At 58.7% G+C, this 114,522-nt stretch carries 106 protein-coding genes and 1 pseudogene (2 of these 107 running past the window's edge); 58 read left to right on the top strand and 49 right to left on the bottom strand.

Annotated elements, in window-relative coordinates; genetic code table 11:
• The 7 genes from BS300_RS00820 to BS300_RS00790 all read left to right on the top strand — a co-directional run.
• Positions 1 to 1,763: the 3' portion of a chemotaxis protein CheA gene (locus BS300_RS00820; protein WP_071910095.1), read on the top strand. It extends 412 nt beyond the left edge of the window; the window shows 1,763 of its 2,175 coding nt (coding positions 413-2,175); its start codon lies off the left edge, out of view; its stop codon occupies positions 1,761 to 1,763.
• A 43-nt stretch (positions 1,764 to 1,806) separates the two neighbouring features.
• A complete protein-coding gene (locus tag BS300_RS00815; RefSeq protein WP_071910093.1) occupies positions 1,807 to 3,483 on the top strand; it encodes a methyl-accepting chemotaxis protein in 1,677 nt (558 codons plus the stop codon).
• Between the two features lie 10 nt (positions 3,484 to 3,493).
• A complete protein-coding gene (locus BS300_RS00810; RefSeq protein WP_033113544.1) occupies positions 3,494 to 4,027 on the top strand; it encodes a chemotaxis protein CheW in 534 nt (177 codons plus the stop codon).
• On the top strand, positions 4,027 to 4,890 hold the full coding sequence (locus BS300_RS00805; protein WP_043850788.1) for a protein-glutamate O-methyltransferase CheR: 864 nt from the start codon (positions 4,027 to 4,029) through the stop codon (positions 4,888 to 4,890). The genes BS300_RS00810 and BS300_RS00805 overlap by 1 nt, the downstream gene beginning before the upstream one ends.
• Positions 4,887 to 5,957 carry a chemotaxis response regulator protein-glutamate methylesterase gene (locus BS300_RS00800; RefSeq protein ID WP_041207785.1) on the top strand — a complete coding sequence of 357 codons (1,071 nt, stop codon included), beginning with the start codon at positions 4,887 to 4,889 and terminating at the stop codon, positions 5,955 to 5,957. The genes BS300_RS00805 and BS300_RS00800 overlap by 4 nt, the downstream gene beginning before the upstream one ends.
• A gap of 11 nt (positions 5,958 to 5,968) precedes the next feature.
• Positions 5,969 to 7,198, top strand: a complete 1,230-nt coding sequence (locus BS300_RS00795) for an EAL domain-containing response regulator (RefSeq protein WP_071910091.1) — start codon at positions 5,969 to 5,971, stop codon at positions 7,196 to 7,198.
• Between the two features lie 108 nt (positions 7,199 to 7,306).
• Positions 7,307 to 8,905, top strand: a complete 1,599-nt coding sequence (locus BS300_RS00790) for a methyl-accepting chemotaxis protein (protein WP_239693782.1) — start codon at positions 7,307 to 7,309, stop codon at positions 8,903 to 8,905.
• Between the two features lie 254 nt (positions 8,906 to 9,159).
• Here the strand turns inward: BS300_RS00790 and BS300_RS00785 are convergent, their stop codons facing one another.
• From BS300_RS00785 to BS300_RS00745, 9 genes are all read right to left on the bottom strand, one after another.
• Positions 9,160 to 9,696 carry a cell division protein ZapC gene (locus tag BS300_RS00785; RefSeq protein WP_071910089.1) on the bottom strand — a complete coding sequence of 179 codons (537 nt, stop codon included), beginning with the start codon at positions 9,694 to 9,696 and terminating at the stop codon, positions 9,160 to 9,162.
• An 89-nt stretch (positions 9,697 to 9,785) separates the two neighbouring features.
• Positions 9,786 to 10,796, bottom strand: a complete 1,011-nt coding sequence (pyrD, locus tag BS300_RS00780) for a quinone-dependent dihydroorotate dehydrogenase (protein ID WP_071910087.1) — start codon at positions 10,794 to 10,796, stop codon at positions 9,786 to 9,788.
• A 74-nt stretch (positions 10,797 to 10,870) separates the two neighbouring features.
• A complete protein-coding gene (locus tag BS300_RS00775) occupies positions 10,871 to 15,709 on the bottom strand; it encodes an NAD-glutamate dehydrogenase (RefSeq protein ID WP_071910085.1) in 4,839 nt (1,612 codons plus the stop codon).
• 278 nt (positions 15,710 to 15,987) lie between these two features.
• Positions 15,988 to 16,209, bottom strand: coding sequence for a DUF2835 domain-containing protein (locus BS300_RS00770; protein ID WP_041207791.1), 222 nt, complete (start codon positions 16,207 to 16,209; stop codon positions 15,988 to 15,990).
• Between the two features lie 93 nt (positions 16,210 to 16,302).
• Positions 16,303 to 18,927 (bottom strand): aminopeptidase N, encoded by a 2,625-nt coding sequence (gene pepN / locus BS300_RS00765; RefSeq protein ID WP_071910083.1) that lies wholly within the window; start codon positions 18,925 to 18,927, stop codon positions 16,303 to 16,305.
• A 129-nt stretch (positions 18,928 to 19,056) separates the two neighbouring features.
• Positions 19,057 to 21,072 (bottom strand): carboxy terminal-processing peptidase, encoded by a 2,016-nt coding sequence (prc, locus tag BS300_RS00760; RefSeq protein ID WP_043850781.1) that lies wholly within the window; start codon positions 21,070 to 21,072, stop codon positions 19,057 to 19,059.
• An 8-nt stretch (positions 21,073 to 21,080) separates the two neighbouring features.
• Positions 21,081 to 21,719, bottom strand: a complete 639-nt coding sequence (proQ, locus tag BS300_RS00755; RefSeq protein WP_033113534.1) for an RNA chaperone ProQ — start codon at positions 21,717 to 21,719, stop codon at positions 21,081 to 21,083.
• Positions 21,720 to 21,820: 101 nt separating this feature from the next.
• A complete protein-coding gene (locus BS300_RS00750) occupies positions 21,821 to 22,279 on the bottom strand; it encodes a GAF domain-containing protein (protein ID WP_033113533.1) in 459 nt (152 codons plus the stop codon).
• A gap of 102 nt (positions 22,280 to 22,381) precedes the next feature.
• Positions 22,382 to 22,843, bottom strand: a complete 462-nt coding sequence (locus BS300_RS00745) for a hypothetical protein (RefSeq protein ID WP_071910081.1) — start codon at positions 22,841 to 22,843, stop codon at positions 22,382 to 22,384.
• 283 nt (positions 22,844 to 23,126) lie between these two features.
• Here BS300_RS00745 and ccoN point away from each other — a divergent pair, with 283 nt between their 5' ends.
• From ccoN to ttcA, 11 genes are all read left to right on the top strand, one after another.
• Positions 23,127 to 24,551, top strand: a complete 1,425-nt coding sequence (gene ccoN / locus BS300_RS00740; protein WP_042031008.1) for a cytochrome-c oxidase, cbb3-type subunit I — start codon at positions 23,127 to 23,129, stop codon at positions 24,549 to 24,551.
• Positions 24,552 to 24,567: 16 nt separating this feature from the next.
• On the top strand, positions 24,568 to 25,182 hold the full coding sequence (gene ccoO / locus BS300_RS00735; RefSeq protein ID WP_041207796.1) for a cytochrome-c oxidase, cbb3-type subunit II: 615 nt from the start codon (positions 24,568 to 24,570) through the stop codon (positions 25,180 to 25,182).
• Between the two features lie 10 nt (positions 25,183 to 25,192).
• Positions 25,193 to 25,375, top strand: a complete 183-nt coding sequence (locus tag BS300_RS00730; RefSeq protein ID WP_041207797.1) for a CcoQ/FixQ family Cbb3-type cytochrome c oxidase assembly chaperone — start codon at positions 25,193 to 25,195, stop codon at positions 25,373 to 25,375.
• Positions 25,372 to 26,352, top strand: coding sequence for a cytochrome-c oxidase, cbb3-type subunit III (gene ccoP / locus BS300_RS00725; protein WP_041207798.1), 981 nt, complete (start codon positions 25,372 to 25,374; stop codon positions 26,350 to 26,352). Before BS300_RS00730 ends, ccoP begins: the two co-directional genes overlap by 4 nt.
• A gap of 140 nt (positions 26,353 to 26,492) precedes the next feature.
• Positions 26,493 to 26,993 carry a FixH family protein gene (locus tag BS300_RS00720; RefSeq protein WP_071910079.1) on the top strand — a complete coding sequence of 167 codons (501 nt, stop codon included), beginning with the start codon at positions 26,493 to 26,495 and terminating at the stop codon, positions 26,991 to 26,993.
• Positions 26,994 to 27,079: 86 nt separating this feature from the next.
• Positions 27,080 to 29,476 (top strand): heavy metal translocating P-type ATPase, encoded by a 2,397-nt coding sequence (locus tag BS300_RS00715; protein ID WP_071910077.1) that lies wholly within the window; start codon positions 27,080 to 27,082, stop codon positions 29,474 to 29,476.
• 138 nt (positions 29,477 to 29,614) lie between these two features.
• A complete protein-coding gene (gene ccoS, locus BS300_RS00710; RefSeq protein ID WP_043850927.1) occupies positions 29,615 to 29,803 on the top strand; it encodes a cbb3-type cytochrome oxidase assembly protein CcoS in 189 nt (62 codons plus the stop codon).
• Positions 29,787 to 30,473 carry a sulfite exporter TauE/SafE family protein gene (locus BS300_RS00705; protein WP_071910075.1) on the top strand — a complete coding sequence of 229 codons (687 nt, stop codon included), beginning with the start codon at positions 29,787 to 29,789 and terminating at the stop codon, positions 30,471 to 30,473. The genes ccoS and BS300_RS00705 overlap by 17 nt, the downstream gene beginning before the upstream one ends.
• 68 nt (positions 30,474 to 30,541) lie before the next feature.
• Positions 30,542 to 31,297 carry an FNR family transcription factor gene (locus BS300_RS00700; RefSeq protein ID WP_033113524.1) on the top strand — a complete coding sequence of 252 codons (756 nt, stop codon included), beginning with the start codon at positions 30,542 to 30,544 and terminating at the stop codon, positions 31,295 to 31,297.
• Between the two features lie 151 nt (positions 31,298 to 31,448).
• Positions 31,449 to 32,396: a universal stress protein UspE gene (gene uspE / locus BS300_RS00695; RefSeq protein WP_042031012.1), complete on the top strand. Its 948-nt coding sequence runs from the start codon at positions 31,449 to 31,451 to the stop codon at positions 32,394 to 32,396.
• A gap of 74 nt (positions 32,397 to 32,470) precedes the next feature.
• Positions 32,471 to 33,379 (top strand): tRNA 2-thiocytidine(32) synthetase TtcA, encoded by a 909-nt coding sequence (gene ttcA / locus BS300_RS00690; protein WP_005336634.1) that lies wholly within the window; start codon positions 32,471 to 32,473, stop codon positions 33,377 to 33,379.
• A gap of 103 nt (positions 33,380 to 33,482) precedes the next feature.
• Here ttcA and BS300_RS00685 read toward each other — a convergent pair whose 3' ends face one another.
• Positions 33,483 to 34,172, bottom strand: coding sequence for a DUF2987 domain-containing protein (locus BS300_RS00685; RefSeq protein WP_071910072.1), 690 nt, complete (start codon positions 34,170 to 34,172; stop codon positions 33,483 to 33,485).
• A 16-nt stretch (positions 34,173 to 34,188) separates the two neighbouring features.
• A complete protein-coding gene (locus tag BS300_RS00680; protein ID WP_071910070.1) occupies positions 34,189 to 34,926 on the bottom strand; it encodes a hypothetical protein in 738 nt (245 codons plus the stop codon).
• A gap of 191 nt (positions 34,927 to 35,117) precedes the next feature.
• Between BS300_RS00680 and potA the strand changes: the two genes are divergently transcribed.
• The 11 genes from potA (at position 35,118) to BS300_RS00625 (ending at position 45,891) form a co-directional block, all read left to right on the top strand.
• Entirely contained in the window at positions 35,118 to 36,221 is a 1,104-nt protein-coding gene (potA, locus tag BS300_RS00675; protein ID WP_083593311.1) for a spermidine/putrescine ABC transporter ATP-binding protein PotA, read from the top strand.
• On the top strand, positions 36,208 to 37,095 hold the full coding sequence (potB, locus tag BS300_RS00670; RefSeq protein WP_071910068.1) for a spermidine/putrescine ABC transporter permease PotB: 888 nt from the start codon (positions 36,208 to 36,210) through the stop codon (positions 37,093 to 37,095). The genes potA and potB overlap by 14 nt, the downstream gene beginning before the upstream one ends.
• A complete protein-coding gene (gene potC / locus BS300_RS00665; protein WP_005336644.1) occupies positions 37,092 to 37,862 on the top strand; it encodes a spermidine/putrescine ABC transporter permease PotC in 771 nt (256 codons plus the stop codon). Before potB ends, potC begins: the two co-directional genes overlap by 4 nt.
• An 81-nt stretch (positions 37,863 to 37,943) precedes the next feature.
• Positions 37,944 to 39,011 (top strand): extracellular solute-binding protein, encoded by a 1,068-nt coding sequence (locus BS300_RS00660; protein ID WP_083593309.1) that lies wholly within the window; start codon positions 37,944 to 37,946, stop codon positions 39,009 to 39,011.
• Between the two features lie 148 nt (positions 39,012 to 39,159).
• Positions 39,160 to 39,777, top strand: coding sequence for a glutathione S-transferase family protein (locus tag BS300_RS00655; protein WP_071910066.1), 618 nt, complete (start codon positions 39,160 to 39,162; stop codon positions 39,775 to 39,777).
• Between the two features lie 207 nt (positions 39,778 to 39,984).
• A complete protein-coding gene (rbsD, locus tag BS300_RS00650) occupies positions 39,985 to 40,404 on the top strand; it encodes a D-ribose pyranase (RefSeq protein ID WP_071910064.1) in 420 nt (139 codons plus the stop codon).
• Between the two features lie 21 nt (positions 40,405 to 40,425).
• Complete coding sequence (rbsA, locus tag BS300_RS00645; protein ID WP_071910062.1) at positions 40,426 to 41,955, top strand: ribose ABC transporter ATP-binding protein RbsA; 1,530 nt, start codon at positions 40,426 to 40,428, stop codon at positions 41,953 to 41,955.
• The gene (gene rbsC / locus BS300_RS00640) at positions 41,952 to 42,920 is read left to right on the top strand and encodes a ribose ABC transporter permease (RefSeq protein ID WP_041207818.1); all 969 of its coding nucleotides are present in this window, start codon (positions 41,952 to 41,954) and stop codon (positions 42,918 to 42,920) included. The genes rbsA and rbsC overlap by 4 nt, the downstream gene beginning before the upstream one ends.
• 35 nt (positions 42,921 to 42,955) lie before the next feature.
• Positions 42,956 to 43,831 carry a ribose ABC transporter substrate-binding protein RbsB gene (gene rbsB / locus BS300_RS00635; RefSeq protein WP_041207819.1) on the top strand — a complete coding sequence of 292 codons (876 nt, stop codon included), beginning with the start codon at positions 42,956 to 42,958 and terminating at the stop codon, positions 43,829 to 43,831.
• Between the two features lie 108 nt (positions 43,832 to 43,939).
• A complete protein-coding gene (rbsK, locus tag BS300_RS00630) occupies positions 43,940 to 44,872 on the top strand; it encodes a ribokinase (RefSeq protein ID WP_071910060.1) in 933 nt (310 codons plus the stop codon).
• Entirely contained in the window at positions 44,872 to 45,891 is a 1,020-nt protein-coding gene (locus BS300_RS00625) for a substrate-binding domain-containing protein (protein ID WP_071910058.1), read from the top strand. Before rbsK ends, BS300_RS00625 begins: the two co-directional genes overlap by 1 nt.
• Before the next feature lie 46 nt (positions 45,892 to 45,937).
• On the opposite strand, the gene cobB is transcribed toward BS300_RS00625, so the two are convergent.
• The 13 genes from cobB to BS300_RS00560 form a co-directional block, all read right to left on the bottom strand.
• Positions 45,938 to 46,711: a Sir2 family NAD+-dependent deacetylase gene (gene cobB, locus BS300_RS00620; protein WP_043851104.1), complete on the bottom strand. Its 774-nt coding sequence runs from the start codon at positions 46,709 to 46,711 to the stop codon at positions 45,938 to 45,940.
• Positions 46,712 to 46,771: 60 nt separating this feature from the next.
• Positions 46,772 to 47,416: a GNAT family N-acetyltransferase gene (locus BS300_RS00615; RefSeq protein ID WP_071910055.1), complete on the bottom strand. Its 645-nt coding sequence runs from the start codon at positions 47,414 to 47,416 to the stop codon at positions 46,772 to 46,774.
• A 3-nt stretch (positions 47,417 to 47,419) separates the two neighbouring features.
• Complete coding sequence (locus BS300_RS00610; protein ID WP_042031024.1) at positions 47,420 to 48,664, bottom strand: response regulator; 1,245 nt, start codon at positions 48,662 to 48,664, stop codon at positions 47,420 to 47,422.
• Complete coding sequence (locus BS300_RS00605) at positions 48,651 to 52,622, bottom strand: transporter substrate-binding domain-containing protein (protein WP_083593307.1); 3,972 nt, start codon at positions 52,620 to 52,622, stop codon at positions 48,651 to 48,653. The genes BS300_RS00610 and BS300_RS00605 overlap by 14 nt, the downstream gene beginning before the upstream one ends.
• A gap of 15 nt (positions 52,623 to 52,637) precedes the next feature.
• Complete coding sequence (gene ihfA, locus BS300_RS00600; RefSeq protein WP_005300715.1) at positions 52,638 to 52,934, bottom strand: integration host factor subunit alpha; 297 nt, start codon at positions 52,932 to 52,934, stop codon at positions 52,638 to 52,640.
• Positions 52,935 to 52,937: 3 nt separating this feature from the next.
• Positions 52,938 to 55,325, bottom strand: coding sequence for a phenylalanine--tRNA ligase subunit beta (pheT, locus tag BS300_RS00595; protein ID WP_071910050.1), 2,388 nt, complete (start codon positions 55,323 to 55,325; stop codon positions 52,938 to 52,940).
• A 12-nt stretch (positions 55,326 to 55,337) separates the two neighbouring features.
• Entirely contained in the window at positions 55,338 to 56,321 is a 984-nt protein-coding gene (pheS, locus tag BS300_RS00590; RefSeq protein WP_011706167.1) for a phenylalanine--tRNA ligase subunit alpha, read from the bottom strand.
• A gap of 678 nt (positions 56,322 to 56,999) precedes the next feature.
• Positions 57,000 to 57,572 (bottom strand): thiol:disulfide interchange protein DsbA/DsbL, encoded by a 573-nt coding sequence (locus BS300_RS00585; RefSeq protein ID WP_071910327.1) that lies wholly within the window; start codon positions 57,570 to 57,572, stop codon positions 57,000 to 57,002.
• Between the two features lie 562 nt (positions 57,573 to 58,134).
• Entirely contained in the window at positions 58,135 to 58,491 is a 357-nt protein-coding gene (rplT, locus tag BS300_RS00580; RefSeq protein WP_005300683.1) for a 50S ribosomal protein L20, read from the bottom strand.
• A gap of 15 nt (positions 58,492 to 58,506) precedes the next feature.
• Positions 58,507 to 58,704, bottom strand: coding sequence for a 50S ribosomal protein L35 (rpmI, locus tag BS300_RS00575; RefSeq protein ID WP_005300673.1), 198 nt, complete (start codon positions 58,702 to 58,704; stop codon positions 58,507 to 58,509).
• Positions 58,705 to 58,790: 86 nt separating this feature from the next.
• On the bottom strand, positions 58,791 to 59,321 hold the full coding sequence (gene infC, locus BS300_RS00570) for a translation initiation factor IF-3 (protein ID WP_156852818.1): 531 nt from the start codon (positions 59,319 to 59,321) through the stop codon (positions 58,791 to 58,793).
• A gap of 21 nt (positions 59,322 to 59,342) precedes the next feature.
• A complete protein-coding gene (thrS, locus tag BS300_RS00565) occupies positions 59,343 to 61,271 on the bottom strand; it encodes a threonine--tRNA ligase (protein ID WP_033112468.1) in 1,929 nt (642 codons plus the stop codon).
• A gap of 232 nt (positions 61,272 to 61,503) precedes the next feature.
• On the bottom strand, positions 61,504 to 62,091 hold the full coding sequence (locus BS300_RS00560) for a tetratricopeptide repeat protein (RefSeq protein ID WP_042031030.1): 588 nt from the start codon (positions 62,089 to 62,091) through the stop codon (positions 61,504 to 61,506).
• Positions 62,092 to 62,265: 174 nt separating this feature from the next.
• Between BS300_RS00560 and BS300_RS00555 the strand changes: the two genes are divergently transcribed.
• Positions 62,266 to 63,321: a PA0069 family radical SAM protein gene (locus BS300_RS00555; RefSeq protein WP_071910048.1), complete on the top strand. Its 1,056-nt coding sequence runs from the start codon at positions 62,266 to 62,268 to the stop codon at positions 63,319 to 63,321.
• Between the two features lie 33 nt (positions 63,322 to 63,354).
• Here the strand turns inward: BS300_RS00555 and BS300_RS21340 are convergent, their stop codons facing one another.
• On the bottom strand, positions 63,355 to 63,510 hold the full coding sequence (locus BS300_RS21340; protein ID WP_167335499.1) for a hypothetical protein: 156 nt from the start codon (positions 63,508 to 63,510) through the stop codon (positions 63,355 to 63,357).
• Positions 63,511 to 63,807: 297 nt separating this feature from the next.
• On the opposite strand from BS300_RS21340, the gene BS300_RS00550 reads away from it, so the two are divergent.
• Positions 63,808 to 65,205, top strand: coding sequence for an alpha-amylase family protein (locus tag BS300_RS00550; protein ID WP_071910046.1), 1,398 nt, complete (start codon positions 63,808 to 63,810; stop codon positions 65,203 to 65,205).
• A 110-nt stretch (positions 65,206 to 65,315) separates the two neighbouring features.
• Here the strand turns inward: BS300_RS00550 and gyrA are convergent, their stop codons facing one another.
• Entirely contained in the window at positions 65,316 to 68,063 is a 2,748-nt protein-coding gene (gene gyrA, locus BS300_RS00545; protein ID WP_071910044.1) for a DNA topoisomerase (ATP-hydrolyzing) subunit A, read from the bottom strand.
• A 188-nt stretch (positions 68,064 to 68,251) separates the two neighbouring features.
• Here gyrA and ubiG point away from each other — a divergent pair, with 188 nt between their 5' ends.
• From ubiG to yfaE, 5 genes are all read left to right on the top strand, one after another.
• Positions 68,252 to 68,968 carry a bifunctional 2-polyprenyl-6-hydroxyphenol methylase/3-demethylubiquinol 3-O-methyltransferase UbiG gene (gene ubiG / locus BS300_RS00540; RefSeq protein WP_041207838.1) on the top strand — a complete coding sequence of 239 codons (717 nt, stop codon included), beginning with the start codon at positions 68,252 to 68,254 and terminating at the stop codon, positions 68,966 to 68,968.
• Positions 68,968 to 69,654: an HAD-IA family hydrolase gene (locus BS300_RS00535; protein ID WP_071910042.1), complete on the top strand. Its 687-nt coding sequence runs from the start codon at positions 68,968 to 68,970 to the stop codon at positions 69,652 to 69,654. Before ubiG ends, BS300_RS00535 begins: the two co-directional genes overlap by 1 nt.
• Before the next feature lie 626 nt (positions 69,655 to 70,280).
• On the top strand, positions 70,281 to 72,548 hold the full coding sequence (nrdA, locus tag BS300_RS00530) for a class 1a ribonucleoside-diphosphate reductase subunit alpha (RefSeq protein WP_041207840.1): 2,268 nt from the start codon (positions 70,281 to 70,283) through the stop codon (positions 72,546 to 72,548).
• An 80-nt stretch (positions 72,549 to 72,628) separates the two neighbouring features.
• Positions 72,629 to 73,762, top strand: coding sequence for a class Ia ribonucleoside-diphosphate reductase subunit beta (gene nrdB / locus BS300_RS00525; protein WP_019445145.1), 1,134 nt, complete (start codon positions 72,629 to 72,631; stop codon positions 73,760 to 73,762).
• Positions 73,759 to 74,079 carry a class I ribonucleotide reductase maintenance protein YfaE gene (gene yfaE / locus BS300_RS00520; protein WP_071910040.1) on the top strand — a complete coding sequence of 107 codons (321 nt, stop codon included), beginning with the start codon at positions 73,759 to 73,761 and terminating at the stop codon, positions 74,077 to 74,079. The genes nrdB and yfaE overlap by 4 nt, the downstream gene beginning before the upstream one ends.
• Before the next feature lie 142 nt (positions 74,080 to 74,221).
• On the opposite strand, the gene mltA is transcribed toward yfaE, so the two are convergent.
• Positions 74,222 to 75,373, bottom strand: a complete 1,152-nt coding sequence (mltA, locus tag BS300_RS00515; protein ID WP_071910038.1) for a murein transglycosylase A — start codon at positions 75,371 to 75,373, stop codon at positions 74,222 to 74,224.
• A gap of 149 nt (positions 75,374 to 75,522) precedes the next feature.
• Here mltA and BS300_RS00510 point away from each other — a divergent pair, with 149 nt between their 5' ends.
• Positions 75,523 to 75,774 carry a DUF1289 domain-containing protein gene (locus tag BS300_RS00510; protein WP_071910036.1) on the top strand — a complete coding sequence of 84 codons (252 nt, stop codon included), beginning with the start codon at positions 75,523 to 75,525 and terminating at the stop codon, positions 75,772 to 75,774.
• Positions 75,775 to 75,789: 15 nt separating this feature from the next.
• Here the strand turns inward: BS300_RS00510 and BS300_RS00505 are convergent, their stop codons facing one another.
• From BS300_RS00505 to BS300_RS00480, 6 genes are read right to left on the bottom strand one after another with little or no spacing between them, the layout of a single operon-like run.
• On the bottom strand, positions 75,790 to 76,998 hold the full coding sequence (locus BS300_RS00505; protein ID WP_239693780.1) for an AGE family epimerase/isomerase: 1,209 nt from the start codon (positions 76,996 to 76,998) through the stop codon (positions 75,790 to 75,792).
• A 53-nt stretch (positions 76,999 to 77,051) separates the two neighbouring features.
• A complete protein-coding gene (locus BS300_RS00500; RefSeq protein ID WP_043851918.1) occupies positions 77,052 to 77,900 on the bottom strand; it encodes a PTS system mannose/fructose/sorbose family transporter subunit IID in 849 nt (282 codons plus the stop codon).
• The gene (locus tag BS300_RS00495; protein ID WP_071910034.1) at positions 77,900 to 78,703 is read right to left on the bottom strand and encodes a PTS sugar transporter subunit IIC; all 804 of its coding nucleotides are present in this window, start codon (positions 78,701 to 78,703) and stop codon (positions 77,900 to 77,902) included. Before BS300_RS00495 ends, BS300_RS00500 begins: the two co-directional genes overlap by 1 nt.
• 12 nt (positions 78,704 to 78,715) lie before the next feature.
• Complete coding sequence (locus tag BS300_RS00490; RefSeq protein ID WP_071910032.1) at positions 78,716 to 79,210, bottom strand: PTS sugar transporter subunit IIB; 495 nt, start codon at positions 79,208 to 79,210, stop codon at positions 78,716 to 78,718.
• Between the two features lie 9 nt (positions 79,211 to 79,219).
• Entirely contained in the window at positions 79,220 to 79,648 is a 429-nt protein-coding gene (locus tag BS300_RS00485) for a PTS fructose transporter subunit IIA (RefSeq protein ID WP_071910030.1), read from the bottom strand.
• Positions 79,649 to 79,653: 5 nt separating this feature from the next.
• Positions 79,654 to 81,420, bottom strand: a complete 1,767-nt coding sequence (locus BS300_RS00480) for a class I mannose-6-phosphate isomerase (RefSeq protein WP_071910028.1) — start codon at positions 81,418 to 81,420, stop codon at positions 79,654 to 79,656.
• 211 nt (positions 81,421 to 81,631) lie between these two features.
• On the opposite strand from BS300_RS00480, the gene BS300_RS00475 reads away from it, so the two are divergent.
• Complete coding sequence (locus BS300_RS00475) at positions 81,632 to 82,639, top strand: LacI family DNA-binding transcriptional regulator (protein ID WP_071910026.1); 1,008 nt, start codon at positions 81,632 to 81,634, stop codon at positions 82,637 to 82,639.
• A gap of 21 nt (positions 82,640 to 82,660) precedes the next feature.
• On the opposite strand, the gene BS300_RS00470 is transcribed toward BS300_RS00475, so the two are convergent.
• The 4 genes from BS300_RS00470 to fruB form a co-directional block, all read right to left on the bottom strand.
• Positions 82,661 to 83,230 carry a glucose-6-phosphate isomerase family protein gene (locus BS300_RS00470; RefSeq protein ID WP_071910024.1) on the bottom strand — a complete coding sequence of 190 codons (570 nt, stop codon included), beginning with the start codon at positions 83,228 to 83,230 and terminating at the stop codon, positions 82,661 to 82,663.
• A gap of 177 nt (positions 83,231 to 83,407) precedes the next feature.
• Positions 83,408 to 85,144, bottom strand: coding sequence for a PTS fructose transporter subunit IIBC (fruA, locus tag BS300_RS00465; RefSeq protein ID WP_071910022.1), 1,737 nt, complete (start codon positions 85,142 to 85,144; stop codon positions 83,408 to 83,410).
• The gene (gene pfkB / locus BS300_RS00460) at positions 85,141 to 86,130 is read right to left on the bottom strand and encodes a 1-phosphofructokinase (protein WP_071910020.1); all 990 of its coding nucleotides are present in this window, start codon (positions 86,128 to 86,130) and stop codon (positions 85,141 to 85,143) included. The genes fruA and pfkB overlap by 4 nt, the downstream gene beginning before the upstream one ends.
• Positions 86,130 to 87,245 carry a fused PTS fructose transporter subunit IIA/HPr protein gene (fruB, locus tag BS300_RS00455; protein ID WP_071910018.1) on the bottom strand — a complete coding sequence of 372 codons (1,116 nt, stop codon included), beginning with the start codon at positions 87,243 to 87,245 and terminating at the stop codon, positions 86,130 to 86,132. Before fruB ends, pfkB begins: the two co-directional genes overlap by 1 nt.
• A 307-nt stretch (positions 87,246 to 87,552) precedes the next feature.
• Here fruB and cra point away from each other — a divergent pair, with 307 nt between their 5' ends.
• The 5 genes from cra to BS300_RS00430 all read left to right on the top strand — a co-directional run bounded on the left by cra (position 87,553) and on the right by BS300_RS00430 (position 92,493).
• Positions 87,553 to 88,539 (top strand): catabolite repressor/activator, encoded by a 987-nt coding sequence (gene cra, locus BS300_RS00450; protein ID WP_071910017.1) that lies wholly within the window; start codon positions 87,553 to 87,555, stop codon positions 88,537 to 88,539.
• 638 nt (positions 88,540 to 89,177) lie between these two features.
• On the top strand, positions 89,178 to 90,371 hold the full coding sequence (locus BS300_RS00445; protein WP_071910015.1) for an aromatic amino acid transport family protein: 1,194 nt from the start codon (positions 89,178 to 89,180) through the stop codon (positions 90,369 to 90,371).
• A 171-nt stretch (positions 90,372 to 90,542) separates the two neighbouring features.
• On the top strand, positions 90,543 to 91,208 hold the full coding sequence (locus BS300_RS00440) for a hypothetical protein (protein WP_071910013.1): 666 nt from the start codon (positions 90,543 to 90,545) through the stop codon (positions 91,206 to 91,208).
• A 144-nt stretch (positions 91,209 to 91,352) separates the two neighbouring features.
• Entirely contained in the window at positions 91,353 to 91,910 is a 558-nt protein-coding gene (locus BS300_RS00435; RefSeq protein ID WP_071910011.1) for a hypothetical protein, read from the top strand.
• 196 nt (positions 91,911 to 92,106) lie between these two features.
• Positions 92,107 to 92,493 carry an MAPEG family protein gene (locus BS300_RS00430; protein ID WP_071910009.1) on the top strand — a complete coding sequence of 129 codons (387 nt, stop codon included), beginning with the start codon at positions 92,107 to 92,109 and terminating at the stop codon, positions 92,491 to 92,493.
• A gap of 113 nt (positions 92,494 to 92,606) precedes the next feature.
• Here BS300_RS00430 and BS300_RS00425 read toward each other — a convergent pair whose 3' ends face one another.
• Positions 92,607 to 94,010 (bottom strand): DEAD/DEAH box helicase, encoded by a 1,404-nt coding sequence (locus BS300_RS00425; RefSeq protein WP_071910007.1) that lies wholly within the window; start codon positions 94,008 to 94,010, stop codon positions 92,607 to 92,609.
• A 406-nt stretch (positions 94,011 to 94,416) separates the two neighbouring features.
• Between BS300_RS00425 and BS300_RS00420 the strand changes: the two genes are divergently transcribed.
• Positions 94,417 to 95,166: a transporter substrate-binding domain-containing protein gene (locus tag BS300_RS00420; RefSeq protein WP_239693785.1), complete on the top strand. Its 750-nt coding sequence runs from the start codon at positions 94,417 to 94,419 to the stop codon at positions 95,164 to 95,166.
• Between the two features lie 91 nt (positions 95,167 to 95,257).
• Here BS300_RS00420 and aroC read toward each other — a convergent pair whose 3' ends face one another.
• Together aroC and prmB are read right to left on the bottom strand one after the other, a co-directional pair.
• Positions 95,258 to 96,346 (bottom strand): chorismate synthase, encoded by a 1,089-nt coding sequence (gene aroC, locus BS300_RS00415; RefSeq protein WP_071910003.1) that lies wholly within the window; start codon positions 96,344 to 96,346, stop codon positions 95,258 to 95,260.
• Between the two features lie 12 nt (positions 96,347 to 96,358).
• Positions 96,359 to 97,294 carry a 50S ribosomal protein L3 N(5)-glutamine methyltransferase gene (gene prmB / locus BS300_RS00410; protein WP_071910323.1) on the bottom strand — a complete coding sequence of 312 codons (936 nt, stop codon included), beginning with the start codon at positions 97,292 to 97,294 and terminating at the stop codon, positions 96,359 to 96,361.
• 65 nt (positions 97,295 to 97,359) lie between these two features.
• On the opposite strand from prmB, the gene smrB reads away from it, so the two are divergent.
• On the top strand, positions 97,360 to 97,884 hold the full coding sequence (smrB, locus tag BS300_RS00405; protein ID WP_041207861.1) for an endonuclease SmrB: 525 nt from the start codon (positions 97,360 to 97,362) through the stop codon (positions 97,882 to 97,884).
• Between the two features lie 57 nt (positions 97,885 to 97,941).
• Entirely contained in the window at positions 97,942 to 99,237 is a 1,296-nt protein-coding gene (locus tag BS300_RS00400) for a diguanylate cyclase (RefSeq protein ID WP_071910001.1), read from the top strand.
• Positions 99,238 to 99,598: 361 nt separating this feature from the next.
• Here the strand turns inward: BS300_RS00400 and BS300_RS00395 are convergent.
• The 4 genes and pseudogenes from BS300_RS00395 to BS300_RS00380 all read right to left on the bottom strand — a co-directional run bounded on the left by BS300_RS00395 (position 99,599) and on the right by BS300_RS00380 (position 103,811).
• Positions 99,599 to 99,969, bottom strand: a pseudogene (locus BS300_RS00395) (histidine phosphatase family protein).
• 31 nt (positions 99,970 to 100,000) lie between these two features.
• Positions 100,001 to 100,387, bottom strand: a complete 387-nt coding sequence (locus tag BS300_RS00390; RefSeq protein ID WP_071910000.1) for a GFA family protein — start codon at positions 100,385 to 100,387, stop codon at positions 100,001 to 100,003.
• Positions 100,388 to 100,852: 465 nt separating this feature from the next.
• Positions 100,853 to 102,316, bottom strand: coding sequence for a chitinase (locus BS300_RS00385; protein WP_082044079.1), 1,464 nt, complete (start codon positions 102,314 to 102,316; stop codon positions 100,853 to 100,855).
• A gap of 304 nt (positions 102,317 to 102,620) precedes the next feature.
• Positions 102,621 to 103,811: a methyltransferase gene (locus tag BS300_RS00380; RefSeq protein WP_083593305.1), complete on the bottom strand. Its 1,191-nt coding sequence runs from the start codon at positions 103,809 to 103,811 to the stop codon at positions 102,621 to 102,623.
• 216 nt (positions 103,812 to 104,027) lie between these two features.
• Here BS300_RS00380 and BS300_RS00375 point away from each other — a divergent pair, with 216 nt between their 5' ends.
• On the top strand, positions 104,028 to 104,606 hold the full coding sequence (locus tag BS300_RS00375; RefSeq protein WP_041207866.1) for an alkylphosphonate utilization protein: 579 nt from the start codon (positions 104,028 to 104,030) through the stop codon (positions 104,604 to 104,606).
• Here BS300_RS00375 and BS300_RS20940 read toward each other — a convergent pair.
• Both BS300_RS20940 and BS300_RS00370 read right to left on the bottom strand, forming a co-directional pair.
• The gene (locus BS300_RS20940; RefSeq protein WP_143241659.1) at positions 104,588 to 104,773 is read right to left on the bottom strand and encodes a hypothetical protein; all 186 of its coding nucleotides are present in this window, start codon (positions 104,771 to 104,773) and stop codon (positions 104,588 to 104,590) included. The two genes, BS300_RS00375 and BS300_RS20940, sit on opposite strands and share 19 nt — an antisense overlap.
• Positions 104,774 to 105,500: 727 nt before the next feature.
• Positions 105,501 to 105,779, bottom strand: coding sequence for a YcgL domain-containing protein (locus BS300_RS00370; protein ID WP_043850455.1), 279 nt, complete (start codon positions 105,777 to 105,779; stop codon positions 105,501 to 105,503).
• A 107-nt stretch (positions 105,780 to 105,886) separates the two neighbouring features.
• On the opposite strand from BS300_RS00370, the gene minC reads away from it, so the two are divergent.
• The 6 genes from minC (at position 105,887) to BS300_RS00340 (ending at position 109,617) form a co-directional block, all read left to right on the top strand.
• Positions 105,887 to 106,612: a septum site-determining protein MinC gene (minC, locus tag BS300_RS00365; protein ID WP_033112498.1), complete on the top strand. Its 726-nt coding sequence runs from the start codon at positions 105,887 to 105,889 to the stop codon at positions 106,610 to 106,612.
• Positions 106,613 to 106,630: 18 nt separating this feature from the next.
• The gene (gene minD, locus BS300_RS00360) at positions 106,631 to 107,443 is read left to right on the top strand and encodes a septum site-determining protein MinD (protein ID WP_033112499.1); all 813 of its coding nucleotides are present in this window, start codon (positions 106,631 to 106,633) and stop codon (positions 107,441 to 107,443) included.
• Positions 107,444 to 107,445: 2 nt separating this feature from the next.
• Positions 107,446 to 107,715, top strand: a complete 270-nt coding sequence (gene minE, locus BS300_RS00355) for a cell division topological specificity factor MinE (protein ID WP_033112500.1) — start codon at positions 107,446 to 107,448, stop codon at positions 107,713 to 107,715.
• 191 nt (positions 107,716 to 107,906) lie between these two features.
• Complete coding sequence (locus BS300_RS00350) at positions 107,907 to 108,233, top strand: HI1450 family dsDNA-mimic protein (RefSeq protein WP_033112501.1); 327 nt, start codon at positions 107,907 to 107,909, stop codon at positions 108,231 to 108,233.
• Entirely contained in the window at positions 108,218 to 109,015 is a 798-nt protein-coding gene (gene mtgA, locus BS300_RS00345) for a monofunctional biosynthetic peptidoglycan transglycosylase (protein ID WP_071909995.1), read from the top strand. Before BS300_RS00350 ends, mtgA begins: the two co-directional genes overlap by 16 nt.
• Before the next feature lie 278 nt (positions 109,016 to 109,293).
• Positions 109,294 to 109,617, top strand: a complete 324-nt coding sequence (locus tag BS300_RS00340) for an HI1450 family dsDNA-mimic protein (RefSeq protein ID WP_041207870.1) — start codon at positions 109,294 to 109,296, stop codon at positions 109,615 to 109,617.
• A 40-nt stretch (positions 109,618 to 109,657) separates the two neighbouring features.
• Here the strand turns inward: BS300_RS00340 and BS300_RS00335 are convergent, their stop codons facing one another.
• Positions 109,658 to 109,969 (bottom strand): DUF1289 domain-containing protein, encoded by a 312-nt coding sequence (locus BS300_RS00335; RefSeq protein WP_071909993.1) that lies wholly within the window; start codon positions 109,967 to 109,969, stop codon positions 109,658 to 109,660.
• On the bottom strand, positions 109,970 to 110,851 hold the full coding sequence (locus BS300_RS00330; RefSeq protein ID WP_071909991.1) for a S1-like domain-containing RNA-binding protein: 882 nt from the start codon (positions 110,849 to 110,851) through the stop codon (positions 109,970 to 109,972).
• 193 nt (positions 110,852 to 111,044) lie between these two features.
• On the opposite strand from BS300_RS00330, the gene BS300_RS00325 reads away from it, so the two are divergent.
• From BS300_RS00325 to BS300_RS21335, 4 genes are all read left to right on the top strand, one after another.
• Positions 111,045 to 112,259: a UPF0149 family protein gene (locus BS300_RS00325; protein ID WP_071909989.1), complete on the top strand. Its 1,215-nt coding sequence runs from the start codon at positions 111,045 to 111,047 to the stop codon at positions 112,257 to 112,259.
• A 170-nt stretch (positions 112,260 to 112,429) separates the two neighbouring features.
• Positions 112,430 to 112,894, top strand: a complete 465-nt coding sequence (locus tag BS300_RS00320; RefSeq protein ID WP_033112507.1) for a MarR family transcriptional regulator — start codon at positions 112,430 to 112,432, stop codon at positions 112,892 to 112,894.
• 1 nt (position 112,895) lies between these two features.
• Complete coding sequence (locus tag BS300_RS00315) at positions 112,896 to 113,084, top strand: DUF4250 domain-containing protein (RefSeq protein WP_071909987.1); 189 nt, start codon at positions 112,896 to 112,898, stop codon at positions 113,082 to 113,084.
• Between the two features lie 152 nt (positions 113,085 to 113,236).
• A complete protein-coding gene (locus BS300_RS21335; protein ID WP_185227192.1) occupies positions 113,237 to 113,413 on the top strand; it encodes a hypothetical protein in 177 nt (58 codons plus the stop codon).
• Between the two features lie 112 nt (positions 113,414 to 113,525).
• Here BS300_RS21335 and BS300_RS00310 read toward each other — a convergent pair whose 3' ends face one another.
• On the bottom strand, positions 113,526 to 114,113 hold the full coding sequence (locus BS300_RS00310) for an FMN-dependent NADH-azoreductase (RefSeq protein WP_071909984.1): 588 nt from the start codon (positions 114,111 to 114,113) through the stop codon (positions 113,526 to 113,528).
• A 213-nt stretch (positions 114,114 to 114,326) separates the two neighbouring features.
• Here BS300_RS00310 and BS300_RS00305 point away from each other — a divergent pair, with 213 nt between their 5' ends.
• Positions 114,327 to 114,522: the beginning of a DMT family transporter gene (locus BS300_RS00305; RefSeq protein ID WP_071910321.1), read on the top strand. Its footprint extends 695 nt past the window's final position; the window shows 196 of its 891 coding nt (coding positions 1-196); its start codon is at positions 114,327 to 114,329; the stop codon falls past the right edge of the window.

Below are 114,522 nucleotides of genomic sequence, written 5' to 3'. Positions count from 1 at the left end.
CGCCACAGAACGTAACTTCGTCGCAGGATCTCAAGCGCTGGCATCTCTCTGTGCGTTTTTATCCCGCGCTTTATCAGGATGGCTTCGACCTGCTGGCCTTTATCCGCTATCTCGGCAATCTGGGCGAGATCGTCTTCATCGAACCGGTCTGGCACGAATGGCCTCCCCTACAGCTGCTCGATCCGACCGAATGTTTCCTTGGCTATGAAATTGGCCTGCGCAGTGCCGAATCTCCCGAGCGGATCCGCAGTACCTTCGATTTTGTGGCTCATGCCAGCATCATCTGCCTGCTGACGCCTCATCAGGATCTCGCCGAGTTTGCGGCGCAAGGTGAACGACTGGCCCAGTGGCGCAACGAACCACTGACGGCCCAGCTTGCCCGCTGGGAGGCAGCCGACGTCCTGAGCCGTGAAGAGGCGGCCGCCATTGAACGGGGCGACTATCGCCGTGGCCAAACCAGCGAAACAGACAGCGCATCCGCCGCCCCTTCAGCATCATTTTCACAACCTGCACATCCAGAGCCGGAACTGCCGGTAACACCTCAGCCCAAGCCAGCCCCGCTGCGCAGTGAGGGACACTACATTCGCATTGAGGCGGCGAAGCTCGACCGGCTGATCAACCGGGTCGGCGAACTGGTGATCGCCACCTCAGCGACAACCTTGCAGGCCAGATTGCGAGGAGATGCCGAGCTGGTCGAATCGGTGGCCGCGGTCAACACCCTGGTCGAGGGGATCCGCGATGATGCCCTTACCCTGCGCATGGTGCCCATCAACGAGATCTTCAACCGCTTTCCGAGGTTGGTGCACGAACTCTCCCAGCAGACCGGCAAGAACATCAGCCTGCACATCAACAACGCCGAAACCGATATCGACAAATCCATGGTCGAGAAGCTGACCGATCCCCTGATGCATCTGGTGCGCAATGCGGTCGATCACGGCATCGAGAATGAGGCGCAGCGCCTTGAGGCTGGCAAGGCGGCTGGCGGCGTGGTCACCCTGAACGCCTATCATGACGCAGGCGCCGTAGTGGTTGAAGTGAGCGACGATGGTCGCGGCATCGATCGCGACAAGATCCTGGCCAAGGCCCAGACGATGGGCATGGCTCAGGAGGGAAAAATCCTGAGCGAGCAGGAGATATTCCAGTTCCTGTTCCAACCCGGCTTCTCAACCGCCAGCGGTGTCAGCGATCTTTCGGGTCGCGGTGTCGGGCTCGATGTGGTCAAACGCAATCTGGAGTCCCTGCGGGGCGAGACCACCATCGAGAGCCATCCTGGCCGCGGCACAACCTTCCGCCTGCGGCTCCCGCTAACCCTCGCCATCATCGACGGTTTTCGCATCGAGGTGGATCACTCCTCTCTGGTGATCCCCCTCGACATGATGCTCGAGTGCATTGATCTGCCGCCGGATGCCCTCGATACCCCCTCGCGCCAGATCAATATCCGCGGCGAGTGGGTGCCCTTTATCGTGCTGCGCGAGCTGTTTGCCCTTCCCCCCGCCGACGAGCCCGAGTTTGTCGTTATCGTCGACTATGCCGACAACCGCGCTGGCATTGTGGTGGATCGTCTGATTGGCGAAGTGCAGGCGGTGATCAAACCACTCGGAGAGCTGTTCAGGACGCTGCGATATGTCAGCGGTTCAACCATTTTGGGCAATGGCCAGCCGGCCCTCATTCTTGATGTGCCACAGCTTATCGAGCTGGCCAGACGACGAGAGTTGCACTTGATCCATCAGCATGCAGATGCCATCTCCGGCAACCGAACCTGATTGACCACATACTGTTATCAACCGCTTTAACGGAGTCAAAACCATGGACTGGTTTCACAACTTGCAAGTCAGAACAAAACTGGTGCTCTCGTTTTCCATTTTGATGGTGCTGCTGGTGACCTTGACCGTCACCAGCTACTACTCCACCAAAACGATGGCACTACTGGTTAAAAACATGCACGCCAACCAACTGGTGCCCATTCGGGATCTGGCCAACGCCAACATGCAGGCGATCTACATGAACCGGGCTCTCTATCGCTACGTGCTGGAGACCAAGGAGGAGAGCAGAAAGCTCAACGCAGGCAACATCCTGCGTTACGAGAGTCAGCTCAACAAACTGCTCGATACCTATCGCAAAACCTATCTGACCCAACCGGAAATCGATGCGCTGGCCCGCTTCGATCAATCCTGGGTCACCTACAAGTCCTATGCCGATATCATCATGCGCACCGCGCAGTCGGACACCGGCGACAATGTCAACAACCAGAAGGCCGCCCAGATCATGGCCGAGCAAGGCCGTCCAGCCTTTGACAAGTCAGATGATCTGCTGACCGAGCTGGTCAATATCAATGACCGCCTCGCCACCCAGTCGTTGCAAGAGAGTGAAGATATCTATCAGGACAACCTGAGCCTGCTGATCCTCATCTCCTGCACTGCCTTTGTTATCTGTCTCATCCTGGCCATGCTGGTCACCCGCAGCATCTTGCGCCAGCTGGGTGGCGACCCCTCCTATACCGTGCAGGTGGTTTCCCGTGTCGCCGCTGGGGATCTCTCGACCCCGGTCAAGCTGCGCAGCGATGACAGCAGCAGCCTGCTCTTTGCCATCAAGAGCATGGCTCATCGCCTCTCCGATATTCTCAACGAGGTGGGCGCCATGTCAGAGGCCATCGGCTCGGCCTCTGAACAGGTCGCTGCCACCGCCAACTCGCTGTCGCAAACCTCCTCCGAACTGGCCTCCAGCGTCGAGCAGACCAGCGCCTCCGTCGAGGAGATGGCGGCCACCGTCAGCCAGAACGCCGACAATGCCAAGGTCACCGAGAACATCTCCACCAAGGCGGCCAGCAGTGCCACCGAAAGCGGCAAGGCGGTAGGCGAGATGGTTCACGCCATGAAGGAGATCGCCTCGCGCATCACCGTCATCAATGACATCGCCAACAAGACCGATCTGCTGGCCATCAACGCCGCCATTGAGGCGGCCCGCGCCGGTGAACACGGTAAGGGTTTTGCCACCGTGGCGGCCGAGGTACGCAAACTGGCGGAGCGCTCGCAAAATGCCGCCAAGGAGATTGGCGAGCTTGCTGGCCGTTCGGTCAGCGTCGCCGAACAGGCCGGCACCCTGCTGCGGGAGATGCTGCCGGGGATCGATCAGACTGCCACTCTGGTGCAGGAGATCGCATCGGCCTCCCGTGAACAGCGGGCCAGCGTCTCCCAAATCAATATTGCGGTGACCCAGATCAGTGATGGCATGCAGGCCTCCGCTGCCTCGGCCGAGGAGCTGAGTTCGACCTCGGAAGAGCTCAGCTCCACCGCTTTGCAGCTGCAGGAGCTGATGCGGCAGTTCACCCTGCGCGGTGGCAACAACCGTCAGCCCACCCAGTTTCATGCTGCCGGTTACAGTGCCAGACCGGTCATCCCGAAAAAGAGCACGCTGAGCCAGCACCTGCACCATGACGACGATCTGGAGCGGGAAGTGGACGATGGCAAGTTCAGCAACTATTAGGAGCAGCCCAATGCGCACAACACATGCCCCTGATACTGTCACCTCCCACTTCCACTGCGTGACCTTCATGCTGGGAGGGGAGCTATACGGGGTCGATATCGGCTGCATCCGCGAGATCATCGAGTTCGAGGGGATGACGCCGGTGCCCATGATGCCGCGCTTTGTCAGGGGTATCATCAACCTGCGGGGCGCCGTGGTGCCGGTCATCGACCTTTCGATCCGCTTTGGTCGGGGGCAGACTCCGATCCAGCCCACCACCTGTGTCGCAATCCTTTCGCTGCCCAACAGCAATGGCGAAGAGCAGGAGATCGGCATGTTGCTCGACTCCGTCTGCGAGGTGCTGGAGATTGCCACCGACACCATAGAGCCGGCCCCGACCTTTGGCGCCCATATTCGCGGCGACTTCATCCAGGGGGTGGTCACCATCGCCCAGCAGTTCGCCATACTGCTCGACATGCACAAGGCGCTCTCCATCGCCGAGCTGAGCGCCATGGCCGAGGCCACCACCAGCCAGCTCTTCAACAGCGAGCAAGGGGGCTATTAGTGGCGGCATCCCTCACCACCCCGGATCAGGGGCCGGTGCTCACTCAAAGAGAGTTCGAACTGTTCCGGCGCTTTATCTTCACCGCCGCCGGCATCGATCTCGCTCCCTGCAAGCGGGCGCTGGTGCAATCCCGCCTCGCCAAGCGGCTGCGGGCGCTCAATCTCACCAGCTACTACGGCTACTGGGAGCGGATCAACCAGCCACAGAATGTGCAGGAGCGACAGCTCGCCATCAACCTGCTCTCTACCAACGAAACCTATTTTTTCCGCGAGGCACAACACTTCAGCTGGCTCAAACACCATGCCGAACAACTGCACGCTAGCCGCCATCAACCACTGCGGGTCTGGTCTGCCGCCTGCTCCACCGGTGAGGAGGCCTACTCAGCCGCCATGGTGCTGGCCGAACAGCTCGGCATCAACGAGCGCTGGCGGATCTACGGCACCGACATCAACACCCGGGTGATCCCCTTTGCCCAACGTGCCATCTATGCCGTGGAGCGGGCCCAGCATGTCCCGCCCCACCTCTGGATGCGCTATTTCCAGCGCGGTCACGACGAATATGCAGGCAAGGTGCGGGTGAGACCCGAGCTGGCGAGAAAAGTGTCATTCTCCAACCTCAACCTGCTCACCTGCAGCAACTTTATCGAGCGGGAGTTCGACGTCATCTTTTTGCGCAATGTGCTTATCTACTTCAACGAAGAGACCAAAGGCCAGGTGCTCTCTCAATTGTGTGAGCTGCTCAGGCCCGGTGGTTATCTGCTGGTCGGCCATTCGGAGATCATCCGTCAGCAGGATCTGCCACTGGTGCAGGAGGCCCCTTCGCGCTATCGCTGCCAACCTCAGCTTTTCAAGGATGAAACATGACCATACGGGTATTGATCGTGGACGACTCGGCACTGGTGCGGGAAGTGCTGACCCAGATGCTGGGCAAGGCCGCCGATATCGAAGTGATGGGGGCGGCATTCGATCCCATCTTCGCCATGCAGCAGATGAAGAAGAGCTGGCCGGATGTGATCATTCTCGATATCGAAATGCCTCGTATGGATGGCCTCACCTTCCTGCGCAAGATCATGAGCGAGCGCCCGACGCCGGTCATCATCTGCTCCTCACTGACCGAAGAGGGCGCCACCATTACCCTGGATGCCATGGCTGCCGGTGCCATCTCCATCATCACCAAGCCCGCTGTCGGCATCAAAAACTTCCTGCAGCAATCGGCCAACGAGCTGATCCAGGAGATCCGTACCGCCGTCAACGCCAAGCTGCGCAACCTGCTGCCAGACCACCAGCAACCCGGTTTTACTCCCCCTCCCAAGCGCACCGCCGATGCCATGCTCTCGCCCCCGCCGGAGCGGGTCAAATTTCGCACTACCGACCGGATCATCGCCCTTGGCACCTCCACCGGCGGCACCCAGGCCCTTGAGTATCTGCTGACCCGACTGCCGGTCACCTGCCCGGGGCTCGCCATCGTGCAGCATATGCCGGGGCGCTTTACCGCCTCGTTTGCGGAGCGCTTGAACGGCCTTTCCAAGATCGAAGTCAAAGAAGCGGCCACCGGCGATCGCCTGCTGCCCGGGGTAGCGCTGATCGCCCCCGGTGGCAAACATCTGCTGATCCAGCGCAGCGGAACCCAATATCTGGCTGAGGTGAAAGAGGGTCCCCCCGTCTCTCGTCACTGTCCCTCGGTCGATGTGCTGTTTCGCTCGGTGGCGGTCAGTGCCGGTCATAACGCCCTTGGCGTCATCATGACCGGCATGGGGGATGATGGCGCCCGCGGTATGCGCGAATTGCATGACACCGGCGCTCGCACCATCGCACAGGATGAGGCGAGCTGTGTGGTCTTTGGCATGCCCAAAGAGGCAATCGCCCATGGCGGGATCGATGAAGTGATGTCCCTTGCCCAGATAACCCAGACGCTTGGCCGTCCCGATTGAGAGGAACCACCATGTCCCTAGAACAATGGCAGGGCCGCAGCGCCCTGGTGGTCGATGACTCCCGTACCCAGCAGTATGAGGTGACCTGTCTGCTGCAAGAGCTGGGCTTTGGCCAGATCCATCTGGCCAACGATGGTCAGGATGCCCTCAACAAGCTGCAGCAACTGGAGCATGTCGATCTGCTGCTGACCGATCTCAACATGCCGGGCATGGATGGGGTCGAGCTCATCAGCCAGCTGGAGAAGCACACCGGCTATCAGATGTTTGTCGCCGTGATGAGCGCCGTGGATCGGGATGTGCTGGATGTTATCCACTCCATCGCCGATGCCGGCACGCTGGAGGTGATCGGCGTACTGGCCAAACCGCTCAGAGCCCAGGATCTGCGCAACATGTTGCAGCACTGCGATCCGCGGGTCCATCGGGAGAGCAACAAATGGATGCAGCTCACCTTCACCAGCGACGATGTCCGCCATGCTCTGGAGCAAGGCCAGCTGGTTCCCTTTTTGCAGCCCAAGATCACCATGAGCGATGCCAGCCTCTATGGCTTCGAGGCGCTGGTGCGCTGGCATCACCCCGAGCATGGCACCCTGCCCCCGGTCTGTTTCGTTCATCATCTGGAAGAGGGGCCGCTGGCGCTCGATTTTTTCTACGCCTTCCTGCATGCCACCTGCGAGGCACTCAACAAACTCACTCTGCAAACCGGCCAGCTCAGCTGCTCCATCAACCTGCCGGTCTCACTGCTGACGACCGACAAGCTGGTGGAAACCATGGTAGAGGTCGTGCAGGGCCATCGCCTGCCCTGTCAGGCGATTATCATCGAAGTCACCGAGACCACCTTCATGTCCAACCTCGCCGTGTCGCTCGGTACCCTCGCCCGCCTGCGGCTGCGTGGCTTCGGTGTGGCAATGGATGATTACGGCACCGGCTACTCCTCGATGAAGCAGCTGTCCCGCTGCCCGTTTACCGAAATCAAGATAGACAAGGAGTTTGTCCACGATGCCCATACCAGCCCCAAGAAGCTGGCCATCCTCACCTCCGCCATTGTGATGAGCCAGAAACTGGGGCTCAAAACCGTCGCTGAGGGAGTTGAGAGCGAAGAGGATTGGGATCAGCTGGCCTTGCTGGGGTGTGATTTAGCCCAGGGCTATTACATCAGTCGCCCGCTGCCGGTTGAACAGATTGCACACTGGTTCGGCGAGTGGCAGGCAAAAAACGCTATTTATCCGGCAGACCAACCCTGATTGGGAAAATAACTTAAATTTAAGGTGTCGTGTAATTTCGGCATGGAATGCAAATACATCAGCATGAGGCTCTATATGATAAATCTGATCCGTCTTGTATCGATAAAAATGCGACTAATGCTCGCCTTTTTGCTAGTCAACCTGATCCTGATCGGGGTGGGATTTTACGGCAAGCAAAATACTGCAACCGTCAACGACATGTTGAATGACATGTATCTCAACATGCTGGTCCCGATAAAGGATCTATCCAACGCCAATATGCAGGCTATTTATCACAACCGCTCCCTGTTTGATTATGTGATTGAGCCAACCAAACCGGGCATGGATGCCATCTCTCATAAAATGGATGGCTACGAGCAGAAGATGAACGAGCTGCTCAACCAATATCGAGCGACCGAACTGACCGAACCGGAAAAAGTGGTGCTGGCAGATTTTGATCGCGCCTGGCCCCTTTACAAAGAGGCGGCCAAAAAAGCGATGGCGGCCAGCTACGTCAATGATAACGACAGCGCGGTCAAATTGATGAAGGGTGAAGCAGCTGCGACCTTTCAGGTCGTCGATGACATCCTCAGCAAGCTGGTGGATATCAACCAGGGGCTGGCTAAAAAAGCCTATGACGATAGCGATGTGATCGTCGCCGATATCACCACAGCGACCTACACCATCATCGCCATTTCGGTCGCCCTCTCGGTAGTGCTTGGCTGGCTGCTTAGTCAGAGCATCAACCCGCCGCTTGGCAACATCATGGAAGAATTGAAACAATTGGCCGCCGGTTATCTCACTGGCAGTGATAATCGTGACGGGCAAGACGAGATCACCCAGATGCAGATCTCCATGGGCAATGCCCGCCGCAGCCTGCGCAACATCGTATCCACCATGCAGCAAGCCGCCGAAGGGCTCACGGCCAGCTCCTCCCAACTGGTTGCCGCAGCGCAGCAAGTCAACACCAGCTCCCAGCAGCAATCACTGGCGACCGCCAACACAGCCGCATCGGTAGAAGAGCTGACCACCTCGGTCTCTCAGCTCTCCTCCTTTGCCAATCAGGCCAACAGCGTGGTAATGGAGTCCGGTGAAATCGCTCACGCCGGTGAGGAGCAGGTCAAGCGGGCGTCACAGGAGGTGGTGCGCGTTACCAATGCGGTCAACGATTCCGCCAAACAGGTACAGGGATTGTTTGATGACATCACTCGCATCAGCCAGATCTCGGTGATGATCCAGGGGGTCGCCGATCAGACCAACCTGCTGGCGCTCAACGCGGCTATCGAGGCCGCCCGGGCTGGCGACATGGGCCGCGGCTTTGCGGTCGTTGCCGACGAGGTGCGTACGCTGGCGGCCCGCACCACGCAGGCCACCCAGGAGATCAACGAGATGCTCCAGTCAATCCAGCAGGGGGCAACCGGCGCGGTCAAGGGGATGAACGCCTGCTCCGACAGCATGGGCACGGTACGCGAGACTACCGACAACTCCAGCCACACCATGGCGCAGGTCGATCAGAGCTCCCGCAAGGTGGTGGGCCTTATTCAGGAGATCAGCTCCATGCTGCATGAGCAGGCGGCAGCCAGCCAGCTGATCGCCCAGTCGGTCGAGGAGATCACCCAGATGTCGCTGGAAAACGTCTCGGCCGCCGAGAGCGTCAACCACGATGCCTCCCAGCTGACCGACATCATCAAACAGCTCGACGAGGGGATCCGCTTCTTCAAGGTGTAAGAGGGGATCAAAACAGGATCAGATGCAAAGTGGCGGGCAATCCCGCCACTTTTTTATTTCAACTTCACTCAGGGCAACGCCCCGTCTCGATTACCAGACACGCAATCAAGCCATTTGCCAAACAACGGCGGCATCACTATCCGGGAAAATGAAATATAAGCAAATAACGGGGTAACACTGTGAGGAAATAGAGGCAGATAAATGGAACTGAGAATGGCGGCGACAGGGCGCCGCTTTTAGTTGACCTGACGATTTTAGCTGACCTGACGATATTGCTCGGTCAGGACAATACGAGGGGTCATCCGGTTATTCATCACCTTGATAACGCCAAAACGGGACAAGGTTTTGCTGGTTGTCAGTACAAAATCCTGAGTCAGGTTCATGCAGACACTCGCCTGGTCGCCCGCTTCAATGACCATAAACTCCCCTCTGCCGTGGGGTGTATTCATCCAGACCAGATCGCCATTTTGTGGCGATATAACCGAGTGTTGTTCACCAAAAAACCAGCTTTGTGGCATCAGGGGTTTATAAAAACGGCTCACTGCGATGGCATTAAGTACCAACTGAACCTGATGAGGAATACTCCACGCCAGTTCTGCCGCTTTATCCATCAATTGATAATAGAGCGCCGCATCATCGACACAAAAAGGCTGGGTGGTAAATGAACTGGGTACCAATTGCCGCCCTTTATATTCGGTGGCAAATAGCATGTTATCAGACAGGTCCAACATCAGACGGTCATTCTGGGCATCATAGTGCCATTGCCAGCTATCGGTCGGTTGGATAAGCATGCGGGAGCCCTTACTTGATAATTACCAGTTGACTTTATTCCATATGCAGGAAATCAGCAACGTCAAATAAAGGGCTCCCCAACTATTTCTTAAATATTGGTCACAATCTCTTTGACCAGACCCGGCCCTTTATAAATAAAACCGCTATAAATTTGTACCAGACTGGCTCCGGCAGCCAATTTTTCCCGCGCCGCCATGGCACTATCGATACCACCGACCCCGATAACTGGCAGAGCGCCATCAAGCGCTTTGGCCAGATGACGGATCACCTCGGTGCTCTTGTGCTGCAGCGGACGACCACTCAGGCCACCCGCCTCACCGGCATGGGGCATGTCGTAAATCATCTCGCGCTCGAGGGTGGTATTGGTGGCGATGACACCATCGATGCCATTGCGAACCAGCGAAGCGGCAACCTGATCTATTTCCTCGAAGCTCAAATCCGGCGCAATTTTTACCGCCAGCGGCACATATTTTTTATATTGGGCAGCCAGTTCTTGTTGGCGGGTTTTCAGCGCGGCGAGCAATTCATCGAGCGCCTCGCCATATTGCAGCGAACGCAAACCCGGGGTGTTGGGGGATGAGATATTGACGGCGATATAACCGGCATGGTCATACACCTTGTCCATGCAGAAGAGGTAATCATCCTTGCCCTGCTCGATGGGTGTATCTTTGTTTTTGCCGATATTGATGCCAATTACCCCCTGATATTTGGCCTCTTTGACCCGCGCGACCAGATGATCAACCCCCTTGTTGTTGAATCCCATCCGGTTGATGATCCCCTCTGCTGGAATAACCCGGAACAGGCGCGGTTTGTCATTGCCGCTTTGCGGTCTGGGGGTAACGGTACCTACCTCGATAAAGCCAAATCCCATGGCCCCCAATGCATCAATACACTCCCCATCTTTATCCAGACCGGCCGCCAACCCCACCGGATTGGCAAAAGAAAGCCCCATAACAGTGACGGGGCGTTTCGGCAAATTCTGGCGGAAGAAACAATCGAGTGGCGTACCGAGAAGGCGGGGCAAATATTTCATGGAGAGATCGTGAGCCTGTTCCGGATTGAGTTTGAACAGGAAATGCCTGGCGATGGGGTACAACATCTTTGCTCCTTAAAGAAAGCCCCGGCAACTGGCCGGGGCTTTGGGTGTTATGCCGCTGTTATGCTTTCAGGCAATTACAGTGATCGGCAATTCAACTGGAGCAGGTTCAACTCTCGCAAGGCCACCGAGAACTTGGCGAACTCGTGAGTGCTGGTGGTCTTGAAGTCGGCCAACATATGGGTCCAACGGGACAAGAGTTGTTCATGCTCCGAAATCCAGTCGGCCAGTATGGTAGCGCATTCTCCCTGATCTTTGCACCCTTCCAGTACCACGGAAGTGAGGCTGCGCTGCTGCCAGTCCAGATCTTCGCGGAAGGAGGCTCGCGCCATCGCCTGCCAGTGGTTGCCAACCGGCTGATGGTTGATCTGGTCGAGGAACCAGTGCAGATCCAGCTTGGCGCCAAGGCGGTAGTAGACATTGGCGGCGCGCAGGATGTCGGTCTTGTGCTCCGCGGCAATCTGCGCCAGATCCAGAGTGGAGAAAAGGCTGCTCATATGAGCGACCTGACGGGCGATGGCCTCCGGCACCTGTTTCTCCACCAGCTTCTGCACTGCCAGCTTGTGCTCGGCTACTTCACTCTCATCCATGACCTCATAGAGGTGCTGACTCAAGGTTTCGAAGGCCGGACGGAAGAAGGCGATGTTCTCGCTGATGCTCCAGCTGCGGTTGCGGGCACGCAGGAACCAGCGGGTGGCGCGGCGCACAATGCGGCGGCTGTAGAACATCAGCTCGAGCTGGGTTTCTGCCCCCACCAGGTTGTCACACCCTTCGATGTCGCGCCACAGCCGGTTCATGCCAAACACCTCGCGGGCCATGGCAAAGCAGCAGGCCACTTCGGCGACCGAGGCTCCGGTCTCGTCCTTCATCCGGCTAGCGAAGTTGAGCCCCATGTCGTTGACCAGCATGTTGGCGACCCGGGTCGCAATGATCTCGCCCCGCAGCGGATGCTGGGCCAGTGCCGCACCGAACTGCTGCTGCAGTTTGGGCGGGAAGCTGGTGACCAGCATGTTGGCGAGGAACGGCTCGTCGGTCACTTCCGGGCAGTTGAGCTGCTCTTTCAGTACCATCTTGCCGTACGCCACCAGCACCGCCAGCTCGGGTCGGGTCAGCCCCTGCCCTGCCGCCATCCGCTCGGAGAGTTCCTCATCGGATGGCAGGAACTCCAGCGCACGATCGAGCTTGCCCTCCCGCTCCAGCCCCTGAATAAAGCGCTGCTGCTCTTTGAGTTGTTCAGAGCCGCGGAAGCTGGTGACCGAGATGGACTGGGACTGGCGATAGGCGTTGGTGATGACAATCTGCGCCACATCGTCGGTCATATCAAAGAGCATCTGGTTACGCTGCTTGAGCGTCATATCCCCGGCTGCCACCAACTGGTTCAGCAGGATCTTGATGTTCACCTCGTTATCGGAGCAGTCCACGCCGCCCACGTTGTCAGTAAAATCGGTATTGATGCGGCCGCCCTGACTGGCGTACTCCACCCGGCCAAGCTGGGTAAAGCCGAGGTTACCGCCCTCACCCACGATGCGGGCACGCAGATCGCGGCCATTGACCCGCAATGCATCGTTGCTGCGATCACCGACCTCGGCGTCGCTCTCGCGGGCGCTCTTCACGTAGGTGCCGATACCGCCGTTCCACAGCAGGTCGATATTCAGGCAAAGCAGTGCCTTGATCAGCTCGTTCGGCGCCATGCTGGCCTTGTCGGTACCGAGCAGGGTCTGCATCTCAGGAGTGAGCTTGATGGACTTGGCCGAGCGCAGGAAGATGCCGCCCCCTGCCGAGATCAGGCTTTTGTCGTAGTCATCCCAGGTCGAGGTCGGCAGCTCGAACAGACGCTTGCGCTCGACAAAGCTCCTGGCCGAATCCGGGTTGGGGTCGACGAAGATGTGCATGTGGTTGAACGCGCCCACCAGTCGGGTGTGCTCGGAGAGCAGCATGCCGTTGCCGAACACGTCGCCCGCCATGTCGCCAATCCCGACGCAGGTAAAATCGGTGGTCTGGCAGTTGATACCCAGCTCGCGGAAGTGGCGCTTGACCGACTCCCATGCGCCGCGGGCGGTGATGCCCATCTTCTTGTGGTCATAACCGACCGAACCGCCGGAGGCGAACGCGTCACCCAGCCAGTGGCCATACTCCAAGCTGATTTCGTTGGCGATATCGGAGAAGGTGGCCGTCCCCTTGTCGGCAGCCACCACCAGGTAGTAGTCATCCTCGTCGTGACGCACCACATCCTTGGGCGGGATCACTTCGCCAGCGATGATGTTGTCGGTCACATCGAGCAGACCGCGGATAAACAGGCGATAGCAGGCCTTGCCCTCTTCCTGAATAACGGCGCGGGGGGCGCCTGCCGGCATCTGCTTGCAGTAGAAGCCACCCTTGGCCCCCACCGGCACGATGACGGTGTTCTTCACCTGCTGGGCTTTGACCAGACCCAGCACTTCAGTGCGGAAGTCTTCTTTGCGATCGGACCAGCGCAGGCCACCACGAGCTACCTTGCCCCAGCGCAGGTGTACCCCTTCCACTCGTGGCGAGTAGACAAAGATTTCGAACTTGGGCAGCGGCAGCGGCATGTCGGTAATGCTGGACGGCGCCAGCTTGAAGGAGATGTAGGGCTTGATGTTGCCCGCCTTGTCCAGCTGGTAGTAGTTGGTGCGCAGGGTGGCGTCGATCATCTCCACGTAGCGGCGAATGATACGATCGTCATCGAGGTTGGCCACCTGATCCAGCTTGGCGGCAAGTTCCTCGTGCAGTCTGGCCCCGGTTTCCGCATGGCGGGGCATGGCCGGATTGAGACGCTGCTCGAACAGCCCAAACAGCAGGCCGGCGATATCGGGATAGCGGGTCAGGGTCTCTTCGATATAGGACTGGCTGAAGGAGACGCCGGTCTGGCGCATGTATTTGGCATAGGCGCGCAGCACCGAGACCTGACGGCCAGTGAGACCCGCCCCCAGTACCAGTCGGTTGAAGCCGTCATCTTCCAGCTGCTTGTTCCAGATGGCCGCGAAGGCCTCCTGGAAGCGCTGCTGGCTCTGCTCCAGATCGAACGGCTGATCGCTGTGTAACAGCATGGAGAAATCGAGGATCCAAAACAGCTCGCCCGCCGGAGTACGCACCTGATAGGGGGTCTCGCCAATGACACGCAGCCCCATGTTCTCCAGCATCGGCAACACGTCGGAGAGGTGGATAGGTTCGGTGCGGTGGAACAGCTTGAGGCGTACCCGGCGATCGTTCTCCTCTTCCTGAGCACGGTAGAACAACATGCCGAGTGGCTCGGCTTCACTCAAGTTGTCCAGCGCCATGATGTCGGCCACGGCAGAGCCCGGCAGCACATCTTCCTTGTAAGCGCGGGGGAAGGCGGTGCTGAAACGGCGACGCAGTTCGTTGCCGCGCGCTTCGCCATAGTGGGAGAGCAGCACGGAGTCGAGTCTGTCATCCCAGCTGCGGGCCGCTTCAATCAGGTTGTTCTGTACTTCGTTCACATCCACATCCACGTTGTTGTTGTTAACCCGCACTATGTAGTGAGTCCGTGCCAGCACGCCCTCGGTGAAGTAGACGTTGAACTCCACCTCTTCGCTGCTGCCGAAATATTGTTGCAGGATCTGCTGGGTCTTGATCCGCAGCGCGGTGTTGTAGCGCTCCTTGGTGACATAAACCATGCAGGAGAAGAAGCGACCATAGACATCGCGGCGCACAAACAGGCGCAGCATGTCCCGCTCCTGCATCTCCAGCACACCCAGACCGGTAGCCAGCAGCTCCTCTTCGCGGGCCTGGATCAGCTCGTCACGGGGATAGGTTTCCAGCACGTTCAGCAGCGCCTTGTAGGCGTGGGAGCCCTTCTCATGGCCGGAAGAGGCCATGATGCGCTCGAGACGATGGCTGATAAGCGGGATCTGGGTCGCACTGGTGTTGTAGATGGAGGAGGCATACAGACCGATAAAGCGATCTTCCCCCACCACCTTGCCATGCTCGTCGAAGCGCTTGATGCCGATGTAATCCACATAAGCCGGGCGATGAACACGGGATTTGCTGTTGGATTTGGTGAGGATCAGCAGATCCTGACTCAGCGCTGCGTGACGGGCGCTGGCCGGCATATTGCCAAGGCGCTGCCCCTCATCCTTGATGGAGTTCTTCATCAGGCCGAGACTGGAGTTCGCCTGCGGCAGGATCTCGTGATCCCCCTCCACCGCCTTGACGTCGTAGCGGCGATAGCCCATCAGGGTGAAGTTATGGGCCGCCACCCATTTGAGAAACGCGATGCAGGAGTTGACCTCCTCCTGACTCACCGGATGGTTGCGCTTTGGCAGCTCGTCGATGATTTCATTGAGCTTGGCCAGCATCGGCTGCCAGTCGCCGACCGCCAGCGCAACTTCGCCAGCCACGGATTTCAGTTCGGCTGCCAGCGCTTCCATCTGCGCTTCGCTGGTAAGGTGATCGATTTCGATGAGGAAGGCGGTTTCGACCGATGTCTGCCCGTCGGTATTGCCGAGATCCAGAATGGCGCTGATCTTGCCTTCTTCGCCGCGGATCAGGTGCAGCGGCTGGTGCAGCATCATGTGGGCGGTGATATTGAGACGCTTGAGCGCCATCCGGATGGAGTCCACCAAGAAGGGAGAATCCTGCAGGATCACCTCGACGATGGTGTGGGGGGACTGCCAGCCATGGCGAGTCAGCTCGGGGTTGTAGACCCGGATATAGGGTTCGGTTCCGCTACGCTGATTGAGGGCATTCCAGAGGCTAAGCGCCGCGCCGTAGAGATCGCTGTCGTTGCGATCATGCATGTCGGAGCTCGCCATGTTGCCGTAAAACTTGGCCACGAAGCATTCGACCAGAGAGGCACTCTTCTTGGGCAGTTTTTGATGGATCAGGCCGAGAACGTTTTCGAGCAGAACTGAGGTAGGGGCGTCTTTCAATGCCATTTTTATATTCCTTATCGGACGACATTAACCACCGACGCAGAGGCAACCACCCTGGTTACCCGCTGGTGCAGAGTTGTTGCGAAGTGTAATGGCTTGGATCAAGGAAGGCGAGAGAAGATGCTAACGGACTGTTAAAAACAAGGTGCAGATCACGGCTTAAACTGTGAGATATTTTGCCAACAGGCAAAAAAACAGAAATTCCCACTGCCTTTGTGCCACTTTTCCGGATAGATAGTGAGCACAATCAGATAATCAGTCGGTAAACTGTTCGTTTTTTGTTAACTTATGCGTTCGAGGCTGATAAAGCGATAATCGTCCTGCGTTTTGAGGCGAAAATAGCCATGTACCCCGCTGATAGCGACAAAAGGCCGGATTTTATCGATGCCAAGCTCGATGGTCAGCCCCTGTTCACTGCGCACCACCAGTCGTCTGGCGTGCCCCTGATACATCAACATCACCTCGTCACTGCTCAGCGACAGCCGAAAGGTAAATTGCTTCACGTTTACTCCCGATAGATGCCCTGTTTACCCCGCTGGCAAGCAGAGAGGATCAAAAAACGGGGCAGAGGATGACACTCCCCTGCCCCGTCGATGTTACTGCTGCAGCGCCTTGCTCACTTTTTCGAACAGATCCCGCGCCAACCCTTCGAGGTTGGCCAGGCGGGTCAGCTCGGCACGGATCAGCCCCTTGCGCCCCTCATCGAGTCGCTTGAACTGGATAAGCGGGGTGATGAGGCGGGAAGCGACCTGCGGGTTGACCTCGTTGAGCTCGATCAGCAGATCGGTCAGGAAGCGATAGCCGCGACCATCGATGGCGTGGAACTGCACCTGGTTGTTCATGGCAAAGCTGCCGACCAGTGCACGCAGACGGTTCGGGTTGCGAATGCTGAAGGTCGGGTGAGCCATCGCCTGCTGCACCTCGCTCAGCACATCTTCCGCCGGCTTGCTACCCACCAGACGCAGCCAGTTATCCAGCACCAGACCATCCCGGGCCCACTTGCCTTCAAAATCGGCCAGCAGCTCGGAGCGGCACGGCAACAGATAGCTGTTGGCGACCTGCAACGCCGCCAGAGTGTCGGTCATGTTGTCGGCGGCGGCATATTGTTGGCGCACCAGCAGGTCGGCACTGCCAGCATCGAGGGCCGCCAGATAGCCGAGCACCACGCTCTTGAGCGCGCGTTTGGCCATATCGGCATGCACCACCTGATAACCCGGCAGATGAAGGCTCTCGTAGGTCACCAGCAGCTGGTCGCCAAAGGCTTGCGCCAGCGAGGTGGTGATCTCGTTGCGCACCTGATGGATGGCATCGATATCCGCCACCTCAAACAGTTCGGCCAGGGTCGCCTCACCCGGCAGGGTCAGGATCTCCGCCTTGAGCGCCGGATCGAGTTCGGCATCTTCCAGAATGGCGATAAAGGCTGTCAGCAGGGTTTGGGAGAGCTCAACCCCCTGTCCATGCTGCACCCGGGCTACCCCGTCGATAACCGCCTTGTTGATCAGCATCTGCGCCGCATCCCAGCGGGCAAATTCGTTGCGGGCATGGCGCATCAGGAAGGCCAGCGCCTCATCGCTGTAATCAAAATGCAGCTTGACCGGCGCGGAGAAGTCCCGCAGCAGGGAGGGAACCGGCTTGACCGGCACCTGATCGAACACGAAGGTCTGCTCTGACTCCAGCACGTCGAGCACGTTGCCGATGGCCTTGCCCTGATACTGCAGCGCAATAACGGCGCCCTGCTCGTCATAGAGTTCGATATCGAGCGGAATGTGCAGCGGCAGCTTTTGCGGTTGATCCTGAGTCGGCGGCGTGTGCTGGCTCACGTGCAGACGGTAAACACCGCTCGCAACATCGTACTCGTCGGTCACGTTCAGCTCGGGGGTGCCGGACTGGCTGTACCAGCGGCGGAAACGGCCGAGATCAACCCCGGAGGCATCCTCCATCGCCTGCACGAAATCATCGCAGGTGGCCGCCGAACCATCGTGACGCTCGAAGTAGAGGCGCATACCCGCCTGGAAGGCGGTCTCCCCCAGCAGGGTGTGCATCATGCGGATCACTTCCGACCCTTTCTCATAGACGGTCAGGGTGTAGAAGTTGTTCATCTCGATCACCACATCCGGACGGATGGGGTGCGCCATGGGGCCCGCGTCTTCGGCAAACTGCGGCCCGCGCATGGTGCGCACGTTGTCGATGCGGTTGACGCCACGAGAGCCCAGATCGGAGGAGAACTCCTGATCCCGGAACACCGTCAACCCCTCTTTCAGGCTGAGCTGGAACCAGTCGCGGCAGGTCACGCGGTTGCCGGTCCAGTTATGGAAATATTCGTGACCGATCACCCGTTCGATATCGTTGTAGTCGTTGTCGGTGGCGGTCGCCGGGTTGGCCAGTACGAAACGGGAGTTGAAGATATTCAGCCCCTTGTTCTCCATCGCACCCATGTTGAAGAAGTCCACTGCAACGATCATGTAGATGTCGAGATCATACTCGAGGCCAAAGCGCTGCTCGTCCCAGCGCATCGAGTTGATGAGGCTCTCCATGGCAAAACCGGCGCGATCCAGATTGCCTTTGTCGACGAAGATCTCGAGAGCCACCTTGCGACCGCTTTTGGTGACGTAATGGTTGCGCTCCACGTCGAAATCACCGGCTACCAGGGCAAACAGGTAGCTGGGCTTGGGGAACGGATCCTGCCACTGCACGAAATGGCGGCCGTCGCCCAGATCGCCACTATCTACCTTGTTGCCGTTGGAGAGCAGGAAGGGATATTTGGCTTTGTCGGCGGTGATGCGGGTGCTGTAGCGCGCCAGAATGTCGGGGCGATCCAGATAGTAGGTAATGCGGCGAAAGCCCTCCGCTTCGCACTGGGTACAGTAGGCATCACCCGATTTGTAGAGCCCTTCCAGCGCGGTGTTGGCGGCCGGATCCAGCAGGGTGACGATGGTCAGTACGCACTCGGCGGGCAGATTGAAGATGGTCAGGGAGCTCTCGCCCTGCTCGTAGTGTTCGCAGGGGATGCCATCGATGGCGATGCTCTCTAGCGTCAGCTGCTCACCATCCAGTACCAGCGGCGCATTGTGCTCGCCGTTTCGGCGGATACGGGTAATGGCAGTGACCCGGGTCTGTGGCTCCTGCAGCTGGAAATCGAGGTCGATGGTGTCGATCCAGTAGAGCGGTGCCTGATAGTCCTGACGATATTTGGCCGTCATGGCCTGGGAGTGATCGTTCATTATTGTCTGCTTCCACGCTTGTTAAAGGCGAGAAAGAGGCTGTCACAACCAACTGGCAGGGTCAAACAATTTGCAGCAGACAAAAAGAAAGGGCGACTTGCGTCGCCCTTGCTCGTTATCTCAGTCAGATCAGCTGCGTTTGCCGGTCTTGGCCAGATCTGCCGTAATATTGGCCGCTTCGACCAGATATTCGTCAGGGGCCTCAAAATCGGCAGGCAGTTCATCCAGGCTCTTCACCGGCGGCTTGCCAAGGCGAGCCAGTCGCTCATTGGTACGCTTGAGCGCTTTCTCATCCTGCTTGGCCTGCTCTGCCAGACGTACCGCTTCATTGAGGGAGACTGACTTCTTGTCCTTCTCCTCCTTGTAGTCGGCAATGTCCTGCATCACGTAGGCAAACTCGGGATCCTTGGCGATGCGTGCATCGTGGGCCGACTTCAGCTTGGGCAGCAAACTGGCAAAGTTGCCGAGCTTGTCATACTTGGCCGACGCAATCTTGTCCCAAGGCAGAGCATTGAACTCGCGGCTCTCACCCGTCTCTTCCGGTGCAACCGGTGTCGGGAAGCTGATATCCGGTGCAACCCCCTTGTTCTGGGTACTGCCACCGTTGATCCGGTAGAACTTGGCGATGGTGTACTGCACGTGACCCAGCGGCTGCTCGTAGAAGTCGTAGACCTTGGCGAGGCTGCGATGCTGCTGCACCGTCCCCTTGCCGAACGAGTTTTCACCCAAGATCAGGGCCCGGCCGTAATCCTGCATGGCTGCCGCAAAGATCTCGGAAGCCGACGCGCTGTAGCGGTCGATCAGTACAGTCATGGGGCCGCCGTAATAGACGTTGCCATCATCATCGCCGTTGACCGTGATACGACCCATGTGATCACGGATCTGAACCACAGGGCCACTGCCGAAGAAGAGGCCGCTCAGGGCAGACGCTTCGGTCAGGGCACCACCACCGTTACCGCGCAGATCGATGATGAGGCCGTCGATTTTCTGCTTGTTGAGGGTGGAGAGCTCCTTGATCACGTCGTCGTGCAGATTGACGTAGAAGCTCGGGATCTCGATAACACCGATCTTCTTGCCTTCGGCGTTAATCACCTTCGACTTGGCCGCGCGATCTTCGAGGCGCACCTTGTCGCGGGTCAGGTCGATCAGCTCGGTCTTGGCGGTTGCCCCCTTGCCACGCTGGATCTCTAGCTTGACCTTGCTCCCCTTGGGCCCCTTGATAAGCTCGACCACGTCATCAAGACGCCAGCCGATCACATCGACAATCTTGCCATCGTCCTGCCCTACCCCGGTGATCTTGTCATCAGGCTTGAGGCGGTTGGACTTGGCAGCCGGGCCGCCGGGAACCAGCGAGCGAATGACGGTGAAATCATCCTCTGCCTGCAACACGGCACCAATCCCCTCAAGCGAGAGGTTCATCTCGGTATTGAAACGATCGGCACTGCGCGGAGAGAGATAACTGGTGTGCGGTTCGATGGCACGAGCGAAGGAGTTCATGAAGAGCTGGAATACATCCTCGCTCTCGGTCTGGGACATCCGCTTGATGGCGTTGTTGTAACGCTTGCCAAGCAGCTCCTTGATCTCGGGCCACTCCTTGCCGCTGAGCTTGAGGCTCAGGGCATCGAACTTGACCCGTTGACGCCACAACTCATTGAGTTCAGCCTCATCTTTTGGCCAAGCCGCCCCTTCCCGATCAAACACATAGTTGTCGTTCTGGGTGAAATCAAAAGGAGTATCGAGCAGTTTGAGGGCGTATTCGTACCGCTCATAACGTCGCTGCTGACTCAGGTTGAACATCTCGTAGGCGGGCGCCAGACGGCCTCTTTCAAGGTCGGTGTCAAAACCGTTACGGTACTTTTCAAAACGGCTGATATCAGAGGCCAAAAACAGGTTGCGGCTGTAATCCAGGTTCTCCAGATACTTGTCGAAGATCACGGAGGAGAAGGCATCATCCAGCTTGAACTGTTTGTAGTGCGAGCGGGTAAACAGATTGGTAATTCGCTTGCTGGCCGTAGCATGTTGGCTCTCTTGAGCCAACACAGGCAAATCACTCTCCTTGAGCACCGGCTCGATGGCCTGTGCAAGCCCGACAAACGCCAGGCTACAGGCAACGAGGGAAAAACGAATTACGCCATGCTTCAACATTTGTCTCCTTAGAGAACCAAGTGCTCTGATTTGACCCGCAGCATCATGCCGGTCTGCAGTTGGACCTGTACATCATCTTTGGTCACTTCCTTGATGGTGGCCGCAACCGGGGATTTACCCATAACAACGCGCACCCCCTGACCCACTTTCAGCGTAGCGGCATCCACTTTTACCAGCGGAGCTTCAGCGACCGGTGCTTTCTCCTGCGCTTTCGGCTTGGCAGCTACATCAGCTTTTTCGGTTTTGCGGGGAGCAGGACGACGCGGCTTCTTGGCCTTTTCATCCTTCTCTTTGGTATTGGTGCGACGGCTGGCAAAGACGCGCTCTTTGCTCTCTTTCAGAGCCTGCTTGGCGTGCTCGATGTGCTCTTCGGTCAGCAGTTCGCCCGGGTTACCATCCAGATCAACGCGAGCCTGACCGGCTTTGAGCCCATGCAGATAGCGCCAGCTGGAGGTGTATTGACGCAGTGCGGAACGCAGCATGGTCTTGGAGACTCTGGCATCGTCAGCAAGACGCTCGGCCAAATCCTGGAAGATGCCAATCTTGAGCGGCTTGGCCTCTCCTTCAGCAACGAAGCAGGCCGGGAATTTCTCGACCAGGTAGGCAACGATCTCTTTACTGTTCTTCAGCTTCTCAGTGTTTTCCATGTATAACCTTGGCTTTCAATAAACGCACGGGCACTTCCCGAGCACAACAAAGGCCCCATTATAGAGAGCTTGGGGCCTTTTGCGAACCATCTAGCAATGACTTAAAGCATGCTTTCCAAAATTTGCACCGTTTCTTCAAGACCAATCCGGTCTTCCTGGTCGAAACGGTTAAAAATCGGACTGTCGATATCCAGCACCCCGATGATCTCGTGACCCCGACGCAGCGGAATCACAATTTCAGCGTTGCTGGCACCGTCACAGGCAATATGTCCCTCGAACTGGTGCACATCATCCACCAACTGGGTCTTGCCCTGGGCAACAGCCGTACCGCAGACACCACGGCCAACCGGGATCCGGACACAGGCCGGCTTGCCCTGGAAGGGCCCCAGCACCAGAGTATCCCCTTGCAACAGATAAAAACCGACCCAGTTGATACCAGTCAACTCCTGATTGAGCAAGGCGGAGAGGTTGGCGAGTTTGGCGATCAGATCTGGCTCCCCTTCCAGCAGCGCCTGCGCTTGCCGGTTGAGGGTACGATAAAAGGCGTTCTTGTCACTCATGATTAAATGCACTTCACTCCCTGTAGACTGAAGGGAAGGTAACCTCTGAGACAAAAATTTCAAATATTTTTTCCAGAGTCCCCCTTCCCTGCCACGACATCACTATTCCCGAGCGACTGAAAGTGCCAGCTGCTGGCGCTGGCCATTGCTCCACTCAATATTGAGCAACCAGACCATCATGGGGGATGTGCAGCTTCCTACCAGCGCATTTGCCTGCCAGCCATTGCCACTTGATTCAAAATTGACAGGGATGGAGCCCATAAACATATCTCGCCCCTCGAGCCAGGCTTTGATCGGTTTAATCCCGGGGTCCCCGCCCTCCAATCGAATAATAAAATCGCGTTCAGCGCGCACAGGTAATTGTGAAATAGCAATTGCCATCGACTTTTCACCAATTAATAGGTCACAACTGCTGTGGGAAAGATCACAAATTTGATCTTTTTTGGGCTCGGAATTTTGTGCGTTATCGGCTGCAAACCAGGTGCGATAGCTCACCAGCGCCACCAGAACGGCCAGCACTAGCACAAGATGCATTACTTTCTGTGCAGTCAGTCTCTCTTTCATCAAAAACACCCTGTAAAGATGTAATAAAAATGGTCTTTTTTTGATCTCGAACAAGGTAAAACAAGCGTGTAAACGAGACTGGGCGGAGCCAAATATATCACTGTTTATACTGTTATTTTACCTGTCAGTTCAGTATCATTCCCATGGAGTTTTCATTTAGCCATCTTTTACTTTTCCTTTCGTTAACAGGTGTTAACAAGTGGTTGAAGATAGCGCGATGAAGTCCGTCCGGTTTGCCGGACAAAAAACCAAACAACAGCAGCATCGGAAGCGGAATATAACGATGAGCCATACAACTAACCATCCTGAGTACAACTACACCGTTGTTCGCCAGTTTACCGTCATGACGATTGTCTGGGGAATTGTCGGCATGTCGGTTGGCGTACTGATCGCAGCCCAGCTTATCTGGCCTGCTCTTAACTTCGACACTCCGTGGCTGACCTACAGTCGTCTGCGGCCCCTCCATACCAACGCGGTGATTTTTGCCTTTGGCGTCAGCGCTCTGATGGCAACGTCGTTCTACGTTGTTCAGCGCACCTGCCAAACCCGGCTGTTTGGTGGCCCGCTGGCGACCTTCGTCTTCTGGGGCTGGCAAGCAATCATCCTGTCGGCTGCCATCTCCCTGCCGCTGGGTTACACCTCCGCCAAGGAGTATGCCGAGCTGGAGTGGCCGATTGACCTGGCCATCACTGTGGTGTGGGTCGCCTACGCCATTGTCTTCTTCGGCACGTTAATGAAGCGCACCACTTCCCACATCTATGTGGCGAACTGGTTCTTCGGCGCCTTCATCATCACGGTCGCCGTGCTGCACATCGTCAACAACATGGAAGTACCGCTCAGTGCCATGAAGTCCTACTCCATGTACTCCGGCGCCATGGACGCCATGGTGCAGTGGTGGTACGGCCACAACGCGGTAGGCTTCCTGCTGACAGCAGGCTTCCTCGGGATGATGTACTACTTCGTGCCCAAGCAGGCTGGACGTCCGGTTTACTCCTACCGTCTCTCCATCGTCCACTTCTGGGCGCTGATCTCTCTCTATATCTGGGCCGGTCCGCACCACCTGCACTACACTGCGCTGCCTGACTGGGCCCAGTCCCTCGGCATGGTCATGTCCCTGATCCTGTTCGTGCCCTCCTGGGGTGGCATGATCAACGGCATCATGACCCTCTCCGGTGCCTGGCACAAGCTGCGTTATGACCCCATCCTGCGCTTCCTGATCGTCTCCCTGTCGTTCTACGGCATGTCGACCTTCGAAGGCCCGATGATGGCGATCAAGACTGTCAACGCCCTCTCCCACTACACCGACTGGACCGTAGGTCACGTTCACTCCGGCGCGCTGGGCTGGGTAGCCATGGTCTCCATCGGTGCGGTTTATCACCTGATCCCGAACCTGTTCGGTCAGGGCCGCATGTACAGCATCAAGCTCATCAACGTCCACTTCTGGCTGGCGACTGTGGGTACCGTGCTCTACATCGTTGCCATGTGGATTTCCGGCGTGATGCAAGGCCTGATGTGGCGTGCAGTCAACGAAGACGGCACTTTGACCTACAGCTTCGTAGAAGCGCTGCAGGCCTCCTATCCCTTCTACTTCGTGCGCTTCCTGGGTGGCTGCTTCTTCGTCACCGGTATGCTGCTGTTGGCCTACAACGCCTATCGCACCATCACTGCGCCCAAAGGTTCCCTGGAACCTGTCGCCCAGCCAGCATGATTGAAGAGGTCCAAGAATGAGCAACAATAACCGTCACGAGATCCTTGAAAAGAACGTTCCTCTGCTGGTGGTGGCCATTATCTTCGCCATCAGCCTGGGGGGCCTGGTTGAAATTACCCCGCTCTTCTTCCAGAAGCAGACCACCGAGCCGGTTGAGGGCCTCAAGCCCTATACCGCACTGCAGATGGAAGGACGCGATATCTTCATTCGCGAAGGCTGCACCAACTGCCATAGCCAGATGATCCGCCCGTTCCGTGCCGAAACCGAGCGTTACGGTCACTACTCGGTTGCCGGCGAGAGCGTGTGGGAGCACCCCTTCCTGTGGGGCTCCAAGCGTACCGGCCCGGATCTGGCCCGCGTAGGTGGTCGCTACTCCGATGCATGGCACCATGCTCACCTCATCAACCCGCGTGATGTGGTTCCCGAGTCCAACATGCCTGCCTATCCCTGGCTCGACACCAATGTGCTGACCGGCGAAATGACTGGCAAAAAACTGGCGCTGTTCCGCGATCACTTCGGTGTGCCATATACCGATGCGGATATTCAGGGTGCAGGGGAAGCAGTTAAAGGCAAGACCGAGCTGGAAGCCCTCATCGCCTATCTCCAATCACTGGGCCATGCCCTGAAATAAGGAGCCTGAGATGGATTACGGCACATTTCGCGGTCTGTATACCCTGCTGTTGATGGCCATCATGATTGGCATCATCGTCTGGGCCTACAGCAAACGCCGCAAGACCTCTTTTGATGAGGCCGCCAATCTGGTGTTTGCCGATGATGAGCAAGCCGGTGCTGATAAAAAGAACGCAGGAGCGAAACAAGAATGAGCACTCTGTTTAGTATTTTCGTAACCGTCATCACCCTGGGGACCATCCTCGGCTGCTTCTTGCTGCTGATGTGGTGCCTCAAGGACAAGATGGGCGTTGAAGAAGGCAAGCCGATGGGCCACTCCTTCGATGGTATCGAGGAGATCAACAACCCGTTGCCGAAGTGGTGGACCTACATGTTCCTCTTCTTCATCGTCACCGGTCTGGTCTATCTGGTCGCCTTCCCGGGTCTTGGCAATTTCAAAGGCCTGCTGGGCTGGCAAAGTTCCAACCAGGACGTACGCTCGCTGGCCGAGTCCAAGGCGGCAACCGAATCAGCCAAGGCTGAAGGTCGCGCCGTGGAGTACGACCGTGAGGTCGCCAAGGCTGACGAGATCTATGGCGCCAAGTTCCGTGAACTGACCTATGAGGCTGATGGCAAGACCTACCGCGCCATCACCGAAATCGCCAAGGATCCGGAAGCCCTCAAAGTGGGTCAGCGTCTGTTCCTGCAGAACTGCTCCCAGTGCCACGGCTCTGACGCCCGCGGTGGTCGCGGTTTCCCGAACCTGACCGACAGCGAATGGCAATGGGGCGGCCAGCCTGATCAAATCAAGACCACTATCATGGGCGGTCGTCAGGGTATCATGGCTGCCTGGGGTGAAATCCTCGGTAAAGACGGTGTGCAAGAGGTGGCGTCCTATGTGCTGAGCCTCTCCGGTCGCAAGGTCGATCTGGTCGAAGCCAAGAAGGGCGAAGCGCGCTTCACCATCTGTGCTGCGTGCCACGGCCCCGATGCCAAGGGCGGTATCGCCGTTGGTGCACCGGACCTGACCAACAACACCTGGCTCTACGGCGGTTCCCGCGAAGTGGTGGTGCAGACCATCACCCACGGTCGCCACGGTGTGATGCCGGCCTGGAAAGACATCCTGGGTGAAGACAAGGTACACCTGCTGGCTTCCTACGTTTACAGCCTGTCCCATCAGCCTGCTAAATAAAGGTCGCTCACATAAGTCGTAACATGTGATAAACACGTGATTACACAGCAAAAAGCCTCGACTCCTCGAGGCTTTTTGTTATCTTGTGTTGCAGAAAAGCTCTCTTACTCGTTAATCATTCGTTTCACGGCAGTAGCATCATGACCCAACCTGTATTCAAACCCTGGTATCGCCAATTCTGGCCCTGGTTTATCATCGCCCTCCCCACTGCCGCCGTTGTCGGCAGCATCTCTACCGCCATCATTGCCAGCAAGGATGGGGTCAATCTGGTCGCCGAGGACTATTACAAACAAGGGAAAGAGATCAATCAGGATCTGAGCAAGTTCGATCGCTCCGAGGCCCTCAATATCCGCTTCGCCCTTGAGGTCAACAGCCATGAGCTGACCCTCAAGCCCGTCAGCGGTGACATCCCGCCGGGTCAGGCCCTCTATCTGTCGCTCTTCCACCCCACTCTGGCGGGGCTGGATAGCGAACACATGATCACTGCCGATGCGAGCGGCACCTATCGCCTCCACTTCGACAAACCGCTCACAGGTAAATGGCACATCCGGGTGGATGCGTTCAACCACGAGTGGCGCCTGCAAGAGACGGTACAACTGCCCACCCAGGTACCTGTCGAACTCGATCCGAAAGGACGCTAAGTCATGACCGGCTGTTCTCACTGTGGTGAGCTGGTTCTCGCCAGCAACCGTGCTGCTTGCATTCTGCATTTAGGGGAACATAAATCATGACCCCTTGCTTTCACTGTGGCGAGCCGGTTCCCGCCAATAGCGGCTATTCCCTCGAAATAAAGGGGATCGTCAGGCCCATGTGCTGCCCCGGCTGTCAGGCCGTGGCAGAGACCATCATGGAGTGCGGCCTTGCCAGCTATTACGACCACCGCACCGCCCCCGGCATCAAGGGGGAACTGGTGCCCGAGGAACTCGCTGCCCTCACCCACTACGATCTGGCGGAAGTGCAGCAGGAGTTTGTCACCGACAGCGGCACGGGTCGCGAGACAACGCGTGAAATCCAGCTGACGGTAGAGGGATTGACCTGCGCCGCCTGCGCCTGGCTTATCGAGCGCCATCTGATGACGTTAAGCGGTCTGCGCTACATCAACGTCAACACCACGACCCATCGCGCCCGTATCAAATGGGATCCGGCCCAGCTCTCCCTGAGCGACATTCTCAAGGGCTTCGCCAAGATTGGCTATCGCGCCTACCCCTTCCAGACCCATCAGCAGGAAGCCCTCTACGCCAAAGAGGTGCGCAGCTACATGTTCCGGCTGGCATTGGCGGGGCTGGGGTCGATGCAGGTGATGATGTGCGCCGTCGCGCTCTACATGGACCTCTTTATCAGCGTCGAAGATGAATTCATGGTCTACTTCAAGTGGATAAGCCTGCTGCTCTCCACCCCCATCATGATCTACTCGGCCCAACCCTTTTACATCAACGCCTGGCGCAGCCTGAAGCAGGGGCATCTGTCGATGGATGTCTCGGTATCGCTGGCACTGATCGGGGCGTTTATCGCCTCAATGTGGGCCACCGTGTTCAATACCGGTGAGGTCTACTACGACTCCATCACCATGTTTGTCTTCTTCCTGCTGCTCGGCCGTTTTCTTGAGCTGCGGGCCCGGCGCAAAGCCTCCGAATCAAGCTCCAACCTGGCTCGGCTGGTACCCATCATGGCGACCCTGATCGACCAGGATAGCGAGCGTGAAGTGGCAGCCAAGACCCTGCAAGTCGGCGATCGGGTGCGAGTACTGGCAGGGGCGACGCTGCCCGCGGATGGCGTCATCGTGGCGGGAGAGGCAAGCCTCAACGAGGCGATGCTGACTGGCGAGCAGCTGCCGCTGTTCAAGCAGTGCGGCGATCTGGTCTATGCCGGCACCATCAACACCGATGCGCCGCTGCAGATCCGGGTGACCCACCGCATCGAAGAGTCGCGCATCTCCCAGATCATGCGCCTGCAGGATCATGCCCTCGATGACAAACCGGCCATCGCCCAGATGGCGGATCAGCTGTCGCGCCACTTTATTCTGGTGCTGCTTATCATTGCCGCGGCGGTCTGGACCTTCTGGCACTTCCACCAACCGGAACAGGCATTCTGGATCGCGCTGGCCGTGCTGGTGGCTACCTGCCCCTGCGCGCTCTCGCTGGCAACACCGACCGCGCTGACCTCGGCGACCGCCAATCTGACCCGCAACGGCATCCTGCTGCGCCGTGGCCATGTGCTGGATATATTGACCAAGGCCAACCGGATCGTGATGGACAAGACTGGCACGCTCACCACCGGTGAGATCCGCCTGTCCGCAACCACTGCGCTCAGCACGCTCAATGCAGACGGCTGCTTGAGCATCGCACGGGCGCTGGAGGCCCAGTCCGAGCATCCCATCGCTCGCGCTTTCAGGCTACCCACCGATGAAGTGGCGCAGTTGCCGCAAGCAAGCGAGATCACACCAGTCATCGGTCACGGCATCACCGGGCTGGTAGACGGCGTGCGCTATCGTATCGGCAGCGCCAGTTGGCTTGGTATCGAGAGTGACGATAACGCCCAGCATGGTCTTGCCATCTACCTTGCCGACGAACAGCAACTCCTCGCCCGTTTCGATCTGGATGACACCTTGCGCCCGGATGCCAAAGCGTTGATCGACGCGTTCAAGGCTGCCGGTCTGCAGACGACTATTCTGACCGGTGACAGCTCTTCCCAGGCTGACGAGATTGCCCGAACCCTTGGGGTCGACGAGCTGGTCAAGGGGGTGACGCCGGATGGCAAGCTGGCGTATCTCAAAGCCCGTGAAGCAGAGGGCGAGATCAGCATCATGGTGGGTGATGGCATCAACGATGCCCCCGTGCTGGCCGGAGCGCATGCCTCCTTTGCCATGGCGGGCGGCACTGACCTGGCCAAAAACAGCGCCGATGCCATTCTGCTGGCCGATGATCTCAGTCGTCTGCTCGATGCCAGGAGGCTCGCGTTGCGCACCCGCAAGATCATCATCGAGAACTTTACCTGGTCCATCGGTTACAACCTGCTGGTACTGCCGCTGGCAGCCTGTGGTTGGCTGCCTCCCTATCTGGCAGCCGCGGGCATGTCGCTCAGTTCACTCATCGTGGTGACCAACTCGATGCGCCTCAATAGATAAACAAACTGCAAGAAAATAGCTGAAATAGTGGCCTGCCTCCGATGCAGGCCACATTTTTGACCGATAGCGGCTGGCCCTCCTCCCGAACGGGGTTACCATGGAGGACGCTTGCCACGGATGAATGCCAAGGTACCTCTCATGAACATAATTTTTGTCCTGATCCCCATCGCCATTCTCTTCGTCGTCATCGCCGGCGTGGTCTTTTTCTGGGCCATTCGCTCCGAACAATTTGAAGATCTCGATCGCCAGGGTTCCAACATCCTGTTCGATGAAGATGAACCCCAACAAAAAGTGGTAAAGCCCTCCTCCCATGACTCACAACCTTGATCTGCTTGGTGCCCTGCTGGTAGGACTGGCAGGCTCGGCTCACTGCATCGGCATGTGCGGTGGCGTCTCCGCCGCCCTCTCCATGGCCATCCCGGCCGACAAGCAGCACTTCAGCGGACGCCTTGGCTACCTGCTCAACTACAACCTGGGGCGGATCCTGAGCTATGTGCTGGCAGGCGCGCTGGTGGGCGGCCTGCTCGCCACCACCAGTGAACTGGGCGCAGGCAAACATGCCATCGAAGGGCTGCGTCTGGTAGCCGCATTGCTGATGATCGCCCTTGGTCTCTATCTGGCCGGCTGGTGGCAGGGGATCCTGCTGCTGGAGCGCCTCGGCGCCAAACTCTGGCCCCATATCAAACCCCTTGCCGGCAAGTTTCTCCCCTTCACCTCGCCGCTGCAGGCACTCCCCTTTGGCATGGTCTGGGGCTGGCTCCCCTGCGGGCTCGTCTACTCCATGCTGACCTGGAGCGCAGCTGCCGGCTCTGCCGCTGGTGGGGCACTGATCATGCTATTTTTTGGTCTTGGCACCCTGCCGACCTTGTTTGCATTGGGGGGCCTTGCCGATCGCCTCAGATACTGGTTAACCCTGCGCAGTTTGCGCCTTGGCGGCTCTCTGTTACTCATTTTGTTCGGGGTTCATACCCTGTGGGTTGGCATAGCTGCCTTTTGAAACCCTATCCAAAACGGATGAGTTGGTGGTAAACTTGTTTGATATAAATCAATTATTCGTATGAGCCTATGATCCCGGAAAAGAAACCTGGCAGACGTATCCAGAGCGGTGGCTGTGCAATTCATTGCCAGGATTGCAGCATCAGTCAGCTCTGTATCCCCTTCACCCTGAACGACAACGAGCTTGATCAGCTCGATAGCATCATCGAGCGCAAAAAGCCGATCCAGAAGGGTGAGGAGCTGTTCAAGGCTGGTGATGAGTTCAAGTCGCTCTACGCCATTCGTTCCGGGACCATCAAGTCCTACACCATCACCGAACAGGGCGATGAGCAGATCACCGCTTTCCACCTGGCTGGTGACCTGGTCGGGTTTGACGCCATCAACAAGCAAGCTCACCCCTCCTTCGCTCAGGCGCTGGAAACGGCCATGGTGTGCGAGATCCCCTTTGAAGTGCTGGATGATCTCTCCGGCAAGATGCCCAAACTGCGCCAGCAGATCATGCGCCTGATGAGCAGCGAAATCATGGGCGATCAGGAGATGATCCTGCTGCTCTCCAAGAAGAATGCCGAAGAACGCCTCGCAGCCTTCCTGCACAACCTCTCGGTGCGCTTCTCCGAACGCGGCTTCTCTGCCAAAGAGTTCCGTCTGGCCATGACCCGTGGCGATATCGGCAACTATCTGGGTCTGACCGTCGAGACCATCAGCCGTCTGCTCGGCCGCTTCCAGAAGTCCGGTCTCATCAGCGTCAAAGGCAAATACATTACCGTGCTGGACCAGGTCGCGCTGGGCATGATGGCCGGAGCTACCCGTCCGCCCTGCGGCTGATTTTTCCCCTTACAACCCCGCTTTTATTCCGCTTTCCCGGCCGGATCCTTTCCTCTGGAATGTGATCCGGTACGTTCCAGCCCCCCTCCTCCTGCGCTAAGCTGTAATGACTAAGATTCTGCCGTCATTGGACTTTTCCAAGGAGGAGAAGATGGTCAAATATCAGAATATTCTGGTAGTTATCAATCCAGAAGAGGAGCGCCAAATCGCCCTCGAACGGGCCGTCAAGATCGCCGAGCTGGACGACAATGCCCGCCTGACCCTGCTGCTCACCATCTATGACTTCTCGTATGAAATGACCGCCATGCTCTCCGTCGAGGAGCGCGAAGAGATGCGTAACGGCGTCATCTCCCAACGGCGAGAGTGGCTGGACGAAATCCTCACCCCCTACCGCTCGCAAGGGATCGCTTGCGAAGTCAAAGTGATCTGGCACAACCGCCCCTTCGAATCCGTCATTCAGGAGGTGCTGGAGCAACGTCACGATCTGGTGGTCAAGGCCACCCACCATCACAGCTTCCTGCAAACCTTCATCTTTACGCCGACCGACTGGCATCTGCTGCGCAAATGTCCCTGTCCGGTGCTGCTGGTAAAAGAGGGGCACTGGAAACGGGGCGGCAATATCATCGCCGCCATCAACTGCTCCAGCGACGATCCGGATCAGAAGCTGCTCAACGAGCGGATCACCCAGGAAGGTGGCGATATCGCCGAGCTGCTCGGCTCGAGCCTCTATCTGGTCAACACCTATCCGGGAACCCCGGTCAATGTGGCCATCGAGCTGCCGGAGTTTGATCCCAACGCCTACAACGAGGCTATCCGCAAACACCACGAGACCCTGCTGCTGAGCCATGCCGACAAGTTCGGTATCGGCCATCTCTGGACCCGGGTAGCGGAAGGGTTGCCGGAAGAGGTGCTGCCGGACATGGCTGAAGAGCTGGATGCCAATCTGATGATCATGGGCTGCGTCGGCCGCACCGGCCTTTCGGCTGCCTTGCTCGGCAATACCGCCGAGCATGTGATCGACCGCCTCTCCTGCGACCTGCTGATCCTCAAACCGGCCGACTACAGCTGCCCGGTCGACAGCCGTCGCAATCAATCATAAGGTGCCTGGCACCTTGCCCTCCCCCGGGACATGGCTATAATAACGCGCTTATTTGTGTCCCGGGTTTTACGAGCATGCTAGAAGAGCTGAACGCCAAAGAAAAATACAGTTTCAACAAACTGCAAAAGCGCCTGCGGCGCAACGTAGGTCAGGCCATTGCCGACTTCAACATGATTGAAGAGGGCGACAAGGTCATGGTCTGCCTCTCCGGCGGCAAGGACAGCTTCGGTATGCTCGACATACTGATGAGCCTCAAAGCCAGTGCCCCCATCCATTTCGATCTGGTTGCCGTCAACCTGGATCAGAAGCAGCCCGGTTTCCCCGAGCACGTGCTGCCCGAGTATCTGGACTCCCTCGGCATCGAGTACAAGATTGTCGAAGAGGATACCTACTCCATCGTCAAGGAGAAGGTACCGGAAGGTAAAACTACCTGCTCCCTCTGCTCACGACTGCGCCGCGGTATTCTCTACCGCACAGCTCAGGAGTTGGGTTGCACCAAGATTGCCCTTGGCCACCACCGCGACGACATCCTCGAGACCCTGTTCCTCAACATGTTCTACGGTGGCAAGCTCAAGTCCATGCCGCCCAAGCTGGTGAGCGACGATGGCAAGAACGTGGTGATCCGCCCGCTGGCCTACTGCAAAGAGAAGGATCTGATCCGCTACGCCGATGTCAAAGCCTTCCCCATCATTCCGTGCAACCTGTGCGGCTCGCAGGAGAATCTGCAGCGTCAGGCCATCAAGCAGATGATGCAGGATTGGGATCGCCGCTTCCCGGGTCGCATCGAGACCATGTTCACCGCCATTCAGGACGTGATCCCGAGCCACCTGCTCGACCACAAGCTGTTTGACTTCAAGAGCATCAACCGCGACTCCGGCATCATCGATGGTGGCGACAAGGCCTTTGATCCGCCCGAGATGCCAAAAGCACCGCTGCTGGACATCGACGAGATGGACATGCTGGATGTAATTGAAGTGCGCTAAACCGCGCTCACAGGGCAAACGCCACACAATAAAAAAGGAGCGATAATCGCTCCTTTTTTGCTTTCATGACCTGCCTGCTACGAATGTAACAGCACCGTTGGCATCAGCCTTTGTGCAGCCAGGGGGTCAGTCGCAACACCTCGCCCTGCAGACGCAAGGTACCACCCGCAAATGCACTCAGCTGCGCATTGCTCAAGAGCAACTGGCCATGCTGCCACGCAACGGGCTCCTGCCGGGCCCCATCGACAAGGTAGGCAGTCCCCTGCGGCTCGACCAGCGCGATCCGGATACCCTCCATCTTCGGCAAGAAGTACTTGCCGACCATGCCAGCCATCTTGTCCAGCAGCTGCTGCATCTGCTGCTGACGTTTGGCAAGCTCAGCCAGTGGCATGTCGGGAACGGCCGGCGCATCGGCCATCACCTGCACCGTCATATCGCAGGTCGCGTGCGGCTCTTTCAGGGTGACCGCAACCACCGCCTTGTCGAGATTGAGGTCGTCATCGAACGGCAGACGCAGCTCGCTGTCGATCGTTACCTCCCCCTTCACATCCTTGTCCTGTGTCGAGACCCGGGCAGAGTCGAGCGCACAGCGCTTGCCATTTTGCGGATCGGTCAGATAAAACCCCAGTCTGGCATGGCCAAACTCGCCCTTGGCGAAGGTCTTCATCTGGCTGTAGAAGGCGCCATATTGCAGCTCCAGCACAGGTTGCCCAGCCATCGCCAGTGTCGGCAGCAACAGGCTGGCCAGCAGGGTACGACGTACGGTAGAGATCACTCCATATCGACAGGTCATTCAGCGTCCTTTTGCATCATGCATTGAAATGGTTGGGTCCTTCAGCCACCTCGTTAACCTCTACCGCCACCCCGCAGAGATCCCGATAGAGGATCCCCTTGCAGTTGAAGTAGAGTGGTGCCACCCAGATAAGACCCAACCCCATCGGGATCAGGGCCACAAAGAAGAGTGCAGCCATCACTCCGTGAAACAGCAGCAGGCTCGGCCAGCCGCGCAAGAAGATCTTGAGCGAGACCACAATGGCCTGCGGCGGCGTCATGCCGCGCTCCAGCACCAGCGGCACGGTAAAGAGCAGCCCCATGCCAATCAGTGCGGAAGGGATAAACGAGAACATCACCGGCAACCCAATCAGCTCGAACAGCGGGCCAAACAGGCTGGTGAGCAGACTGCCGAGCAGACTCAGCATGCCAAGGCGCACAAAGTGGCGGAAGAAATCGAACACCTGGCTCGCCCGGGCCCGCACGCCAACCGACTGCTGCAAACCGAGCATGTCGAGGGCACTGGTCATGGGGGCCATGATGACGGTGATCAGCAGGCTCAGGACCATCGCCACATTCATCTGGCTGTCATCGCCGATATAGGGCACCAGCACCATGTTGCTGAGCAGGATCCAGATCGCCGTGACGCCGACAATCGCCAGCAGCAGGCCAAATCCGGTACGGCGGGTCTGTTGCCACCCCTCTTGAATGACCCCTTTCAGGTCCAGGCGATAACCCTTGTTCAAAGATTGCTCGAGCGAGCCGCCAATACGCATTCTGTTACTCAATTGACTATCCAACATCGAAAACGACCAAATCAGGTGGCACATTATAGCGACTTGGCCTGCTATTCGTAGTCGTTTTTCCTGACCACTTGCGGCCAAAAAGCCTTTAATTTCATGGATTGGCTGCATAGAATGCGGCCCTCTTTCAACATGATGGCCACTGGCTGGGGTGAGACTGGCGGATGATGAACAATCCACAGGTAATTGTCGCGCTGAACAAGATCAGCAAACTTTATGACGGCAAGGCGATATTGAGCGACCTTGACCTTGAGATCTATGACGGTGAGTTTCTCACCCTGCTGGGCCCCTCCGGCTGCGGCAAGACCACCTTGCTGCGCCTCTTGGCCGGGCTCGAATCGGTCGATGGTGGCACCATCCATCTGGCCGGTGACGAGATCACCCATATCCCCGCCGAACACAGGCACATCAACACCGTGTTCCAGAGCTATGCGCTCTTCCCCCATATGACGGTGTTTGAAAACGTCGCCTTTGGCCTCGAGATGCAGAAAGTACCGGCCAGCGAGATCCGCCAGCGGGTCGAGGAGACCCTCGCCATGGTGCAGCTCACCGAGCTGGCCAACCGACGCCCGGATCAGCTCTCCGGCGGCCAGCAGCAACGGGTCGCCATTGCCCGCGCCGTGGTCAACAAGCCCCGCCTGCTGCTGCTCGATGAATCCCTCTCGGCGCTCGACTACAAGCTGCGCAAGCAGATGCAGAGCGAGCTCAAGGCGCTGCAGCGTCGCCTTGGCATCACCTTTGTCTTCGTTACCCATGATCAGGAAGAGGCGCTCACCATGTCTGATCGCATCCTGGTGATGGAGGGCGGCAAGATCATCCAGCGCGGCACTCCGCGCGATATCTACGAATCGCCAGCCAATCTGTTCGTGGCCCGCTTTATCGGCGAGATCAACGTGATGGATGGCAAGCTGATCAGCCAGCGCGAGCCCGGTATCTGGCAGGCCGAGGTAGAGGGGCGTGAATGCCTGCTTCATACCGCCTTGCCATTCCAGCCAAACGACAAGGTGCTGGTGCTGCTGCGCCCGGAAGATCTGCGCATTCTCGATCAGGATGACGACCAGAGCGGTGCGCTGCGGGGCAACATCCGCGAGCGAAACTACAAGGGGGCGACGCTGGATTCGGTGATCGAGCTCGAAAGTGGCAAACAGCTGCTTATCTCCGAGTTCTTCGACGAGGATGACCCCGACTTTGACTACCGTCTCGGTCAAGAGGTGGCGATCCACTGGGTCGACAGCTGGGAGGTGGTGCTGCCCTATGAGCCTCACTAATCTGCGGGTAGCGCACAGCTTTGCCCACAATGGCTTTCGCAACGGGGCCATCGCGCTGATCCTGGGCTGGCTGACGCTGTTTGTCTTCCTGCCCAACCTTATGATCATCGGCGTTAGCTTCCTGACCCGTGACGAGTCCGAGCTTATCGCGCCGCTCTTTACCCTGAGCAACTATGGCCGCCTGCTGGACCCCCTCTATTTCGAGGTGCTGCTCCACTCCCTCTGGCTGGCGCTGCTCGCCACAGCCATCTGCCTGCTGGTGGGCTACCCCTTTGCCTGGCTGTTGGCCCATCTTCCAACACGCATCCGCCCGCTGCTGCTGTTTCTGGTGGTGGTGCCGTTCTGGACCAACTCCCTGATCCGCACCTATGCGCTGAAAGTGCTGCTCGGCACCCGGGGACTGATCAATGGCTGGCTGCTGGATCTGGGGCTTATCGAGCGGCCGCTGCAGATGATGTATACCGAGGTGGCCGTCATCATCGGGCTGGTCTATGTGCTGCTCCCCTTTATGGTGCTGCCGCTCTACTCCAGCATCGAGAAGCTGGATGGCCGTTTGCTGGAGGCGGCGCGGGATCTCGGCGCCAACGGCTGGCAGCGGCTGGTGCGGATCATCCTGCCCCTCACCCTGCCCGGCATCATCGCCGGTTGTCTGCTGGTGTTCCTGCCCGCCATGGGGATGTTCTACGTCTCCGACTTGCTGGGGGGCGCCAAGCACCTGCTGATCGGTAACCTGATCAAGACCCAATTCCTCAACAGCCGTGACTGGCCCTTTGGCGCCGCCATCAGCGTGATGCTGACGGTACTGATGGCGCTGTTGGTCTACTGCTACTGGCGGGCGGGCAAGCTGCTCAGCAAGAAGGGGGAGCTGGCATGATGCGCGCACTGAAGGCTCTGTTCTTGCTGCTGGTGTTTGGCTATCTCTATGTGCCCATCGGAGTGCTGATCGCCAACTCCTTCAACCTGTCGAAATATGGCATCGACTGGCGCGGCTTTACCCTGGGCTGGTATGAGAAGCTGTTTGCCAGCGCCAGCCTGATGCAGGCGGCCCAGCACTCCCTGACCATCGCCGCCCTCACCGCCACCGCAGCCACCCTGATCGGCACCCTCACCGCCGTGGCACTGTTTCGCTACCGCTTTCGCGGCAAGCAGTACGTGAGCGGCATGCTGTTCGTGGTGATGATGTCCCCCGATATCGTGATGGCCATTTCGCTCCTGACCCTGTTTGTGGTGACCGGCATTGCGCTGGGCTTCTGGTCGCTGCTGATCGCCCACATCACCTTCTGCCTGCCGTTCGTGGTGATCACCGTCTACTCGCGGCTGTGTGGCTTCGATGTGCGGATGCTGGAAGCCGCGCGGGATCTGGGGGCTGGCGAGTGGATCATCCTGCGCCGCATCATACTGCCGCTGGCCCTGCCGGCGGTGATGGCAGGCTGGCTGCTCTCCTTTACCCTGTCGCTGGATGACGTGGTGGTGAGCTCCTTTGTTACCGGCCCGGCGTACGAGATCCTGCCGCTCAAGATCTACTCCATGGTCAAGGTGGGGGTCTCCCCCGAGGTCAACGCCCTGGCCACCCTGATGCTGGTCGCCTCCCTCGGGATGGTGCTGCTGGCGCAACTGTTACTGCGTAAACGGCAGGGTTGACCCTGCCCGTTTCGTCCCCGCCACCTTTGGCGAACTCTGTCACGGTGGGCCGCAAGGCCCCATAACCCCAAGGAGTTGTTGATGACAATCCAACACAAGGCCGGCGCCCTGCTGGCAGCCGCCCTCACCCTCACCACCCCGCTGCTGAGCCAGAGCGCTCACGCGGCCGACGACAAGGTGGTCTACTTCTACAACTGGTCGGAATATGTGCCGGACGGCCTGCTGGAGCAGTTCCAGCAAGAGACCGGCATCAAGGTGATCTACTCCACCTACGAATCCAACGAGACCCTCTACGCCAAGCTGAAAACCCATGGCGACGGCTATGACGTGGTGGTGCCGAGCACCTACTTCATCTCGAAAATGGCCAAAGAGGGGATGCTGCAGCCGCTGGATCGCGCCCAGCTGCCCAACTTCAAGCACCTCGACCCTACCCTGCTCAACCACGAGTACGACCCGGACAACCGCTACTCCATCCCCTATATCTGGGGCGCAACCGGGATCGGCACCAACACCGACATCATCGAGCAACCGGTGACCAGCTGGAAGCAGCTCTGGGCACCGGAGTGGAAAGAGAGCCTGCTGCTGATGGACGATGCCCGCGAGGTGTTCCATATCGCGCTGGTGCAGCTGGGCTACAGCCCCAACACCCGGGACAAGGCACAAATTGCCGAAGCGTTCGAATACCTGAAAAAGCTGATGCCCAACGTCAAGGCGTTCAACTCCGACAACCCGGCCGACCCCTTTATCGCCGGTGAGGTCAATATCGGCATGCTGTGGAACGGCTCGGCCTACGGCACCCAGCGCGAATACCCCTCCATCCAGATGACCTACCCCGAAGAAGGCGCCGTGCTCTGGATGGACAACCTCGCCATCCCGGCCAAGGCCAAGCATGTGAAAGAGGCCCACGCCCTGATCAACTTCCTGATGCGCCCCGATGTGGCCGCCAAAGTAGCCGAGGCGATTGGCTACCCCACTCCGGTCAAGGATGCCATTCCCCTGCTCACCCCGGCGTTTCGCAACAACCCCATGGTCTTCCCGAGCGACGAGATCAAGCGCAAGGGGGAGTTCCAGTCCGATGTGGGGGATGCCTCCCGCCTCTACGAGCAGTACTTCCTGCAGCTTAAAGCCATGGTGGCCAAAGCCGATTAATTCTGTGCTTTTTCATCGCCCCTCTGGGGTGTAGATTGGTTGAGGGGGCAAAATTTGCCCCCTCTCTTTTTTCATGACCGCTCGTGGTACTACGAGAAACACGTTTTTCACTTGTACCGCGGGTGGCCTGAGCCAATCAGGAGTATTCATGTCCGATCTGACCCTCTACTTCGCTCCCGGCACTTGTGCCATGGCCGTGCAGATTGCCCTGCTGGAAGCGAATGCCCCGTTCCAACCCCGTCTCGTCAACCTCGCCGCAGGGGAGCAGCGTGACCCCGCATACCTCGCCATCAACCCCAAAGGGCGGGTGCCAGCCCTTGTCACCGAGCAGGGCACCCTGACCGAGACCCCGGCCCTGCTGCTCTATGTGGCGCAGCGCTTCCCCGCAGCCAAACTGGCACCGCTGGACAACCCGTTCCTGCTGGCCCGCATGCAGGAGGTCAACAGCTTCCTCGCCTCCACCGTGCATGTCTCCCACGCCCACGGTCGCCGTGGCAGCCGCTGGGCCGATGACGAACAGGCCATTGTCGCCATGCAGCAGAAAGTCGCCAGCAATATGCGCGATGGCTTTGCCCAGATCGAGCAGCACTATCTGGCAGGCCCCTGGGTACTCGGCGAGCAGTTCAGCGTGGCGGACATCTATCTGTTCGTGGTCGCGGGCTGGCTGAAAAGCGATGGGGTCGAGATCAGTGAATTCCCCAAAGTGGCCGATCATTATCGCCGAATGCTGACCCGTCCGGCCGTCAACAAAGCCCTCGCCAACTAAGTAAAAAATCAATAGAAAGGGTGCCGAGGCTCTGCTGGCACCCTTCTTTCTCTTTCCTCCCCCGCCTTTGAGATCGTTTTCACATTTCCGTGGTTTTGCCGTGGCCCTTCCATCCTAAAAAGCCTATCTTTGCGCCATAACGCAACCGGTTGCGTAACCGGTTGCCTGATAAGAAACTGCGATGGCGAAAGCCTGATGAGGTGCTGTATGAAACGAGGCGTACTGCTCAATGCTCCCCTGAGTGCTCTGGTGGCACAGATGGGCCACACCGACGAGATCACCGTCTGCGATGCAGGCTTGCCCATTCCGGCAGGGCCGGAGCGGATCGATCTGGCGTTGATGGCGGGCACCCCCAGCCTCGAAACCGTACTGACCGCCCTGCTCACCGACCTGGTGGTGGAGAAGGTGATCATGGCAACCGAGATCAAGCAGATCAGCCCCGCCGCCCACCAGGCACTGGTCGATCAGCTTGAGGCCCACGCCGCCGCCCAGGGCAAGTCCATCGCCATCGAATACTGCCTGCACGAGGAGTTCAAAACCCGCTCCCGCCAGAGCAAGGCGATCGTGCGCAGCGGCGAGGTGACTCCCTACGCCAACCTGATCCTCTGCGCCGGTGTGGCGTTTTAAGCCTCTTCAAGGAAGCTGCAAATGAGCACAACCTCCCCCCTCTCCCCCATTCTGGAGCTGACCGGGATCGTCAAGACCTTCCCCGGTGTGCGCGCCCTCGACGAAGCGGGTCTGCGGGTCTATCCGGGCCAGGTGATGGCCCTGCTCGGTGAAAATGGCGCTGGCAAATCCACCCTGATGAAGGTGCTGACCGGCATCTATCAGGCCGATGCGGGCAGCGTCAGCTATCGCGGTCAACCGGTTCACTTCAAGGGGCCGCGCGACTCTCAGGATCAGGGGATCAGCATCATCCATCAGGAGCTGAACCTGCTGCCGGAGTTGTCTATTGCCGCCAACATCTTCCTCGGTCGCGAACCGCGCACCCGTTTTGGCAGCATTGACCACAAACAGCTGCGCGAGCGGGCGAGCGGCCTGCTGGCGCGACTTGGTGTCAAACACGGGCCGGATACCCGACTCGGGGATCTCTCCATCGGCGAACAGCAGATGGTGGAGATTGCCAAGGCGCTGTCGTTCGATGCCAGCGTCATCATCATGGACGAACCCACCGATGCGTTGACCGATACCGAGACAGAGCAGCTGTTTGCGGTTATCCGCGAGCTGCGTGAGCAGGGTTGCGGCATCGTCTATATCTCCCACCGCCTCAAGGAGATCTTCGAGATCTGCGATCGGGTCACCGTGCTGCGCGATGGCAAGTGGATTGGCGAGAAGGCGGTGAGCGATCTGGATGAAGACAGGATCATCGAGATGATGGTAGGCCGTCGGCTGGAAGAGCAGTATCCGCGCCTTGAACGCGAGCTCGGCCCCGTCAGCCTGCAGGTGAAAGAGCTGGCCGGCCCTGGCGTGCGCGGGGTGAGCTTCTCCCTGCGTCAGGGGGAAATTCTGGGCTTCAGCGGCCTGATGGGCTCCGGTCGTACCGAGCTGATGAAGCTGATCTACGGCGCCAGCCCCGTCAGCGCCGGTGACATTACGGTGGATGGCCACGCGCTGGTGCCAACCAGTCCGGCCGATGGTCTGGCCGCCGGTATCGCCTATATCTCCGAAGATCGCAAAGGTGATGGACTGGTGCTGGAGCTGTCGGTGCGCGAAAACATGAGTCTGTGCGCCCTCGACGAGTTCATCAGCAACGGCAAGATCGACGGCAAGGCCGAACGGCAGGCGGTGAGCGACTATGTGCGCCTCTTCAACATCAAGACCCCGAGTCAGGATCAGCTGATAAAGCTGCTCTCCGGCGGCAACCAGCAGAAGGTGGCCATCGCCAAGGGGCTGTTAACCCGGCCCAAGGTGCTGATCCTCGACGAGCCGACCCGCGGCGTCGACGTGGGGGCGAAAAAGGAAATTTATCAGCTGATCAACCAGTTCAAGAAGGAGGGGATGAGCATCATTCTGGTCTCCTCCGAGATGCCGGAAGTGCTCGGCATGAGCGATCGCATCATGGTGATGCACGAAGGGCGCATCAGCGCAGAGTTCAACACCCGCGATGCCAATCAGGAGAAGCTGATGGCGGCGGCAGTCGGTAAACAGTGGCAAGCAGAGCAAGAGGCAGCACAATGACAACCCAAACCCTTCCCCGCCGCGGCATCATGAACAAGGCCTGGTGGATCGAGAACAAATCCCTGGTCGCCCTGCTGGTGCTGATTGGTGTCGTCTCCGCGCTCAATCCCAACTTCTTCAGCGTCGACAACCTGCTCAACATCCTGCGCCAGACCTCGGTCAACGCCATCATGGCGGTCGGCATGACGCTGGTTATCCTCACCGCCGGCATCGATCTGTCGGTTGGCTCTGTGCTGGCCCTGTGCGGTGCGCTGGCGGCGACTATGGTAGCGATGGAGCTGCCCATCTGGCTGGTGGTGCCCCTCACCCTGGGTGCCGGCGCCCTGCTTGGCGGCGTCAGCGGCCTCATCATTGCCAAGGGCAAGGTGCAGGCATTTATCGCCACCCTGGTCACCATGACCGCTCTGCGCGGCATCACCATGGTCTATACCGAGGGTCGCCCCATCTCCACCGGTTTCAGTGACGGCGCCGATCACTTTGCCTGGCTCGGTACCGGCTATCTGCTCGGTCTGCCGGTGCCCATCTGGCTGATGGCCATCGTCTTTCTGCTGGCCTGGTTCATGCTCAATCACACCCGCCTCGGTCGCTACATCTACGCCTTGGGCGGCAACGAATCGGCCACCCGTCTCTCTGGCATCAATGTGGATCGGGTGAAGCTGGCGGTGTATGGTCTGTGCGGCGCGCTCTCGGCACTGGCAGGGCTTATCGTCACCTCCCGTCTCTCCTCTGCCCAGCCGACCGCCGGCATGGGTTACGAGCTGGACGCCATCGCCGCCGTGGTGCTGGGTGGTACCAGCCTGATGGGCGGCAAGGGCCGCATCATGGGCACCCTGATTGGTGCGCTGATCATCGGCTTCCTGAACAACGCCCTCAACCTGCTTGATGTCAGCTCCTATTACCAGATGATCGCCAAGGCCAGCGTGATCTTGCTTGCCGTGATGGTCGACAACAAAAGTACCCGATAACAACGTAAAACACGCCACACACAAGGAATGAAATGATGAAAAAGCTCAATACCCTGCTCGCTGCCGCCATCATGTCCGTGCTGGGCACCGCCCAGGCTGCTGACCATACCCTGGCGATGGTGGTCTCCACCCTCAACAACCCCTTCTTCGTCACCATGAAGGAAGGTGCCGAAGCCAAGGCCAAGGAGCTTGGCTACGAGCTGGTGGTGCTGGACTCCCAGAATGACCCGGCCAAAGAGCTCTCCAACATGGAAGATCTCACCGTGCGCAAGGTCAACGCCATCCTGATCAACCCCACCGACTCCGAAGCGGTGGGCAACGCCATCCGTCTGGCCAACCGCGCCAACATCCCGGTACTGACTCTGGACCGCGGCGCCGCGCAGGGTGAGGTCAAGGCCCATATCGCCTCCGACAACGTGGCGGGCGGCAAGCTGGCCGGTGACTTCATCACCGAAAAACTGGGTACCGGTGCTAAGGTCATTCAGCTGGAAGGGATTGCAGGTACCTCCGCCGCCCGTGACCGTGGCGAAGGTTTTGCCCTGGCCGTGGCAGCCAACAAGCTGCAGGTGCTGGCTTCCCAGCCGGCCGACTTTGACCGCACCAAGGGTCTGAACGTCATGGAAAACCTGCTGGCGGCCCATCCGACCGTACAGGCCGTGTTCGCCCAGAACGACGAGATGGCGCTGGGTGCCATCCGCGCGGTGCAGGCTGCCGGCAAAGAGGTGATGATCGTCGGCTTCGACGGCACTGACGATGGCAAAGCCGCCGTGGCCAAGGGTAAACTGGCCGCCACCGTGGCCCAGCAACCGGCCCTGATCGGTGCCATCGGCGTCGAGACTGCCGACAAGGTACTGAAAGGCCAGCCGGTCGAGAAATCCATTCCGGTACCGCTGCAAGTGGTCAGCAAGTAAGTGATCGAGGGGAGGTTCGCCTCCCCTTTTCCCTCTCGTTCAGGTGCCTCCCGGCTTGGGCTCACTCAATCACTGTGTTCAAGCCAAGATGCATCAGGAGTAGTCAACATGAATCGTCTCGTCGTTCTGGGCAGTGTCAATGCAGACCACGTGCTGCGCGTTCCCCACTTTCCTCGCCCAGGTGAAACCCTGACCGGTCACAGCTATCAGGTGGTACCGGGTGGCAAGGGGGCCAATCAGGCGGTTGCTGCCGCCCGCCTTGGCGCCCCAGTCTCCTTTATCGCCCGCATCGGTGATGACGCCATTGGCCACCAGATGAAGAGCGGTTTTGCCAAAGACGGTATTGACGTGAGCGCCGTCGAGCTCGATCCCAAGCTCCCGACAGGTATCGCCATCATCTATGTGAGCGATGAGGGAGAGAACAGCATAGGTATCTCTGCCGAAGCGAACGGTGCCATCACCCCTGCCGTGGTGAAAAACCACGAAGCGATGATCGCCGCCGCCCACACCCTGCTGTTGCAGCTGGAAGTGCCGCTGGAGAGCGTCCATGAAGCTGCACGCCTGGCCCGCGCCCACGGTACCCGGGTGGTGCTCAACCCCGCCCCCGCCCGCCCGCTCTCCGCTGAGCTATTGGCACTGGTCGACCTTATCACCCCCAACCAGACCGAGGCCGAGCTTTTGACCGGCGTAAAAGTCACCGACGAAGCGAGCGCCCGCGAGGCGGCCGCCCGTTTCCACCAGATGGGCATTGCGGACGTGATGATCACTCTGGGGTCGCAGGGGGTCTATTGCAGCAACGCCCAGCAGCAACAGCTGATCCCGGGCTTTCGGGTCAAGGCGGTGGATACCACTGCCGCGGGCGATACCTTCAACGGCGCCCTGCTGGCGGCGGAACTGGCGGGTGCCGATTTCCACAGCGCGGTGCGCTTTGCCCACGGGGCGGCGGCGCTCTCCGTCACCCGATCCGGCGCCCAGAGCTCCATCCCGAGCAAGCAGGAGGTCGACACCTTCCTGCTTGAGCAGACTGCGCAGGGGCACTGATGGCCAATATCAAGGAGGTGGCGGCGCTGGCGGGGGTGTCGACCACCACAGTCTCCCACGTCATCAACGAGACGCGCTTCGTCGCCGAGGAGACCCGCGAGCGGGTCTTTGCGGCCATGCGCGAGCTCAACTATGCCCCGAGTCTGGTGGCCCGCAGCCTCAAGGTGAAGGAGACCAACAGTATCGGCATGCTGGTCACCACCTCCAGCAACCCCTTCTTTGCCGAGGTGGTGCGCGGGGTGGAGCGTTACTGCTTCGAGCAGGGCTACAACCTGATGCTGGGCAACACCGAGGGGCAAGCCGAGACGGCCCTCTCCTACCTCAAGATGATGCTGCGCAAGCGGGTCGATGGCCTGCTCATCATGTGCAGCGAAGGACAGCAAGAGGTGTTCAACCAGCTCGACTGGCTCAAGAGCCTGCCTGTGGTGGTGATGGATTGGGGGCTGGTCAGCGAGGATGTGGATCTTATCGCCGACAACTCCTTCCACGGCGGTTATCTGGCGACCCGCCATCTGATTGAGCTGGGCCACACCGCCATCGGTTGCATCACCGGCCCCCACAGCCGCGCCCCCGCCAACCAGCGCCAAGCTGGCTTCGAGCTGGCGTTGCAGGAGGCAGGTCTCACGATCAATCAAGAGTGGATCCAGGAGGGTGATTTTGACTGCGCCAGCGGCCATCAGGCGATGACCCGTCTACTGGCATTGCCCGAGCGTCCCACCGCCCTCTTTGTCTGCAACGACATGATGGCGATGGGGGCCATCAGCGCCGCCCATCAGGCGGGGCTGGTGATCCCGCGCGATCTCTCCATCGTCGGCTACGACAATGTGGCGCTGGCCGAATTTATGTCGCCGCCGCTCACTACCGTCAACCAGCCCAAAGAGGAGCTGGGACGCCTCGCCGTCACCCGCCTGCTGGCCCGCATAAACGGCGAAGCGGTGGCTGACCACCTGATCACGGTTGACCCCGACCTGGTGATCAGACAATCCTGCGCCCCCGGCCGTCGGCGCAAAAGTAGATAACAACAAAAAAGGCGACTCATAGTCGCCTTTCTCTTTGCCGCCGCCTCTAGCGGTCGCGCATCTCCATCCAATTGTGCCCCTCGATCTGCTTGGGCTGATGGATGCCACACACTTCAAGCAACTCATCCACGTAGGCCGGCACCAGCAGGGAGGCGGGCCCGTAGCGTTTTTCATCGAACTGGCTGCCCACCTCGCTCGGCTCGAGATTGAGCTCTATGGTGTGAGCACCATTCAACCCCGCCTCGTGCACAAAACCGGCAGCCGGATAGACAGCCCCCGAAGTGCCGATGGAGATAAAGAGATCACACTGGGCCAGCGCACTGTAGATGCGATCAAGCCCGATCGGCATCTCGCCAAACCAGACCACGTGGGGGCGCAGCGGCTGGGGAAACTGGCAGCAGGAGCAGAGTTCCTCCTGATGAAGCTCGCCACGCCACTCGATCACCTGACCGGACTCGGGACAGCGGGCCTTGAGCAGTTCGCCATGCATGTGGATAAGGTTCTTGCTCCCTGCACTCTCGTGCAGGTTGTCGATATTCTGGGTCACCAGAGTCACGGTGCCGGGAAAAAGACGCTCGAGGCGAGCTAGCGCATAGTGGGCGGGATTGGGATGTACCTGAGGTTGCTGGAGCTGTTTGCGGCGGGAGTTGTAAAAGCGCTGCACCAGTTCCGGATCTCTGGCATACCCTTCCGGCGTTGCCACATCCTCGACGCGGTGCTCCTCCCACAAACCGTCGCAGGCGCGGAAGGTCTTGATCCCCGACTCGGCAGAGATCCCCGCTCCGGTGAGGATCACGATATTTTTGATTGTCTGCCCCATAACATGCTCCGTCTCTCCCTGCGCATTAGGTGTGACCTTAGCACAGGGTAAAAAGTGGCTCTATTCGCCCTTGGTCTTAGTAATGCCGTGGACAACCTCTGCAGGCAGCCACTCGTCCAGCACGCTCAAATCGAGGCGCGCAAAAACCATCTCGCGACCAGTCACCAGAGTCAGCGGCAGCCCCAACCGCTTGAGCATCAGCAACATGGGGCGGTTCTGGGCCAGCACTTCGGCCGTCCACTCGGCAATCCCCCCGGCTCTGGCCAGCAGCGCCAATGCCAGCAAGATCCGCCGTCCCGCACCACGATGCTGAAAGTGATCCGCCACGATACAGGAAAACTCAGCCCGATCAGGATGAAGGCGGCGACGAATGGATTGGGCCTGTGCCAGCGGACGTCCCGCCATATCCGTCAGCAACAGGGCAATCTGCTGCTCCGGGTTGTAGTCGAGAAAGTGTGATACCAGCTCTGGCGAGGGGGTTCTCTTGGCCCGCATAAAGCGCAGATAAATGCTCTGGGCGCTGAGATCCTCATAGGCGGCCAGCATCTGCGCCGGCTCGACCCCGAGCTGCTCGCGCAGCAGACAGGCTTCCCCGGAGAGATTCATCTCAATCGGCAGTGCCGAGCGGGCCACCGGATAAGGCCACCCCTCCAGCCCTTTGGCCAGACGCTCCCGCTGCATGGGCCAGCAGAGATAGCGGGGCATAGGCTACCAGCGCCCCGCGATACCGCGCTCTTGCCACATCTCGACATCAAGCAGGTTGTAGGGGTCATCCAGATAGATGTCGACTCCGAGTTCCCGCACCCGCGCCATAAAGCGGCCAAGCAGCGAATCAGCGCTCAACGACTCGATATCGGAGAGCATCCCCTGCCCCAGCAGCAAGGATTGCAGCGGCAGCCGCTCCAGCAGATCGAACGGCAGATGCTGGTTGTTGTCGAGCAGGAGCGCCAGCTTGCTCCCCGCCAGACTGGCCTGCAGCACCAGCGCAAAACGATCAGGATTGCTGAGCAGGTGATCACGGCGATGGATAAGCAGCGTCAGCTCGGACGGAGTTCGCGACTGCTCCGCCAGCCACTCCTTGAGCCGCTCCCAACGAGGTGGCAAGCCGCTTACGGCCAGCCAGACAGGTGCTGAAGTGGTGGGGCTAGAGAGCAGGCCCAGTTGTCCCAATACCTGACCCTGCCAGGTCGTGATGGTGCGGCGCTGACCGCTCAGTCGGCGCTGGCGCAGCGGGCCAAGATAGAGACCGCGCAGCAACCTGAGCAGTTCGTCGCAATCGAGCGGTTTGGCCAGCGCAGCCAGAATATTGAAGCCGGCATCGTGCAGCAGGCGACGAGCACCGTCGATCAGGGTCTGCTCATGGGCAGAGAGCAAAATGATCGGCAGTCCGTCTGACTGCAACTGTGGCTGGCCCATCAGCAGGCTGATGGCATCCTGATCCACCAGACTGAGATCGCAGATGAGCAGACGAGTGCTCCCCTCACCCAGCGCAGCAAGGCAGGCTTGCTCATCCTGCACCCAGTGACAGGTCAGCCCCAGTCCGGCGATGGTTTGCTGCAACTGCATCCCCTGAAACGGGTGATCTTCCAGCAGCAGGATCCGGCTGGCAGCAAGCCAGTTGCTCCACGCCTGATAGCTGGACAGCAGGCCCCCTTGCCAATCCTCTTCGATGGCGTAGATACCGTTATGCAGCTGAAGCTGGGGAAAGTAATCCGCCGTACGGTGCGAGTCGGGATCATAGAGCGCGATGGCCCCCGCCGAGAAGAGCCCCTCCCACTGCCAGCAGGCATCAGGCTGGGTGCGGTGCAGCGCCACATAATTTGGCAGCGTCGCCTGCTTGGCCATCTCGTAAGAGGCGCAATCGAGAGCATAGAGCGCAATAGGACGAAAACCGGCCAACCCGGGATCTTCCGAGTTAAGCAGCGCCAGCAGTTCTTCATCAGTGATGATCATCTTCAGCCCTCTTGGTCAAATGCTGGCTGACCCCATCCAGCGCCCGGGTTAACCTGACAGCCAATTCGCTGTGCTTCGATTGCTGCCACTCGTCAATAACAGTGACGATGGCGGTTGCTCCTACCATTCTGGCGGCCCCTTTCAATTTGTGTAAAGCGGCATTCACCCCTTGCTCATCCTTATTTGCCAGACACTGCTCCAGAGCCGCCAGATCGGCTCTGGTTGTATCCAGATAGAGCTGTGCCAGCTCTTTTGAGAGCAGCGATGAAGCTGCTGCAGGCTCGGCAATCCTCCCCTCTTTCTTGCCAAGCTGGTGCAGCATGGCGGCCAGCTCCCTTAACGCGACAGGCTTGTCGAGATGCCCGTTGCAACCGCACGATTGCAGTTCGATAGCCGCCTGTTCACTGAGATCTGCAGTGATCACATAGGCAGGCAGATTGCGCCAGCGAGGCGAGCCACGCAGCTTGCGGCAGAGATCGGCGCCATTCATAACCGGCATCTGCAGATCGGTCAACACCAGATCTACCTCGTGATCGGCCAGTACATCGAGTGCCAGCTGGCCATTGGCAGCGGTCAGCACCTCGGCCCCCAGCTGTCCCAGCTGTAGCTTGATCAGCTCCCGATTGACATCGTGATCTTCTACCAGCAGCACCCGCATGCCAAGACCGGGGCGGGTTGCCGAAGAGGGCTCTGTGACATCCAGCCTGGGTTGCAACAGATTGATGACGGTACCGGGCACCCAGGGTTCCCCCTGCCACTCCCAGTAATAGAATCCCTTCTCATCGACCTGAGCCTGCAACCTGTGGTTTGCCGTGCCAGATACCTCAACCCCGAATCTTGCCAACCAGGGAGCGAGTTGCTTCACCTCATCAGGTGGCAGTGAGAGCGCCAGCTCTCGCACCTTGGGCTGCCAATGATGTGCCTGTTTGAGCAGTTTGAGCGGCAACTCGCAGAAGAAGCGGCTGCCGCCTCCCGCTCTGGGTTCGACATCTATAAGCCCCCCCATCTGCTCGATAAGCTGCTTGCAGATGGCAAGCCCGAGGCCGGTCCCCGGCGCCCTCAGCTGCCCCGCCACCGCGAACTGTTCAAACGGCATGAAGAGGGTTGGTCGCATCTCGTCGGTAATACCCGGCCCCTGATCGTCCACGCCAAAACGCAGGGTCGAGCCCACGCTCTCGGCCCAGAGCACCACCTCGCCACGATGGCTGAACTTGATCGCATTGGAGAGCAGGTTGTGCAGTACCTGCTGGATGCGATGGGGATCGAGGGTCTGCAAGGCGGGCATCGCCGGATCAAGCTGCAAACGCAATTGCAGCTGCTTGGCTCTGGCTTTGGTCCAGTGCACCGCCGCCACGTGTTCGCACAGCTCGGTGAAATCGGTCGGCTGGGGCGAGAGCGACAATTTGCTGTTCTCATTGCGGCTGAAATCGAGCACATCGTTGAGCAGGCCGAGCAACTCGTCCCCGGCCTGACGGATCCGGGCCAGCGCCGAGCCCTGCTCCTGGGAGAGCGGGGTGCTGGCGAGCCACTCCAGCAGGCCGAGAATGGCGTTCATCGGAGTGCGGATCTCGTGGCTGATGGCCGCCAGAAAACGTCCCTTGGCCTGCACAGCCTGCTGTGCCTCTTCATGAGAGAGTTGCAAAGCCTGCTCCTGTTCAACCCGCGCCGTCACATCCTGCATGACCGCATAGATGCGCCACCCCTGTGGTTGGCTGCGACCACGCCCCGAGAGCTGCAACCAGCGCAGACCCTGCTCGGGATGGTGATAGCGCAGGGTACAGACGAAGGGCTTGCCCTCATGCAGCATGGCGAACATGGTACTGCGCGCCAGTTGCAAATCTTCGCGCTCCAGCAGGTCAAGCACCCGAGTCGGTTCACGGCGGATCTGCTGGCTGGCCAGCCCCAACAACTCGTAACAGCCACGGCTGATGAACTCGATGGTGCCCACGCTCTCTTGAAGCAGGAGGAATTGCAGCACCACCCCGGGCACGGTATTGGTCAATGCACGCAGCCGCCGCTCAGCCTGACGCAGGATGCGGGCCTGCTGGCGCAGGGCGCTGATATCGGACAAGGCGATAAGATCGGTCGCTGGCGCCTGCTTCTCCAGCCGCAGCGGATGCTGGACATAGGCAAACACCTGCTCGCCAAGGCTCAGCTCCCCTTCGCTCTTTTGTGATTGCACTTCGGGCAACAGCAGTTCCGTGCCGTAACGCAGTGAAAGCCGGTGCCCCTGCTTGTTGGATTTGATCACCCTTCCCTGTTCATTACGCAAATAGACGGGAACAGGAAGGGCCTGAAACATGGTTTCGCGCAGCTCACTTTCGATCGCCAGCGCTTTTTCAGCCGCCTGCCGCTGGGCGACCTCGCGGGCCAGTTGCTGACGCGAGCGCCAGATCACCCCGATCACGATACCACTGATCAGCAGCGCCAGCGCGATGGAGCAAAACCAGGCACCATAACTGACTCCGGATTGCTGCATCACCACCAGACGGCGCCAACGCTGGTTAAGTTCGTCGATCTGGGTATTGGTCAGGGCCATCAGGTTTCTGTCTATCACGCCAGCCAGCTCGGTCTGATCCTTGCGAATGGCAAAGCCGAGTCCGAATCTGTCATCCAGCTCCTTGATCTGAAGCCCTTCCAGCAGATGGGTACGCTGCGGATATTGCAACTGGTACAGCTCGCTTAACATGGCGTCAGCCTTGCCTTGCTGCAGCAACGTGATGCCCTGGCTCAGGTCATCGGTGCGGATCCACTCTTGCTCACCCAGCTGTGCCAACAGAGAGGGATCGTAGAGCGATTCCGGTACCAGGATCCGCTGTTTGCCAATCTGGGAGAATTTGTCTGCGCTGATGGCGTGCTTGCTGATCAGAGCAAAACGGTTGATGGAGATCATCCGGCTGAAAGTAAAGTCATCGGCGAGCTCGGGAGACTCCGGCAAACCGGCCATCATGTCGGCCTCACCGCTGCGCAGCTTCTCTATCGCCTCGGCCTTGGTGGCTGCCGGCACCAGCATATATTTGAGGCCACTCTCCTGAGTTACCCAGTTCAGGATATCTGCGCTCCACCCTTTTGCTTCGCCCTGATCGTTGACGCCACTGTAGGGCATCAGCTGCGGGTTCATCACCAGACGCACGACCCGCCTTCTGCCAGAAAGCCAGGCCTGTTCGGCGTCATTGAAATGCAGCCGGTTGATATAGAGCGCCCCCTGATCCATGTAGCGGCTCAGGTCGGTATAGAGGGTACCGGCGGGCATATAGCGAATGAGGGTATCGACAAACTTGGCCAGCTCGGGATCGTTGCGCATCATCAGGCGATAGCTGACCACCCGCTCATCACCCAGCAGACGGCGCAGACGCAGGCCATCGGCAGGATATTCGCGCATCAGGTAGCGCAGCTGGAGATAGTCTCCCAGATAGGCGGAGTTCTTCTCCCCCTCAAGAGCTGAATAGATACTCTCCCCTCTCCTCAGGGTTCTGAGCTCAGCCCCCGGATGCAATTCACGCAAAATTGCGCGGGTATCTGTGGCAGAAGAGACCAGAAACGTTGCCTGACGAAGATCGCCCCGATAGAGAATGGCCGCATCCGTCTCCATCATGGGACGGCTTACCAACAGGCCGGTCTCCTCTCTACCCAGGGTCCCGATATGGGGGATAATGTCGCATGCACCACGCTGCAAGGCGGCGCGGGCAGCCTGCCAGTCGGCCATCTCGGAGAGCTTCACTGGCACAGGCAACATATCGGCAAGACGGAGCAGGCGATCTTTTAGCAAGCCACCATCAGGGGTGACATAGGGCGGGGGAAGTGCAGCGGGGTAGCACACCTTGAGCTCTTTGATGGAGCGAAGGTAAGCCTGGGTTGCCGGATCGAGGGGAAGCATCATGGCCTGCAGTGGCATGGCCAGCATGGCTCCCAGCAATAATAGAGATTTTTTTATCATCGATAAGTAAAAGCCAGGCATTTGCCTGGCTTTTTATCACTCGTTGGGTTCAACATTTTCTACCCTGGCCTTGAGTTTCTGGCCAGGCCGGAAGGTCACCACGCGACGGGCACTGATAGGAATATCTTCGCCTGTCTTGGGGTTACGTCCAGGACGCTGATTCTTCTCACGAAGGTCAAAGTTACCGAAGCCTGAGATTTTGACTTGTTCACCACGCTCAAGCGCTTGTCTGATCTCTTCAAAGAAGGCTTCCACCATATCTTTGGCTTCACGCTTGCTCATCCCGAGCTGGGTGAACAGGTGCTCTGCAATGTCGGCTTTGGTAAGCGCCATAGATCAATCCCTCAAGGATGCATTCAACTCTTCACCAAGGGCCCGCACGACATTGTCTACGGTCTCGGCAATCTCTTTCTCCTCCAGGGTGCGCTGGGTATCTTGCAGAACAAGACTGATGGCCAGGCTCTTCTTGTCCTCAGCCATACCAGCACCCTGGTATACGTCAAACAAGTTTATTCCAACTACCTGATTTCCGCCAACTTTTTTAATTACTGCCAGAACATCCCCTGCCAGAACCTGACGATCAACCACCACGGCGATGTCACGACGGTTAGCCGGGAACTTGGATACTTCGGCAGCAACCGGCACTTTGGCCGGGGTCAGCTTGTCCAGCTCCAGTTCGAACATGACGGCGCGGCTCTTCAGACCCAGCTTCTTCTCGAGGCTCGGGTGGATCACGCCAATGTGACCAATCACCACGCCATTGCGCAGAATGGCGGCGCTCTGACCCGGGTGCAGGGCACTGTGCTCGGCACGCTCGAAGGTGAAGGTGGCCCCTTCGGCGGTCAGATCCAGCACAGCTTCAAGATCCCCTTTCAAATCAAAGAAATCGGCTGCGCGAGTTTTGATGTCCCAGTGCTCGTCGCTCTGGTTGCCGGTGATGATACCGGCCAGCATCGGCTCCTGACGGATGCCGTTCTCGGCATTCTCGTCCTTGATGAAGCGCAGACCCTGCTCGAACAGGCGCACGCGCGGCTGCTGACGGTTCTGGTTGTAAACCACGGCCTGCACCAGACCCGGGAACAGAGAGACGCGCATGGCGGACATCTCGACCGAAATCGGGTTGGGCAGCACGATGGCGTCGCTCTGCGGGAACAGGGTTTGCTGAGCCTTGGGATCGACGAAGCTGTAGGTGATCGCTTCCTGGAAGCCGCGGTCAACCAGCAGGTCGCGCACGCGCTTCAAGGTCACCTGCCCTTCTGCCTGCTCCACCATCGCCAGAGAGGCGGCGGGTTTCAGGTTCGGGATGTTGTTGTAGCCGTAGATACGGGCCACTTCCTCGATGAGGTCTTCCTCGATGGCGATGTCGAAACGCCAGGAGGGCGCCAGCGCGGTCCAGCCGTCAGCGTCAACGGTTACCTGCATGCCCAGACGGGTCAGGATCTCGACCACCTGAGCATCTGCCACGCTGATACCGATCACCTTGTCGAGCTTGGTGCGACGCAGCTTGATAGGTGCCGCTTTCGGCAGATGAGCATCGGATTTGACCTCGATGACCGGACCGGCTTCGCCGCCGCAGATATCCAGCAGCAGGCGGGTAGCACGATCCATCACCTTGGCCTGCAGCTCCGGATCCACCCCGCGCTCGAAGCGGTGGGAAGAATCGGTGTGCAGACCGTAGGCACGGGCACGGCCGGTGATGGAGAGCGGTGCGAAGAAGGCGCACTCCAGCAGGATGTCGGTAGTGGTCTCGGAAACACCGGTGCGATTGCCACCGAAGATACCTGCCATGCAGGCTGGGCCTTTGGCATCGGCAATCACCAAAGTGCTCTCTTTGAGCTTCACCTCGTTGCCGTCGAGCAGGGTCATCGGCTCGTCAGCGTGGGCACGGCGCACCACCAGTTCCCCTTCCAGCTTGGCCAGATCGAAGGCATGCATCGGCTGCCCGTATTCCAGCAGCAGGTAGTTGGTGATGTCGACGATGGCATCGATAGAACGAATGCCGCCACGACGCAGCTTCTCCTGCATCCAGAGCGGGCTCTGGGTCTGCAGGTTCAGCCCCTTGATGACTCTGCCCAGATAACGGGGACAATCTGCTGGCGCTTCAACCCGGATCGGGAAGGTGGCATCGATGGTGGCAACCGCCGGCGCCCAGGTCGGCTCGACTACGTCAACGCTGTTGAGCACGCCGATTTCACGGGCCAGACCCGCGATGCCGAGGCAATCGGCACGGTTCGGGGTCAGATCCACATCGATGCTGACGTCATTGAGTGCGAGGTATTCGCGGATATCGGTCCCGATGGGTGCATCCAGCGGCAGCTCGATGATGCCATCGGCTTCGACGTCGATACCCAGCTCGCTGAAGGAGCAGAGCATGCCGTGGGACGGCTGGCCACGCAGCTTGGCTTTCTTGATGGTGAAATCACCCGGCAGGGTCGCCCCTACTTTGGCCACACACACTTTCAGGCCCTGACGGCAGTTCGGCGCGCCGCAGACAATGTCCAGCAGCTCGGCTTCACCCACGTTGACCTTGGTCACCCGCAGTTTGTCGGCATCCGGGTGCTGGGCGCACTCGACCACTTCACCCACCACAACGTTGTTGAACTGGCCAGCCACCGCTTCCACGGCGTCCACTTCCAGACCGGCCATGGTGATCTGCTCGGCCAGTGCATTGTCACTCAACTCGGTGCGGACCCACTCCATCACCCAGGATTTACTGAATTTCATGTTCTCTCGCCCTTACTTGAACTGCTTGAGGAAGCGCAGGTCGTTTTCGAAGAAGGCACGCAGGTCGTTGACCCCGTAACGCAACATGGTCAGGCGCTCAACGCCCATGCCGAAGGCAAAGCCGGAGTATTTTTCCGGATCGATACCGACCGAACGCAGTACATTCGGGTGCACCATGCCGCAACCCAGCACTTCCAGCCACTTGCCGTTCTTGCCCATCACGTCCACTTCAGCGCTCGGCTCGGTGAACGGAAAGTAGGAAGGACGGAAGCGAATAGTCAGATCTTCCTCGAAGTAGTTGCGCAGGAAATCGTGCAAAATGCCCTTCAGCTCGGTAAAGCTGGCATGCTCGTCAACCAGCAGACCTTCAACCTGATGGAACATCGGGGTGTGGGTCATGTCGTAGTCGTTACGATAGACGCGGCCCGGCGCGATGATGCGGATCGGCGGTTGCTGATGTTCCATGGTGCGGATCTGCACACCGGAGGTGTGGGTACGCAGCATCAGATCAGGATTGAAGTAGAAGGTGTCGTGATCGGTACGCGCCGGATGGTGAGCCGGAATATTCAGCGCATCGAAGTTGTGGAAACCATCTTCAATCTCGGGACCACGGGCAACCTTGAAGCCCATCTCGCCAAACAGGCGCTCGATACGCTCGATGGTGCGGGTCACCGGGTGCAGACCGCCATTCTCGATGCGGCGGCCCGGCAGGCTGACGTCGATGGTCTCGGCAGCCAGCTTCTGATTCAGCACAGCGATTTCGAGGGCTTCACGACGCTCGTTCAGGGCATCCTGAACCTGCTGTTTGGCCTGGTTGATCACGGCGCCCGCGGCGGGACGCTCTTCAGCGGACAAGGCACCCAGGCCCTTCATCTGCTCGGTAAAAAAGCCCTTTTTACCCAGATATTTGACCCGGATTTCGTCGAGGGCGGCGATGTCGCTTACGCCCTCAATTTCGGCTCTGGCTTGGCCGACTACTTCTTCAAGCTGTTGCATGTCTTCCTCGTCACCACTCCCGGTACAGGAGCCTTTAGGCTAAATAAGGTCAAGAGGGGAATAATACAAAAAAAGCCCCTTCGCTGACCATAGTTAAGGCGCCCTTTTCTCCCTAGAAATCATTTTGTTATATCAAGTGAGTCTCGAATTCCCCCTACCCTTGTTCCAAATAGTGTTATCAACACCAAGTTTGTTGGCATATATACGCCCTATGAAGTCGTGTCGTATAGGTCCATCCGACCTTATGAGCATGAGCGTGGAAGCCAATGGATCGCCGTCAAACACAAAGAAATACAGAGGCTCCACATACCAGGTAGAGTTCCCACTACCCGACATCTGGTCTGCGGTCTTGTATCACGGTTCTGACGCTGGCGCGGGTCACTGCTGATGTGTCCATAGGACGAATCAGGGTGATAGATACTATACAACCCGACAGTTAACCCGATAATCGCTTATAAAGGGCATCACCCCCCTCCCCTGTTTGGCTACTCCAATACGATCACGGGAAAGACCTGCTATAAACCACAAAATATAAACGTTGATTATCTGTCGGAGACGCTATGAGATCTACCTCCAATAAAAAGAGATGATGCCGATGACTCAACATCATCTCTTGTATTATTTTATTTAAAATAACAAAGCGAGTTAATAACTCTCGTTATATCCGAGCAAATTAAATTATGCATCCTTTGCCAAAAGATATTTGATCAATTGGGTGAACTGCTCTTGTGAGTTGATAGACTCAATCTTTAGCATATACTTGCCGTTGACGATAAATGTCGGGGTACTACGAATATTATATTTCTCTGTGTTACGATCGAACTGACTTACCATGGATGAAACTGCAAAGCTATCAACCGTTTTATCAAATGCCTCTACCTGTACGCCATTCTCTACAAAGAGCTTTTTAATATCATCACGATTTTGTGGAGCTTGGCGCTGTACCTGGATTTTATGAAAGAGTGATGGAGTTAACTTGCTTTCAACATTAAGTAGTGTTGAGGTTGCATAAGCCCGTTGCATCTCTTGGGCCATATCGCGCCCAAAAAAAGCGACCGGATTCTTCCTGATCGCTACCTCTTTGGGGAGGTCATGTTGTAACTGCTCAACGATGGGTTCAAATTTCGCACATGGCGGGCAGTAGTAAGAGAAAAACTCCAATACCTCTGGTTGAGCAGTAGCTGTTTGCTTGAGGACATCATAGTTGACCCCCTCTTTGAACTCTGGAGCCGCATTAGCGCAGGGAAGCATAACGATAGCAGCAAGGATCAAAAGAATTTTTTCATAAAACTTCCAGTTGATGGTCAGACAAAAATTTCATTATAGGAATTTCGACCTTGCTAAAAGCTGAACAAACATCAGCTCTTGTTACAAGAATTCCAATACATATGAGAACAATAGTTCATTAATTTTAAAACAAACTTATCAATATTAAAGTTAAAATGTAAAATCTGTTCTTACCTCAATGTTATCTTATTGGAAATTTCAGCATCAATATAACACCAAAACCCCGCAGATTCTGGACTTTTAACCCTAGTGGTTATTAAACAATGCAAAGAATAGTTTTAGGTATAACTATATATAACTAGGATAGGCACCAAGATGAATATTGATGAAAAATCGCAAAGGCAGCGTAACTATAAGTTACGAAAAAATTATTACGCTAGATAGATAAGATCAAACTTGATTTATAATTTTGAATTAATAATTTCAATTTTATTTAGTTTACTAGTGAATATATATACTGAAATCAAATATTACACCGACAAAAAAGGAGGCCTGAACCTCCTTTATTTTTTATAACAGAGCTGGATTAGACCAGAGCTGCTTTAGCTTTTTCAACCAGGGCGGTGAAAGCCAGCTTGTCGTGAACGGCGATATCGGACAGGATCTTGCGATCGATCTCGATAGAAGCCTTCTTCAGACCGTTGATCAGACGGCTGTAGGACAGACCGTTCTGACGGGCAGCAGCGTTGATACGCGCAATCCACAGTTGACGGAACTGACGCTTTTTCTGGCGACGGTCACGGTAGGCATACTGACCAGCTTTGGTTACCGCTTGTACCGCTACGCGGTAAACACGGGAACGGGCGCCGTAGTAACCCTTGGCGGCTTTCATTACTTTCTTGTGACGAGCACGAGCAGTCACACCACGTTTAACTCTTGGCATTTTTCACATCCCCCCTTATGCGTACGGCAGACAAGCGACAACACGTTTGTGGTCGGCAGCGGAAACAAAGAACTTCGGTCCCAGCTGACGCTTACGCTTACTGCTCTTCTTGGTCAGGATGTGACGCAGGTGGTTGTGCTTGCACTTGAAGCGACCTGAGCCAGTCTTCTTGAAGCGCTTTGCGGCGCCCCGGTTGGTTTTCATCTTCGGCATTTCATACTCCGCATTGTGAGTGACAACAAAATCGCAAGGCGAACCGACTCATGGGGCGAGCCCCATGAGTCAATTTCTTGTGGGCCTTAAGATTTCTTCTTAGGTGCGAGAACCATCACAGCTTGACGGCCTTCGACTTTCGGGAACGATTCGACTACGGCCAACTCTTCCAGATCGTTCTTGACGCGCTCCAGAACCTTGATACCAAGTTCCTGGTGTGCCATTTCACGACCACGGAAGCGCAGGGTGACCTTAGCCTTGTCCCCGTCTTCCAGAAAGCGAACCAGGTTGCGTAGTTTTACCTGATAGTCGCCTTCGTCAGTGCCAGGACGGAATTTGATTTCCTTGACCTGGACGACTTTCTGCTTTTTCTTCTGTTCTTTGGTGGTTTTGCTCTTTTCGTAGAGGAATTTGCCGTAATCCATGATCCGGCAAACGGGCGGCTCAGCGTTCGGACTGATCTCGACCAGATCCACTTCGGCCTCAGCGGCCAAGTTCAGTGCTTCCTGGATAGAAACGATGCCAAGTGCTTCGCCATCCAGACCAGCCAAACGAACTTCTTTCAGACGGATCTCTTCATTGATCCGGTGAGCGCGGGCTTGCGGTTGCTTGCCCAGTTTTTTTCCGCCTTTTATAGCTTATTCCTCCACTTTCTTTTGTCCGCGGGTCTGAACTTCCTGGGTCAACAGAGCGATGAACTCTTCAACAGGATAAGTGCCCAGGTCAGCCCCTTTACGAGTACGTACTGCAATCTGGCCGGCTTCAACTTCTTTATCGCCACAGACCAGCATGAAAGGTACTCGTTTCAAAGTATGCTCGCGGATTTTAAAGCCAATCTTCTCATTTCTCAAGTCCGCTTTTGCACGAAGGCCCGCATCATTCAATGCTTTGGCTACTTTCACTGCATATTCGGCCTGATTGTCGGTGATATTCATGACCACTGCCTGGGTCGGAGCCAGCCAAGCCGGGAACAGGCCTGCGTACTCTTCAGTCAGGATACCGATAAAGCGCTCGATGGAGCCCAGAATCGCACGGTGGATCATGACTGGCACGTGGCGCTCGTTATTTTCACCTACATAGGTGGCGCCCAGACGGCCCGGCAGGGCAAAGTCGAGCTGCACGGTACCACACTGCCACGCACGATCAAGACAATCGTGCAGGGTAAATTCGATCTTCGGACCGTAGAAGGCACCTTCACCCGGTTGCAGATCGTATTTCAGACCGTTGAGCTCCAGCGCTTCCGCCAGTGCCTGCTCGGCACGATCCCACATTTCGTCGGAGCCGATACGCTGTTCCGGACGAGTGGAGAGCTTGACCACGATGTTCTCGAAGCCAAAGGTGCCGTAGACGTCATAGACCATGCGAATACAGCCGGAGACCTCTTCCATGATCTGCTCTTCAGTACAGAAGATGTGCGCGTCATCCTGAGTGAAGCCGCGCACCCGCATAAGACCGTGCAGGGAGCCTGACGGTTCGTTACGGTGGCAAGAACCAAACTCGGCCATACGCAGCGGCAGATCACGATAGGATTTCAGACCCTGGTTGAAGATCTGGACGTGACCCGGGCAGTTCATCGGCTTGATGGCGTACTCGCGGTTCTCGGACTGGGTGGTGAACATGGCCTGGGCATATTTCTCCCAGTGACCTGAACGCTCCCACAGGACGCGGTCCATCATGAACGGACCTTTCACTTCCTGATAGTCGTACTCTTTGAGCTTGCCGCGGATGAAGGTTTCCAGCTCACGGAAGATGGTCCAGCCATCGTTGTGCCAGAACACCATGCCCGGCGCCTCTTCCTGCATGTGATACAGGTCGAGCTGCTTGCCGATCTTGCGGTGGTCACGCTTGGCGGCTTCTTCCAGACGCTGCAGATAGGCCTTGAGCTGTTTCTTGTCAGCCCAGGCAGTACCGTAGATACGCTGCAGCATCTTGTTGTTGGAGTCACCACGCCAGTAGGCGCCGGACATCTTCAGCAACTTGAAGTGGTGGCAGTGACGCATGTTGGGCACGTGCGGGCCACGACACATGTCGATGTACTCTTCGTGATGATAAAGACCGGGCTTGTCATCACGGGCAATGTTCTGATCCAGGATTTCAACCTTGTAGGTCTCGCCACGGGCAGCGAACACGTCGCGCGCTTCCTGCCAGGAGACCTTTTTCTTGATAACGTCGTAATCCTTGGCTACCAGCGCCAGCATGCGCTCTTCCAGGGCAGCCAGATCTTCATCGGTCAGGGTTCGGTCAAGATCAACGTCATAGTAGAAGCCGTTGTCGATGACGGGACCGATGGCCATCTTGGTCTGGGGCCAGAGTTGCTTGATAGCGTGACCCAGCAAGTGGGCGCAGGAGTGGCGCAGAATGTCCAGACCTTCTTCGTCTTTGGCAGTGATGATGGCCAGCGAGGCATCGGCTTCGATCAGCTCGCACGCATCCACCAGTTCACCGTTTACCCGACCGGCAATGCACGCCTTGGCGAGACCGGGACCGATGTCCGCAGCCACATCCATGACGGAAACAGAGTGGGCAAATTGACGTTGGCTGCCGTCAGGCAGAGTAATGATTGGCATTATATGTTTCCTTATACAGTGGTGACCCCTACCAAAGGTCACATGCGGGATGGAAAAGAGATTCAAAAAGGTGATGTTCTGGTTCTCCACAGCACTTTGCGAAGACGGCCCGCCATCCGAACGAAAGGTTCAAGGTGACAAACCAAGCCAAAACGGCCCCATGCTACCAGAAGTAACCGTGGCTGTATCGGGTTTGATGAGATTTTCTACAGTTAAATGAGATGCTTGCCGACTATTCACCAAGCAGCGGCTGCCAGTTGAAGTCAAAATCGCTGGCCCCCTCCTCGGCCAGGGCCAGTTGTTGCAGCACGTGAAGCGCCAGTTTGTTCCCCTTTTGCGCTGCCTGATAGAGCCACTGTTTCCCCTGCGAGAGATCGACACGCCCGCTCGCCCCCATCAAATGGAGCACCCCGACTTTCAGCATCGCCGGCACATCGCCATTGCGGGCGGCAAGATCCATCCAGTGAAAGGCTTCGCGCAGATCCCGCTTCACCCCGGCGCCGCGCAAATAGGCGTCCGCCAACCGGTATTGGCCGAAGGGATCGCCTGCCTGCGCCGACTGGCGATAGAGCGTGATGGCCCGATTGATATCCTGCTCGCTCCCCTGCCCCACTTCATGGCTCCAGCCCATCAGCGCCTGTGCCCTTGGTTGCCCTTGCTCGGCCAGCGGCGACCAGATCCGGGTTGCCTCATCAAAATGGCCGGTTCGCCAGGCACGGTTGGCCGATGCCAGCTCCTGCTCCGTGGTGAGCGGAACAAGCCGCCAGATAACCAGGGCGATCAGCGCAATGAACAGCCAGCGAGTCGTGGTTGGGCTCATATCGATTTCCGTGATCCAGTTCGCACTTTGTTTATGTAAACGAAATGTAGCCGCCGGATCAAGCCAGAGATGCCCTGTCGATGCAATTTAAAGTCGGGTAGTAAGAAAGAGACTTGTCTTTGGTGAGCGATGATCTCAAAATAACTGTATACACATACAGTAAAGATGAAATTCATGGCCGGACGAGGCAGCAACCACAATATCGACCACCGTTTCAACGGCCCGAGGATCGAGACGGTCGACGATGGCTGGCACTCTTCCGATTGGGATGCCGCCTTCACAGCCTCTGCCCCCGGCACAGAAGTACGCGAAATAGAGGCCCGCAGCATTATCAGTTACAACAGCTCGCCGGATGTGCCCTTTGGCCGCTCCATCAACCCCTATCAGGGGTGCGAACACGGCTGCATCTATTGCTATGCAAGGCCCAGCCACGCCTATCTGGAGCTCTCCCCGGGCCTCGATTTCGAAACCAAACTGTTTGCCAAGCTCAATGCAGCCGAGTTGCTGCGCCGGGAGTTTGCCAAACCGGCGTATCAGCCACAGAGCATCGTCATCGGCGCCAATACCGACCCCTACCAGCCTGTTGAGCAGCGCTATCGTCTCACCCGTCAACTGCTGGAAGTGATGCTGGCCCATCGCCATCCAGTGGGGCTTATCACCAAAAGCGCCATGATATTGCGCGATCTCGACTTGCTGAGCGAACTCGCCACAGAAGGGCTCTGTCAGGTGATGGTGTCGGTGACAACCTTGAACGAAACCCTGAGGCGACAACTGGAGCCCCGAGCAAGCACGGGCGCCGGTCGCTTGAAAGTGGTCGAGAAGCTGGCCAGCGCCGGGGTACGGGTTGGTGTGCTGGCAGCCCCGATGATCCCGCGGCTCAATGAACCCGAGCTGGAGCAGATCATCAAATCGGCGGCCAACGCTGGCGCCTGTTGCGCCGATTATATCCTGCTGCGCTTGCCTCACGAGCTGGCCCCGCTGTTCAGTGACTGGCTGGATGAGCACTATCCCGGCCAGAAGGAGGCAATTCTGAACCAGCTGCGGGCCAGCCGCGGTGGCGGGCTCAACAGTGCAGCCTTTGGCACGCGGATGCGTGGTGAGGGACACTTTGCCGACCTGTTGTCCCAGCGCTTTCGCCTGATCAGCAAGCGGCTGGGTCTTGGCAAACGCCATGTTCAATTAAGGGAGGATCTCTTTATCCGCCCAGGCGAACAGCTGACACTCTTCTAAAAAGCCAAGGGCTGCGACGTAACATGCAAGCCTTCAGGATGCGCGCTCATCCCTGCCCTGCTCCAACAGTTCTGCCGGGAGTCGTGACGGCTCATGGGCAACTTCCAGCGACTCTTCACCACGGGTTGGCAACTCTGCTTCACCCCATACCCGACTCCACCAGATCTCCCAGGTTATCCAACTGGTCATATGCAGCTCCTGTGCGGTCAATGTGAACCACGCTGAGTGTGATGTCAGGATGCATCATTCGCCGGACAAGATAACCCGCTGTGATGACAAGCCAGTGACAAACAAATTACTAAAAAACGTCACCTCGGCAGCATAGCAACCAGAACCATTGAAATCTGAAACTGCTCACAACTTCAGCGAACTCACCTTGAAATCCATCACAAATCCACCGGAATGCGATTGCGATTGACCCTGGTTGTGCCAAAGCTGCTCTGCCCATTTCAGGCATAGTCACAACAACAAGAAAGGGAAATAACAATGAAACACACAGCGGGAATGCTGGCGATCGCAGGTATGCTAATCGCCCCCTTGGCGCACGCCGATGTCATACTGCACGCCTTCAACTGGAAGTACAGTGAAGTGACCGCCAAAGCTGATCTCATCAAGAGTGCCGGCTATAAACAGGTGCTCATCTCACCGCCACTGAAGTCTTCGGGCAACGAGTGGTGGGCCCGTTACCAACCCCAGGATCTGCGCCTTGTCGACTCCCCCCTTGGCAACAAGCAGGATCTCGAGCAGCTGATCGCCGCCATGAAGGCGCGAGGTATCGCCGTCTACGCCGATGTGGTGCTCAATCACATGGCCAACGAAAGCTGGAAGCGCAGCGATCTCAACTATCCCGGCAACGAGCTGCTGCAGAGCTACGCCAGCAACCCCAGCTACTTCGAGCGCCAGAAACTGTTTGGCGATCTGGGACAAAACTTCCTCTCCGGTCAGGATTTTCATCCGGAAGGGTGCATCACCGACTGGAACAATCCGGGCCATGTCCAGTACTGGCGGCTGTGCGGTGGACCCAGTGACAAGGGCTTGCCGGATCTTGACCCGAACAACTGGGTGGTGAGCCAGCAGCAGGCCTACCTGCAGGCACTCAAGGGGATGGGAATAAAGGGCTTTAGGGTCGATGCGGTCAAGCACATGAGTGATTACCAGATCAACGCCATCTTCACCCCCGAAATCAAGCAGGGGATGCACGTCTTTGGCGAGGTGATCACCACGGGGGGCGCCGGCAACAGCGACTATGAAAACTTCCTCAAGCCCTACCTCGACAGCAGCGGTCAGGGCGCCTATGACTTCCCGCTCTTTGCTTCCCTGCGCGGCGCCTTCAGTTACGGTGGCAGCATGAACCTGCTGGCCGATCCGGGTGCTTATGGTCAGGCACTGCCTGGCAGCCGTGCGGTCACCTTCGCGGTCACCCACGACATCCCCACCAATGACGGCTTCCGCTACCAGATCCTGAACCAGACAGACGAGTCGCTGGCCTATGCCTACCTGCTCGGGCGCGATGGTGGCTCGCCACTGGTCTACTCCGATCATGGCGAAACCCGAGACAAGGATGGCTTGCGCTGGCAGGACTACTACCAGCGCGCCGATCTCAAGGGGATGATCCGCTTCCACAACGCGGTTCAGGGCCAACCGATGCAGCTGATCGGCAGCGACAACTGTTTCGTACTGTTCAAACGCGGCAAACAGGGGCTGGTTGGTATCAACAAATGCGGGCAGGAGCAGGAGTACTGGCTCGATACCGCCAAGTACGAGATGAACTGGTATCGAAACTACCGGGATGTGCTCGATCAGAATGCGGTGGTCAAGGTGCAAAGTCAGTGGGTACGGCTGGCGATCCCTGCTCGCAGCGCCAGAATGTGGCTGCAGGAGTAATGATGATGCCCCGGCATCGCGGGCCCAAGTGAAGAAAACATCCAAACGAAGAAAATAAAAGAGCGACCGCAAGGTCGCTCTTTTTATCTGCTGCAGCAAGGGGGGAACGATTACTCGTCGCCCGCCTCGCCATCAACGGAACCGGCGGCGTCTGCTGCGGTATCAGTGCCTTCGGACACCTCACCCTCAGCAACCACTGCATCGGTCTCGTCTTCATCGCTTTCGGCGATACGCTGCAAACCGACTACGGTTTCATCTTCACCGGTACGGATCAGACGCACACCACCGGTGTTGCGACCGATAATGCTCACCTCGGCCACACGGGTACGCACCAGAGTGCCGCCGTTGGTGATCAGCATGATCTGATCGGTCTCTTCAACCTGGATGGCATCGATGACCTTGCCGTTGCGATCGTCCACCTTGATGGAGATAACGCCCTGGGTACCACGGCTCTTGGTCGGGTACTCATCGAGTGCGGTACGCTTGCCGTAACCGTTCTCGGTGGCGGTGAGGATGGCACCTTCGCCGCGCGGAACGATAAGGGAAACCACCTTGTCGCCAGCAGCCAGCTTGATACCACGAACACCGGCGGCGGTACGGCCCATCGGACGCACGCCCTTGAAGGTACCCTTGCTTTCAGTGCCTTCGCCGTTGTCGCTGCCATCATCGTCGTTGCCGGCATCGTCGTCGGTTTCGACCTCATCGCTGGCATCCGCATCGGCGCGACCGCTGCCTTCAGCGAAGCGAACAACCTTGCCCGCATCAGAGAAGAGCATGATCTCGTTGCTGCCATCGGTGATATCCACCCCGATCAGCTCATCGCCCTCTTTGAGGTTGATGGCACGGATACCGGAGGAGAGCGGACGGCTGAAGTCGGAGAGACTGGTCTTCTTCACGGTACCGTTGGCGGTCGCGAAGAACACATACTTCTCGGCATCATACTCCTTGACCGGCAGAATGGCGGTGATGCGCTCACCCTCTTCCAGCGGCAGCAGGTTGATGATGGGACGACCACGGGCGCCACGGGACGCTTCCGGCAGCTGATAAACCTTGAGCCAGTAGACCTTGCCGCGGGTAGAGAAGCACAGAATGGTATCGTGGGTGTTGGCCACCAGCAGACGCTCGACGAAGTCCTCTTCCTTGATCCGGGTCGCGGACTTGCCCTTGCCGCCACGGCGCTGAGCTTCGTAATCGGAGAGCGGCTGATACTTCACGTAACCCTGGTGGGACAGAGTCACCACCACGTCTTCCGGGGTGATCAGATCTTCGATGTTGATCTCGGCACTGGACATGCTGATTTCGGTACGACGCTCGTCGCCATACTGGTCGCGCACGGCCAGCAGCTCATCGCGGATCACTTCCATCAGACGAACCGGGCTCGCCAGGATGTGCAGCAGCTCGGCGATGAGATCCAGCAGCTCCTGATACTCTTCCAGGATCTTCTCGTGCTCAAGGCCGGTCAGCTTGTGCAGACGCAGGTCAAGGATGGCCTGTGCCTGCTGCTCGGTCAGGTAGTAGTAACCGTCGCGAATGCCGAACTCGGGCTCCAGCCACTCGGGGCGCGCCGCGTCGTCACCCGCTTTTTCCAGCATGGCAGCGACGTTGCCGAGCTCCCAGCCCTTGGCAACCAGGCCCGCTTTCGCGTCAGCCGGGGTGGCACTGTGACGGATCAGTTCGATAACCGGATCGATGTTGGCCAGCGCAACCGCCAGACCTTCCAGGATGTGCGCCCGATCCCGCGCCTTGCGCAGTTCGAACACGGTCCGGCGGGTCACCACTTCGCGGCGGTGCAGCAGGAACGCATCCAGGATCTCTTTAAGGTTCATCACCTTGGGCTGGTTGTTATCGAGCGCCACCATGTTGATGCCGAACGTGGTCTGCATCTGGGTGTGCTTGTAGAGATTGTTCAGCACAATCTCGCCGGACTCGCCGCGCTTGATCTCGATAACGATGCGCATACCGTCCTTGTCGGACTCGTCGCGCAGGGCACTGATACCTTCGATCTTTTTGTCTTTGACCAGCTCGGCGATCTTCTCGATCAGACGCGCCTTGTTCACCTGATAGGGAATTTCGTGAACGATGATGGTCTCGCGACTGGTCTTTTCGTCCACTTCCACTTCAGCCTTGGCCCGCACATAGATGGAGCCACGACCGGTACGGTACGCCTGCACGATGCCGGAACGACCGTTGATAATGCCACCAGTGGGAAAATCCGGGCCGGTGATGTAGGTCATCAGCTCGTCAATGGTGAGGTCGCCGTTTTCGATCAGCGCCAGGCAGCCGTTGACAATCTCGGTGAGGTTGTGAGGCGGAATGTTGGTCGCCATGCCCACCGCAATACCGGAAGAGCCGTTGACCAGCAGATTGGGAACCTTGGTGGGCATGACAGCCGGGATCATCTCGGTGCCGTCATAGTTCGGCACCCAGTCCACGGTCTCTTTGTCCAGATCGGCCAGCAGCTCGTGGGAGATGCGTGCCATCCGCACTTCGGTGTAACGCATGGCCGCGGCGCTGTCGCCATCGACCGAACCGAAGTTGCCCTGACCGTCGACCAGCATGTAGCGCATGGAGAAATCCTGCGCCATCCGGACGATTGTGTCATACACAGCGCTATCGCCGTGCGGGTGATATTTACCGATTACGTCACCGACCACACGGGCCGATTTTTTATAGGGCTTGTTCCAGTCGTTCCCCAGCTCGTTCATTGCATACAGAACGCGGCGGTGAACCGGTTTCAAGCCATCACGCACATCCGGCAGAGCTCGTCCTACGATCACGCTCATGGCGTAATCAAGATAGGAACTCTTGAGCTCTTCTTCGATGTTGACCGGCGTGATCTCTCTGGCCAGATCGCTCATAGAAAGCCTTAATCCCTAATTAGTTGTTCTTTGGCTTAAACAGCGCGACATGGTAACACACCAAGGCGGATTCCTTAAGCCACAAATCGGGCTGGTTTGACAAAGTCCGTCCGTTATAATGCCCGCCAGGACAATAGATTGCGCGCGAGTGACCGGCTCTGCGCGCCCTGCCACAGGATCTTCGATAAATGAACAGTGACGCCAATGTCGACCTGACCGAAATCGCCAAATTTGAAGCCATCGCCTCTCGCTGGTGGGACATGGAGGGGGAGTTCAAGCCCCTGCACCAGATCAATCCGGTGCGCCTTGACTGGATAACCAACAAGAGCGGCGGCCTGTTTGGCAAGCGCGTGCTCGACATCGGCTGTGGCGGCGGCATCCTCGCCGAGAGCATGGCGCGCCGCGGGGCACAGGTGACCGGTATCGACATGGGCAAGGAGCCCCTTGGCGTCGCCCGCCTGCACGCCCTGGAGCAGGGGGTCGAGCTCGAGTACCGCCAGATCACTGCCGAAGCACACGCTGAAGAAGCACCCGGCCAGTATGATGTGGTCACCTGCATGGAGATGCTGGAGCACGTGCCTGACCCCGCTTCTGTGCTGCGCGCCATCGCCACCCTGGTGCGCCCGGGTGGCCGGGTGTTCGTCTCCACCATCAATCGCAACCCCAAATCCTATCTGATGATGATCCTTGGCGCCGAGTACCTGATGAAGATGGTGCCCAAGGGGACTCACGACCATAAAAAGTTCATCATGCCCGCCGAACTCTGTCGCATGGGTGAAGCCGCAGGCCTGTTGGTGCGCGACATGAGCGGCGTCCACTATGCGCCACTCTCCAACAGCTTCCGGCTCGGTCGCAACGTCGACGTCAACTATATGGTGGAGTTCATCCGCCCGGAGCACGGCTGATGAGCACCTCTCACCCGCAGCCCCTTGGCTGCGTGCTGTTCGATCTGGACGGCACCCTGCTCGACACGGCGCCGGATCTGGGCGCCGCCGTCAATCACGTGCTGATAAGCGAAGGCTTTGCGCCGCTTTCTGACGAGATCATTCGCCAGACCACCTCCCACGGCGCCCTCGGGCTGCTCAGGGCGGGACTAGGCGAGGATCTGCTGGAAGAGCTGGGGGCTACCCGCCTGCGCAGTGCCCTGCTCGACTACTACTCAGCCAATCTCTGCGTCGGCACCCGCCCCTATGAGGGGATGGTGGATCTCATCGAGTGGCTCGACGAGAAGCAGCTGCCCTGGGGCATCGTCACCAACAAGCCGGCTTTTCTCACTGAACCTCTATTGGCCGCTTTGCCGGAACTGGCCAGCTGCGGCGTTACCGTCAGTGCCGATACCCTGCCGGTACGCAAGCCCGACCCAGCCCCCATGTATTTTGCCTGCGAGAAGCTTGGGGTCGAAGCGAGCCACTGCCTCTATGTGGGGGATCATGTGCGTGACATCGAAGCGGGCCGCAACGCTGGCATGCGCACTGCGGTCGCTGGCTGGGGCTATCTGAACGATAACGAGAATCCCGCCGAGTGGGGCGCCGATCTGCACTTTGATACCGTGCAGGCGCTGCACCACTGGCTGCGCTACGAGCTGGGCTGAAACTGCCGGTCGTGACGTTGCAAGAGTTGGGGCATCAAAGGTTGATGCCCTTTTTTACGGCCTTCTCCTGTCCCCGACAGCTAACGAGAAGAGAGCGTAGGTGGATCACCAAGGCAACTTTAACCGTCGCAAAGAGTCCATATGACAACCTTGCTCCCGTTTCGCTGAGGCAACTGTCAACAAGCAGACCGAGAAAGTGCGCTTCACATTTTGCAGTGACAACCGAGCGCTGGACAGCTTTTGTCCCTTGTTGGGCAAGGGATAATCAGCAGGCGTTTGCTAGTAAAAAGGCCCCCTTTTCGCAAGCAAAAAAAGTTATTTAAATTTTCCATCTTCGATCGGGAGGCTTGCATTTGACGAAGCGGACGAATGAAAACCCGCTCACTGTGAGCAACCACTAACAGAGACAACAACACCCACAATTTATCCACAGCAAGCCAGTTATCCACACATTGCAATGCGCAGTCGACCTCACTATCTTGTAGCTCGACATCAAAATAACACTATATCTTGTGATTCATCGCACAATAGTTACCCAACAACTGCACCGGCCCGTTCTCCTGTGACCGCCAGCAGCCGGGTGGCGTGCGATGGTTTTTCGGGAATCAACTAAAGGTCATCAGCCAATGAACTTGTTTGTGACGAAGCGTAACGGACACAAAGAACCCATCGATCTGGATAAAATTCACCGCGTGCTGGACTGGGCCGCCGAGGGGCTCGACAACGTGTCGGTCTCCCAGGTAGAGCTCAAGTCCCACATCCAGTTCTATGACGGTATCCGTACCGCCGACATTCACGAAACCATTATCAAGGCAACGGCTGACCTCATCTCCGAGCAGACTCCGGACTACCAGTACATGGCAGCCCGTCTGGCCATCTTCCACCTGCGCAAGAAGGCCTACGGCCAGTTCGAACCGCCCCACCTCTACCAGCACGTGGCTCGTCTGGTGGACATGGGCAAGTACGACAAACACCTGCTGGAAGACTACACCCAGGCCGAATTCGAAGAGCTGAACGCGCACATGGATCACTGGCGCGACATGAACTTCTCCTACGCGGCGGTCAAGCAGCTGGAAGGCAAGTATCTGGTACAAAACCGCGTCACCGGCGAGATCTACGAGAGCCCGCAGTTCCTCTACATCCTGGTAGCGGCCTGCCTCTTCTCCAAGTATCCGAAAGATACCCGTCTGGACTACATCAAGCGCTTCTATGATGCGGTCTCGACCTTCAAGATCTCCCTGCCGACCCCGATCATGAGCGGCGTGCGCACCCCGACCCGTCAGTTCAGCTCCTGTGTACTGATCGAGTGCGACGACAGCCTGGACTCCATCAACGCCACCGCCAGCTCCATCGTGCGTTACGTTTCCCAGCGCGCCGGTATCGGCATCAACGCCGGCCGTATCCGCGGTCTGGGCAGCCCGATCCGTGGCGGCGAAGCGTTCCACACCGGTTGCATCCCCTTCTACAAATACTTCCAGACTGCCGTGAAGTGCTGCTCCCAGGGCGGCGTGCGCGGCGGTGCGGCGACCCTGTTCTACCCGCTGTGGCACACCGAAGTGGAAAGCCTGCTGGTGCTGAAGAACAACCGCGGCGTGGAAGAGAACCGTGTCCGTCACATGGACTACGGCGTGCAGATCAACAAGCTGATGTACCAGCGCCTCATCAAGGGCGGTGACATCACCCTGTTCTCCCCGTCCGATGCGCCGGGTCTGTACGATGCCTTCTTTGCCGATCAGGACAAGTTTGAAGAGCTCTACGTCAAGTACGAGCAGGATCCTGCCATTCGCAAGAAGACCCTCAAGGCAGTCGATCTCTTCTCCCTGATGATGCAAGAGCGTGCCGGTACCGGTCGCATCTACATCCAGAACGTCGATCACTGCAACACCCACAGCCCGTTTGATCCGAGCGTGGCGCCGGTACGCCAGTCCAACCTCTGTCTCGAGATTGCGCTGCCGACCAAGCCGCTCAACAACATCGACGACGAGAACGGCGAGATCGCCCTGTGCACCCTCTCCGCCTTCAACCTGGGTGCCATCGACAAGCTGGAAGATCTGGAAGAGATGGCCGATCTGGCCGTGCGTGCCCTCGATGCCCTGCTCGACTATCAGGACTACCCGATTGCCGCCGCCAAGCGTGGCAGCATGGGTCGTCGTACTCTGGGGATTGGCGTCATCAACTACGCCTACTACCTGGCCAAAAACGGTGCCCGCTACTCTGACGGCTCCGGTCTGGCGCTGACTCACCGCACCTTCGAGGCGATCCAGTACTATTTGCTGAAAGCCTCCGTGCAGCTGGCCCGTGAATTCGGCCCCTGCCCGCTGTTTGGCGAGACCACCTATGCCCAGGGCATCCTGCCGATCGACACCTACAAGAAGGATCTGGATGCGCTGTGCAACGAGCCGCTGCATCTGGATTGGGAAAGCCTGCGCGAAGAGATCAAGTCTGTTGGCCTGCGCAACTCCACCCTGACCGCCCTGATGCCGAGCGAGACCTCCAGCCAGATCTCCAACGCCACCAACGGCATCGAGCCGCCGCGCGGTCTGGTGTCGGTCAAGGCCTCCAAGGACGGCATTCTCAAACAGGTGGTGCCCGAGTATGATCGCCTGAAAGATCAATACGAACTGCTCTGGAAGCAACCGAGCGTCGACGGCTACCTGCAGCTGGTCGGTATCATGCAGAAGTTTGTGGATCAGGCGATTTCCGCCAACACCAACTACGACCCGGCCCGTTTCGAAGGCAACAAGGTGCCGATGAAGCAGCTGCTGAAGGACTTGCTGACCGCCTACAAATACGGCCTCAAGACCCTCTACTATCACAACACCCGTGATGGTGCGGACGATGCCCAGACCGATCTGCAAGATGACGGTTGCGCTGGCGGGGCTTGCAAAATCTAAGTCACGGCAAGATCTGATAACCGGGCGGGAGCGACAAGCTCCCGCTCTCCTGTTTTCTCCATACAGACATTCTGGTAACCATGGCCTATTCAACTTTCTGCCAAACCCAAAACGACCAGCTCAAAGAGCCGATGTTTTTTGGCCAATCGGTCAACGTAGCCCGTTATGACCAGCAAAAGCACGAAGTGTTCGAGCGGCTGATCGAAAAACAACTCTCCTTCTTCTGGCGCCCGGAAGAGGTGGATGTGTCCCGTGATCGCATCGACTATCAGGCCCTGCCCCCCCACGAGCAGCACATCTTCATCTCCAACCTGAAGTACCAGACCCTGCTGGACTCCATTCAGGGTCGCAGCCCCAACGTGGCGCTGCTGCCGCTGGTCTCCATTCCGGAGCTGGAAACCTGGATCGAGACCTGGGCGTTCTCCGAGACTATCCACTCTCGCTCCTACACCCACATCATCCGCAATATCGTCAACACCCCCGCCCAGGTGTTCGACGACATCGTGACCAACGAGCAGATCCTGAAGCGCGCCGGCTCCATCAGCCACTTCTACGACGACCTGATCGAAGCGACCGCCCTCTACAACCTGCACGGTGAAGGGACCCATACTGTCGCTGGCCGCGAGGTGACCATCACCTTGCGCGAGCTCAAGAAGAAGCTCTATCTCTGCCTGATGAGCGTCAACGCGCTGGAAGCGATCCGCTTCTACGTCAGCTTCGCCTGCTCCTTTGCCTTCGCCGAGCGCGAGCTGATGGAGGGCAACGCCAAGATCATCAAAATGATCGCCCGCGATGAGGCACTGCATCTGACCGGTACCCAGCACATGCTGAACCTGATGCGCAGCGGTCAGGACGACCCCGAGATGGCCGAGATCGCCGCCGAGTGCGAACAGGCCTGCTTCGAGCTGTTCAAAGAGGCGGCCATTCAGGAGAAAGAGTGGGCCGAGTACCTGTTCCAGGGCGGCTCCATGATCGGCCTGAACAAGGACATCCTCTGCCAGTACGTCGAGTACATCACCAACCTGCGGATGGCCGCCGTCGGTCTGCAGCCAGCCTTTGCCGGCACCAAGCAGAACCCGATCCCCTGGATCAACACCTGGCTGTCGTCCGACAACGTGCAGGTCGCTCCGCAAGAGGTGGAGGTAAGCTCCTATCTGGTGGGTCAGATCGACAGCGAAGTGAATGCCGACGATCTGGGCGATTTCGAGCTGTGAGTGACGCCACCAACACGCTGACCCCTGCCCCACACTCGCCTGCCGAACAGCAGGCGGGACAGACACCACGGGTACATACCCGGGATGGCGTGCTGCACGCTCATCCCGGCGAAAGCGTGCTGGAAACCCTGGAACGCCACGGCCATCGGGTCGAGTTCCAGTGCCGCAGCGGCTATTGCGGTGCCTGCCGCACCCCGCTCATCGCGGGCAAGGTGCACTACCCCAATGTGCCGCTCGCCTTTGTCTCCCAGGGGGAGTGTCTCCCCTGCTGCTGCAAGCCGGTCGGCGCCATCAAGCTGGATATTCAGAAACGCTGATCCCGCTTGCAGCACCTCGTGCGCAGCCAAAGAGAGCAAAACAAAAAGCCGCCGGATTGCTCCGGCGGCTTTTTTAGATCCATCTCGATGCCTACTCGATACCTAAGTGGGCTGCTGGCTGCTCAACCTGCCAGCACAGACATTACAACCAGGGCGCGGCAGTCGGCCCGTGATGCAGACCCAGCTTCCAGACCCGGCCGAAGTGCTTGTAGTGACCCGCTGCGACACCGGCCTTCTCGCCCATGCCGTGATAGAGGTCGAGGTGGCCCTTCTTCACCGCGCCGCCCACATCCAGCGCAATCAACAAACGCAGCTGATGTTTGCCGGTCCAGTTGCCCTCTTTGTCGAGCAACGGCACTTCGGCGAGGATCGGGGTACCCATCGGCAACAGGGTCTTGTCGGCAGCAACGGCCGCCATCGGCAGCAGCGGAATACCGGCAGCGCCGATCACATCGTTGGTCGGACGGCGCTCGAAGAAGACATAGGAGGGGTTCTGCTCCACCAGCTCCTTGACGCTCTCCTCCGGCTGGCGGCTAGCCCAATCCTTGATGGCTTTCATCGACATCTGCTCTTTGGGCACTTCACCGCGGTCGATCAGCACCCGGCCGATACTCACGTAACCGTGACCGTTCTTGCCGCTGTAGCCCAGATATTGCAGCCGATCCTCATCGCCATAGTGAACGAAACCGGAACCCTGCACATCCATCAGGAAGTTGTCGATAAGGGATTTGCTGTAACCCAGCTCCAGCCCGCGGTTGGCCAGCGCCCCCTGATGGATCTGGGCCCGGGTCGGACAACGGCTGCCACAGTTGGGCATGGCATAGATGGGATATTTGTACTTGGCATCGGGACGACGACGCACCTCCAGCACCGGCGAGTAGTAGCCGGTGAAGAGCACGTTACCCATCCGATCCGCCCCGCCCAGCTGGGCCAGGCTGATACCGTAACGGGTGATGTCGGCAGGGTTGCCGCCATTGGCCACCCAGCGGGAGAGCTTGTGGTAGAGCTCACCATAACGGCGATTCATCTTGCCGGAGCGCTCCAGCACCAGCCGACTCTGCGGGCCAAACTTGCTGTAATCGGCTCGCGCACGGCTATTGACCCGCTCAACCCTGACCAGCTCCCCCGGCAAGGTGCCGTCCAGATACTGCTTGCCCAGATTTACTGGCACCTCGCAGTTAAGGAAACATCTGTTGTCGGTCTGTTTTTGGGGCACCTGATTTTGCTCAGAGTTGCCTGCACACCCGGCCAGACCCAGCACCACGGCGGTCAGCCAGTACGCGTGTTTATTCATATGTCCTCATATAACGCCAATAGCCATGCTCGGCGGGGAAGATGCCAAATTTGCAGGGGGAAAGCAAATGACATCAATCACTTGAAGAGGGATTTCGCCAAAGGTGACAGCTGGGTTATAACAAGGTGACAGGATGTGCGAGGTGATGGATGGAACAGCTCGAGATCTTCCCGCTGCAGAGCCCCTGCATCGGGGTCTGCGAAGTGAACAACAAGGGCTACTGCAAAGGGTGTTTGCGCAGCCGCGAAGAGCGTTTCAACTGGCTCGCCATGACCCCCGCCCAGCAGCAGGATGTAATGCGTCTGTGCCGCGCCCGCAAGGCGCGGGTCGAAGCCGCCCGCCGCAAAGCACAGGAAGGAGCTCAACCCGAGCAGCCAGAACAACCGGGCTGGGATTTTTGATCTTCTCTTGGTCTGTTACCCGCTTTCACTTCTCCTTTCTGCCACCCTTGCCAGCTCGCTGAACGCCACAAACAGGTGGTAGAAGGTGCTGGCTGGGGCATGGGTTGTCAGCGGCTGACCGGTGACATCGACCTGATCGACCCATTGGCCGGGCAAGGCTGGCGTCAGGTAGTAGTGGAAGATCTGCCTCACCACCTCGCCAATCTGACGGGCAATCTCTGAGTCCCCTCGCCGTTCGTAGGCCGCCAGCAGCGCCTTGAGATGTTCGGTCTGGCACCAGAGCCGACTGGTCGCCCGATGGGGCTGTCCGTCATCGGTAAGCTCATCCATCACCAGCCCGGTCGGCCCGTGGCCGTGAGCGGTGGCAAAGCTGTTCAGGATGGCGATCCCCTCATCTATCTCGCGCTCACTCGGCCCACACGCCCATCCTTGTGCCAATGCCCGGTAACGGGCCAGCAGCCAGCACCACTCGTAGTGATGACCCGGATCGATCAGGTGCGAATCGGGATGAGTCGGGAGAAGCCGTTCATCGAAAAACTCCCGCAGCAAGATGGGCTCCAGAAAGTGCTGGAGAAACAGCTTGTAGATCTGATGGGCACGTACTTGCCAGCAGGGATCATCAAAGCTCTCGGCCGCCACCAGCAGTGCTTCGAAAAGATGCATATGGGGGTTTTGGCTGCGCAGCGAACCGGCTGGCCAGCTGGAGTGAAACCCGCCATACACAGGATCGGCAAAAAGCTGCACGATGGCCTGATAGCGCGACTCGGCCTGCTGCTGCCAGCACGGCTCGCCGCTCAAACGGTAGAGCCAGCATTCGGCCAGCAGGGCAAAGGCGTATTCGTAGCAGCACACCGCACTGTCGGCAGGAGAACCATCGGCATTAAGGGAAAACAGCTGGTTGCCGGCACCATCATCAAAATGCCTCATGCCGAACCTGGCGCAGCGCTCTGCCAACTCGCCTCCCTCATACCAGCCGAGCAGGGCTGCGTGGCTGAACACATAGATCTGCCGGCTCTGCACCCGACATCGGGTGGGTTGCCAGAGGGGCTCGCCAGCACCATCCAGCCCTTCGGCAAACAGCCCCCGTTCCCAATCAAATCCGCTTGCCCGCCAGTGAGGCAGCGCCTCCTCCACCAGCCAGCGTCGGCAGCGCTGTGCCGCCTCTCTTATCTCGTCATGCATCTCATCACCTCGCACATCTATCCAGCCCACGATCCAGTTCATGAAAAAGGGAGAGCCTCGCTCTCCCGTTATTTGCTCTCATTCTCCAAATCGGCCTAGAAGAGACCGATGGCGACCCCGACAAAGGCCACTACCAGTAACCCCAGCATTGCCTTGACCGGCGAGACATTGCGTCTGGCCATCAGATACCAGGTGCCCAGCACCACCAGCAGTGGCATCAGTTTGGGGAAGATGCCATCCAACATGGCCTGTACCTGAATATTGACCCCGTCCGAGGTAACAAAATCGAGCCCGGTGGAGAGGTTGACATAACTGGCGGCCACCCCGCCCATCACAAAGACCCCGAGCAGGGAGAGCGCCTCGCGCAGTTTGACCGACTCCGAACTCACCAGCGCCTCCACCGAGCCGGTTCCCATCCGGTAGCCCTTCATAAACAGCATGTAGGAGCCGGTGATGACGATGGCGTTGAAGCTGATGATATAAAAGAGCGGCCCCAACACGCTGCCGCCGGCGGCCAGCGCCATGCCGATGCTGAGCAAAATGGGCACCAGCATGCCCGGGATCATGGAGTCCCCGATCCCGGCGATGGGCCCCATCAGCCCCACTTTCAGGGTGTTGATGGTCTCGCCATCGATCTTCTCTCCGTTAGCCCGCTTCTCCTCAAGTCCCACCGCCAGCCCGTTGATGATGGCGCCAATCTGGGGCTCAGTGTTGTAGAAGGAGGCATGGCGTTTCATCGCCTCCATCCTCTCCACCTTGCCGGGATAGAGCTTCTTGAGTGCCGGCATCATGCCAAGGCAGAAACCGAACGATTCGAGGCGCTCGAAGCTCATGGAGGATAGGTTGTACATCATCCACGAACGCCAGCAGGCACGCAGATCCTTGGGAGTGAGAGCCACCGGCGCATTGTTCACCGGCTGGCCCGCTTGCAGCTTTGCGTCCATCAGAATTCATCCTCATCATCGGTTTGGGTGGCAGCACGGGCAGCTACTGCAGGGCGAGATTCCGGCTTGTAGTTGTAGTGGATGAGCGCAAGCAGGGCACCGATCATCACCAGCCCTACCATGTTGAGCTTGAGAAAAACGATGCCGACAAAGCCCACCAGAAAATAGATCAGCATGCTGCTCTGCTTGATGATCTGCTTGAGCAGGATGGCAATGCCGACCGCCGGCAGAATGCCGCCCACCACCGTCATGGTGCGGATCACAAGCTCAGGCAGGCTGTTCATGAAGCCTTCGATGTACTGGTTGCCAAAATAGACGGCGATAAAGGTGGGCACGAAACGCAGTACGAAGTTGCTGACCTGCGGGAAGATCGCGCTGTTGAGATAAACCCCCTTTTCATCCCCCTGCTCCAGCGCCACGTCGGCTCTGTGGTTCCAGTAGGAGTTGAAGACCATCATGAAGTTGAAGAGGATGGTACCGGCAATGCCGATGGTGGCGGCAATGGCCACGGCAACTGACGGTTCCTTGCCCGACATGACGCCGAGGGCGATGGCCGGAAAGGCGACGAAGTTGAGATCCGCCGGCATGGAACCGCCCGGCGTCACCATGGCGATATAGACCGCCTGCACCGCCACCCCGATAAGGATCCCGGTCTGGATATCACCGAGAATCGCCCCTACCAGCATGCCCGAAACCAGCGGGCGGGTAATGGTGTACCAGCCCCCGGTCAATCCCAGCAGCCAGGGGCTGCTGAGGGCACCGAGATAACAGAGTATCCCGATGAGAGTTGCTTCCAGAAACATGATGTCGGCTCCCTATTTCAGCTTTTTCTGGGCATCTGCCCAGTTGTAGTGGCTGGCGTCCGGCACCAGCCGAAAGTCAATCTCGTGGCCAAGGCTGGCAAGATAGTCAAAAGCGGCGATCTCCTGCGCCGTCACCGACTGGTTGGGGCCTATGGTGGTGGTCTGCTCGCGGGCACTCATGGGCCCCACGTTGATCTTGCCGTTGTGGTTCTCAAGAGAGATGCCGGCGGCGCAGAGCCGCTGCAGGGTGACCGGCGACTTGCCAATCACGAAGTAGCGCTTGTCACTGGCGATCACCTTGGGCAGCTTGGCAATGGCCGTCGCCACGTCGAACAGCCACACCTTGGTGTCCGGCACAGCGCCGATCATCACCTGGGAGAGCAACGGATCGGCCGCCACCTCGTCATCAATCGCGACAATGCCGTCGCAGGGCAGCTCTCTGGCCCAGCGCGTCACCAGCTGGCCATGGATCACCCGATCGTCAATGCGTACAAATGAAATCGCCATCTCGCTCTCCTAGAAGTTGTCATCTTGCTGGTGTGCCGCCGGGGCCGCGATCACCATGGATTCCAGTGCCTGGGCCAGCAACTGGCGGGCAGCCTCGTGCACATCGGTTGCCGCCAGCCAGTCGGCACTCATCAGCAGCATGGGAAAGTTCACCCCGGTCACCACGGCTACCGGCTGCGGCCATTCGGGGTCAAACGCAAAGCGGCATGCCACGTTGTAGGGTGTGCCACACTCCATGTCGCACAGCACCAGCACCCCGTCAGCCCCCGCGCCATGACGGCGCAGGGTCTGTTCAAACTCGGTGCGAAACGCCGCTATTCCCCCCTCTTCGGTAAGAGAGACTGTGGCTACGGCGGGCAGCTCGCCGTAGACCATGCTGGCGCTGGCCAGCAGGGCCGGCGCCAGTGAACCATGGGTTGCGATAAGGATCCTCAGCATCTTGGTTACCCCCTCACATAGGCTTTGATGGTGGCGATGGTCGCCCCTTCACTCTCGCCACTCGGACGGATGCGATAGCGCCCTACCGACGCCGGTACGATAAAGGTCTCGGCGTAGTGCACCACAAACGGCGCGAACGCATTGTCGGGACTCTCCACCGTTGCCTCTCGTCCCTCAATCAGATTGAGCACCTGCACCGTACCGCCGGTGTCGTGCTCGACCGGCACACTGAACCAGTGGCGACGGGTCTCGATAAATTCCCGCTCATGCAGTCCGGTACGCTCCTCGCGCCAGCCCGGCCCTTCGGCGACGAGCTCGATGCGATTGACCAGATGCTCGCGGGTCCAGTCGGTGTCGCGCTCCCACTGGATCACCTTGCTGCCATGCTCCAGATGGATGGGGCGCGGGATGCCGTCGAGCCCGACCCGACCCCAGTCCCACAGCTTGAAGGTGAAGATGTAGGGGGTTGCGCTGATCTCGAGCACCATGGCCCCCTCTCCCGAACAGTGGACGGTTCCGGCCGGGATCAGGAAGTGATCGTGCTTGCGGGCCGGGAAGCGGTTGATGAAACGCTCGTCGTCGAAGGGCTTCTCGCCGCGCTGGGCGGCAGCCAGCTCTGCCAGCATCTCCTGCGGGTCGATACCGTTGCGCGTGCCGAGGTAGACGCAGGAGTCCGGCTTGGCATCGAGCATGTAGTAGCTCTCGTCCTGGGTGTAGTGCATGCCGAACTCCTGCTGGATGTATTCGGTCAGCGGATGCACCTGCAGACTAAGCGGCTGCCCCCCCACCGTATCGAGAAAATCGAACCGGATCGGGAACTCGGCGCCAAAGCGGGCGTGTACCCGCACCCCAAGCAAGGCGCTGGGCTGGCACAGCACCAGGTTTTGCGACGGGATCTCCACCCTCACCTCGCCAAAGCGCAGATAGAGGCTGTTCTCCTCGGGTACGCAGTCAAAGCACCAGGCATAGTTGGGTTGGGCCGGGTCCAGATCACACACCTGCTTCATCCACTGCCCACCCCAGACCCCCGGGTCGAAGAAGGGCACCACCCGGAACGGCTGGCGCGCAGCCTGATGCAACCCTTGTTGCAGTGCCGCCCCCGTTACCATGGTCGGCTTGCCCCTGGTGTTGGTGTCGAGCAGAAAATCGATGGTGGGCAGCTGGGCCAATTTATGGCGGTCAAACACCCGCCATTCGATGAAGAAGGCACGCTTGTAGCGGCGCAATATGTCCTCTTCGGTGTTATCTGCACCCCAGTTACCAATCTCTTTACGACGCAGACGCTGCTGGATCTCCCAGCGGGCAAGATCGGCATAGACCCGCACATCCCCTTGCACCACCAGCGAAGCGCCGCTGCCCATCACCACCACCAGACCTTCGGCCATCTCTGCGACCTGCTGTTGCAGGCGCGCCAAGGCAACCGGGTCAAAAAACTCCACCATCTTGTGGGGTGCCAGCACGCCAAACACCCTGTCATCGGTGATGAAGCGATCCAGCATCGCCAGCACTTTGGGTTCGGGCAGGCGCGCCTGTTCCACATCGATGAGCGTGTGAGGCTCGAATCTGGCCAGCAGTTGGGTGCGCAGCTCACCCTGATCCACGCCGTGATAGCAGTCGATCACCAGCACCACTTTCGCCCTCTCCTGCCCGTTCACTTTGGCCTTCAGCTGATGGGCAATCGCGTCCCATCCCGCACAGGCGGCCCGCTCATATCCAACAACGGTCACTTCTGGATATTTGTCGTAGTTGGAAACGTAACTCGAATGAATCATTGGCTTGCTCTCTCGTTGACACCTACGACAGAGATAAATCGATTAACCCGTTAACCACAACCTGATAAACACGATTAACCTCAAACATTGGGATATATCATCGGTATTGGCGGTGAAATTCGTGATCAATCGCTCACTTGCAACCTTCTGTCATCCGAAATAAAGGTTAATCGATATATCTTGATGACACGACCATGACTGGACCCACACCATGAGCAATGTGACTGTTGCCGATATTGCCCGCCATCTGGGCGTTTCCACCGCCACCGTCTCCATGACCCTGCGCAACAAGGGACGCATCTCCGACCACACCCGCCAGCGGGTACTCAAAGCCATCGACGAGCTCGGCTATGTCTACAACCAGACTGCCGCCAACCTGCGCAACAAGAGCAGCAATCAGGTCGGTTTGCTGCTGCACGACATTACCAACCCCTTCTATGCAGAGATGACGGCGGGACTGAGCCGGGAGATGGAGCATCACGATCTGATGCTGTTTCTCGCCAACAGCGAGGAGTCAGCGGCAAGGCAGCAGCAGTTTATGGACTCGCTGCAACGCAACAGCGCCGCCGGCATGGTGATCTGTGCTGCCCAGCCCACCCCCCACAGCTTTTTCGAGAGCCTGCAGCGGCGCCATATGCCTACCATTCTGGTGGTGCGACCGGTGCCGGATGTGGCGATCGACTTTGTCGGCACCGACAACTTTCTCGGTTGCCAGCTGGCGACCGAGCACCTGCTGAAACTCGGCCACCGTCATATCGCCTTTGTCGGGGGCTCCCCCACCTCCATCAGCCGCTCCCAGCGCCTCGGTGGCTACATGAGCAAGCTGCTCGAACACGGCATCTCGCCCAAACCGGAGTGGATCATCGGTTGCGGCGCCAGCCGAGTAGAGGGCACCCGCGCCATGACGGCGCTGCTGGAGCTGCACCCCGAGGTGACGGCGGCGGTCTGCTATCAGGATGTGGTGGCGCTCGGCGCCATGCTGGCGCTGCGCAAGCAGGGGCGCCTCATCGGCCAGAACTTTGCACTGGTGGGTTTTGACGATCTGCCGGAAACCGCGCTGGTCGAACCGGCGCTCACCACCGTCTCGGTGGCTGCGCGGGAGATCGGCCGCAAGGCAGGCGAGCTGCTGCTTGAGAGGATGGCCGGCAACGACGAGCCGGCCAAGAGCATCATTCTGCCCCCTACTCTGGTGGTACGCCAATCTTGCGGCAGCCCCTAGCGGGCCGCCGCCAGCTCCGATTTACATCCCTTGCTGATCGCTGGTCACGAGGCGGGGCGTGCCATCTTCTCCGGCCAGCACCCGAACGGCAAAGCCGCGCGTGCCCATCGCTTTGTAGTCGTGACCAGCAACGGCAGGCCAGACCGCCAGCGCCGAGAGCTGCGTCTCGCCGGTGTTGACGAGTCGATGGGCCACATGGCCCGGAATATGGTGAACACTGCCGGGAAAGACCTGCTCCAACTGGCAAACACCGGCCATATCCTGCAACAGCAATAGCCCCCTTCCGCACAACCCGAAGTAGTATTCGGCCTGCTCGGCGCGAGCATGGATATGACCGCGGGTCATGAAAAACTCCTGCCCGACCCGACCAGCCTCCAGATAGGTCACCCCCATGTTGAGATCCCCCTCGCCACCATTGCCGGGCAGCATGGCAACCCGATAGAGCGGCGTATCGGGCGAGAGCGCAGCCTCGGCGTGCGGGTCGGCAAAAAGCCCCTGCAAGTCAGCCAGGGTGGTGCACTTCTCAACCAGTTCGGCGCCACCGAGCTTGCCGGTCGCAAAATCGAGAATGGGGGGGATCATGGGCGTCATCATCTGCTCCTGGGTATCGGGTTATCAGCGGGCGCAGGTGCGCCCCAAGCACCTCACGCTAGAGGGTTAATCCATTAACCACAAGCAAAATAACGCCTGCATTTTTCCCTGTATCCGGCAATAAAAAAGCGGCCCACAGGCCGCTCTTGGTTATGACGTGTTGCCGGGTGGCAAGGCTTATGCCGTGGCCAGCTTGGCCTGCTCTTCGCCGCGCTTGAGCATGGCGTAGGAGACACCGGTCAGCAGCGAGCCTGCGGCAATCGCCACGATATACATCATGACGTTGCTGATGGCGTGCGGGATGAACAGCACGAACAGACCGCCGTGGGGGGCCATCAGTTCGCAGCCAAACAGCATGGAGAGCGCACCGGTCAGGGCGCCGCCGACCATACAGGCCGGGATGACCCGCATCGGATCCTTGGCGGCAAACGGGATGGCCCCCTCGGAGATAAAGCACAGACCCAGCACGAAGGAGGCTTTGCCTGCTTCCTGCTCCGCCTTGATGAACTTGGTGCGGGCCAGGAAGGTGGCGATCCCCATCCCCAGCGCCGGCACCATGCCGGCGGCCATCACCGCAGCCATCGGGGCGTAGGTTTTGGAGGCCAGCAGGCCGACCCCGAAGGCATAGGCCGCCTTGTTGACCGGGCCGCCCATGTCGAAGCACATCATGGCACCGATAATGACACCCAGCAGCACGGCGTTGGCAGAGCCCATGTTATTGAGGAAGGTGGTCATGGTATTCATGATGCCGGCCACCGGGCCACCCACCACGTAGATCATCACCAGACCGGTAAAGAGGCTGGCAAAGAGCGGAATGATCAGGATGGGCTTGAGCGCTTCCAGGGTCACCGGCAGGCGCACCTTGTCGCTCAGGTACTTGGCGCTGTAACCGGCCAGGAAACCGGCCACGATGCCGCCAAGGAAACCGGCGCCCAGCGAGCTTGCCAGCATACCGCCGATCATGCCGGGGGCGAGGCCCGGGCGATCAGCGATGGAGTAGGCAATATAGCCGGCCAGCACCGGGATCATCAGGGCGAAGGCGGAGCCGCCACCGATCTTCATCAGGGCCGCGGCCAGGGTGCCTTCCACTTTGAACGCCTCGATCCCGAATACGAACGAGAGCGCGATGATAAGGCCACCCGCCACCACCATCGGCAGCATAAAGGAGACACCGGTCAACAGGTGCTTGTAGGGGCCAGCTTTTTCCTCTTTCTTGGGCTGGCTGGCACCGCTGTGGCGATAGGTTTTCGCCTCGTTCCACGCCTTGTCGAGCTCGGCGCGGGTTTTCTTGAGCGCCGCCCCCGTGCTGGTGCGATAGACCGGCTTGCCGTCGAAACGGGCCATGTCCACCTCGATGTCGGTGGCGAGGAACACCAGATCGGCGGATGCAATCTCCTCGGCAGTCAGGGCATTTTGGGCACCGACCGAGCCTTGGGTCTCGACGCGGATCTGATAACCCAGCTGTTTGGCCATGGTCTCCAGCGCTTCTGCCGACATAAAGGTGTGAGCCACCCCGGTCGGACAGGCTGTCACCGCCACGATGCGCTTGCCTGCGGCGGCCGGTTTGGCGGCAGCATTGGCAACGGCGGAGGCGGCTTGATGACGATAGACACTGGCGCCGCTGGCGGCTGCCTCCAGCAAGGCGGCCGGATCCTGCAGGGCGAGATCCATGCTGCCCTGATAGACCCGCTTGCCGTCATAGGCAGCGAGATCCACCGGAGTGCTGGCGACGACCAGTACCAAGTCGGCCGCAGCAATCTGCTCTTTTGAGGGGATCTGGCGCGGTTGCATACTGGAGCCAACGTCGAGGGTGAGTTCCCAGCCAGCCAGTTTGGCCTGCTGTTCTATCCGTTTTGCAGCGAGAAAGCTGGTGGCAATGCCCGCCGGGCAAGCCGTAACCAAGATTGCTTTCATTGGGCATCTCCTGAGTTTTCCATTGAGGGGGTATGGCATTGAACCGGTGCCAGCACATCCAGACGCTCTACGCGCACCTGTTCAAGTAAAGGGTTGAGCACATTGATATCGTCAAAGCCGACTGCGACCTGACTGACCGCCAAGGCCGAGACGGCGGTGGCCAGCCGCAGGGTCTGCTCCGGCGCCCAGCCAAGGCTCAGACCATGGGCGAGACCAGCTACCAGCGAATCGCCGGCACCCACGGTACTGACCACCTGCATCCGCGGCGGAATGGCCTGCCAGACGGCATCCGGAGCAAACCAGATAAGGCCATCGGCGCCGTTGGAGATCACCACATTGGGGATCCCGCTGGCCTGCAGCGCGCGGGCACACTCGGCCTGCTCGCTCAGGGTCTTGACGGGGCGGCCAGCCCACTGGCTCAGCTCCTCCAGATTGGGTTTGACCAGGGTCGGCGCCGCCTTGATCCCTTCGCTTAAGGCCGCGCCGCTGCAATCGAAGATCACCTGCTTGCCCTTGGCCTTGAGCAGACGGATCAGATGGGCGCAGTAATCGGGAGCCACCCCTTTGGGCAGGCTGCCCGCCAGCACGAACCACTCAGCATCCGGAGCCAATTGGTCGATGGCCAGCTCCAGCGCGCTCACCTCCCCGTGCTGGATGGTGAGCCCAGGCAGATTGAGATCGGTGACCCGACCGGATTGCTCGGAAATCTTGACGTTGATGCGGGTGCTGCCCGCGACACGGACAAAGTGATCATCCAGCGCCCGCTCAGCAAACAGGGAGACAAAGCTCTGTTCATTGTCAGCGCCCAGCCAGCCGGTGACGCCTACCTCGCGGCCCAAATCCTTGAGCACCATGGCGACGTTGATCCCCTTGCCCGCCGCACGCAGGTTGGCCTCGCTCACCAGATTGACCTCGCCAAGGCTCATCGCCTCGAGACGGGTGGTGAGATCAAGGGCGGGGTTGAGGGTAATGGTGACAATCTTCATCAATGCGCCCCCTCGCCCAGACCAGCGGCAATGGCCTCACCGATCCCCTTGAGAGCCGCTTCGGCATCTGCCCCTTCGGCGCGAAATGCCAGACGGTGACCGCACTTGACCCCAAGGCCGATCACCTTCATCAGGCTCTTGGCGGAGACCGCCTCGCCGCTGCCATCCAGATTGGCAACCCGGATGTCGGATTCAAACTCTTTGGCCACCTTGACCAGCATGGCACCCGGACGGGCATGCAGGCCGTGGGGGTTGATGATGGTGAAGGTTTCGGAAAGACCGCTCGCAGGCCCCGCCTGCAACATGGCCAGTCCCTCACCGCTCGCCAGCGTAGCCAGCTGACCAGCGGCCGCCAGTTTGGCCAGATTCTCCAGTTGCGGTAGATGGCCGCTATCTGCGGCGCACAGCAGCAGCATGGCGTTGACCGGCAGCTCCCCTGCGCGAAGTTCGCTACTCGGGGTGGCCAGCACCCAGCCAGTCTGGGCCGATGCTGTTTGCTGAACATTGGCGCGGGCCAGCCAGATGCCCTCGCCCAGATAGGCCGGTTCGCTTGCCAGCAGCGCGCTTACCATGGCGGCATCGCCCCAACCGGCGGATTTGGCGCGGGCAGCGGCGCCCAGCAGCAGCTGGTCGCGATCATCGGCCGGGAAGTCAGCCAGGGTCAGGTATTGCACCTCTTTCGCGGCAGTGGCGCCGGTCAGGATATTGATGATGGTGTCGGCGTCGGTGGCCTCTTTGAGCTGGGCTGCCGCCTGCTCGTCACCCAGCACATGGGTGAGCTGGCGCAAGATGCCCAGATGCTCGTCTGACTTGGCGGCGATACCGATGGCGACGTAGGCGATCTGCCCCTCGTCCCACTCGATGCCATGGGGGAACTGGGCCACCATGACGCCGGTGCTCTTCACCAGATGACGGGTGTCGGTGGTGCCGTGGGGAATAGCGATGCCGCTGCCAAGGTAGGTGGCATGCTGCGCTTCACGTGCCAGCATGCCATCGACATAGCCCGCCTCCACCAGACCGGCCTCGGTCAGTTTGCCTGCCAACAGGGCAATCGCCTCGGCCTTGGTCGCCACCGACTGCCCCAGCAAGATCTGCTCTCGCACCAACTTCAACATAGCCACTCTCCATCAGATCCCGGCATCGCCGGGTCAACACAATTGAACATTCGGTTTGCCTGCCAGCTGACGATAGTCGGGATACCTCGAAATGTGATCCTGACCGGGTTTTATCACCCTGCTCTGCATCTCTGCGAAGCGGTGCTGCTGACAAGCTGAATCGTTTCACTTACACTCAGACTGAATCGTTTCAGCGAATTGATCAAGTACCCACAAAGAGCGGTTTTCAATGATATGATCCCGCGCACACTTTTCGGTGCCCTTACCAGGCAGTGCCCGTGGGCCTAGCAACTCAAACAGAGCCAATATGATGAAACTGGATGAAATCGCCGCCCTCGCCGGTGTCTCGCGCACCACGGCCAGCTATGTGATCAACGGCAAGGCCGACCAATACCGCATCAGTCAGGCCACCCGCGACAAGGTGATGGCCGTCGTCACCGCCCACAACTACCAGCCGGACAGCCGCGCCGCCTCCCTGCGCGGCGGCCAGACCAAAACCCTCGGCTTTATCCTGCCCGACCTTGAGAACGCCAGTTACGCCAAGCTGGCCAAACGGCTGGAACAGGGGGCGCGGGCGCAGGGCTATCAGCTGCTGATCGTCTGCTCGGAAGATGATCCTGCCACCGAAAAAGAGCTGGCCCAGATGCTGGTGAGCCGCCATGTGGATGCCCTGCTGGTGGCCAGCTGCCTGCCGCCGGACGATCCCTTCTATGGCAACCAGCAGGCGCAGGGGGTGCAGATCCTCGCCATCGACCGGAGCATGGCGGCCGATCGCTTCGTCACCGTCGCCAGTGAAAATGAGAAGGCGAGCCATGACCTCACCGCCTCCCTGCTCACCCCGGCCATTCGCCATATCGCTTTGATCACTGCGCTGCCTGAACTGACGATCAGTCTGGAGCGAAAAGCAGGCTTCGAGCAGGCCATCGCCAGCCACAGTGCGACCTGCCACCTCTGTGAAGGGGCCCACTTCTCGCGCACCGAGGGGTATCGCCTGATCAAACATCTGCACCAGCAGCTGGGCCAGTTGCCCGAGGCGCTGATCACTACCTCCTACATCCTGATGGAGGGGGTACTGGACTACCTGCTGGAACAAGAGACCGATATGAGCCAGCTCGCCATGGCCACCTTCGGCGACGATCGGCTGCTCGACTTCCTCCCCTTTGGCATCAACTCCCTGCCCCAGCAGCACGACGCGCTGGCGAGCCAGGCGCTGGAGCTGGCGCTCAAGGCGGTCAATGGCGACTACCAGAGCGGGCTGCACTATGTGAGCCGTACCCTCAAGCGCCGTCGCTAAGCCGCCAGCAACAACCCCCCACAACCGCACAGGCTGCCGGCACAAACTGCCAGCATGGGCAGCCAGAACTGACAGCCTGTGCGACTTCTTTTCTCAACGCCCATCTTTGCACGCGTCTGTTTGATCAGCGGAAGATCGGCCAACCGGCCGACAAGGCTTGCAACCCCTGCTCAGGGCCCGTTTATCGGCCCATCGGCTCGCTATAAATTGAATTTATGGCTTTTGACCATATGACCCTATTTTTACTTATACCGAACCATTCGGGCCGCTAGAGCCCTGTTTTACCCTCTGTCGCCCCTTCCAGACACCTGTAGCAACTCCCTCCGATCCCGAGGGCCGGTTCAAGCGGATTGGCATCGCCCCCTCAAGGCGCACATTTTTTCGGCACATAGCGCTGAGTGTCATTTTTTATTTCCACTTAAATGCCTTCCACAGCACAAGATCCGCTTTTTAGGGGTTGTCTCCGCTATTTCGATCCGTTAACGTGGCAACCATCTTTTACAGCCGACAGGTTTCAGGTACAGATGTTTCCACGCCGATATTGCTAGCCTCCGGCTTTTTCCCCGGAGGCGCCTCCCGACACAGCCAACTGGCTCTCTCTTGTTTGCAACATCTCCGCTCACTTTCGGATGGATAACATGAACACCAAGACTCTGGGTTGTACCCTGTTGATTGCCGGCACCACCATAGGCGCCGGTATGCTGGCCCTGCCGCTGGCCTCCTCGTCCCTCGGCGGCCCCGCCACCCTGCTGCTGATGATTGGCCTGTGGGCCCTGATGGCCTTTACCGCCATGCTGCAGGTGGAGGCCAGCCTCAATACCGGCAAGTGGTACCTGCACCAGCTGGCGGATCACCTGCTCGGCCCCTGGGGCAAGCGCATCGCCTCCTTCTGCATCCTGATGCTGTTCTACGCCCTCGCCTCCGCCTACATCAGCGGTGGTAGCAGCCTGCTGGCACAGGCGCTGGCCGATGCCGGCATCACCCTGAGCCAGGAGCAGGCCGCCTGGGCCTTTACCCTGCTGTTTGGCGGCATGGTCTGTGTCGGCACCCGCTCGGTGGATTACCTCAACCGGCTGATGTTCACCATCAAGCTGGTGATCATGGTGGGCGTGCTGGCACTGCTGCTGCCGCGCGCCCAGGGCGAGCACCTGCTCGCCATGCCGCTCGGGGAAGGGCTGCTGCTGGCGGGCCTGCCGGTGATCTTCACCTCGTTCGGCTTTCACGGCTCAATCCCGAGCGTGATGCTCTACCTCGGTGATTGCCCCAAGCAGTTGCGCCGGGTCTTTGTCTGGGGCTCCGCCCTGCCGCTGATCCTCTACGTGCTGTGGCAAGTGGCCATTCTGGGGCTGCTCGGTCAATCCTCCCTGCTGGCCAATGGCGGCGCGCTCGACAGCCTGCTCGCCAGCGTCGGCAAGCTGGTAAGCTGGCCCGCCTTCAATCAGGCGATGCACCTGTTCGCCGATCTGGCGCTCGCCACCTCCTTCCTCGGGGTGACGCTGGGGCTGTTCGACTTTATGGCCAAGGTGACCCGCCGCAAGGACAACTGGCAGGGCCGCAGCCAGACCGGCCTTATCACCTTTGTGCCGCCGCTGCTGTTTGCCCTCTACTTCCCGCAGGGCTTTATCATGGCCCTCGGCTACGCCGCCATTGCGCTGGCCATCCTCGCGGTACTGCTGCCGGTAGCGCTGGTATGGCAGAGCCGCAAACAGGCCCCCGCCCACCACTACCGCGCCCCGGGTGGCGTAGTAGCGCTGGGAGTAGCCGGCGCCATGGGTGTGCTGATTGTCGGCGTCCAGATCAGCGTCAGCATGGGACTGCTGCCTGCGCTGTAATCCCCGATACTGAATGCCCCAAATAACAAAGCCCCGCCAAGCTGATTGGCGGGGCTTTGTTTTATCACCACGGCACATACCACTACTCTGCCCATCCCCTCTCTCGCACCAGAGGGATAAAGGACCTTTCAGCTACGCTTTTTCCATACGCAATGGAGTGGGGAGCAAGGTATGAAGTGGGCTGGCTGGTTTCTGCTGTGCTGTCTGAACCCGATTGCCCAGGGCGCGCCCCTGTCGCTGGCGGCGCCCGTGGAATATATCCCCCTGCTGCGCCCCTTCTATGAGGAGTGGTTTGGCAAGGCCAGGGTCGATTTCACTTTTATCCCCTGCACCAGCGCCCGCTGCAAAAAGCTGCTTGATTCCGATAGCACCATCGATGGGGATATCGCCCGGATCAAGGGCTTTGAGCAGACCCACCCGCAGATGCTCCCGGTCGGCACGGCGATTGGCGAAGTGACCATCTATGCCCAGAGCAAGCAGGACGCCAGCTGGCCCCCCGCCAGTCAGGAGCGGGTTGGCTGCCTGCGCGGCATTCAGTGGTGCAACCGCTATCTCGACAGTCGGCGCATCGTCTGGTTCAACGATGAGAAGCAGGGTCTCGCCCTGCTCCAGCGCGGCAGAACCGACTGGGTGATCCGGCTGCTGCCGACCAATCAAGCCCCCCTTGCCGCACCATGGAAACGGGTCTCCGATATCGAGGTCTATCTCTACCTCAACAAGAGCCGCCAGGCCGATATTGCCGCCCTTGTCCAATCCCAACAGCAGCTGATAGCGAGCGGCCGCTGGCAGCAGATGCAGGAGCGCTACTTCTCGGCTCTGCTGACCCCCGTCCGCTGATCAGGACACTACCGAACAAACCGCCAAAAACCGTGTTTTATACAATCTTTTTTGCCACCAAAACCTGAACGGACAGTTCAAAACCCGTTCATGCCCGATCGCTACACTGCCCCCTCGTTTATCGCTTTCAGGAGTTTGAAAACAATGATGTTGCACCTCACGAAGAGTTCCCTTGCCCTTGTTCTGCTTGCTGCCAGCGGCGCCCTCAGCGCGGCCGAAATCACCAACAACAATATCACCGAGGCCGACATCAAGGCGGCGCAGGATGCCTGGGGCGCGGCGCTCATCAAGATCAGCGATGACTATCGGGCCGGCGGTATCGAGCGCGCCAAAGCCACCGCCGAGGCGGTACTCGACAGCGCTTATGGCTACCATCAAGGGCCGGTGCTGTTAAAGCCCACCCTCGCCGGTGGCGAGCAGACCTTTCGCACCACCCGCGAGGGGGCGCTGGCCTATTTTGTCGGCAACAACAGCGCCTATCCGGCCGACAGCGGCTTTGCCCTGAAAAACTGGCAGAGCTACCGCTATGACAATGCCGCCGTCTATATCAACGGCAACATGGCGCTGACCATGGGCAAGGTGCATCTGGTGGATCGCGACAACAAGGAGACCACGGTCGACAAGAGCTGGGGTTTCAAGAAGGGGGATGATGGCAAGGTGCGCATCGTGCTGCACCACTCCTCTCTCCCCTACGGCGCCTGACTGGCGAAGTGCAGCTGATTGCGCTGCACGCAACCTAAAACCCGACAACAAGCCCTGCCAGACTGGCGGGGCTTTTTTTATCCGGCAAGGGCGATCAGGACGCCATGGCCGAGCCCCCTTTACTGCTACCCTCAAGGGCAAGCCATTGAGCGCACAACAGATCCATGCTCATCCATCACTTCGGGAGCCCTACACCATGACCATACTGCCCATCTATGCGGCCCTCCTTGCCCTGCTCTTTGTCCTGCTCAGCGTACGCACTATTCGCACCCGTCACCGCCAGAAAGTGGCGCTCGGCCATGGCGATGATCCCGCCATGCTGCGGGCCATGCGGGTGCACGCCAACTTTGCCGAGTATGTTCCCCTCGCCCTGCTGCTCATCTATTTCGTCGAAACAGGCAGCCATGCCCCCTGGCTGGTTCATCTGCTGGGGAGTGCCTTGCTGCTTGGTCGCCTTTGTCACGCCTTCGGCATGAGCCGCACGCCGGAGAATTTCCGCTATCGGGTGGTGGGAATGGGGCTGACCTTCACCGTCATTTTGCTGAGTGCGGCCTGCCTCCTGATCACCGCCCTGCTCTCCTGACCAGAACAGGTCAGCCAAACGCGGAGCCGCAGAAGCAGAAATAGAAAAGCCCTGCCGATATGGCAGGGCTTTTCGTTTAACCGATCAGAGCGGGAGAGTGGCTCTCCTTGCCCTTACTGGTTATGGCTGGCGCGACGGGGACGACGAGCCTGAGCCGGCTTGGCGGCGCCATCAGCCGGACGCTGACCACCCTGGGGCTTGGGCTTGCCGCCGTTGCCGGAGCGGTTAGCGCCTGCGTTGCCACCGTTGTTGCCGGAGCGAGCGGCACCCTGACGCTGGCCTTGACCTTGCGGACGCGGCGCACGGCGCTGCTCGCTCGGATCACGGGGCTCTTTGCGCAGCGGCGCGCCGATACCACGGGCGATGTTGTCGAGGGTCTCGCGGGACGCTTCGAAGCCGGGCACCTGCTCGCAGGGGATGTTCTGCTTGGTCAGACGCTCGATGGCCTTGATAAGCTTCCCTTCATCGGCCGCAACCAGGGAGATGGCGTGACCGGCAGCGCCAGCACGACCGGTACGACCGATACGGTGTACGTAATCTTCCGCCACGTTCGGCAGTTCGAAGTTCACTACCTGCGGCAGCTTGTCGATATCGAGGCCACGGGCCGCGATGTCGGTCGCCACCATCACGCGCACGCTGCCATCCTTGAAGCCGGCCAGTGCACGGGTACGGGCACCCTGGCTCTTGTTGCCGTGAATGGCGGCGGCACTGATGCCGTCTTTTTCAAGCTTCTCGGCAACCCGGTTGGCGATGTGCTTGGTACGGGTAAAAACCAGCACCTGCTGCCAGTTGTTGCTGGAGATCAGGTGGCTCAGCAGGGCAATCTTGTTGGCCTTGTCGCACGGGTGCACCAGCTGCTCGATACGCTCGGCGGTGCTGTTGCGCGGGGCGACTTCAATGACAGCCGGGTTGTCCAAAAGGCCGGTTGCCAGCTCGCGAATTTCATCGGCGAAGGTGGCGGAGAAGAGCAGGTTCTGGCGCTTCTTCGGCAGCAGGGTCAGGATGCGACGGATGTCGCGGATAAAGCCCATGTCGAGCATGCGATCCGCTTCGTCCAGTACCAGGATCTCCACCTCGTCAAACTTGACGGCATTCTGGTTGTAGAGATCGATCAGACGGCCCGGACAGGCCACCAGCACGTCCAGACCACGGCGGGTCGCCATCATCTGCGGGTTGATGCTCACGCCACCAAATACCACGTGGCTGCGCAGGGGCAGATGCTTGCCGTAGTTGCGCACGCTCTCGCCCACCTGGGCGGCCAGCTCGCGCGTCGGAGTCAGTACCAGCGCACGGACGCGGTTCGGAGAGACCTTGCGCTTGCTCTCCATCAGACGTTGCAGCATCGGCAGGGTAAAGCCTGCGGTCTTGCCAGTCCCTGTTTGGGCCGCCGCCATCAGGTCGCGGCCAGCCAGAACGGCGGGGATCGCTTGCTGCTGAATGGGAGACGGGGTGTCGTAGCCTTGTTCGGCAACGGCACGCAACAAGGGTTCGGCCAGACCGAGGGAAGTAAAACTCATAGTTACCTGCTAGGGATAGGGGCGCCGACAATCCGGGATGGGGCTCCTCTGCTGAGCCGATGCCATCTCGCCAGACTCGGGCCTGTTGAGAACACAACGATTTCCCCGGGGAGCAGAGCAAAGGGGAAAGAATAGGGGGGCAGTCTAGCGGAGTTATTGAGGAGAAACGAGAAAAATGTGATGTTCCTCCCAGCACGAGGAGAAAATCCCGCCTTCCCTGCCCCAATTGCTCCCGTTTATCCGATCTTTTACTACTGCCCTATTAACATCAAACACAATAAAAACACTCTGTTGTCAGCAAGGCACGGAGATCAAAAAGATCAGGGATGATGAGGTTTATATGAAGAGGCAATCAGGCTTTCCCATCAGCTGGCCACTCTGGCTTGCCCTGCTGCTGTTGTGGGCGATGCCGGCACAAGCCGACAAGCAGGTTCTCACCGTGGCCTGGAGCCACTGGCCCCCCTTCAGTCAGCTCAACAATAAAGGGGAACTGGCAGGGCTCGATATCAGCCTGACCCGCCAAATCCTCACCAAGGCGGGTTTCACCCCCAAATTTCGTGAAATTCCCTGGGCCCGGGCACTCCATCTGGTGGAGCATGGCCAACTTGATATAGCGATGGGTGCGCTGGCGCTGCCGGAGCGCGAGCAATACGCCCGCTTCTCCGCCCCCTATCGCCACAGCGCCTACGTGCTGCTCAGCAACGATCCCATTCCCGGCCAGCAGGATCGCTGGGCCGGTTACCCGACCCTCTCTGCGCTGTGCAACGCCAAGGGGCTCAAGATCGGCAAGCTGCGCGGCACCCGCCCGATGCAACAATTGGAAAACTGCCCGGCACTCAAGGAGGTAACCGAGTACAACGCCGACGACCGGCTGATCGATCTGCTGCTCGCCCGCCGCCTCGACGGCGTCATCATGGAGTGGCAATACGCCCGTTATCGCCTCGACCAGCTCGGCGCCACCGGCTTTATCAGCTGCCAGTTGCTGCTCCACCACCAGCCGGTCAGCCTGATGTTTGCCAAAGAGAGCATCAGCGATGAGCAGCTCGTCAGCATCGACAAGGCGATCGCCACCCTGCCCAAAACCGATCGCAACTTTCCGCCCCCCACATGCCGCCTGAGCGCTGCACCCGCTGGCGATGAACCCCCGCTGCATTAACCCGAGCGGAGAAAACAAAAAGGCGACCCAAAGGTCGCCTTTTTCATGCTGGCCAATCAAGCGTTGATCCGCCAGTGGGTCGTTATGCCGATCAGCGCAGTTGCGGCGTCTGGGTCAATACACCCTGATTCTGGGCGCGGTGACGCAACAGATGATCCATCAGCACCAGCGCCAGCATCGCCTCGGCGATGGGCACGGCACGGATGCCGACGCACGGATCGTGGCGCCCCTTGGTGATCATCTCGGTAGCCTCACCCTCGGTGGTGATGGTCTTGCCCGGCACCGTGATGCTGGAGGTAGGCTTGAGCGCCATGCTCACCACGATATCCTGACCGGATGAAATACCGCCCAGAATGCCGCCCGCATGGTTGCTGGCAAAGCCGGCCGGGGTCATCTCGTCACGGTGCTCGGAGCCTTTTTGCTCCACCACCGCAAAGCCGTCACCGATCTCCACCCCTTTTACCGCATTGATGCCCATCATGGCGTGGGCGATGTCGGCATCGAGGCGGTCAAACACCGGCTCACCGAGGCCCACCGGCACATTGCGCGCGATGACCTGCACCTTGGCACCAATGCTGTTGCCCTCTTTCTTCAGATCACGCATGTATTGATCGAGCGCTTCCAGCTTGCCCGCATCGGGGAAGAAGAAGGGATTCTGCTCGATCTGCGCAGCGTCAAACGCCTCGGCCTTGATGGGGCCAAGCTGGGAGAGAAAACCGGTGATCTCGATGCCATGCACCTGTTTGAGGTACTTCTTGGCAATGGCTCCCGCCGCCACCCGCATCGAAGTTTCGCGGGCGGAGGAGCGACCACCGCCGCGATAGTCGCGCTGACCATACTTCTGGTGGTAGGTGTAGTCAGCATGGCCCGGGCGGAACAGATCCTTGATGTCGGAGTAATCCTTGGAGCGCTGATCGGTGTTCTCGATCAAGAGCCCGATGGACGTACCGGTGGTTCTCCCCTCAAACACCCCGGAGAGGATCTTCACCTCGTCCGGTTCACGGCGTGGCGTGGTGTAGCGGGAGGTGCCGGGCTTGCGCCGATCGAGATCCCCTTGCAGATCCGCCTCGCTGATCTCCAGCCCCGGCGGGCAACCATCGACCACGGCGCCCAGCGCCAGACCGTGGCTCTCGCCGAAGGTGGTTACCCGAAAGAGTTGGCCAAAACTGTTCCCTGCCATAGGCGCTCCTGCTTAGTTTTTGTAGATGGCAAAATGATCCTGATACTGCACCAGCTCGTTGCGCGTCATCACGAACACACCGTGGCCGCCGTTCTCGAACTCTACCCAGGTAAAGGGGATTTCGGGGAACTGGGATTCCAGATGGATCATGCTGTTGCCCACCTCGACCACCAGCACGCCGTCATCCTTGAGGAAGTCGGCCGCATTGGCCAGCAGGCGCTTGGTGAGCTTGAGACCATCGCTGCCGGAGGCGAGCGCCAGCTCCGGCTCGTGACGGAACTCGTCCGGCAGATCCGACATATCTTCGGAATCCACGTAGGGCGGGTTGGAGACGATGAGATCGTACTTGTCGCCCGCCGGCAGATCGCGGAACAGATCGGAGCGGATCGGGATAACCTGCTGCTCCAGCCCGTGATCGTTGATGTTGCGCTCGGCCACGTTGAGGGCATCAACGCTGATGTCGATGGCGTCAACCTCGGCGTCCGGGAACTCGTGAGCCATGATGATGGCGATGCAACCGGAGCCGGTGCAGAGATCCATGATCCGGGTCGGCTCCTGTTTGAGGAACGGCGCGAAGCGGTTGGCCACCATCTCGGCGATGGGAGAACGGGGAATGAGTACCCGCTCGTCAACGTAAAACTCCCAACCGGCATACCAGGCCTTGTTGGTGAGATAGGGCGCGGGAACACGCTCCTGCACGCGGCGCACGATCAGTTCGGCAATCCGGTGACGCTCGCTGCTGGTGAGACGGGAGTGGCGCATCGCCGGATCCACGTCCGGCGGCAGATGCAACGCGGGCAGTACCAGCTGCACAGCCTCATCCCAGGCGTTGTCGGTACCATGTCCGTAGAAGATACCGGCGTCGTTGAAACGACTCATGGCCCAGCGCAACATGTCCTGGATGGTGTGCATCTCGGCAACCACCTCATCGATAAATATCTTGTCCAAATCCACCTCCAAGTCGAGTAATATCCGGCCCGAGAATTTTATACAGCGAGCAAGACGAGTACCTGATGAAAAAAACGCCCTCACCGACAGACGAGGAAACCCAGCTGTTCCGCGATGCGATAAAAGGTACCCGGAAAATCAAGCAAGATACCATAAGGGCCGAGTTACGCCCGGTCAAGCAGAAACGCGAAATGCGCGAAAGCCGCGAATCCCTTGGGGTTGACCACTATTTCAGCGATGAGTATCAGCCCCATCTCGAGGACGATGGCCCGACCCGTTATGTGCGCGAAGATGTGTCGAAATTCGAGCTGAAAAAGCTCAAGCGGGGCAGTTATCCGCCGGAGATCTATCTCGATCTGCACGGCATGAACCAGCATCAGGCCAAACAGGAGCTGGCGGCCCTGCTCACTCTCTGCCAGAAAGAGAACATTCACGTCGCCTCGGTGATGCACGGCATCGGCAAACATATCCTCAAACAGCGCATTCCAAGCTGGCTGGCCCAGCACCCCAACGTGCGCGCCTTTCATCAAGCTCCGCGCGAATGGGGCGGCGACAGCGCCATTCTGGTCTTGCTGGATATCGAGGAGTAGCTCGTAAAATCGGCAACCTATACTGAATATCAATACGTTATTGACAGTGGAGGTTGCATGTTTACACGAGGCTCCCATGCCGACATCAAGTCATCCCTCGACGCCATCGGCGCTGCCGTGGCGGTATTCAGCCTCGACAAGGATGACCACTTTGTTCTGGTATCAGCCAACGACACCTTCGCCAAGGCCTTCGAGATCGAGGTGCTTGGCTGCATTGGCAAACGGCTCAACGAAATGTTTCCCCGCTACATCACCAGCAGCATCGAGCAGCCGATGCACGAGTGCGTGAGCCAGCAGACCGGGGTGGAGAGCGAACTGCCCATCGATAGCCTGTCGCGCACCAGCTGGTGGCGCTTTGTCCTCTCCCCCATCATTCCCGAGCAGGCACGGATCAACAGGATCATCGTCACCGCCATCGACATCACCGCCAAGAAGCAGCTGGAAGATGCGCTCACCACCAGCCGCCGCCGTTTTGAAGCGGTCGTCAACTCCGCCTATGACGGCATCATCAGCGTCAGCAGCGAATCGCGGATCGAACTTATCAATACCGCTGCCTGCGAGATGTTCGGCATCGACGAGAGCTATCTTGGCAAACGGCTGGAGACCCTGCTGCCGCAACGGTTTCGCGCCAACCATGACAGCTACTTCAAGGCGTTCAGCAACTCCCCCATCAATTCACGCCCCATGCATGCCCGCGCCTCCGTGGTAGGGCTGCGCCGCGATGGCAGCGAATTTCCGCTGGAGGTCACCATCGCCAAGATCAATATGGGCCAGACCACCGAGATGACCGCCATCCTGCGCGACATCTCCGAACGGGCGCGCCTGGTGGAAGAGCTGAAGGTCGCCGCCACCACGGATCCCCTGACCGGTATTGCCAACCGGCGCCGTTTCGATGAGCTGGTCAACGCCGAGATGCAGCGCTGCCAGCGCTTTGGTCACACCATGGGCCTGCTGCTGATCGACATCGATCACTTCAAGGAGGTCAACGACACCTTTGGCCACCAGCAGGGGGATCAGGCGATCCTGAGTCTGGTCAACCGGATCGGCAAACAGCTGCGCGAGGTGGACATGCTGGGGCGCTGGGGCGGCGAGGAGTTTATCGTGCTGCTGCCGGAGACCTCGCTGGAGCTGGCCTGGGCCAGCGCCGAGCGGATCAGACTGGCGGTGGAGTCGGCCCGCCATGCGCTATCCGGAGCGCTTGAGGTCTCACTCACCATCAGCATCGGGATCAGCGCCAGCAAAGGCCCCCTCGACAGCGTGGAGAAGATGGTCAGACGGGCCGACACCGCCCTCTATATGGCCAAGAAACAGGGGCGCAACTGCTGTCGCAAGGAGGAGCCGGAGCCGACCTGATGGCTCGGCCCCTTCTTCAGTCACGACGGCTTGCCCCTCGACCAGTCACAAAGAACCATTCATTCGTTATCACAGCCAGTTCGGAGCCACGCCACCTTGAGTGGCGTGGTGCTTTTTACCCGCCCCCATACACAGATTGTTTCACTGGCCTGACAGAGTTAACCATCGCTTTTACACAGGTGAAATAATGGCGCACGGCCAGCACGGCAGGTCTCTTATTGCGATGGCGCTTTGCCGCGACAATGCCCCCCTCCGATCACCCTCAGATAGCGGTCAAGCAGACTCCGAATGACCAGCAAACACGATGCAAAGTGAGCACAACCGGATTAAGGATGATCGGGAGTCACAAAGGCCTGTTCACTCATAGTCCACCGGTTGAGGGTGGTCGGCAAAATGGCAGAGGTTTATCCGGTGTCAAAGGTACCGGAAAATGCACCGTCAGCATGCCGCCGTTGGCCAACTGCCAATCGAAAAAGTCATCAAATCCGGCACTTGTCACGGCACGGATCACCTTGGCGACAACCCCATGTGCGACCAGCAGCACCCGCTCCCCTTGCGCGTTCGAGGTCAGTTCTAGCAGCCCTTGCGACACCCGGGCAACTACCCCATCCAGCGTTTCCCCACCGGGTGGTGCCTCTGGCCACTCTTATTAATCCCGATATCCAGCGCGCCCTGATACCGTCCTTCCGCATTGGCTTGCGTCTCGCCATGGCGGATAACAACCAGCTCCATACCAACCTCCTTTGTTGGGGTTACCCTGGTTTTACTTCCCTTTGGGATAACGGGGATGCTCGTCCTGGATCGGCAACCAGGGCAGCTGGCTGTCGGTATGGATGTGGTAGGTTGGCGCAACAGCATCCGGATTATCGAGGGAGGCGATGGCCAACGTGAGATACTCAGGGTACTGGGTGCTGCGATACGTAAGGGAGGAGCCACACTCGGCGCAAAATCCCCGGCGGATAAAATCTGAAGACGCATACTCGGTCGGTTTGCCGCATAACCACTGCACCTGTTCGGCGTGAAAGTCCATCCAGGCCCCGACCGGTGCCCCCGTGGAGCGCTGGCAATCACGACAGTGACAAAAATCGGCCGCAACAGGTGCAGTCAGCACCTCATAACGGATCGCCCCGCAATGACAACCGCCCTTCATCTTGCCCCCTTTGTTGCAATTTTGCACAAGCCAAAGAGCTTACCAATATAAACCGATCGTTCACATCAATTTTCTCAAGGGAATAAGCGACAAGGTGCCGAGATAAAGCTGCGCGATATAGCAAGACCTCACCATTTTGGTGATAAATGACATTTTACCAATAGGGGAATTACTCCCCTAACGCGCAATGAGAGGATTCATTTAATGATGGGAAATGAATTAGCCCGCAGTGTGCGACAATTATCAGGGGACGCCAACTTATGGAGCTAACCAACCAACATGTAAAACGGCTGCCCCTCACTTCTTCCAACATTATTTTATTTCAACTTTCAGATAAAAATCGTTCTGTAAACCAAGACTAAAGCACCATTAAAAACACCAGATAATATTCAGTGATGCACTTTTGAATTAACGAGGAGAAGGAGTTACCCTCCCTCTCCTCTTTGGGCGTTAAATTACACCATCTTATTTGGCAGGCACCACAACCCAAGGGCCACCCTTGGTTGGATCATCACCCTGCGTCCACCATTTGGCCTGATAGACAACGCCTTTGTAGCTCACCTTGCTGCCAGCGGTATAGACCTTGGTCGCTTCCCAGGCCGGGTTGCCACCGATGGGCGGTTCGCTCGGATCGACCGGCGGCGGAGTCAATTTGTCTACGACCCGCACTTTCGGCCAGTTGGCGTGGGAGCCGTAGAAGTTGGTCACGCACTTCTGGTAATCGCCCGGCACCAGCGCCGAGTAGGCGGTCTGGAAGCCGACCAGCTCACACTCGAAGGAGTAACCGCCCGGGCGATCCGGATAGTATTTCCAGTTGCCATCCCAGTTGGTGTAGAGCACGTCGGTGGCGCCGTTGAGGTTGAGGCTGCCATAAGGCGTCTGCTGCCAGCAGGTATTCTTCTCATCGGCCTTGACCGGGATCTGGTAGTGATTGGCCAGCCCTTCCCAGTAGCGAATACGGTTGACCGGCTGCCCCTTGTCCTTGTTCTGTTCGCCACACTCGATGCCGCCATTGATGACGTTGATGGTGGTGCCAAAGCCGTAGCCGATACCGGCATCCACTTCCCGTTTGGAGGGTACCCAGGTGCGGTCAATCACGTGCAGCATGGCCGGCTTGGGTGCCTGCGGTGTGAGGAAGAACCAGATGGCCGAGGCGAGGTTGAGCCAGGAGTCCGCCACCAGCCCCGGGTTGTTGAGCAGCACGGAGGCATCGCCATCGAACATCGCCTCGGAGAAGGCACCGTAGTTGAAGTGGTAGGAGAGCTGCTTGGCACCGCGACCGAAGTAGCCTTGTCCGGTACTGCAGGGCCACTTCTTGTTTTGCCAGTCGTTCTGACCGCAGCCGGTGGTGTAGCCGGTCTGTCCCTCTGACCAGCCCATCTCGCGCACATGCACCAGCGCCTGCTGCCACTCTTCCAGCCCCAACGGGTTGTCGGAGACATTGTCCTTGGAGATATGGCCCCCCGTCTCCTGAGAGAAGTGGGCAAAGGCGGTCACGATGGATTTTTTACAGATCGCATCGGAATCACGCCCGTCAGTATATTCCCCGCAAAATGCCGGAAATTTACCGATAGCACGCAAGAACCGGACATAGGTGTATTCCGGCGCTGCCATCTGGGTTAAATAATCCCATTCCGACTGGGGAAATACCCGTTCAACCCGTTTTACGTTGTCAGGGTTGCTTGCCAACCCGGGTTCAATGGCATCGACTATTTTATTGGATCGGGTCGCCAACGCCTTGGCCCAAATTGCATACATGGGATTGGCTGTCTTGGCTTTTTCCACGGCAGCCACATCAGAGGCAGCAATAACATATCCACCGGGGTTCTGCGGATCGGGTTGAATATTCATGGTTGCGCTCATTGCACTATAACTTGGCAATGCGCAGGCAGCCGCAATCAACCAGGCACAACGCTTGGGTTTGAACATAAATCACAGTCCTTGTTTGAATATAGGGCGCTACAAGAGTAGGTGTTTTATTAACTAATTTCACGATGAGAATTAAGAAATAAAACAGATTTGTGAGCCATTTCACCTTGTCAGAAAAATTAGCAATGAACCGACACAAAGAACTCATACGAAACAATTTTTGACAAGGTGGCACCAGTAAAACTGGATCCGCGCGAGTGGATGGAGTGGCTACCACCCGTACATTTTTTTAGACGCAAAAAATGGCTGACAAGAGGAGCTTGTCAGCCATTCGAAACTATCAAGCAGCAGGGAGGCCAGCGACTCAGGATTCTGCTTTCACGGCGCGGATCAGGATGTTGCGCGGCGTCATCGGTTTGGCACAGAACTCCCCCACCTCGACCCGATAACCCTGCTCTTGCAGGAACAAGGCTCTATCGAGGGCAAGCCAGATCTCGAGGGGACGGCGAAACAGGTGACGCACCAGCTCCATCCGGGCGACAGCGCCAAAACGCGCCTCCCCTTTGGTTACAAAGGCGTCGTAGTCCAGTCCGCTCGGCAACGCGATCCCCTTGCGCTCGGCAGCCCAGTCGCAAAATGCCGCGAAACTGCCGGTCAACAGGCTCTTCTGCATATTGGGCACCGGCAGATACTCATCGATCCCGCGCACTTCCCGTTGCAGGCAATCAAAGGCGAGCCGCCACACCACCTCCTGCTCACGCAAGCGGGTGATCCGCGCGCCGCCGGTCACCGTCTCCTGCAACGGCAGTTTGAGATCGGCCTTGGCCAGACGCAGCGCACTGCCCTGAGCGGCTTGAGAGAGCGGACGGTAATCCGAGGTGCGGATCAGATGGTAACAGCAGGGGGAAATGGTCACCCCGCAGGCACTGCGCTCGGCCACTTGCGCCAACAGATGGGTGTGCAACTCGCCACAGGCATGCAACGCCATGGCGTGGTGCTCGGGCGCAATAAGCTCGGCAGACTCGGGAGCAAAGGCATCGGCGCAGCAGAAGATCATGGTGGCGCCATCACGCTCGGCCAGCTGACGACCCTCTTCACAGAGCTGCTCTTGCAATTCGAGGCTCAAGACCGACGCATGACGATGACGTGATACCAGTCGCCCAAGATGCCCTTTGCCGGCACACCACTCCAGATAAGGTCCCTGATGTGCGGGCAGGCAGGCAGTGAACGCCTCTATTTGCGCCTGCTTGCGCCCCGGCATATGCAGCGCCATCTCCTTGCTGCAACTGATAGGCTCGGGGGTAAAAGGCTCAAGCTGACTGAGTTGCAGCAACACCTCGCCATCGGCAATCCAGGGGGAGAGCAACGAACCAAGGGCCGCCATGTCGCCATCAAGTTCAGCCAGTTGCTCCAGCGTGAGAGCATCGAGCTGTGCCACCAGCTCCGGTGCCTCGTTGGCAAAGGGCATGGTCAGGTGGTGATAGGGCTGATATTGCCACCAGCGCCGATGGCGGATCAGCAGCTGATCCAGTTGTTGAAAGCGTTGCGCCAGCACAGGAGCCTCTATCCGGTAGTCAAAAGGAGGCTCATTCTAGCGATCCCGCTTCAAATTGCACTCCTGCTGCGCAGTAAAGTGCCGCTCAAGGGAGTAGCCTGACCCGGCTTGCTACCCGACCTGACAAAATGCGGGGTTTTATGCTATATTCCGCCCCCTCTTTGATGCGCCCCGCCCGATGCGGGTCGTTTTACTACCAACCAGGGGATCAATAACATGACCATCAACGCCATCCTGCAAGCGCGCGCAGGCGCCAAGTGTGAACTGTGCGGCGCCGAGCAGGCACTGACCGCTTTCGTGGTACCCCACTCCCCCGCCAGCGATGATGATCACAGTGTGGCCATCTGCGATACCTGCCGCGGCCAGCTGGAGCAGCCGGAGACCGTGGTTGTCAACCACTGGCGATGCCTGGGCGACAGCATGTGGAGCCAGGTGCCGGCCGTTCAGGTCATGGCATGGCGCCAGCTGAAAGCCCTCTCCGCCCAAGGCGAAGTGTGGGCTCAGGACATGCTGGACATGATGTACATGGAAGAAGAGACCAAGGCCTGGGCCGAAGCGGGCATGGCTTCCGAAGATGATGACAGCGTGCCGACCGTAGACTCCAACGGAGCTGTGCTGCAAGAGGGCGACTCCGTCACCCTGATCAAGGATCTGGACGTCAAGGGCGCCGGCTTTACCGCCAAGCGCGGCACCTTGGTCAAGGGCATCCGCCTGACCAACAACCCGCTTCATATCGAAGGCAAGGTCAACGGTGTGCAGATCGTGCTGGTCGCCGCCTACCTGAAAAAGGCGTAATACCGCTCGGCAACTTGTGCCGACGACAATAAAAGGATGGCCAGCCGCCATCCTTTTTTATTTGCCGCCGCTTTATGGGCCGCGCAGTTATCAGCTGTACAGAAGTAATTTTCAGCCATCGCCAAACCGCCTATTTTCGCCAATACCACATGTTGCAAACCAGCCATACACCTGACCCATATTTGTACGTTGTGGTGTGCAGCTATGTGGCTCTCTCCCCTTTTATCCTGAAGCACACCTCCCCAGAGCCCGCTGTTGCGCCGGTTTGATTACGCCAACCTAGTCACACTTACTGTCACGCTTGCCTTGACCACTATTGGCTACTAACAGCAAGGCTTTGCTCGCCTGCCCGTATAGGCTCACAAGCGGAACGCTCTCGTCCAACAGGACTCTTATCAGATGGCGGTAATATATTGGTGGCCAAGCTCTTTTTCCTCGATGGCTGGCAAGCTCGTCTCGCAAGGCTGCTCGCGCGGGAAATTGGCTAGAAACAGCTGGGCTATTTTGTGAGCAAGGACAAAAATTGACTAAAAGCAGGTCATGGATGCTTGACTTTATATTTTAAAAAAGAAGGAGAAACGAGGTAAGGCGATAAGAAAATAACGGTGTAAATAACCCCTCCCCCAATCGATGGAACAGCTCGAAAAAATTGGTGCAAGTGTTGTGCTCGCTGTGGTGCTCGCTAAAAGTAACCCCGTGGACGGGTCGGCAATATATCGGGCAGATGACCAATATTGTCCGGTTAAACACCCCCGTTAATTTGTCATCAGTTGTTCAGGCACTGAACATAAGCGATGAATCACAAGGTAGAAAATGGCGATAACCGGATAAAAAACAGCCCCGTCACACGCGCTGTTGCGACCGGGCCATCTTGATGGTTTCAGGCGGGAGAGGTCACGCCCCCTTTTTCTGGCGAGCCTTGTGCTCTTCCAGCAGGTTCTCCGGCGGGGGCGGCACCTGCAGGTAGAATCCCTGCATGGTCAACGCCTCCATCACCTTGCCGACCTCGGCCAGCCCGAGGGGTTTGGCCGGGTCCAGTTTGGTCATCAGCACCAGCTCGGGACGACCAAAAACAGCCATCAAGGGGGCCGGTACGCGGGAAAAGTCCTCTCTTCTTTCAACAAAAAGGTAGGTCTCGGCTTTTTTGCGACTTTTATAGACTGCACACAACATGGAAATTGATATAATCCGACGAGTTTATTGCCTCTGATGGGGGCAAACTATAACATCAGGAATTGAATAACAATAACGGATTAGCATCTCTGCCTCGGGGAAGATTCATGGTTGAGCGCGATAACGAATTGAAAGGGACCACCTTCACTATTTCTGTGTTGCATATCAGCGATGGCGAGCCAGAGCGGATCCGTCAGTTGTTGGCGGAAAAAGTGGCTCAGGCGCCCTACTTCTTTAATTGCGCACCGCTGGTGATCAATGTTTCCCGACTGGAACAGATCCCCGACTTCGAACAGCTCAAGGAGCTGGTGGAGTCGGAAGAGTTTGTGCTGGTCGGCATCACGGGCGCGCGAAGTGAAGAGATGAAGACGGCGGCCAAGGCGGTGGGCCTTGCCGTAATGGCCTCGGGCAAGAGTCGCAAGAGCGATCCCCAACCTGAGCCAGAGCCAGTGGTGGCACCTGCCGCCCCCGTTACGCCCCCTGAGCCGGAGCCGGCGCCCCTCATCCCGACCCGGGTGCATGTGGGCCCGGTGCGCTCCGGCCAGCAGATTTATGCTGCCGGCACCTCGCTTGTGGTGCTGGGTTCCGTCAGTCCGGGGGCCGAAGTGCTCGCCGATGACAGCATTCATATATATGGCACCCTGCGTGGCAGAGCCATAGCCGGAGCCCGCGGCAATACCCGGGCCCGGATCTATTGCCAGCAATTACAGGCCGAGCTGCTCTCCATCGCTGGTACATTCCAGCTCAGCGATGCATTGCCGGCAGGCCTCATCCAGCAACCGGTCCATATCCGGCTGGATAATGAACAACTCCGTATAGACCGTATCAAATAGAGTTACAAGGAAGCGAGAATGGCGCGAATCATAGTCGTTACATCGGGTAAAGGTGGCGTTGGCAAGACCACAACCAGCGCGGCCCTGAGTACCGGTTTAGCCCAGCGTGGCCACAAAACTGTGGTCATCGATTTTGACATCGGTCTGCGAAACCTGGACCTCATCATGGGCTGCGAGCGCCGCGTGGTGTATGACTTCGTCAACGTCATCAACGGTGAGGCCAACCTCAATCAGGCCCTCATCAAGGACAAGCGCAGCGAGAATCTCTATATCCTGCCGGCTTCCCAGACCCGTGACAAAGATGCCCTGACCAAAGAGGGTGTCGAGAAGGTGCTGGAGCAACTGGCCGAGATGAAGTTTGACTACATCGTCTGCGACTCTCCGGCGGGGATCGAAGCGGGCGCCCTGATGGCCCTCTACTTTGCCGACGAGGCGATCGTCACCACCAACCCGGAAGTCTCTTCCGTGCGTGACTCCGACCGGATCCTTGGCATCCTCTCCTCCAAATCCCGTCGTGCCGAGCGCGGTGAAGACCCCATCAAGGAGCACCTGCTGCTGACTCGCTACTGCCCGACCCGCGTCAATCGCGGCGACATGCTGAGCGTGCAGGACGTGCAGGAGATCCTGGCCATCCCGCTGCTCGGGGTGATCCCGGAGTCACAGGCTGTGCTGCGTGCCTCCAACTCGGGCGAGCCGGTCATTCTGGACAAGGAGTCCGATGCCGGTCAGGCCTATGATGATGCGGTTTCCCGTCTGCTCGGTGATACCAAGGAATTTCGTTTTCTGGAAGAAGAAAAGAAGGGCTTCTTTAGCCGACTGTTCGGGAGTTAAACATGTCATTATTGGATTATTTTCGTTCCAACAAGAAACAGAACACCGCACAACTGGCCAAGGAGCGGTTGCAGATCATCGTTGCTCACGAGCGTTCATCCAGAGGGGGGCCGGATTACCTGCCCCAGCTCAAGCAGGATATCCTCGACGTGATCCGTAAATACGTCAACATCGATCCGGACAAGATCACCGTCCAGATGGATCAGAAGAGTGACGAGCTCTCCGTTCTCGAGCTCAACATCACCTTCGCCGATGACAACAAGAAGGGATGAGCTGACGCCATATGCGTGACCCCTTCCCTCAATGAAGACCGGATCCCCTGGCTGGATCCGGTTTTTTATTGCCTCAACCTGGCGAAGCGCCTGCAACCGGCTCGCCAAGGGGTCTGGCGACAGCTAGAATAGCGCCGCCTTCGCTTGCATCGGCCTGCGAGGTTTCTTCTCTTTTTTCTGGAACAGAACTTATGTCCTTGAATGACGAAATGCACAGCGTCGAAGAGCTGCTCGACACCGCCCTTGAACTCTTTATGGAGCTGGCCTCCGACAACCTGCCGGAGCAGGAGATCATCCGCTTCAATCAGGAGTTCAACGATCGCGGCCTGCTGGCAGAAACCGACCCGGCCGACGACTGGGAAGCGGATGTGGGTTTTGCCGTGAGTGATGCCGAATACGCCGAGATCTGGGTTGGCCTTGGCAACGAGCAAGAAGAGTACGAGCACCTGTTTGCCCGCATGCTGCTCTCCCGCCGTGTTGACGAGAAGTTCTGCCACATCGAATGGCTGCCCCAATAATTCCGGATCCCGATGATCCGAGCCAGTATGTCTGGGAGTCTGACTCTGACGCCCGGCAGATGGCGCCTGAAACCCCGCCCCCCTCATTGGGGCGCCGGGTGTTGAAGTGGGTTGGCAAGGCCTTGCTGGCCGGGCTTGTCTGCTCGGTCGTCTCCGTCTTGCTGCTGCGCTTTATCGATCCCCCCATGTGGAGCTGGCGCATCGAGCGAGCCCTCTTTCCGCCTGCCAAAGTGGCACAAGTGCGCCATGAGTGGGTGGATCTGGAGTCCATCTCCAAAGAGCTGCAGCTGGCGGTGATTGCCGCCGAGGATCAACGCTTTGCCGAGCACAACGGTTTTGACATGGACGCCATCAATGCGGCGCTCAAGCACAACCAGCACAGCGAGCGGGTACGGGGTGCCAGCACGCTGAGCCAGCAGACCGCCAAGAATCTCTTTATGTGGAGTGATCGCAGCTTCCTGCGCAAAGGGCTGGAAGCCTGGTTTACCCTGCTGATGGAGCTGGGCTGGGACAAATCCCGCATCCTCGAGATGTATCTCAACATTGTGGAATTTGGCCCGGGTATCTATGGCGCTGAAGCCGCAGCCAACTACTACTTCGGCAAACCGGCCAGCCGGCTGACCCGCTACGAGGCTTCACTGCTGGCCGCCGCCCTGCCCAATCCCTGGCGCTATCGGGTCAAGCCACCTTCGCCCTATGTGCAAAAGCGGGCGGTCTGGATCCGCCGCCAGATGGGGCAACTGGGTCAGGTGACCCTCAACCGGGTCTATCAGGCCAATTGATCATCAGGCGCCACCGGATTTTACCGGTGGCTCCTGCCCCGCCTCCGCCGGCTCCTGATTGAGGGGCAGAGAGTGCCACCACCAGCTCTCCCGTCGTCGCTTGATCTGCTGTCGTCTTGTCCGTAACCGCATCGCGTCGTCCCCACACCTATTCACCCGCCACTTAACCATACCCCCGATATGACCGGTTGGACAGGTCGTACCCCGCGGCGCACTGGTCTGGCCGCCACCGCCAATACTTGTTACAGTAGCGGCCTCGATGTATCTGGAGTGATTTCATGGAACAGCGTACCCCGGATCAGCTGGTCGAATGGGCCTATGATCAGTTTCTTGAGCAGGCCGCCGACATGCTTGCCCCCGAACAAATCGTCGATATCACCCTGGAGTTTGAACAGCGTGGCGCCGTGGAGGCGACCCTGCCCAATGCCGACTGGTCGGCAGAGCTGGGTGAGCCGGTCGATATGGAGCGCTGGGTCGAAGTGTGGGTGGGTCTGCTGGATCATCAGGAGGAATTCGAGGTGATCTTCGCCACCTTCCTCCTGCCCCGCCTGATCACGGAAAATCAGGTTTATGTGCGCTGGCACCGCCAGCAACAGGCATAAAAAAGGCGCCATCGGCGCCTTTCTTTCTGGCTTCCCATGCTCAGGGCTGCGCTGCGATGGCCTTGGCCAGACAGCGACGGCACCAGCAGGCACTGGCCGCCGTCATCGGCAAAGTCGGCAACTGACGGCACCAGCACTGCTCGATGGTCATCCCGGCGGAGAGGGCGCAATAGGCCGGTTCACCACAGCCCGGACAACGGTGAGTGCTCCTGGTGCCATCCAGCTCGGCCATCACTGCCAGCTGGGCATCGCTCTCCATCGCCGACCAGTGACCGATCTCGGTCAGGGTGCGACCACAGCCAAGGCAGAGGCCATCCTTTGCCTTGCATAGCCCGATGCAGGGACTCGGCACTTACTCCTGCTCCCCGCTCTGGGCAGCAGATCCCGCCTCGGTCAGGGTGATGGCATTGTCTTCAATGACGATCTTGCCCTGCTTGTAGAGGCCGCCGATCGCCTTCTTGAAGGTGCCCTTGCTCATGGCAAAAAGCTTGTAGATGAGCTCGGGTTCGCTCTTGTCACCCACTGCCAGACTGCCACCCTGCTTTTTCATCCGGGCCAGAATGCGCTCGCCGGCATCGTCCACCTTGGCCATACCCGGCTTTTGCAGGGTCAGATCCAGCTTGCCATCGTCGCGCACCTGCTTGACCCAGGCGGTCTGTGGACGGCCCGTCATCACCCGGCCAAACACTTCGTTGCGAAACAGCATGCCGGGGTACTGGCCGTTGACGATCACCTTGATACCGAGGGGAGAGTGTTCACCGGGCAGAGCTGTCACCTCGTCTCCCGCCTTGAAGGGGGGCTTGGCGGTGCTCAGGAAGCGCTCGAGGCGGCTGGTACCCACCATGCGCCCCTCGTTGTCCAGCATCAGACGCACCAGATAGACGTGACCCACCTGCATCGGCTTGTTCTGCTCGCGGCTTGGCACGAACAGATCCTTTTTCATGCCCCAGTCGAGGAAGGCACCGATCTTGTTGGCGTTGACCACCTTCAGTCCGGCAAACTCGTCCACCATGGCGAAGGGCTTGTCGGTGGTGATGACCGGCTCGCAGTCGGCATCCAGATAGAGGAATACCTGTACGCTCTCCCCCTCCTTGATCCCCTCGGGAAGCTGGCGCTTGGGCAGCAGCAGCTCGCCGTATTCGTCGGCTGCCAGCCAGGCGCCGCGATCTTCGAGTTCAACGACGGTGAGGGTGTTCATCTTGCCAATCTGTATCATGGTGCTCTCTTTTTTCATTACCCGGACGGGCCGGCTGGATCACGGCCCCTATGGCCGCGCATGTTACCCCAAGAGGGGTGATCCGGCCTAGTCCCCTCGCCTCACTCTGACCGGTCGATGGCGATATAATCGCCATTCAACCGTCCCTTTGCTGCAAATACCCCCACATTTAGGTAGACTTCGCGGCTGCTCAAATCCAGAGGAACTGTCGATGAACCCATCCACTCGTACCCGTCATCTCAATCAATGGATCCAGACCCACAGCCAGCAGGCGATGACTTATCCCGCTCTGCACGGCTTTTTGTGTGCCCGTCTGGTCGGGCCGGATGCCCCTGACTGGCAGGCCCCGCTGGCCGGTCTGTTGCCCCATGACGCCGAGCTGGATGAAAAGAGTGGCGAGGCCCTCACCCATCTGATCGCCGAACTGGAAGCGCAGGCAGATGAAGCCCAGCTGGCCCTGCCGAGCCAGTGCCGCCTCCCCACCGACAACCCGCAGCAGGTCTTTGAACAGAGCCACCCGCTCGGGCAGTGGTGCTACGGCTTCAGTCAGGGCTTTGCCACCTGGCCCAAGCCAAAGGATTTGAACGACCCGACTACCCAGTACCGTTTCAGCCTGGCCGCCGAGCTGAGCCTGTTTCGCGACAAACAGATGGCGCAGATGCTCTATAGCGCCGCCGCCAGCGAACTCCCCTTTGCCGAGTTCTGCAAACGCCAGCGCCAGAACATGAAGACCGCCCTCAACCAGCTGCTTCAGCTCGATCAGTATCAGGCCGCGCCGAGCGCCGATGTAGCCCTCGACAGCGAGCAGGCCCAGCAGTGGCAACGCTGGTTCGAACTGGCGGACAACTGCCGGGATCATCAGGCCCGCCTCGGCTGGTTCGAGAAGATCATCGCCGATGCCAACCCGCTGTTTGATGCCAGCTTCTGGCAGCAGCTGGGTGGCCACGGCTGGAGCGCGCCGGAAGTGCGCCCCTTGCTGGCAGCCCGCGCCGGTCGCGCCGACTGCTTGCTGCGCCTTGGCAAGCTGGACGAAGCCAGGGAAGAGTATCTGGCACTGCTGGCCATCTGCATCCCCGACGAGCTGGGTTGCCGCTACAACCTCTCCTCCCTCTACGCCCTGCAGGGCGACTGGCAGGCGCTGGCCGAATTGCTGGTACGTTTCGACGAGGCCTCTAGCTGGTTGCTCTACAACCGCGCCCTGATGATCTTTGCCCGCGAAGGGGCGGATGCCGCCCGACCCCATCTGCTGGCCGCCATCAATGCCAACCCGCACGTTCCGGCCTGTCTGCTCGGTCAGCGCAAGCTGCCAAAGCAGGAACCGATGAGCTGGCAGGCGGGCAGCCGCGATGAGGCAACCCTCTACACCATGCACACCCGCGAGGCCTGGCTCAAGCAGAGCGCCCTGCTCTGGCTGCGCAAGGGCTGACCACTTCCGGATTAAAATCCCGGCGAACTGACCCGGTTTTTGTCTGATGGCGTGCGTCACCGCACATTTCATCGCAACCGGGTCAGACAAACTCGCTTGAGTTTCGTATCATCAATGTCAAAGTATCAAAAGAAACTGCATCTGATGCAGCCGTCACAGCAGGGTGTAATATGTCAAAAATCATAGCGTTACTCGCTCACTACCCGCCCTATCAGTTGGTACATGCCGCCGAAATGCTACGGGATACCTTCGAGCAGTTTTACGAACAGCGTTACCAGCTGACCGTTCCCCAGTGGCGTCTGATGATGGTGCTCGGCCCCAACTACCCCATCAGCCAGAAAGAGCTGGTCGAGGCGAGCGGCATGGACAAGGTGCGTATCTCCCGCGAGATCCGCCGTCTGGCCGAAAAAGGCATCATCTTCACCGAAAACAGCGAGCAGGATAAGCGCATCAGCCTGGTCTCCCTGACCGATAGCGGCCTCGCCCTGTTCCAGCAGCTCAAGAGCGAAGCGGGCAGCTGGCAGCATACCCTGACCGACTACCTGCCCAGTGAATCCCGCGAGGCGATCCGCCAGCATCTGCACAGCGTCAGCGCGGCCATCGAACAGCTGCACTCCCTCGACAAGGAGAAATAGGATGGATCTGAAGAAATTTGCCACCATGGACGTCAACATGCTGCTGAGCCTGATCAATATGCAGCTACGTGATCGTTACGATGATCTGGAAGACCTCTGCAAGGCGCAGGATCTCGATCAGGTGGCACTGGAAGCACGGCTGGCCAGCGGTGATTTTCACTACCAGCCAGAGCAAAAACAGTTCAGATAGGGATCGGGATCACAACGTCAGCAGCCACAGTGGCACCGGGGCCAAAACCTGATATGGTCACTCAAGCCTCGGCAGTGCGATGAACGGATACATCACACTGTCATACGAGGACGCTACTCTCGCTGCCAGTGAGCAAACCCAAGGATGACCCCATGACGTTGAACCGCGAACATTTCCTGATCACGCTCTGCATGCTGCTGATGATCAGCCTCTTCACCCCGCAGATCCCGCAAAGCGCCGAACAGTGGCTCACTGCACTGATGGTTGGCTCCCTCGCGGCTGTGGTGTTGATGCTGATACGCGGTTGTCGCCGCTTTATGCTGGAGTAGCCTCTGCACCTGCAACGGGTTCTGTGAACGCAACAAGCGTGAAAAAACAAACGCAGCCTGATGGCTGCGTTGTAGTTTATGGCGGGGCTGATTGCCCTTGCTGGCAAACGGCTTAGATAGCCAGCGTCTCGAGCTGCGCCTTGGCGGCTTCAATCCCCTTGCTCTGGGCATCCGGGCCCATACCCATCCCCTCGGCGTAGATGAAATCCACCTCCTTGATACCGATGAAGCCCAGCACGGTGCGCATGTAGGGGGTCACCAGATCGGTGGCGCTGCCAAAGTGCATGCCGCCGCGGGGGCTGATCACCAGCGCGCGGGTGTTTTCAACCAGACCGACCGGACCGGTTTCGGTGTAACGGAAGGTGACACCGGCACGGGCAACCAGATCGATCCAGTTCTTCAGCTGGGTCGGGATGTTGAAGTTGTACATGGGGGCGGCAATCACCACCAGATCGCTCGCCTTGAGCTCTGCGATCAGTTCGTCGGACTGGGCGATCACCGCCAGCTGACGTTCACTCAGGTTGTCACCACCGCGCAGGCCGGAGGCCAGCTCGCCATCCAGCACCGGCAGGTTGAGGGCCGCCAGATCACGCACGGTGACGACATCATCCTGATGGTCAGCCAGGAAGCCGTCGATCAGGGCGTTGGATTGGGAATATTGACCCAGGATGCTGGATTTGAGAACGAGGATATTGGCCATGGTGAAACTCCATTTGGTTGTCGGTTGAACAGCAGCGCTGTCGATGGAGGTCACTCTAAACATTGCGCTTCTTTGCTGATAGCGAAAATAGATGCTCAACTTGTTCAAAAATTTTGATATTGGTTGATTGCGCGGCAACGGGCGCATCAACCCTTGGCAGAACAAACGATTGCCGCTATGATCCGCCGCACTTTTTTCAGTGACCCGGATCCCATGGCCCACTCGCGCAGCCACTCCCCTTTCGCCGGTGCAGTCTGGATGATGGTAGCAGGCCTCTGTTTCGCCGCCGTCAACAGCCTGAGCCAGTATGTCAGCTTCAAGCTTGGCCTCCCCTCGACCCAGGTTGCCTTTCACCAGTACCTGATCGCCCTGATCTGCCTGCTGCCCTGGCTGATCCGCCACGGTTTGC

This window comes from Aeromonas sp. SCS5, from assembly GCF_001887375.1.
GTDB lineage: Bacteria > Pseudomonadota > Gammaproteobacteria > Enterobacterales > Aeromonadaceae > Aeromonas > Aeromonas jandaei.
Note: the sequence above shows the minus strand (reverse complement) of the source record. Positions and strands in the feature narration are given on the sequence as shown.

Excerpts from the sequence above, each read along its gene's own strand:
- BS300_RS00685 (WP_071910072.1), bottom strand. The coding sequence starts at position 34,172 with ATGACCTGTCGATATGGAGTGATCTCTACCGTACGTCGTACCCTGCTG.
- BS300_RS00785 (WP_071910089.1), bottom strand. The coding sequence starts at position 9,696 with ATGCTTATCCAACCGACCGATAGCTGGCAATGGCACTATGATGCCCAG.
- BS300_RS00375 (WP_041207866.1), top strand. The coding sequence starts at position 104,028 with ATGACCATCAACGCCATCCTGCAAGCGCGCGCAGGCGCCAAGTGTGAA.
- BS300_RS00370 (WP_043850455.1), bottom strand. The coding sequence starts at position 105,779 with ATGTTGTGTGCAGTCTATAAAAGTCGCAAAAAAGCCGAGACCTACCTT.
- prc (WP_043850781.1), bottom strand. The coding sequence starts at position 21,072 with ATGTTGAAGCATGGCGTAATTCGTTTTTCCCTCGTTGCCTGTAGCCTG.
- cobB (WP_043851104.1), bottom strand. The coding sequence starts at position 46,711 with ATGGGGCAGACAATCAAAAATATCGTGATCCTCACCGGAGCGGGGATC.
- mltA (WP_071910038.1), bottom strand. The coding sequence starts at position 75,373 with ATGAATAAACACGCGTACTGGCTGACCGCCGTGGTGCTGGGTCTGGCC.
- pyrD (WP_071910087.1), bottom strand. The coding sequence starts at position 10,796 with ATGTTGTACCCCATCGCCAGGCATTTCCTGTTCAAACTCAATCCGGAA.
- ihfA (WP_005300715.1), bottom strand. The coding sequence starts at position 52,934 with ATGGCGCTTACCAAAGCCGACATTGCAGAGCACCTGTTCACCCAGCTC.
- BS300_RS00790 (WP_239693782.1), top strand. The coding sequence starts at position 7,307 with ATGCGACTAATGCTCGCCTTTTTGCTAGTCAACCTGATCCTGATCGGG.
- BS300_RS00505 (WP_239693780.1), bottom strand. The coding sequence starts at position 76,998 with ATGAACTGGATCGTGGGCTGGATAGATGTGCGAGGTGATGAGATGCAT.
- BS300_RS00750 (WP_033113533.1), bottom strand. The coding sequence starts at position 22,279 with ATGAGTGACAAGAACGCCTTTTATCGTACCCTCAACCGGCAAGCGCAG.
- BS300_RS00480 (WP_071910028.1), bottom strand. The coding sequence starts at position 81,420 with ATGATTCATTCGAGTTACGTTTCCAACTACGACAAATATCCAGAAGTG.
- pheT (WP_071910050.1), bottom strand. The coding sequence starts at position 55,325 with ATGAAATTCAGTAAATCCTGGGTGATGGAGTGGGTCCGCACCGAGTTG.
- ccoN (WP_042031008.1), top strand. The coding sequence starts at position 23,127 with ATGAGCCATACAACTAACCATCCTGAGTACAACTACACCGTTGTTCGC.
- minD (WP_033112499.1), top strand. The coding sequence starts at position 106,631 with ATGGCGCGAATCATAGTCGTTACATCGGGTAAAGGTGGCGTTGGCAAG.
- potC (WP_005336644.1), top strand. The coding sequence starts at position 37,092 with ATGATGCGCGCACTGAAGGCTCTGTTCTTGCTGCTGGTGTTTGGCTAT.
- BS300_RS00510 (WP_071910036.1), top strand. The coding sequence starts at position 75,523 with ATGGAACAGCTCGAGATCTTCCCGCTGCAGAGCCCCTGCATCGGGGTC.
- rbsK (WP_071910060.1), top strand. The coding sequence starts at position 43,940 with ATGAATCGTCTCGTCGTTCTGGGCAGTGTCAATGCAGACCACGTGCTG.
- BS300_RS00445 (WP_071910015.1), top strand. The coding sequence starts at position 89,178 with ATGAACACCAAGACTCTGGGTTGTACCCTGTTGATTGCCGGCACCACC.
- BS300_RS00495 (WP_071910034.1), bottom strand. The coding sequence starts at position 78,703 with ATGTTTCTGGAAGCAACTCTCATCGGGATACTCTGTTATCTCGGTGCC.
- rbsB (WP_041207819.1), top strand. The coding sequence starts at position 42,956 with ATGAAAAAGCTCAATACCCTGCTCGCTGCCGCCATCATGTCCGTGCTG.
- ccoS (WP_043850927.1), top strand. The coding sequence starts at position 29,615 with ATGAACATAATTTTTGTCCTGATCCCCATCGCCATTCTCTTCGTCGTC.
- BS300_RS00490 (WP_071910032.1), bottom strand. The coding sequence starts at position 79,210 with ATGGCGATTTCATTTGTACGCATTGACGATCGGGTGATCCATGGCCAG.
- BS300_RS21340 (WP_167335499.1), bottom strand. The coding sequence starts at position 63,510 with ATGACCAGTTGGATAACCTGGGAGATCTGGTGGAGTCGGGTATGGGGT.
- BS300_RS00585 (WP_071910327.1), bottom strand. The coding sequence starts at position 57,572 with ATGCTTCCCTGCGCTAATGCGGCTCCAGAGTTCAAAGAGGGGGTCAAC.
- BS300_RS00485 (WP_071910030.1), bottom strand. The coding sequence starts at position 79,648 with ATGCTGAGGATCCTTATCGCAACCCATGGTTCACTGGCGCCGGCCCTG.
- BS300_RS00350 (WP_033112501.1), top strand. The coding sequence starts at position 107,907 with ATGTCCTTGAATGACGAAATGCACAGCGTCGAAGAGCTGCTCGACACC.
- BS300_RS00425 (WP_071910007.1), bottom strand. The coding sequence starts at position 94,010 with ATGAGTTTTACTTCCCTCGGTCTGGCCGAACCCTTGTTGCGTGCCGTT.
- BS300_RS00535 (WP_071910042.1), top strand. The coding sequence starts at position 68,968 with ATGAGCACCTCTCACCCGCAGCCCCTTGGCTGCGTGCTGTTCGATCTG.
- BS300_RS00385 (WP_082044079.1), bottom strand. The coding sequence starts at position 102,316 with ATGTTCAAACCCAAGCGTTGTGCCTGGTTGATTGCGGCTGCCTGCGCA.
- BS300_RS00320 (WP_033112507.1), top strand. The coding sequence starts at position 112,430 with ATGTCAAAAATCATAGCGTTACTCGCTCACTACCCGCCCTATCAGTTG.
- fruB (WP_071910018.1), bottom strand. The coding sequence starts at position 87,245 with ATGTTGAAGTTGGTGCGAGAGCAGATCTTGCTGGGGCAGTCGGTGGCG.
- BS300_RS00610 (WP_042031024.1), bottom strand. The coding sequence starts at position 48,664 with ATGATCATCACTGATGAAGAACTGCTGGCGCTGCTTAACTCGGAAGAT.
- BS300_RS00440 (WP_071910013.1), top strand. The coding sequence starts at position 90,543 with ATGAAGTGGGCTGGCTGGTTTCTGCTGTGCTGTCTGAACCCGATTGCC.
- minC (WP_033112498.1), top strand. The coding sequence starts at position 105,887 with ATGGTTGAGCGCGATAACGAATTGAAAGGGACCACCTTCACTATTTCT.
- ccoP (WP_041207798.1), top strand. The coding sequence starts at position 25,372 with ATGAGCACTCTGTTTAGTATTTTCGTAACCGTCATCACCCTGGGGACC.
- nrdA (WP_041207840.1), top strand. The coding sequence starts at position 70,281 with ATGAACTTGTTTGTGACGAAGCGTAACGGACACAAAGAACCCATCGAT.
- BS300_RS00730 (WP_041207797.1), top strand. The coding sequence starts at position 25,193 with ATGGATTACGGCACATTTCGCGGTCTGTATACCCTGCTGTTGATGGCC.
- BS300_RS00700 (WP_033113524.1), top strand. The coding sequence starts at position 30,542 with ATGATCCCGGAAAAGAAACCTGGCAGACGTATCCAGAGCGGTGGCTGT.
- pheS (WP_011706167.1), bottom strand. The coding sequence starts at position 56,321 with ATGCAACAGCTTGAAGAAGTAGTCGGCCAAGCCAGAGCCGAAATTGAG.
- proQ (WP_033113534.1), bottom strand. The coding sequence starts at position 21,719 with ATGGAAAACACTGAGAAGCTGAAGAACAGTAAAGAGATCGTTGCCTAC.
- BS300_RS00605 (WP_083593307.1), bottom strand. The coding sequence starts at position 52,622 with ATGCCTGGCTTTTACTTATCGATGATAAAAAAATCTCTATTATTGCTG.
- BS300_RS00655 (WP_071910066.1), top strand. The coding sequence starts at position 39,160 with ATGTCCGATCTGACCCTCTACTTCGCTCCCGGCACTTGTGCCATGGCC.
- BS300_RS00435 (WP_071910011.1), top strand. The coding sequence starts at position 91,353 with ATGATGTTGCACCTCACGAAGAGTTCCCTTGCCCTTGTTCTGCTTGCT.
- BS300_RS00310 (WP_071909984.1), bottom strand. The coding sequence starts at position 114,113 with ATGGCCAATATCCTCGTTCTCAAATCCAGCATCCTGGGTCAATATTCC.
- ccoO (WP_041207796.1), top strand. The coding sequence starts at position 24,568 with ATGAGCAACAATAACCGTCACGAGATCCTTGAAAAGAACGTTCCTCTG.
- rplT (WP_005300683.1), bottom strand. The coding sequence starts at position 58,491 with ATGCCAAGAGTTAAACGTGGTGTGACTGCTCGTGCTCGTCACAAGAAA.
- BS300_RS00500 (WP_043851918.1), bottom strand. The coding sequence starts at position 77,900 with ATGGACGCAAAGCTGCAAGCGGGCCAGCCGGTGAACAATGCGCCGGTG.
- BS300_RS00680 (WP_071910070.1), bottom strand. The coding sequence starts at position 34,926 with ATGCGTATTGGCGGCTCGCTCGAGCAATCTTTGAACAAGGGTTATCGC.
- potA (WP_083593311.1), top strand. The coding sequence starts at position 35,118 with ATGATGAACAATCCACAGGTAATTGTCGCGCTGAACAAGATCAGCAAA.
- BS300_RS00550 (WP_071910046.1), top strand. The coding sequence starts at position 63,808 with ATGAAACACACAGCGGGAATGCTGGCGATCGCAGGTATGCTAATCGCC.
- BS300_RS00660 (WP_083593309.1), top strand. The coding sequence starts at position 37,944 with ATGACAATCCAACACAAGGCCGGCGCCCTGCTGGCAGCCGCCCTCACC.
- BS300_RS00795 (WP_071910091.1), top strand. The coding sequence starts at position 5,969 with ATGTCCCTAGAACAATGGCAGGGCCGCAGCGCCCTGGTGGTCGATGAC.
- BS300_RS00400 (WP_071910001.1), top strand. The coding sequence starts at position 97,942 with ATGTTTACACGAGGCTCCCATGCCGACATCAAGTCATCCCTCGACGCC.
- fruA (WP_071910022.1), bottom strand. The coding sequence starts at position 85,144 with ATGAAAGCAATCTTGGTTACGGCTTGCCCGGCGGGCATTGCCACCAGC.
- ubiG (WP_041207838.1), top strand. The coding sequence starts at position 68,252 with ATGAACAGTGACGCCAATGTCGACCTGACCGAAATCGCCAAATTTGAA.
- BS300_RS00315 (WP_071909987.1), top strand. The coding sequence starts at position 112,896 with ATGGATCTGAAGAAATTTGCCACCATGGACGTCAACATGCTGCTGAGC.
- BS300_RS00775 (WP_071910085.1), bottom strand. The coding sequence starts at position 15,709 with ATGGCATTGAAAGACGCCCCTACCTCAGTTCTGCTCGAAAACGTTCTC.
- uspE (WP_042031012.1), top strand. The coding sequence starts at position 31,449 with ATGGTCAAATATCAGAATATTCTGGTAGTTATCAATCCAGAAGAGGAG.
- nrdB (WP_019445145.1), top strand. The coding sequence starts at position 72,629 with ATGGCCTATTCAACTTTCTGCCAAACCCAAAACGACCAGCTCAAAGAG.
- ttcA (WP_005336634.1), top strand. The coding sequence starts at position 32,471 with ATGCTAGAAGAGCTGAACGCCAAAGAAAAATACAGTTTCAACAAACTG.
- BS300_RS00810 (WP_033113544.1), top strand. The coding sequence starts at position 3,494 with ATGCGCACAACACATGCCCCTGATACTGTCACCTCCCACTTCCACTGC.
- mtgA (WP_071909995.1), top strand. The coding sequence starts at position 108,218 with ATGGCTGCCCCAATAATTCCGGATCCCGATGATCCGAGCCAGTATGTC.
- rbsD (WP_071910064.1), top strand. The coding sequence starts at position 39,985 with ATGAAACGAGGCGTACTGCTCAATGCTCCCCTGAGTGCTCTGGTGGCA.
- BS300_RS00390 (WP_071910000.1), bottom strand. The coding sequence starts at position 100,387 with ATGAAGGGCGGTTGTCATTGCGGGGCGATCCGTTATGAGGTGCTGACT.
- BS300_RS00475 (WP_071910026.1), top strand. The coding sequence starts at position 81,632 with ATGAGCAATGTGACTGTTGCCGATATTGCCCGCCATCTGGGCGTTTCC.
- BS300_RS20940 (WP_143241659.1), bottom strand. The coding sequence starts at position 104,773 with ATGGCTGGTTTGCAACATGTGGTATTGGCGAAAATAGGCGGTTTGGCG.
- pfkB (WP_071910020.1), bottom strand. The coding sequence starts at position 86,130 with ATGAAGATTGTCACCATTACCCTCAACCCCGCCCTTGATCTCACCACC.
- BS300_RS00745 (WP_071910081.1), bottom strand. The coding sequence starts at position 22,843 with ATGAAAGAGAGACTGACTGCACAGAAAGTAATGCATCTTGTGCTAGTG.
- BS300_RS00615 (WP_071910055.1), bottom strand. The coding sequence starts at position 47,416 with ATGCCCCGCTATCTCTGCTGGCCCATGCAGCGGGAGCGTCTGGCCAAA.
- BS300_RS00430 (WP_071910009.1), top strand. The coding sequence starts at position 92,107 with ATGACCATACTGCCCATCTATGCGGCCCTCCTTGCCCTGCTCTTTGTC.
- BS300_RS00705 (WP_071910075.1), top strand. The coding sequence starts at position 29,787 with ATGACTCACAACCTTGATCTGCTTGGTGCCCTGCTGGTAGGACTGGCA.
- gyrA (WP_071910044.1), bottom strand. The coding sequence starts at position 68,063 with ATGAGCGATCTGGCCAGAGAGATCACGCCGGTCAACATCGAAGAAGAG.
- BS300_RS00555 (WP_071910048.1), top strand. The coding sequence starts at position 62,266 with ATGGCCGGACGAGGCAGCAACCACAATATCGACCACCGTTTCAACGGC.
- BS300_RS00340 (WP_041207870.1), top strand. The coding sequence starts at position 109,294 with ATGGAACAGCGTACCCCGGATCAGCTGGTCGAATGGGCCTATGATCAG.
- BS300_RS00420 (WP_239693785.1), top strand. The coding sequence starts at position 94,417 with ATGCCGGCACAAGCCGACAAGCAGGTTCTCACCGTGGCCTGGAGCCAC.
- rbsA (WP_071910062.1), top strand. The coding sequence starts at position 40,426 with ATGAGCACAACCTCCCCCCTCTCCCCCATTCTGGAGCTGACCGGGATC.
- pepN (WP_071910083.1), bottom strand. The coding sequence starts at position 18,927 with ATGAACGATCACTCCCAGGCCATGACGGCCAAATATCGTCAGGACTAT.
- aroC (WP_071910003.1), bottom strand. The coding sequence starts at position 96,346 with ATGGCAGGGAACAGTTTTGGCCAACTCTTTCGGGTAACCACCTTCGGC.
- smrB (WP_041207861.1), top strand. The coding sequence starts at position 97,360 with ATGAAAAAAACGCCCTCACCGACAGACGAGGAAACCCAGCTGTTCCGC.
- minE (WP_033112500.1), top strand. The coding sequence starts at position 107,446 with ATGTCATTATTGGATTATTTTCGTTCCAACAAGAAACAGAACACCGCA.
- BS300_RS00470 (WP_071910024.1), bottom strand. The coding sequence starts at position 83,230 with ATGACGCCCATGATCCCCCCCATTCTCGATTTTGCGACCGGCAAGCTC.
- rpmI (WP_005300673.1), bottom strand. The coding sequence starts at position 58,704 with ATGCCGAAGATGAAAACCAACCGGGGCGCCGCAAAGCGCTTCAAGAAG.
- BS300_RS21335 (WP_185227192.1), top strand. The coding sequence starts at position 113,237 with ATGACGTTGAACCGCGAACATTTCCTGATCACGCTCTGCATGCTGCTG.
- BS300_RS00325 (WP_071909989.1), top strand. The coding sequence starts at position 111,045 with ATGAACCCATCCACTCGTACCCGTCATCTCAATCAATGGATCCAGACC.
- cra (WP_071910017.1), top strand. The coding sequence starts at position 87,553 with ATGATGAAACTGGATGAAATCGCCGCCCTCGCCGGTGTCTCGCGCACC.
- BS300_RS00815 (WP_071910093.1), top strand. The coding sequence starts at position 1,807 with ATGGACTGGTTTCACAACTTGCAAGTCAGAACAAAACTGGTGCTCTCG.
- BS300_RS00560 (WP_042031030.1), bottom strand. The coding sequence starts at position 62,091 with ATGAGCCCAACCACGACTCGCTGGCTGTTCATTGCGCTGATCGCCCTG.
- BS300_RS00720 (WP_071910079.1), top strand. The coding sequence starts at position 26,493 with ATGACCCAACCTGTATTCAAACCCTGGTATCGCCAATTCTGGCCCTGG.
- BS300_RS00715 (WP_071910077.1), top strand. The coding sequence starts at position 27,080 with ATGACCCCTTGCTTTCACTGTGGCGAGCCGGTTCCCGCCAATAGCGGC.
- BS300_RS00330 (WP_071909991.1), bottom strand. The coding sequence starts at position 110,851 with ATGAAAAAAGAGAGCACCATGATACAGATTGGCAAGATGAACACCCTC.
- BS300_RS00625 (WP_071910058.1), top strand. The coding sequence starts at position 44,872 with ATGGCCAATATCAAGGAGGTGGCGGCGCTGGCGGGGGTGTCGACCACC.
- potB (WP_071910068.1), top strand. The coding sequence starts at position 36,208 with ATGAGCCTCACTAATCTGCGGGTAGCGCACAGCTTTGCCCACAATGGC.
- thrS (WP_033112468.1), bottom strand. The coding sequence starts at position 61,271 with ATGCCAATCATTACTCTGCCTGACGGCAGCCAACGTCAATTTGCCCAC.
- BS300_RS00800 (WP_041207785.1), top strand. The coding sequence starts at position 4,887 with ATGACCATACGGGTATTGATCGTGGACGACTCGGCACTGGTGCGGGAA.
- rbsC (WP_041207818.1), top strand. The coding sequence starts at position 41,952 with ATGACAACCCAAACCCTTCCCCGCCGCGGCATCATGAACAAGGCCTGG.